This window comes from Niallia sp. FSL R7-0648 (assembly GCF_038007005.1).
Classification (GTDB): domain Bacteria; phylum Bacillota; class Bacilli; order Bacillales; family Cytobacillaceae; genus Niallia; species Niallia circulans.
Window position 1 is genome coordinate 3,977,534 of record NZ_JBBOWE010000001.1, and the last position, 115,343, is coordinate 4,092,876.

Annotated in this window: 110 protein-coding genes, 3 pseudogenes and 1 riboswitch (2 of these 114 running past the window's edge); of the genes and pseudogenes, 18 read left to right on the plus strand and 95 right to left on the minus strand. The window is 35.9% G+C overall.

The genetic code is table 11. The features are described from left to right. The 3 genes from NSQ89_RS19265 to gnd all read right to left on the minus strand — a co-directional run. A protein-coding gene (locus NSQ89_RS19265) for a PTS system mannose/fructose/sorbose family transporter subunit IID (RefSeq protein ID WP_047942055.1) crosses the window boundary here: on the minus strand, window positions 1–535 show its 5' portion. The gene continues 335 nt to the left of window position 1, outside the view; only the first 535 of its 870 coding nucleotides appear in the window; its start codon is at window positions 533–535; its stop codon lies off the left edge, out of view. Between the two features lie 24 nt (window positions 536–559). Beyond that, entirely contained in the window at window positions 560–1,327 is a 768-nt protein-coding gene (locus NSQ89_RS19270; protein WP_047942054.1) for a PTS sugar transporter subunit IIC, read from the minus strand. Between the two features lie 109 nt (window positions 1,328–1,436). Then, window positions 1,437–2,333, minus strand: a complete 897-nt coding sequence (gene gnd / locus NSQ89_RS19275; RefSeq protein WP_095322485.1) for a phosphogluconate dehydrogenase (NAD(+)-dependent, decarboxylating) — start codon at window positions 2,331–2,333, stop codon at window positions 1,437–1,439. 450 nt (window positions 2,334–2,783) lie between these two features. Between gnd and NSQ89_RS19280 the strand changes: the two genes are divergently transcribed. Then, complete coding sequence (locus tag NSQ89_RS19280; RefSeq protein WP_053215658.1) at window positions 2,784–3,230, plus strand: helix-turn-helix domain-containing protein; 447 nt, start codon at window positions 2,784–2,786, stop codon at window positions 3,228–3,230. A gap of 234 nt (window positions 3,231–3,464) precedes the next feature. Here the strand turns inward: NSQ89_RS19280 and NSQ89_RS19285 are convergent, their stop codons facing one another. The 4 genes from NSQ89_RS19285 to NSQ89_RS19300 form a co-directional block, all read right to left on the minus strand. Continuing rightward, the gene (locus tag NSQ89_RS19285; protein ID WP_341133062.1) at window positions 3,465–3,953 is read right to left on the minus strand and encodes a competence protein ComK; all 489 of its coding nucleotides are present in this window, start codon (window positions 3,951–3,953) and stop codon (window positions 3,465–3,467) included. A gap of 30 nt (window positions 3,954–3,983) precedes the next feature. Further along, window positions 3,984–4,223, minus strand: a complete 240-nt coding sequence (locus NSQ89_RS19290) for a helix-turn-helix domain-containing protein (RefSeq protein ID WP_061799259.1) — start codon at window positions 4,221–4,223, stop codon at window positions 3,984–3,986. 144 nt (window positions 4,224–4,367) lie between these two features. Next, window positions 4,368–6,875, minus strand: coding sequence for a bifunctional diguanylate cyclase/phosphodiesterase (locus NSQ89_RS19295; protein ID WP_341133063.1), 2,508 nt, complete (start codon window positions 6,873–6,875; stop codon window positions 4,368–4,370). A gap of 169 nt (window positions 6,876–7,044) precedes the next feature. Continuing rightward, window positions 7,045–7,530, minus strand: a complete 486-nt coding sequence (locus NSQ89_RS19300; protein WP_061799277.1) for a sigma-70 family RNA polymerase sigma factor — start codon at window positions 7,528–7,530, stop codon at window positions 7,045–7,047. Between the two features lie 272 nt (window positions 7,531–7,802). Between NSQ89_RS19300 and trmL the strand changes: the two genes are divergently transcribed. Beyond that, window positions 7,803–8,273, plus strand: a complete 471-nt coding sequence (gene trmL / locus NSQ89_RS19305; RefSeq protein ID WP_047942050.1) for a tRNA (uridine(34)/cytosine(34)/5-carboxymethylaminomethyluridine(34)-2'-O)-methyltransferase TrmL — start codon at window positions 7,803–7,805, stop codon at window positions 8,271–8,273. Window positions 8,274–8,331: 58 nt separating this feature from the next. Here trmL and NSQ89_RS19310 read toward each other — a convergent pair whose 3' ends face one another. From NSQ89_RS19310 to NSQ89_RS19330, 5 genes are all read right to left on the minus strand, one after another. Then, window positions 8,332–9,030, minus strand: coding sequence for an ABC transporter permease (locus NSQ89_RS19310; protein WP_176473360.1), 699 nt, complete (start codon window positions 9,028–9,030; stop codon window positions 8,332–8,334). A 31-nt stretch (window positions 9,031–9,061) separates the two neighbouring features. Next, window positions 9,062–9,985 carry an ABC transporter ATP-binding protein gene (locus NSQ89_RS19315; RefSeq protein WP_336044965.1) on the minus strand — a complete coding sequence of 308 codons (924 nt, stop codon included), beginning with the start codon at window positions 9,983–9,985 and terminating at the stop codon, window positions 9,062–9,064. 90 nt (window positions 9,986–10,075) lie between these two features. Next, window positions 10,076–11,008, minus strand: coding sequence for a sensor histidine kinase (locus tag NSQ89_RS19320; protein ID WP_047942047.1), 933 nt, complete (start codon window positions 11,006–11,008; stop codon window positions 10,076–10,078). After that, window positions 11,005–11,661 carry a response regulator transcription factor gene (locus tag NSQ89_RS19325; RefSeq protein ID WP_047942160.1) on the minus strand — a complete coding sequence of 219 codons (657 nt, stop codon included), beginning with the start codon at window positions 11,659–11,661 and terminating at the stop codon, window positions 11,005–11,007. The genes NSQ89_RS19320 and NSQ89_RS19325 overlap by 4 nt, the downstream gene beginning before the upstream one ends. 322 nt (window positions 11,662–11,983) lie before the next feature. Then, window positions 11,984–12,514: a dihydrofolate reductase family protein gene (locus tag NSQ89_RS19330; RefSeq protein ID WP_061799295.1), complete on the minus strand. Its 531-nt coding sequence runs from the start codon at window positions 12,512–12,514 to the stop codon at window positions 11,984–11,986. A gap of 88 nt (window positions 12,515–12,602) precedes the next feature. On the opposite strand from NSQ89_RS19330, the gene NSQ89_RS19335 reads away from it, so the two are divergent. Continuing rightward, a complete protein-coding gene (locus NSQ89_RS19335) occupies window positions 12,603–13,571 on the plus strand; it encodes a helix-turn-helix transcriptional regulator (protein WP_341133064.1) in 969 nt (322 codons plus the stop codon). Window positions 13,572–14,043: 472 nt separating this feature from the next. Here NSQ89_RS19335 and NSQ89_RS19340 read toward each other — a convergent pair whose 3' ends face one another. The 30 genes from NSQ89_RS19340 to NSQ89_RS19485 all read right to left on the minus strand — a co-directional run bounded on the left by NSQ89_RS19340 (window position 14,044) and on the right by NSQ89_RS19485 (window position 42,544). Continuing rightward, on the minus strand, window positions 14,044–15,108 hold the full coding sequence (locus NSQ89_RS19340; RefSeq protein WP_095259230.1) for an SIS domain-containing protein: 1,065 nt from the start codon (window positions 15,106–15,108) through the stop codon (window positions 14,044–14,046). A 14-nt stretch (window positions 15,109–15,122) separates the two neighbouring features. Beyond that, the gene (locus tag NSQ89_RS19345) at window positions 15,123–15,932 is read right to left on the minus strand and encodes a PTS system mannose/fructose/sorbose family transporter subunit IID (RefSeq protein ID WP_047942039.1); all 810 of its coding nucleotides are present in this window, start codon (window positions 15,930–15,932) and stop codon (window positions 15,123–15,125) included. Then, complete coding sequence (locus NSQ89_RS19350; RefSeq protein ID WP_047942037.1) at window positions 15,925–16,713, minus strand: PTS mannose/fructose/sorbose/N-acetylgalactosamine transporter subunit IIC; 789 nt, start codon at window positions 16,711–16,713, stop codon at window positions 15,925–15,927. The genes NSQ89_RS19345 and NSQ89_RS19350 overlap by 8 nt, the downstream gene beginning before the upstream one ends. An 83-nt stretch (window positions 16,714–16,796) precedes the next feature. Then, on the minus strand, window positions 16,797–17,276 hold the full coding sequence (locus NSQ89_RS19355; protein WP_341133065.1) for a PTS system mannose/fructose/N-acetylgalactosamine-transporter subunit IIB: 480 nt from the start codon (window positions 17,274–17,276) through the stop codon (window positions 16,797–16,799). 2 nt (window positions 17,277–17,278) lie between these two features. Continuing rightward, on the minus strand, window positions 17,279–17,692 hold the full coding sequence (locus tag NSQ89_RS19360; RefSeq protein ID WP_341133066.1) for a PTS sugar transporter subunit IIA: 414 nt from the start codon (window positions 17,690–17,692) through the stop codon (window positions 17,279–17,281). Window positions 17,693–17,723: 31 nt separating this feature from the next. Beyond that, complete coding sequence (locus NSQ89_RS19365) at window positions 17,724–18,842, minus strand: ROK family transcriptional regulator (RefSeq protein WP_047942029.1); 1,119 nt, start codon at window positions 18,840–18,842, stop codon at window positions 17,724–17,726. A 500-nt stretch (window positions 18,843–19,342) separates the two neighbouring features. After that, complete coding sequence (locus tag NSQ89_RS19370) at window positions 19,343–20,095, minus strand: SIS domain-containing protein (protein WP_047942028.1); 753 nt, start codon at window positions 20,093–20,095, stop codon at window positions 19,343–19,345. A 3-nt stretch (window positions 20,096–20,098) separates the two neighbouring features. Further along, window positions 20,099–20,812, minus strand: a complete 714-nt coding sequence (locus NSQ89_RS19375; RefSeq protein WP_061799328.1) for a KDGP aldolase — start codon at window positions 20,810–20,812, stop codon at window positions 20,099–20,101. 1 nt (window position 20,813) lies between these two features. Then, window positions 20,814–21,542 carry a creatininase family protein gene (locus NSQ89_RS19380; RefSeq protein ID WP_144545724.1) on the minus strand — a complete coding sequence of 243 codons (729 nt, stop codon included), beginning with the start codon at window positions 21,540–21,542 and terminating at the stop codon, window positions 20,814–20,816. Window positions 21,543–21,558: 16 nt separating this feature from the next. Further along, window positions 21,559–22,551: a phosphotriesterase family protein gene (locus tag NSQ89_RS19385; protein WP_047942023.1), complete on the minus strand. Its 993-nt coding sequence runs from the start codon at window positions 22,549–22,551 to the stop codon at window positions 21,559–21,561. Window positions 22,552–22,622: 71 nt separating this feature from the next. After that, window positions 22,623–23,918 carry a PTS ascorbate transporter subunit IIC gene (locus tag NSQ89_RS19390; protein WP_061799334.1) on the minus strand — a complete coding sequence of 432 codons (1,296 nt, stop codon included), beginning with the start codon at window positions 23,916–23,918 and terminating at the stop codon, window positions 22,623–22,625. 31 nt (window positions 23,919–23,949) lie between these two features. After that, window positions 23,950–24,216 carry a PTS sugar transporter subunit IIB gene (locus NSQ89_RS19395; protein ID WP_047942018.1) on the minus strand — a complete coding sequence of 89 codons (267 nt, stop codon included), beginning with the start codon at window positions 24,214–24,216 and terminating at the stop codon, window positions 23,950–23,952. Then, window positions 24,216–24,656, minus strand: coding sequence for a PTS sugar transporter subunit IIA (locus NSQ89_RS19400; protein WP_047942016.1), 441 nt, complete (start codon window positions 24,654–24,656; stop codon window positions 24,216–24,218). The genes NSQ89_RS19395 and NSQ89_RS19400 overlap by 1 nt, the downstream gene beginning before the upstream one ends. Before the next feature lie 16 nt (window positions 24,657–24,672). Continuing rightward, window positions 24,673–26,793, minus strand: coding sequence for a BglG family transcription antiterminator (locus NSQ89_RS19405; protein ID WP_341133067.1), 2,121 nt, complete (start codon window positions 26,791–26,793; stop codon window positions 24,673–24,675). A 161-nt stretch (window positions 26,794–26,954) separates the two neighbouring features. After that, window positions 26,955–27,842 (minus strand): hypothetical protein, encoded by an 888-nt coding sequence (locus tag NSQ89_RS19410; protein ID WP_341133068.1) that lies wholly within the window; start codon window positions 27,840–27,842, stop codon window positions 26,955–26,957. Between the two features lie 217 nt (window positions 27,843–28,059). Continuing rightward, window positions 28,060–28,296, minus strand: a complete 237-nt coding sequence (locus tag NSQ89_RS19415) for a ferredoxin (RefSeq protein ID WP_047942012.1) — start codon at window positions 28,294–28,296, stop codon at window positions 28,060–28,062. A 51-nt stretch (window positions 28,297–28,347) separates the two neighbouring features. Further along, complete coding sequence (locus NSQ89_RS19420; RefSeq protein WP_341133069.1) at window positions 28,348–29,583, minus strand: amidohydrolase family protein; 1,236 nt, start codon at window positions 29,581–29,583, stop codon at window positions 28,348–28,350. Window positions 29,584–29,604: 21 nt separating this feature from the next. Continuing rightward, the gene (locus NSQ89_RS19425; RefSeq protein ID WP_341133070.1) at window positions 29,605–30,927 is read right to left on the minus strand and encodes an amidohydrolase family protein; all 1,323 of its coding nucleotides are present in this window, start codon (window positions 30,925–30,927) and stop codon (window positions 29,605–29,607) included. Window position 30,928: 1 nt separating this feature from the next. Then, window positions 30,929–31,924, minus strand: coding sequence for an ABC transporter substrate-binding protein (locus NSQ89_RS19430; protein WP_047942006.1), 996 nt, complete (start codon window positions 31,922–31,924; stop codon window positions 30,929–30,931). 48 nt (window positions 31,925–31,972) lie between these two features. Then, window positions 31,973–32,821: an ABC transporter permease gene (locus NSQ89_RS19435; protein ID WP_123260435.1), complete on the minus strand. Its 849-nt coding sequence runs from the start codon at window positions 32,819–32,821 to the stop codon at window positions 31,973–31,975. Between the two features lie 13 nt (window positions 32,822–32,834). Then, window positions 32,835–34,172 carry an FAD-binding oxidoreductase gene (locus NSQ89_RS19440; RefSeq protein ID WP_341133071.1) on the minus strand — a complete coding sequence of 446 codons (1,338 nt, stop codon included), beginning with the start codon at window positions 34,170–34,172 and terminating at the stop codon, window positions 32,835–32,837. A gap of 15 nt (window positions 34,173–34,187) precedes the next feature. Beyond that, on the minus strand, window positions 34,188–34,988 hold the full coding sequence (locus tag NSQ89_RS19445) for an ABC transporter ATP-binding protein (RefSeq protein WP_047942002.1): 801 nt from the start codon (window positions 34,986–34,988) through the stop codon (window positions 34,188–34,190). A gap of 26 nt (window positions 34,989–35,014) precedes the next feature. Beyond that, window positions 35,015–35,827: a creatininase family protein gene (locus NSQ89_RS19450; protein ID WP_047942000.1), complete on the minus strand. Its 813-nt coding sequence runs from the start codon at window positions 35,825–35,827 to the stop codon at window positions 35,015–35,017. Window positions 35,828–36,200: 373 nt separating this feature from the next. Then, a complete protein-coding gene (locus NSQ89_RS19455; RefSeq protein WP_047941998.1) occupies window positions 36,201–37,511 on the minus strand; it encodes an MFS transporter in 1,311 nt (436 codons plus the stop codon). Between the two features lie 86 nt (window positions 37,512–37,597). Beyond that, entirely contained in the window at window positions 37,598–38,746 is a 1,149-nt protein-coding gene (gene dgoD, locus NSQ89_RS19460) for a galactonate dehydratase (protein ID WP_061799348.1), read from the minus strand. A 14-nt stretch (window positions 38,747–38,760) separates the two neighbouring features. Next, window positions 38,761–39,399 carry a bifunctional 4-hydroxy-2-oxoglutarate aldolase/2-dehydro-3-deoxy-phosphogluconate aldolase gene (locus tag NSQ89_RS19465; protein WP_047941994.1) on the minus strand — a complete coding sequence of 213 codons (639 nt, stop codon included), beginning with the start codon at window positions 39,397–39,399 and terminating at the stop codon, window positions 38,761–38,763. A gap of 21 nt (window positions 39,400–39,420) precedes the next feature. After that, entirely contained in the window at window positions 39,421–40,374 is a 954-nt protein-coding gene (locus tag NSQ89_RS19470) for a sugar kinase (protein WP_047942156.1), read from the minus strand. Window positions 40,375–40,523: 149 nt separating this feature from the next. After that, a complete protein-coding gene (locus NSQ89_RS19475) occupies window positions 40,524–41,282 on the minus strand; it encodes an IclR family transcriptional regulator (RefSeq protein ID WP_172865713.1) in 759 nt (252 codons plus the stop codon). Window positions 41,283–41,752: 470 nt separating this feature from the next. Continuing rightward, window positions 41,753–41,926 carry a YjfB family protein gene (locus NSQ89_RS19480; protein WP_082138312.1) on the minus strand — a complete coding sequence of 58 codons (174 nt, stop codon included), beginning with the start codon at window positions 41,924–41,926 and terminating at the stop codon, window positions 41,753–41,755. 201 nt (window positions 41,927–42,127) lie between these two features. Next, window positions 42,128–42,544: a carboxymuconolactone decarboxylase family protein gene (locus tag NSQ89_RS19485; protein ID WP_047941990.1), complete on the minus strand. Its 417-nt coding sequence runs from the start codon at window positions 42,542–42,544 to the stop codon at window positions 42,128–42,130. A 121-nt stretch (window positions 42,545–42,665) separates the two neighbouring features. On the opposite strand from NSQ89_RS19485, the gene NSQ89_RS19490 reads away from it, so the two are divergent. Continuing rightward, on the plus strand, window positions 42,666–43,106 hold the full coding sequence (locus NSQ89_RS19490; RefSeq protein ID WP_047941989.1) for an Lrp/AsnC family transcriptional regulator: 441 nt from the start codon (window positions 42,666–42,668) through the stop codon (window positions 43,104–43,106). Between the two features lie 312 nt (window positions 43,107–43,418). Here NSQ89_RS19490 and NSQ89_RS19495 read toward each other — a convergent pair whose 3' ends face one another. The 5 genes from NSQ89_RS19495 to NSQ89_RS19515 all read right to left on the minus strand — a co-directional run bounded on the left by NSQ89_RS19495 (window position 43,419) and on the right by NSQ89_RS19515 (window position 47,231). Then, on the minus strand, window positions 43,419–43,814 hold the full coding sequence (locus NSQ89_RS19495) for a PTS sugar transporter subunit IIA (protein ID WP_341133072.1): 396 nt from the start codon (window positions 43,812–43,814) through the stop codon (window positions 43,419–43,421). An 80-nt stretch (window positions 43,815–43,894) separates the two neighbouring features. Continuing rightward, on the minus strand, window positions 43,895–45,190 hold the full coding sequence (locus NSQ89_RS19500) for a neutral/alkaline non-lysosomal ceramidase N-terminal domain-containing protein (RefSeq protein ID WP_341133073.1): 1,296 nt from the start codon (window positions 45,188–45,190) through the stop codon (window positions 43,895–43,897). A 91-nt stretch (window positions 45,191–45,281) separates the two neighbouring features. Next, window positions 45,282–45,515, minus strand: coding sequence for a PTS system mannose/fructose/sorbose family transporter subunit IID (locus NSQ89_RS19505; RefSeq protein ID WP_047941986.1), 234 nt, complete (start codon window positions 45,513–45,515; stop codon window positions 45,282–45,284). Between the two features lie 13 nt (window positions 45,516–45,528). Beyond that, window positions 45,529–46,254: a chitin disaccharide deacetylase gene (gene chbG, locus NSQ89_RS19510; RefSeq protein ID WP_341133074.1), complete on the minus strand. Its 726-nt coding sequence runs from the start codon at window positions 46,252–46,254 to the stop codon at window positions 45,529–45,531. Next, window positions 46,242–47,231, minus strand: a complete 990-nt coding sequence (locus NSQ89_RS19515; RefSeq protein WP_171510064.1) for an ROK family protein — start codon at window positions 47,229–47,231, stop codon at window positions 46,242–46,244. The genes chbG and NSQ89_RS19515 overlap by 13 nt, the downstream gene beginning before the upstream one ends. A 377-nt stretch (window positions 47,232–47,608) precedes the next feature. Between NSQ89_RS19515 and NSQ89_RS19520 the strand changes: the two genes are divergently transcribed. Continuing rightward, window positions 47,609–48,957, plus strand: a protein-coding gene (locus NSQ89_RS19520; RefSeq protein WP_095259293.1) for an IS3 family transposase whose coding sequence is annotated in 2 segments (ribosomal slippage) — window positions 47,609–48,065 and window positions 48,065–48,957 — 1,350 coding nt in all. Because the reading frame shifts where the segments join, the coding sequence is not laid out codon by codon here. A 151-nt stretch (window positions 48,958–49,108) separates the two neighbouring features. Here the strand turns inward: NSQ89_RS19520 and tnpA are convergent. Further along, window positions 49,109–49,594: an IS200/IS605 family transposase gene (gene tnpA / locus NSQ89_RS19525; RefSeq protein WP_061800923.1), complete on the minus strand. Its 486-nt coding sequence runs from the start codon at window positions 49,592–49,594 to the stop codon at window positions 49,109–49,111. A gap of 173 nt (window positions 49,595–49,767) precedes the next feature. Beyond that, window positions 49,768–50,481 carry a GntR family transcriptional regulator gene (locus NSQ89_RS19530; protein WP_061799376.1) on the minus strand — a complete coding sequence of 238 codons (714 nt, stop codon included), beginning with the start codon at window positions 50,479–50,481 and terminating at the stop codon, window positions 49,768–49,770. A gap of 226 nt (window positions 50,482–50,707) precedes the next feature. Between NSQ89_RS19530 and NSQ89_RS19535 the strand changes: the two genes are divergently transcribed. Both NSQ89_RS19535 and NSQ89_RS19540 read left to right on the plus strand, forming a co-directional pair. Continuing rightward, window positions 50,708–52,099: an NDP-sugar synthase gene (locus tag NSQ89_RS19535; RefSeq protein WP_341133075.1), complete on the plus strand. Its 1,392-nt coding sequence runs from the start codon at window positions 50,708–50,710 to the stop codon at window positions 52,097–52,099. 59 nt (window positions 52,100–52,158) lie between these two features. Continuing rightward, a complete protein-coding gene (locus NSQ89_RS19540) occupies window positions 52,159–52,887 on the plus strand; it encodes an SIS domain-containing protein (protein ID WP_047941982.1) in 729 nt (242 codons plus the stop codon). A 599-nt stretch (window positions 52,888–53,486) separates the two neighbouring features. Here the strand turns inward: NSQ89_RS19540 and NSQ89_RS19545 are convergent. The 5 genes and pseudogenes from NSQ89_RS19545 to NSQ89_RS19565 form a co-directional block, all read right to left on the minus strand. Further along, window positions 53,487–54,056: pseudogene (locus NSQ89_RS19545) on the minus strand (PTS transporter subunit EIIC); the annotation flags it as partial. After that, complete coding sequence (locus NSQ89_RS19550) at window positions 54,037–54,378, minus strand: MazG nucleotide pyrophosphohydrolase domain-containing protein (protein WP_047941978.1); 342 nt, start codon at window positions 54,376–54,378, stop codon at window positions 54,037–54,039. The gene NSQ89_RS19550 and the pseudogene NSQ89_RS19545, both read right to left, overlap by 20 nt. A 132-nt stretch (window positions 54,379–54,510) precedes the next feature. After that, window positions 54,511–55,050: a hypothetical protein gene (locus NSQ89_RS19555; protein ID WP_341133076.1), complete on the minus strand. Its 540-nt coding sequence runs from the start codon at window positions 55,048–55,050 to the stop codon at window positions 54,511–54,513. Window positions 55,051–55,318: 268 nt separating this feature from the next. Next, window positions 55,319–56,767, minus strand: a complete 1,449-nt coding sequence (locus NSQ89_RS19560; RefSeq protein ID WP_445668964.1) for a DUF1565 domain-containing protein — start codon at window positions 56,765–56,767, stop codon at window positions 55,319–55,321. Between the two features lie 209 nt (window positions 56,768–56,976). Further along, window positions 56,977–57,429 carry a VOC family protein gene (locus tag NSQ89_RS19565; protein WP_341133077.1) on the minus strand — a complete coding sequence of 151 codons (453 nt, stop codon included), beginning with the start codon at window positions 57,427–57,429 and terminating at the stop codon, window positions 56,977–56,979. Window positions 57,430–57,505: 76 nt separating this feature from the next. Between NSQ89_RS19565 and NSQ89_RS19570 the strand changes: the two genes are divergently transcribed. After that, on the plus strand, window positions 57,506–58,414 hold the full coding sequence (locus NSQ89_RS19570; RefSeq protein WP_341133078.1) for a helix-turn-helix transcriptional regulator: 909 nt from the start codon (window positions 57,506–57,508) through the stop codon (window positions 58,412–58,414). 168 nt (window positions 58,415–58,582) lie between these two features. On the opposite strand, the gene NSQ89_RS19575 is transcribed toward NSQ89_RS19570, so the two are convergent. From NSQ89_RS19575 to NSQ89_RS19625, 11 genes are all read right to left on the minus strand, one after another. Then, complete coding sequence (locus NSQ89_RS19575; RefSeq protein WP_061799388.1) at window positions 58,583–58,768, minus strand: hypothetical protein; 186 nt, start codon at window positions 58,766–58,768, stop codon at window positions 58,583–58,585. Between the two features lie 64 nt (window positions 58,769–58,832). Beyond that, window positions 58,833–60,554 carry a dihydroorotase gene (locus NSQ89_RS19580; protein ID WP_341133079.1) on the minus strand — a complete coding sequence of 574 codons (1,722 nt, stop codon included), beginning with the start codon at window positions 60,552–60,554 and terminating at the stop codon, window positions 58,833–58,835. Between the two features lie 14 nt (window positions 60,555–60,568). Further along, complete coding sequence (locus tag NSQ89_RS19585; RefSeq protein ID WP_328282978.1) at window positions 60,569–61,480, minus strand: dihydroorotate dehydrogenase; 912 nt, start codon at window positions 61,478–61,480, stop codon at window positions 60,569–60,571. Further along, window positions 61,477–62,262 carry a dihydroorotate dehydrogenase electron transfer subunit gene (locus NSQ89_RS19590; RefSeq protein ID WP_341133080.1) on the minus strand — a complete coding sequence of 262 codons (786 nt, stop codon included), beginning with the start codon at window positions 62,260–62,262 and terminating at the stop codon, window positions 61,477–61,479. Before NSQ89_RS19590 ends, NSQ89_RS19585 begins: the two co-directional genes overlap by 4 nt. Window positions 62,263–62,288: 26 nt before the next feature. Continuing rightward, complete coding sequence (locus NSQ89_RS19595; protein ID WP_235844508.1) at window positions 62,289–63,554, minus strand: Zn-dependent hydrolase; 1,266 nt, start codon at window positions 63,552–63,554, stop codon at window positions 62,289–62,291. 18 nt (window positions 63,555–63,572) lie between these two features. After that, entirely contained in the window at window positions 63,573–64,346 is a 774-nt protein-coding gene (locus NSQ89_RS19600) for an IclR family transcriptional regulator (RefSeq protein ID WP_341133081.1), read from the minus strand. A gap of 121 nt (window positions 64,347–64,467) precedes the next feature. Further along, window positions 64,468–65,697, minus strand: a complete 1,230-nt coding sequence (locus NSQ89_RS19605; protein ID WP_061799563.1) for an MFS transporter — start codon at window positions 65,695–65,697, stop codon at window positions 64,468–64,470. 934 nt (window positions 65,698–66,631) lie between these two features. After that, window positions 66,632–70,213: an Ig-like domain-containing protein gene (locus tag NSQ89_RS19610; RefSeq protein WP_341133082.1), complete on the minus strand. Its 3,582-nt coding sequence runs from the start codon at window positions 70,211–70,213 to the stop codon at window positions 66,632–66,634. A gap of 270 nt (window positions 70,214–70,483) precedes the next feature. Further along, entirely contained in the window at window positions 70,484–71,431 is a 948-nt protein-coding gene (locus NSQ89_RS19615) for an AEC family transporter (RefSeq protein ID WP_144545747.1), read from the minus strand. A gap of 81 nt (window positions 71,432–71,512) precedes the next feature. Next, complete coding sequence (locus tag NSQ89_RS19620) at window positions 71,513–73,219, minus strand: NAD-dependent malic enzyme (RefSeq protein ID WP_341133083.1); 1,707 nt, start codon at window positions 73,217–73,219, stop codon at window positions 71,513–71,515. Between the two features lie 845 nt (window positions 73,220–74,064). Further along, window positions 74,065–74,313 carry a hypothetical protein gene (locus tag NSQ89_RS19625; protein WP_163188021.1) on the minus strand — a complete coding sequence of 83 codons (249 nt, stop codon included), beginning with the start codon at window positions 74,311–74,313 and terminating at the stop codon, window positions 74,065–74,067. A 197-nt stretch (window positions 74,314–74,510) separates the two neighbouring features. On the opposite strand from NSQ89_RS19625, the gene NSQ89_RS19630 reads away from it, so the two are divergent. After that, entirely contained in the window at window positions 74,511–74,855 is a 345-nt protein-coding gene (locus NSQ89_RS19630; RefSeq protein WP_286167795.1) for a hypothetical protein, read from the plus strand. A gap of 251 nt (window positions 74,856–75,106) precedes the next feature. On the opposite strand, the gene NSQ89_RS19635 is transcribed toward NSQ89_RS19630, so the two are convergent. The 3 genes from NSQ89_RS19635 to NSQ89_RS19645 all read right to left on the minus strand — a co-directional run bounded on the left by NSQ89_RS19635 (window position 75,107) and on the right by NSQ89_RS19645 (window position 78,285). Then, window positions 75,107–75,667: a transposase gene (locus NSQ89_RS19635; protein ID WP_341133084.1), complete on the minus strand. Its 561-nt coding sequence runs from the start codon at window positions 75,665–75,667 to the stop codon at window positions 75,107–75,109. A gap of 229 nt (window positions 75,668–75,896) precedes the next feature. Then, window positions 75,897–76,901: an aromatic ring-hydroxylating dioxygenase subunit alpha gene (locus NSQ89_RS19640; RefSeq protein WP_341133085.1), complete on the minus strand. Its 1,005-nt coding sequence runs from the start codon at window positions 76,899–76,901 to the stop codon at window positions 75,897–75,899. A 25-nt stretch (window positions 76,902–76,926) separates the two neighbouring features. Beyond that, a complete protein-coding gene (locus NSQ89_RS19645; RefSeq protein WP_341133086.1) occupies window positions 76,927–78,285 on the minus strand; it encodes a uracil-xanthine permease family protein in 1,359 nt (452 codons plus the stop codon). Window positions 78,286–78,468: 183 nt separating this feature from the next. Then, window positions 78,469–78,570: riboswitch (purine riboswitch) on the minus strand. A 157-nt stretch (window positions 78,571–78,727) separates the two neighbouring features. On the opposite strand from NSQ89_RS19645, the gene guaD reads away from it, so the two are divergent. Beyond that, on the plus strand, window positions 78,728–80,095 hold the full coding sequence (gene guaD / locus NSQ89_RS19650) for a guanine deaminase (protein WP_341133087.1): 1,368 nt from the start codon (window positions 78,728–78,730) through the stop codon (window positions 80,093–80,095). Window positions 80,096–80,223: 128 nt separating this feature from the next. On the opposite strand, the gene NSQ89_RS19655 is transcribed toward guaD, so the two are convergent. Beyond that, window positions 80,224–80,706, minus strand: a complete 483-nt coding sequence (locus NSQ89_RS19655) for a hypothetical protein (protein WP_123260389.1) — start codon at window positions 80,704–80,706, stop codon at window positions 80,224–80,226. Between the two features lie 98 nt (window positions 80,707–80,804). Between NSQ89_RS19655 and NSQ89_RS19660 the strand changes: the two genes are divergently transcribed. Then, on the plus strand, window positions 80,805–81,380 hold the full coding sequence (locus NSQ89_RS19660; RefSeq protein ID WP_341133088.1) for a hypothetical protein: 576 nt from the start codon (window positions 80,805–80,807) through the stop codon (window positions 81,378–81,380). Window positions 81,381–81,453: 73 nt separating this feature from the next. Here the strand turns inward: NSQ89_RS19660 and NSQ89_RS19665 are convergent, their stop codons facing one another. The 7 genes from NSQ89_RS19665 to NSQ89_RS19695 form a co-directional block, all read right to left on the minus strand. Next, window positions 81,454–82,401 (minus strand): anti sigma factor C-terminal domain-containing protein, encoded by a 948-nt coding sequence (locus tag NSQ89_RS19665; protein WP_341133089.1) that lies wholly within the window; start codon window positions 82,399–82,401, stop codon window positions 81,454–81,456. Beyond that, complete coding sequence (locus NSQ89_RS19670) at window positions 82,391–82,894, minus strand: RNA polymerase sigma factor (RefSeq protein WP_249928542.1); 504 nt, start codon at window positions 82,892–82,894, stop codon at window positions 82,391–82,393. Before NSQ89_RS19670 ends, NSQ89_RS19665 begins: the two co-directional genes overlap by 11 nt. Window positions 82,895–83,271: 377 nt before the next feature. After that, complete coding sequence (locus NSQ89_RS19675) at window positions 83,272–84,111, minus strand: endonuclease/exonuclease/phosphatase family protein (protein WP_341133090.1); 840 nt, start codon at window positions 84,109–84,111, stop codon at window positions 83,272–83,274. Beyond that, window positions 84,108–85,751 carry a PTS transporter subunit IIBC gene (locus NSQ89_RS19680; protein WP_341133091.1) on the minus strand — a complete coding sequence of 548 codons (1,644 nt, stop codon included), beginning with the start codon at window positions 85,749–85,751 and terminating at the stop codon, window positions 84,108–84,110. The genes NSQ89_RS19675 and NSQ89_RS19680 overlap by 4 nt, the downstream gene beginning before the upstream one ends. 319 nt (window positions 85,752–86,070) lie before the next feature. Further along, window positions 86,071–86,985 (minus strand): ribokinase, encoded by a 915-nt coding sequence (gene rbsK / locus NSQ89_RS19685; RefSeq protein WP_341133092.1) that lies wholly within the window; start codon window positions 86,983–86,985, stop codon window positions 86,071–86,073. 23 nt (window positions 86,986–87,008) lie between these two features. Further along, window positions 87,009–87,668: a ribulose-phosphate 3-epimerase gene (gene rpe / locus NSQ89_RS19690; RefSeq protein WP_341133093.1), complete on the minus strand. Its 660-nt coding sequence runs from the start codon at window positions 87,666–87,668 to the stop codon at window positions 87,009–87,011. Then, window positions 87,661–88,677: a LacI family DNA-binding transcriptional regulator gene (locus NSQ89_RS19695; protein WP_047941946.1), complete on the minus strand. Its 1,017-nt coding sequence runs from the start codon at window positions 88,675–88,677 to the stop codon at window positions 87,661–87,663. The genes rpe and NSQ89_RS19695 overlap by 8 nt, the downstream gene beginning before the upstream one ends. A gap of 293 nt (window positions 88,678–88,970) precedes the next feature. Between NSQ89_RS19695 and NSQ89_RS19700 the strand changes: the two genes are divergently transcribed. The 4 genes and pseudogenes from NSQ89_RS19700 (at window position 88,971) to NSQ89_RS19715 (ending at window position 92,658) form a co-directional block, all read left to right on the plus strand. Then, complete coding sequence (locus tag NSQ89_RS19700) at window positions 88,971–90,389, plus strand: PTS transporter subunit IIC (RefSeq protein WP_047941944.1); 1,419 nt, start codon at window positions 88,971–88,973, stop codon at window positions 90,387–90,389. 172 nt (window positions 90,390–90,561) lie between these two features. Beyond that, a pseudogene (locus NSQ89_RS19705) lies at window positions 90,562–90,782 on the plus strand (IS5/IS1182 family transposase); the annotation flags it as partial. Window positions 90,783–91,016: 234 nt separating this feature from the next. Then, complete coding sequence (locus NSQ89_RS19710; protein WP_341133094.1) at window positions 91,017–91,901, plus strand: hypothetical protein; 885 nt, start codon at window positions 91,017–91,019, stop codon at window positions 91,899–91,901. A gap of 406 nt (window positions 91,902–92,307) precedes the next feature. Continuing rightward, entirely contained in the window at window positions 92,308–92,658 is a 351-nt protein-coding gene (locus NSQ89_RS19715; RefSeq protein ID WP_141232354.1) for a hypothetical protein, read from the plus strand. Between the two features lie 385 nt (window positions 92,659–93,043). On the opposite strand, the gene NSQ89_RS19720 is transcribed toward NSQ89_RS19715, so the two are convergent. Further along, window positions 93,044–94,723: an LPXTG cell wall anchor domain-containing protein gene (locus tag NSQ89_RS19720; protein WP_341133095.1), complete on the minus strand. Its 1,680-nt coding sequence runs from the start codon at window positions 94,721–94,723 to the stop codon at window positions 93,044–93,046. 968 nt (window positions 94,724–95,691) lie between these two features. On the opposite strand from NSQ89_RS19720, the gene NSQ89_RS19725 reads away from it, so the two are divergent. Continuing rightward, window positions 95,692–95,952: a hypothetical protein gene (locus NSQ89_RS19725; RefSeq protein ID WP_341133096.1), complete on the plus strand. Its 261-nt coding sequence runs from the start codon at window positions 95,692–95,694 to the stop codon at window positions 95,950–95,952. A 488-nt stretch (window positions 95,953–96,440) separates the two neighbouring features. On the opposite strand, the gene NSQ89_RS19730 is transcribed toward NSQ89_RS19725, so the two are convergent. Both NSQ89_RS19730 and NSQ89_RS19735 read right to left on the minus strand, forming a co-directional pair. Beyond that, on the minus strand, window positions 96,441–96,944 hold the full coding sequence (locus tag NSQ89_RS19730) for a hypothetical protein (protein WP_341133097.1): 504 nt from the start codon (window positions 96,942–96,944) through the stop codon (window positions 96,441–96,443). Window positions 96,945–97,016: 72 nt separating this feature from the next. Beyond that, complete coding sequence (locus tag NSQ89_RS19735) at window positions 97,017–97,553, minus strand: DUF3841 domain-containing protein (RefSeq protein WP_341133098.1); 537 nt, start codon at window positions 97,551–97,553, stop codon at window positions 97,017–97,019. A gap of 202 nt (window positions 97,554–97,755) precedes the next feature. Between NSQ89_RS19735 and NSQ89_RS19740 the strand changes: the two genes are divergently transcribed. Next, window positions 97,756–97,974 (plus strand): hypothetical protein, encoded by a 219-nt coding sequence (locus NSQ89_RS19740; RefSeq protein ID WP_336045354.1) that lies wholly within the window; start codon window positions 97,756–97,758, stop codon window positions 97,972–97,974. Window positions 97,975–98,145: 171 nt separating this feature from the next. After that, a pseudogene (locus NSQ89_RS19745) lies at window positions 98,146–98,445 on the plus strand (phosphoribosyltransferase family protein); the annotation flags it as partial. A 173-nt stretch (window positions 98,446–98,618) separates the two neighbouring features. On the opposite strand, the gene NSQ89_RS19750 reads toward NSQ89_RS19745, so the two are convergent. The 16 genes from NSQ89_RS19750 to NSQ89_RS19820 all read right to left on the minus strand — a co-directional run. Continuing rightward, the gene (locus NSQ89_RS19750; protein ID WP_341133178.1) at window positions 98,619–99,329 is read right to left on the minus strand and encodes a transaldolase; all 711 of its coding nucleotides are present in this window, start codon (window positions 99,327–99,329) and stop codon (window positions 98,619–98,621) included. Window positions 99,330–99,353: 24 nt separating this feature from the next. Continuing rightward, window positions 99,354–99,896, minus strand: a complete 543-nt coding sequence (locus tag NSQ89_RS25405) for a PTS transporter subunit IIC (protein ID WP_445668965.1) — start codon at window positions 99,894–99,896, stop codon at window positions 99,354–99,356. Between the two features lie 10 nt (window positions 99,897–99,906). Next, on the minus strand, window positions 99,907–100,215 hold the full coding sequence (locus NSQ89_RS25410; RefSeq protein WP_445668966.1) for a PTS transporter subunit IIC: 309 nt from the start codon (window positions 100,213–100,215) through the stop codon (window positions 99,907–99,909). Between the two features lie 23 nt (window positions 100,216–100,238). Next, the gene (locus tag NSQ89_RS19760; protein WP_341133099.1) at window positions 100,239–100,529 is read right to left on the minus strand and encodes a PTS sugar transporter subunit IIB; all 291 of its coding nucleotides are present in this window, start codon (window positions 100,527–100,529) and stop codon (window positions 100,239–100,241) included. 15 nt (window positions 100,530–100,544) lie between these two features. Then, window positions 100,545–101,741, minus strand: coding sequence for a BglG family transcription antiterminator (locus NSQ89_RS19765; protein WP_341133100.1), 1,197 nt, complete (start codon window positions 101,739–101,741; stop codon window positions 100,545–100,547). Window positions 101,742–101,800: 59 nt separating this feature from the next. Then, window positions 101,801–102,628 carry a helix-turn-helix domain-containing protein gene (locus NSQ89_RS19770; protein WP_341133101.1) on the minus strand — a complete coding sequence of 276 codons (828 nt, stop codon included), beginning with the start codon at window positions 102,626–102,628 and terminating at the stop codon, window positions 101,801–101,803. A 568-nt stretch (window positions 102,629–103,196) separates the two neighbouring features. Beyond that, entirely contained in the window at window positions 103,197–105,116 is a 1,920-nt protein-coding gene (locus NSQ89_RS19775; protein ID WP_341133102.1) for a heparinase II/III domain-containing protein, read from the minus strand. 153 nt (window positions 105,117–105,269) lie between these two features. Further along, window positions 105,270–106,436: a nucleotide sugar dehydrogenase gene (locus NSQ89_RS19780; protein WP_341133103.1), complete on the minus strand. Its 1,167-nt coding sequence runs from the start codon at window positions 106,434–106,436 to the stop codon at window positions 105,270–105,272. A 437-nt stretch (window positions 106,437–106,873) separates the two neighbouring features. Beyond that, window positions 106,874–107,905, minus strand: coding sequence for a glycosyltransferase family 2 protein (locus NSQ89_RS19785; protein ID WP_341133104.1), 1,032 nt, complete (start codon window positions 107,903–107,905; stop codon window positions 106,874–106,876). A gap of 82 nt (window positions 107,906–107,987) precedes the next feature. Further along, complete coding sequence (locus NSQ89_RS19790) at window positions 107,988–109,544, minus strand: lipopolysaccharide biosynthesis protein (RefSeq protein ID WP_341133105.1); 1,557 nt, start codon at window positions 109,542–109,544, stop codon at window positions 107,988–107,990. 167 nt (window positions 109,545–109,711) lie between these two features. Then, window positions 109,712–110,539, minus strand: coding sequence for a polysaccharide pyruvyl transferase family protein (locus NSQ89_RS19795; RefSeq protein ID WP_341133106.1), 828 nt, complete (start codon window positions 110,537–110,539; stop codon window positions 109,712–109,714). Then, entirely contained in the window at window positions 110,540–111,733 is a 1,194-nt protein-coding gene (locus NSQ89_RS19800) for an O-antigen ligase family protein (RefSeq protein ID WP_341133107.1), read from the minus strand. Between the two features lie 100 nt (window positions 111,734–111,833). After that, the gene (locus NSQ89_RS19805) at window positions 111,834–112,763 is read right to left on the minus strand and encodes a hypothetical protein (protein WP_341133108.1); all 930 of its coding nucleotides are present in this window, start codon (window positions 112,761–112,763) and stop codon (window positions 111,834–111,836) included. Between the two features lie 343 nt (window positions 112,764–113,106). Beyond that, entirely contained in the window at window positions 113,107–114,048 is a 942-nt protein-coding gene (locus NSQ89_RS19810) for a glycosyltransferase family 2 protein (RefSeq protein ID WP_341133109.1), read from the minus strand. Between the two features lie 149 nt (window positions 114,049–114,197). Then, the gene (locus NSQ89_RS19815) at window positions 114,198–115,199 is read right to left on the minus strand and encodes a nitroreductase family protein (protein WP_341133110.1); all 1,002 of its coding nucleotides are present in this window, start codon (window positions 115,197–115,199) and stop codon (window positions 114,198–114,200) included. Between the two features lie 29 nt (window positions 115,200–115,228). Further along, window positions 115,229–115,343, minus strand: partial view of a polysaccharide pyruvyl transferase family protein gene (locus NSQ89_RS19820; RefSeq protein WP_341133111.1) — the 3' end only. It continues 1,022 nt past the right edge of the window; 115 of the gene's 1,137 nt are visible here — the last part of the coding sequence; the start codon falls outside the window, past its right edge — the gene reads right to left on this strand; its stop codon occupies window positions 115,229–115,231.

Consider the following 115,343-nt stretch of genomic DNA (forward strand, 5'->3'; position numbering starts at 1 on the left):
TGACAAAATAATAGCCATAAAGAAATGTTACGAGCGTGAAACCAAGGAACGGAAATAATGCTCCAAGAGGACTGCCTGCCATCGCCCATGGCAAGGCGATTGCTATAAAAATATACTGGACAGTACCGGAGTCAATCGCATCTCCAATCCCTGCTAGAGCACCCATCAATCCTACTTTTGTATTGTTAATCATGTCTGGACTCGGCGCTTCTTCCTCTTTTCCTTCAGCCAGTGCTTTCGCGCGGGATTCTTCAAGGGATGCTGTAATACCAGTCAATGTTCCTCCGCCCCAAATGGCTTGCGTGTTAAAAAATAATAAGTGCCTTTGGTACGCCTCACTTAAATCTTTTTTATCTTTATATAATTTTTTCAGAATTGGCGTCATTCCAAATAAAAAGGAAGGAGCCACCATTCTATCAAAGGTATGCGGGATTTCATTTGCCCACCACCATCTTGCCCAAGCCTTAAGCAAATCTTTTTTTGTAATTGGCTCAGGGTAATTCTCTGGACTTTGTTTCTTTTCTTCTGCGCTCATCAATCAACCCACCTTTTTAAGTTCTTAAGCTGCTTCCTTCCCTCTCGTGAATAATACATACAGACCAGCAAGAATAGCACCGAAAATCGCATACGTTACCGTATTAATCTGTAAGTCTTTTAAAGCAACACTCATGAAGTATGCTAGAAAAAAGAATAAAAGCAGTTCCTTTTTACCGATAACATGCATAATAACGGCAATACCCAGAGCAGCAAGACCGCCGCCAACTACTTCAAGCACGTGGATAATTGGACCATCGCTAATTGAATTAACAAAATCAGCAACAACCGGAGCTCCATAGTAAAGAGCAATAAACACTAATGGAACATAAAGAATGAAACTTATGACAATCGGGATAATGATGACAGATGTAAATATTCCTCTGTCATTTACATCTGCTGCATATTTATCTAACACCCGTAATGCAAACGTATTCAAAAAGAAGCGGAATTGATAAGCATAACTACCTAGTATTCCAACTGGAACTGCGATAGCCACTGCTTTTTCCGGTGTAAAATCCCCTAATACAGCTACTGTTACAGCAATAGCTGCCGCGATAGCAGGCTCACTTGGTAATGCACCTCCTGGCGCAACTGCGCCCATATAAACTAATTGAATTGCCGCTGTAATAATCATCGCTTCTGTTATATGTCCTGTTACAATTCCAACAACTAACCCTGTCATTAACGGGCTAAAGCGCAATGTTAAAGTTGCATAGCCTATCCCTCGGGACATAACGATTGCAACCCAAATGGCGATTATTAGTGCTTGACCAATGGATAGTGTTGCCATTTGTCTTATCACTCCCTTATATTTTTAAAAATGTTCATAATTGCACAAATTACTACAACACTGTCCTCCTTCCGCAGAAAAATATGAAATAATTATATAAAATATAAAATTACTTCCTAATCACACGGTGGCCGCCAAATTCATTACGGAGAGCAGCAACCACTTTCGCAGAAAAACTGTCCTCTTCCAGTGATCGGTTTCTCATCATAAGCGACAAAGCAATAATGGGAACAGGAACTTCTAAATCTAATGCTGTTTCAACTGTCCACTTTGCCTCACCTGATGATGCTACCATTCCACGAATTTTTTCGAGTCTGGCATCTTTTTGGAAGGCAGATTCCATTAATTCCATAAGCCAGCTCCGAATGACAGAACCATTATTCCAGACAGCAGCGATTTTAGCTAAATCAAAATCATACTGACTTTGATTCAGCACTTGAAATCCCTCACCAATTGCTTGCATAAAGCCATATTCAATTCCGTTATGAACCATTTTTAAGAAATGACCGCTTCCAGATTCTCCTGCATATAAGTAACCATCTTGAGTAGAAACACTTTTAAATATTGGTTCTATTCGTTCAAAAATTTCCTGTCTGCCTCCAATCATTAAACATGCACCCTGGTTGGCGCCTAAAATTCCCCCTGATGTGCCGACATCTAAGAAATGAATGCCCTTTTCCTCAGCTAAGGCGGCACGGCGGATAGAGTCTTTATAATTTGCATTTCCTCCATCAATGACAATATCATCCGCTTTCATTTTTTCGAGCAGCTTTTCTATCACGATTTCACTTGGTTTTCCTGCTGGTACCATTACCCATACTACTCTTGGAGATTGCATATTTATAAGCATTTGATCTATACTTTCCACAATATGTATCCCATTTTCATTCGCTCTATTTCTAGCATCACTAGATTCGTCAAAACCATAGACAGAATGATGATTGTTTGCTAAGTTTAACGCAAGGTTAAATCCCATTTTTCCTAAACCAATCATTCCAATTTGCATCAAACCACTCCTTGTTTACAAACAGCTTATTCTTTGTAAATGCTTGTGACTTTGAAAAAGTATTACCATTTTTCTTTAATCTTACATTCAGATTATTTTATGCATGAATCTACTTTTTTTCGTGTACAATTGCTAGGTTAATAGATAAATGGGCATAGCTTCCCTACGCTTATCTGCTTCGCTCATCGAGCATCCTAGAAATGATGTACCAAATAAATCGGAACTTATTTATATGTCAGACAGCTCTTACAACTTTCCGGTCCATTCTAAGCTTAGTAACTACCGGAAATTTACTACTATTTTTTCACAAAGTGATATTTACTAGCTAGAACACCGGTGGGCAAATATCATTTGTTAATTCAAATTATACACGTTTTTTCGAGTGAGTCAACCGAAAATAGACGAAATTTCGTATAAATACATTTTTTCGTGTGAAGGGAGTTTAAATTAGTGAAAAAGATCGAACATATTGGGGAACGTATCAAATTATTAAGAGAAAAACACGGATTGTCGCAAGCTGCTTTTGGAAAAAGAATTGGGGTATCTTCGGGAAATGTTGGAGACTGGGAAAGTGAGAAAAAGAAATCATTACCTGGAGCTAAGGCCATTTACACCATTGCGAAGGAATTTGAGGTATCTGCTGATTGGCTGCTTGCTGGAGAGGAATTTTTAGGAGATTCATCCTTAAAAAGCGGAAATATAGTAATCCAAGATGACAAACCATCAATCAGCACTAGTATAATAAAAGAACGAGAATCCATTAATGAACATGCAGCCAACGAAACACTAACAGAAGAAGCAAAAGAACTAGTTTCCATATTTAATGATTTAAATGAACGAGATGCTGCCGAATTATTAATGATTGCCCGAATGAAACGCGATTTTGAAAGTCGGTAACGGTCGACAATTCTTGTACTGGCATTCGTTACCAAAGGGGGAATGGTTCTACCCAGTCATATCTTATGCCTATAACAGGGTAACAGTAGAACCACCCCTCCGATTCTCTTATATCCTCTCCTGCTAGATTTCAGACATTTCCTAATCCTTTGGAAAGAGGGATAAACTGTTCTATATAAATAATGGGACCTCATAGAAACCTGTTCCTTTGAACCCACTATTCATTATAAGAGCCTATTGCCGGATATCCTTTCTATCTTCCATTGATTTTCTTACCCTCCATGATTTGATAATCTGTGTCTCTAGGATATAGGGAGATACTTCCGTAAAGATTTTTTCTCCATTTTTAAAAATGATAGCGCTTTTAAATTTTTCATTGTGTTTTACTGGGTGTATGTGATCGATATGCTCGGTGAAGATCCATTGACAGTGAAATTGCCTAGGAGCATGGGTGGGAAATGCATATATATTTCTTGGGGGGTTAATTGGCATAGGCAGTCTTTTCTGCATTCCTAATTTATATGTAATAGAACGACGTCTTCCATCAAAATCAGAACCTCCAATTAATAGATTCTCCTTGATTATGTCAAAGGGAGTTTCTTTGACATACACAGTCCGATCTACATCTTTTACCACTGTGCCATATTCGATTGCTTCCATGGGCATGATGGTCATCGTGCGTTCATTGGCAATATATTTATTTAAAATACACTCTTTCTTCATCTTTAACACTCCTTCTTTTTCACACACTTTTTAATCTAGTTCCTCCATCGTCTCTTTAATAAGAACTGCATCCAGCTGTAAATCAAGTACTTCACAAATTTTGTATAGGGTACTTACTTTTGGTTCCTTTTGCCCTCTTTCAATTTGACCAAGGTGGGCATAGTGTAAGCCTGTTTCATCCGCAAGCTCAAACTGAGTCAGCTTTTTCTGTAACCTCCTCTCTTTAAGTAATTTATAATCAATACAACTTTTTTCCCCTCTTGTTTTCAAATTTATCACCTCCTTTAGAACTATTATGAAGGAAATGAATAACCAGTAAAACTTCCTATAGGTAGGAATTTGTTAACATTTTGTTAATTTTTAGGAATCAACTGTAAAACAGAAAAAAGACGGTTCGATGGAAGGTCATTGACCTCACAAGAACCGTCCCTCTGCTTCCGTTAAAAATGAAAGTATTTCGCTTGGTGGAAGGGGTTTGCTATATAAGTAGCCTTGTAGGTTAGTGCATCCTTTGCTTTTTAGGAAGTCGGACTGCTCTTGGGTTTCTACTCCTTCTGCAATCACATTCATACCTAATTCCGATGCAAGGATGATAATCGCTGAAACAATGGCTGCATCTTCCTGACTAGCAGGAAGATGACTAATAAATGACTTATCAATTTTAATCGTATCTGCTTGAAACTGTTTTAAGTACATGAAGGAAGCATATCCCGTTCCAAAGTCATCAATGGAGACTTTTATGCCCATGCTCCGCAATGTAGAAACCGTATCTCGAACGAGAAATTCATGGTTAGATAACACACTTTCTGTTATTTCTATTTCTAGGTATTCAGAAGAAATCTTATATTCCATCAGTTTTTTGCTCACTAGTGCAGCGAAATCTTGTTTTAAGAGCTGTTTAATCGATACATTGATGGCGATGGGGATTTTTATATTTAACTTTTCCCATTCTTTTATTTGAGCACATGCTTTATTTAGAATCCACTCACCAAGCAGTAAAATAAAGTCACTTTCCTCCGCTAGGGAAATAAAGGCTGCAGGACTGATTACCCCTTTCTCTGGCGAAATCCACCTAATTAATGCTTCCACTCCAATAAAATTACCTGTTTCTATATTCACTTTAGGTTGGTAATAAAGAACAAACTCGTTTTCTTTCAGTGCTTTTTTTAGATTGCTCTTTAACTCAAAAGCAGTGACAGCATTTTCATTCATTTTTGGATCATACAAATTAAAGGCATTGCCACCCACTTTCTTCATACTATACATAGCAACATCAGCATTCTTCATCAGTTCCTCAAACGTTTGGCCATGTTCCCCACTAAGACTTATACCGATGCTTCCATGGGTAGAAAATTCTTGACCATCTATAATGATCGGTTCTTCAATTGCTTGGAGAATTTTAGCAGCTAATGCACGTAACATGGATTTGCTAATATAATTACTAATTAATATAACAAATTCATCCCCGCCCATTCGTGCCACCACATTCTTTTCACCAATGGCTTCTTGAATTCGTTTCCCTACTTCTTGTATTAACCTATCTCCTGATGAATGACCAAAAGTATCGTTATGTGGTTTTAAGTTATCTAAATCTAAAAACATAACTGCAAGGTGGCTCGTTTCTTGTAAGCGCTGCGAGAAGATCTCCTTTAAATACCGCAAATTCGGCAGATTTGTTAAACTATCATAATTTGCTAGATATTTAATCTTTTCTTCATGGAAATGGCGTTCCAAAGCAATTCCTGTCAAATGACTAAAATCTTTTAACATTTCAATATCAGAATCCTTTGGTTCCAATGGTTCCTTATAATAAACAGCAAATGTTCCTAATAAGGAATCTTTAGATGAGATAATGGGCAATGACCAGCAGGAACGCAATCCATTCGCGAGTGCAATTCCCCTCCAATTTGACCAAGATGGATCTGTTTCTATATCCGCTGTAATTTTTAATTCCTTCGTGTATGCTGAATGGCCACAGGAGGCAAAATTCTCTCCTACAGGAAACTTATCAATTTTTTCAATGAATGTAGAATCCAGCTTTGGACCATAGCCAAAACGCAGCCAATTATGCTCTTCTTCGTAATACATAATCGAACAAATTCCTTTTAAAAGTTCTTCTACGCTTTCAGTAATATATTCAATTATTTGTTCTAATGGTTCACCCACGGCAATTCTCGATAAAATAGCCTTTTGTTTCTTTTGCAGTTCCTCAATGCTTTTCTTTTCTGTTATATCTTGGGCGATTCCATGTATACCGATAACTTGATCATTTAACTTCAATGGAATCGTGGTCAATTTGATATCCCGGATTTCCCCATCTTTTCGAATGATTTGCGACTCAATCCCTTGAGTCATTCCACAACAGACCTTGTCAAAACGCAGCAGCACTTTCGGAAGTTGTTCAGGTACGATTAAATCACGGAAATTTAATCTCGTTAATTCCTCCTTTGTATACCCGCTGATTTCTTCTGCAACTTTATTAACATCTAAAAAATTGCCTTCCTTGTCCAAAGTATAGACTCCATCTGGGTCATGTAGAAATAGAGATTTATATATTTGTTCACTTTTTTCTAATTTCGTAATGTCTCGTCCAAATACGATTAGATTTTGACGATTTCCAGCTGAATCAAATATCGGTACCTTAATTATCTCAAATATACGCTCTGAGTTTTGGAAAAAAAACGACCCTTTTACTTCTATCTGTTTTCCTGTCTGCCAAGCTTGGAGATCACTTTTCACAAAGCCAGGCACATACGCAGCAATATGAGGATATAGCTCTCCTAATTCCTCGTCTGTTTTCCCTTGATATTTCTCTATATTAAAAAGTTCCAATGTGTTACGATTCGCTTCTATCCAGCGGCCTTCTTTATCCTTTAAAATAATAATATCAGGACTTGCATTAATAAACGGTTCTAATTTCATAGCTTTCTCCCTATTTTTACGGTCATATACAATCCATTATATAGGTTCAGTAAAATTTGGACTATATGAATTCTCGAACAATTTATTAAGTGAAGGATGATCCATCCAAATAAAAGATTCTCATAATCAATAGGGATGTTATTCGTAGTGGTTAGTCATCGCTTTCTCTCTAGAATTCCAATATCCGCTTCAACTTCTCCTTCGCTGTTTTCCGCCACCATTTCACAGCAGAAGGCGATACTCGTTCTTTCTGTGCTATTTCTTTTACAGTTAGCTGATGAACAAAGGTGGCTATTACCCAAGTTGTCTCCCCTTCAGATAGTTCCTTGCAAAGACCTTTTATATAGTCCTCTTCTTCTCGGTATAGAATAGGACTTTCCATCAGCGCCCAAAACTCTTCACTTGGGTAATCATTCCTTTCTGCCTCTCTTGTCCGCCGCTTCAATTCATCAAGAAATCTTCCTTGCATATGTCGATATAAGTAATTGCTGTATTTACCCTTTTCCTCCTTAAACTGACTCATCGTTTCCCAAATGCTTATTAAACCAATTTGAAAAAACTCTTGCTTGTCTTTATAAATCAGCAACTTTTTTATCATATGGTGGATCATCGGAGTAAACTCCTCTACTAATTGCTCGTAATTCTTCCCTTCCACATTCGTTTCCTTCCAGAAAAGCGCCTTTCCTTTTTATTCCTAGGTACCTTTACTTTATGGAAAAATAAGGAGACTTTCGACAGAAGAAAAGATACGATAGAATACAAAAAATACAAGTAAAATTTAGAATTGACGTCTAACTTGAAGGTAGAGTGAGGGTTATTTGATAAATAGCCCTATTTTATAAGAGGCTGTTATCCTTTAAATAAATCTGCCGCTGCCTCAAAATATGCTATAATTCGAAAGGGAAAATATAAATAGAGGTGACATTCATGGCCATACACGTTGTCTTGTATCAGCCAGAAATTCCGGCTAATACTGCCAATATTGCACGTACTTGTGCAGGAACAAATACAGCGCTGCATTTAATTCGACCACTTGGTTTTTCAACCGATGAAAAGATGATCAAACAAGCAGGTCTAGATTTCTGGGAGAACGTAAATATTACCTATTACGATTCATTAGACGATTTTTTTGTGAAAAATCAAGGCGAATTTTACTATATTGAAACATTCGCTGAAAAAACCTATACAGCCTATGATTTCACTGACCAATCAAAGGACTATTACTTCATATTCGGAAAAGAAACAACGGGCTTGCCAAAAGACTTACTAGAAACACACAAAGACCATTTTCTACGAATTCCAATGACCGAACACATTCGATCCCTAAACCTTTCCAATACAGCAGCAATACTAGTATTTGAAGCATTACGACAACAAGGATATTCACAAATAAAATAAGGAAGCAGAATCTCCTCTGCTTCCCTTTTTTCATTAGTTTTCTTGGCGCCTGAAATAATTACTGTAAATCAATTGAATCCATCTTGCGTATAGTCATGTTAACAATGCCAATTGCAACAATTGTTAAAGCAATAGGGATATAAATAATATTGGCCAAGGAAAAGTCCGTCCCGATCGAGGAACACATAATCATAACAATCAACAGAGAGGAACCAATTGTTGCAGGGGTTGAATAATTTCTCATCCCAAAATAGAGAGGTACAAGCGATGCACCTGCAGTTGCCACATTAAATACCAATATATTTAATAGCTCGGAACGAAATTGATTAATCGTTACATTCATTTCAATTGTTAGATGAAATACTTGATTTAGCCCGAGAAAACTCAGAATGACAAACAGATTAGAAATAATCAACGTCGCCAATGTCATAATAAAAATCAAGACAATCTTTGCGCTCATTATTTTTTTCCGATCTATTGGGTAAGAAAACAAAACAAGCGCAGTTCGATTTTTGAACTCATCTATGATGACCTTCGAAATTAGCACAGAAGCAAAAACAACAAATACGCCACGAACCATTGTTCCAGCAACCATGGAATAATCCGCAAAGCTTTGAAAGGATTCCTCTCCTTCCATTATTTGCTCGAAAGTAATCATGCATAATAACCCAAGAATAACGATATTAGCAATAATAGCTCCTTTAATAAACCAACCTAATTTATGTTTTCTAAGCTCCAGCTTGATTAAATGAAACAAAATATATCCTCCTATTATCATTAAAAGTTAATTAATGATTGATTTTTTCCAATCCAACTTTCTTTATAAAATACTCTTCTAATGAGGTTTGTTTCTTTGTCATAGACTCTACATCAATATCCTCTACTATCAACGTTTTCGTTATTTGTGATGGAGTAATGGCTGTATCATAAATACGAATCACCTCATCATCGATCACTTTCAAATTATTCATATTCAATTTATTGTGTAAAACAAAAGCTGCTTTGCGCTGATTATTTGTTACTAATTCTAGATAATCGGTATTTTTCGCCTTTATAGAATCCATCGTTGCTTCTTCGATAAGTTTACCGTTTTTTATCACACCAATCGTGTCTGCAATTTGTTCAATTTCACCGATTATATGACTAGAAACCAAAATGGTCATTCCATATTCTTTATTAAGGATATTAAACAATTTTCTCATTGACTTAATCCCAGCTGGATCTAGCCCATTAATCGGCTCATCTAAAATTAATAATTCCGGCTTAGTGATAATTGCTCTGGCAACACATAAACGCTGCCTCATCCCCAAGGAAAAGTCTTTTGGTTTCAACGTTTCCACATTTTCAAGGCCAACCCACTCTAACGCTTCCTTAATTGCTTTTTTGTTATGGTAACCCATGTACTCACAATGTAGTTCTAGATTTTCTAAAGCAGTCATTTTCTCATAAAAAATCGGATACTCAATCATGCTGCCAATTCTCGTCAGGTAATCATAGGAATTCGGAAGAAGGGGCTTTCCGAAGATTGTAATACTACCTTGTGTAGGCTTAATCATATTGGTCAGCATCTTCATAATCGTAGATTTCCCTGCACCATTAGGACCAAGAAATCCATATACTTCTCCTTGTTTAATATGAAGGGAAACCTGGGATACGACTTCACGTCCTTGTATGGTTTTGGTTAAATCTTTTGTTCGTACAGCATAGTCCATCTAAATCCTCCTCATTTACTATCTGTATTCATTTTAGCTCCTATCCCTTGCTTTTTTCTGTCTTAAATCTTACAAAAACCTTAAGATTCCTTACCCATTCATTCGCCTAAAGGTAATGTAAAATGAAGTTTTTTCATATGGAATAGAATGCACGGAAATTTCTCCGTGCATCTCTTCGACTAGCCTTTTGGTAATAGTCAGCCCTAAACCACTGCCTTGAAATGCTTTATTTCTCGAATCGTCAAGTGTAAATAGACGCTCAAAGATATTAGCTTGGTCAGCTTCGTCAATTCCCTTCCCGCGATCAAACACTTCTATATAAACCTGCTGTTCATCAAAATGCAGGCTTAATCCAATTACCTTCCCATCGAGACCATAACGGAGCGCATTCGAAAGGAGGTTATGTAAAACACGATTTACAGCTTCCTCATTTCCCAGCGCAAAGACAGACTCATCAGGGATATCAATCATTGCCTCTAGCCCTTTGGCTCTTATCCAATCATGGAATGTTAAGATATTTTTCCTGCATAGTTCAGATAAATTTACTATTTCAAGGGGAATTTCTTTATCACCAGACTCAAGCTTTGCGAGATCAAAGAATGTATTCATTAATTGAATAAGCTCCATTGTTTTGTCATGCACCTGACTTAATAATTGCACTCTTTCTGTTTCTGTAATGGGAAAATCTTTCTGAAACATTTCAATATAACCGGCAATTACCGTAAGAGGTGTTTTTAAGTCATGGGAAATATTTGCAAGCATGCGCTTCATGGAATGTTCCATTTTGATAAATTCTCGGGACTTTTCGTGACGATCATCTAATACTTGATTGATGTTTATAAGGAGATCTTTTAATTGTTGATCATTTGAGACCACGAGAATTCTTTCATTCGTTTGCCTCTGCAGAATTTTTTTTAGTTTGTTTGATATATATGCTATATGTTGATCCCGATTTTTCCTTTGTCGATATTGATAGACGTTAAAAATAAGAAGAACCAAAATAATACTGATCCAGATAATCATTCAAACTCCCCTAACTTATAACCAATCCCCCATATTGTTTTGATATAAATAGGATCAGAGGGATTATCCTCAATTTTTTCGCGCAATCGTCTCATATGGACATTAATAACATTATCATCACCAAAATAATCATCGCTCCAAACAGAACGATAAATTTGTTCCTTTGTAAACACTTTCTTTTGGTTGCTAAAAAACAAAAGCAGGATTTTCCATTCTGTCGCTGTCAAATTAATTTCCAAACCATTCTTCCATACCCGATGATTTTCTTTATCTAATTCCAATTCATAGACTTTCATCCTTGATGGCTTAGATTCTTCACGGCTTTTGTCAGCGTACTGCGTCGATCTTCTAATCGCTGCTTTTACTCTTGCAGCTAGTTCAATCATGGAAAATGGTTTTGTAATATAATCATCTGCACCAAACCCTAATCCTAAAGCTTTATCAATCTCTGTGTCTTTCGCTGACATGATGATAACAGGAATATAACTAGTTGTTCTGATACTTTGAAGAACATCCATCCCACTCAATTTCGGTAACATGATATCTAATAAAATCAAATCATAACGCTTTTCCTTAAACATTTGTCCTGCCGTCTTTCCATCAAAAACACATTCCACATTAAATCCTTCATTATGTAAATATCTTTTTACCATATCACTAATCGCAAGATCATCTTCCACAAGTAAAATAGTTTTTTGCACCTAGACTCCCCCTCTCTTATTTCCCTACATATAAGAGCTAATTATTCTATAAAACATTTATTTACCTTTTATACTACTATAAGTAGTATAAATTAATAATGGCATTTATATGGAGTTTACGAAAAGTACACGTGAGAAAAGATTCCTTTTGCTTAAATTCCTATCCTATTTGGACATAAAAAAACTGCGCCTCCCGTTGTTAGATGTATCTAACAATTGGGGCGCAGTAAAGGGACCGGGTTTAAGATATTTCAACTTTTTTTAGCCCAATCTCTTACCTTCTTCTTTCATAATGAACCTCTACAAACTGGTTGAAACATTTTGTTCCTTTTAAGATCAAGTCCACTTGATAATCAGCTTCTTTAAATAAAGGAACTCCTTCTCCAATTATCGCAGGGGCGATGGTAAGAATGAACTCATCTATTAACTTTTCTTTAAGAAAAGAGTGTAATAGTTCTCCCCCGCCAACCATCCATATATTCTTTCCCTCTTGTTTTTTTAATTTATTTGCAAACTCGATGATATCATCCTTTATAAATGTCACCTCGTCTGTATCCTTGTTTTCCTGTCTCGAAAAAACATAGCATTCCTTATTTTTATAAGAAAAATCGTTCGTATGATTGATAATCCAATCATATGTTTTTCTTCCCATTAGAATAGTATCTATCGTTTCGTAGAATGCAGAAAACCCATTATCTCCTTCTCCCTCTACTTTAAATAACCATTCTAATGATTCATCCTTCCCAGCAATATAACCATCTAGACTTGTTGCTGTAAATAATACGATATTCCGCTGTTTTTTCATATACATTCCTCCTAAAACGTTCGATGGTTATAGTATAATGTTTAATAATGACACCTTTTGTCATATATATAATTTTAGAGGTGGTTGTATGCGGGCTGATCGGTTGATATCCATTTTGCTCCTGTTACAAAATAGAGGGAAAATGACAACAAAAGAATTAGCGAAGGAATTAGAAGTTACAGAAAGAACAATCCATCGGGATATGGATGCTTTAAGTACAGCAGGAATACCCATTGTAGCAGAAAGAGGGAAAATGGGCGGATGGACATTGCTTGACCAGTATCGTACGAACTTAACTGGATTAAAGTATGATGAAATGTTGTCTTTGCTTATTTCTCCTTCTGTTCAATTGCTGTCCGATCTCGGGTTAGCAAAAGAATGGCATGATGCCCGCCAGAAAATGGTTGCTGCACTCCCGAATACTTTTCGACAAGGTTCCCTCGATGTCTGGAACCGAATTCATATAGATACAACCGCATGGAAACAACCAGCGGAAAAACTTGTTTCCTTTAAAATAATCCAAGAAGCAATTTGGAAAGAAAAAGTACTGCATATTCAATATGAGCGAGCTGACGGAAAAGTAGTTTTTCGAATGGTCAATCCTTTAGGATTAGTAGCTAAAGGCAGTACTTGGTACTTAATTGCCTCCTCAGACAAAAAGATACGAAATTATCGAGCATCCAGACTCCTGTCCTTAGTGATGACAGAGGAAGCTTTTACTAGACCAATCGACTTCAATTTAGAGAAATATTGGCTGGAATCCACACAAACTTTTATTAGCTCTCTTCCTGAATATAAGGTAGAAGTGGAAGCATCGCCATCGATTATTCATAGAATGAAATTCACCACACGTTTTGTGCAAATCGAAAGAATAGGAACACCAACTGCAGAGGGATGGCTCCCTGTAAGCCTGCGCAGTGATACAGAACAAGAAGCAATTGCCTATATTTTAGGCTTTGGCGATCAAATCAGAGTCATCTCCCCTTCCACGCTGAAACAGGAAATTTACCAAATGGCGAAGAAGATAGTTGATTTTTATAATCTGCAAAAGATGTAAGGGAGCGCTGCTACCGCTGAGAAAGAAACGATAGAATAGGCAAAGTGAGGTAGCATTTAGAAGGATAAAGAAGGATCTAGAGATTACCTTATATGATAATTTCCCAAACATAGAAAGACGGAGTTTACGCAAATAGGACGAATTCCGTCTCTTGCATTTTTGATTGGTGTACGGAGACACATTGTATTACTAACCCTTCAACTTAAATCTCTATTTATATTCCATTTATAGAAAATATATGTGGAGAAAAAAATAAACAAATCTAACTCTATTAACCTCTCTTCTTCTATTCCTCGAATCAAGGCTCTCACTCCCTGCCATCATATTTTCTCTATTTACATCCAAAAATAAGGAGCGAAAACTAAAAATTATAGAATCACTCCTTAAAATAGATAGGACATCTTTAAATTCAAAAAAGCCTATCTTCCTTTAGGTTAGAAAGATAGACTTACTGATCAGCTATTGCTAATCTTTATATTTTCCCGCTCAATTTTTTGCTTTCTAATTTCATATGGAATTTCGGATCTTTTGGTGTACTTGGATTAATTCCTTTTAAAGCAGGGACTATTGCACATATTAACTGTACTGCTATTGGATACACAAATGAATGATACAAATAATTATCTCCATTTTCTATCACCAAATTCTTATCCTCAAAACCATCTACCTTACTGCCAATGATATAGATATTATCTGTCCAGTCTGATAGGACGCTAATTAATTTATTTACTCTCGGCTCTTCTCCTGTATGCAAGAATATAATCGTAGAATCTTCATTAATTGCGTTATAGATTCCATGAATAAATTCTTCAAATTCATAACCAGTTACAGGAATACGCATCGTCTCTAATAATTTCAAAGCACCTTCTAAAGTATCCCCATATAATTCATTGGTGCCGACAATTCTTATTTCTTTTGCATTTTTTAGTTTTTCACTATTCTTTTGCACCCATTCTTCCGCAGAATAGTAAATATCTAGAAAGGCATCGCTTGTTTTATTTAATATTTCTATCACTTGCTTCGTTTCCTCACTACTCAATTTCCCATTTTCTTCACCAATATAAAGAGCTAAAAGAAGCAAATTTAATTTTGTGCAATAAAATCCTTTTGTTTTTGCACCTGCCTTCTCTTCCCCACATTGAACAGTCAGTACATAATCGGCAATTTCATCAATTAGTGCATTATCTGTTCCCGCCATGGATGCTATGATACATCCTGACTCTTTGGCTAATTTCATAGAATTGTAGGTAGAATAACTACTTCCCCCTTGCGAGATTCCAATAAAGAGTGTATTTTTTGTGTCCTTTGTTAATAATTCCTTTGTAATTTGAAAAGGATAATAAGCTTCTACAGATAATCCAGTTAACTCACGCATTTTTTGTTGAACTTGCGCCCCTGAATGATAACTAGTTCCAGATCCTGTAATAATAATTCTATTAATCTCCTCTTTTTTAACAGTAGAAAACAGCTCACTTGATAGTGCAATTATTTCCTTCATTTTTGCTGGGGTTTCTTTTAAATAATCTGTAATATTCATTAATAATCTCTCCTTTATAATATTCCAATCCAATGTATAATTATTCCAATAAAAATAGTCGCAATTGTCATCTTAGATATGCTTACTTTTTTTCTAATCATCCAAAAGACAACAAATGTTACTAATATTGGCAAAAGATTAGGCAAAATTTGATTCAATATGTCTTGAATTACTACTTCTGCTCCATTTACGCTAAATTTCAATGGTGTGGTGATATTTAACATAGTTGCTACCATTGCTCCCACTACAAGTAAACCAACTGTAGTAGCCATTGCCATAATTTTGTCCATCAGGCCTTCTTTTTGTATTCTTTCCAATGAATTCACACCAACAGAATAACCAAACTTTAATCCAAAAATTCTTACTAATAAATTGGGAACATTATAAAGCAGCAAAAACAGGATTGGACCAATCAGATTGCCATGCTCTGCAAAGGATATACCAATACCCGCGGCAATTATCCTCAATGTTCCCCAAAATAATGAATCTCCAATACCAGCTAACGGTCCCATAAGCGCTGTTTTTACCGCATTAATCGAACCAGTGTCAAAATCTTTATTATTTGCATTTTGTTCCTCCATCGCTGCACTAATTCCGGCAATAGTAGGAGAAACAACTGGTGTTGTATTAAAAATTTCCAAATGTCTTTTTAAAGCCTGTGCCTGTTCTTCTTCCTTTTCATATAATCTCTTGATTACCGGGATCATCGTATAACAAAAGCCGAGATTCTGCATTCTCTCATAGTTAAAGGCACCCTGCAGAGCAAATGACCGCCAAAAAACGCTTTGCAAGTCCTTTTTACTAAGCTTCTTCCCCTCACTCAAAGTTAATCTCTCCCTCCGTTAAATTATTACTTTCGTCCTTCTTCTTTCCAGCATCGTTATTATCAATGAAAAAGTTTAATAGAATTGCTAAACATACACCCATTAACGCTATTGCCATAACATCAAGTTCTAGATAGGATGCCGCTAAGAAACCAATAAAGAAAAATACGGCCATTTTTTTAGAAAACAGCATATCCATCAAGAGAGCAAATCCAATGGCTGGCAGCAGGTTTCCGGCAATAGTCATTCCCTCTAAAATCACTTTTGGAACTGAATTAATTAGATACGTAACTTTATCTGCCCCAAATAAAATTGCTAAAAAGGTTGGAACAAACACACTTAGGAAAAATAAAGAGATAGGTATCCACATCATGAGGGTAACTTTTTTAAAATCAGCTTTTTGCGCGTAATGATCAGCTTTATGTACAAAATAAGTATTAATTACCCTTACAAGTACACCTAGTGATTGAGCTAAAACTGCAATAGGAACTGCAAGTGCCAAGGCAACCTCCGGACCCTTTCCAGAAATTATCGCAAAAGCAGTACCCAAGACTCCTCCTGTCACAACATCGGGTGGTGTAGATGAACCGATGCCAGCAATCCCCATCCAGATTAATTCTAGTTGCGCACCAATAATAATCCCCGTCTTAAAATCACCAAGAACTAATCCAACCAATGCACCTAATACCAAAGGGCGTTCTAACATCAAGACTCCGAATAATCTGCTATCCAATATTCCTATACCGGCTATTAACCCCAATAATATTGCCTCATATAACAAAAATCTCGCCTCCCCTTATTCTTACTACCATTTTCTTAGATATGATGACGACCATTGTTCGTAGATCTTGATGAAATATTTTTTTATTTTAGTAAATCACTGAATGATTGTTTTTTATCTCTTGGCAATATTCTGAAATCTAATTTTATACCTAGCTGCTCTATTTGTTTCAGGTTATTGATATCTTTTTCGCTGACTGCAACTAAATCAGTCAATTTTTTCTTCCCTTCTTCGTATCTTAGCCCCCCAATATTTATCTCACTTATAGCACCTTGGGAGTTCTTAGCAACTTCTAGAGCATCATCTGTATTTCTTACCAGAACTAATACATTACTTTTTTTCGCTTCAGCAAATTTACTAATTATTTCTCCAGATTCTGCAACTCCTCTAATATATAATTTCACATTATTAGGTTTAGCCAAATCGAGAGCCATTGCTTTTACTTTGTCATTTTTCGCTTCGTCATTTACCACAAGAATAACATTTGCACCAACAGAAGGTGACCATCCAAAAGCAACTTGCCCATGGAGAAGACGATCATCAATCCTGAATAAAGAAATCATTTTCACACCACTCCTTTTACTAATTCATTGATGTATTTAATCCCATTTCTTCCTTCTTTAATAGATTCAGTTAATATCACTTCCAATGAATCTTCGTTATATGAAGTCATAATGGTAGTCAAAATCATAGGAAGATTCACACCCGAAACTAAATGAAATGTTTCATTTTCTGGTAAACTCAATAATATTTCAGAACAAATATTATTGACACTTCCCCCATACACATCTGTGAAAATAACAAGATCTGTTAAAGTATCGCTATAAATTAACTCTGTTAATTCCTTCTTTCCTACTTCTCCTGATTTTGATTTTGTCATACAAAAATAACTCATTTGGTGGTTTGTACCTATAATTAATTCAGCAGTCTCGATTAATGACTTGGCTAACTCACCATGTGTTGCAATAATGATTCTCACTATTCATCCCTCCATAAGATGGCTTTTTGTGTTATTGATTTTCTATCTGTTTAAACATAAACGCTATCGCACCAAGTGCTCCAGCATCCCCTCCAAGCCTAGCCAGACTTATTTCTGTTTTTATTGGAGTAAGGTTTGTAACTAATTCACTTATTTGATTGATTACGATATCCATCGATTCGGAAACATCTCCACCAATAATAACTCTTTCAGGATTTATTAGATTTGTTGCATTAGCGATAAAAACAGATAGTTCAATAACAAAACTATCTACGATAGAAATCACTTGTTCCTCTCCATGGGAATACTTTTGAAACAAAACTTCAGGGGAATAACCTGACTCTGCCAATGCAACTCCAGATACTTTTGATTCGAATACACCTGGTTTTCCCATCAGGTTAAACTTGCCATTTTCAAAATCACTCCGGCTTATTTGATAGGCAATCTCACCTGCTTGGTAATCATGACCATAAACTAGATTCCCTTCGTTAATAACTGCGCTTCCAACACTCTGCCCTATTTCAATGAATAAGAGATTTTTAATCCCTGAAGGATCCAGCCACATTTCGCCTAGACCTGCACAATTGACATCATTGTTTATGAAAGTGGGAAAAGGAAAATGCGGTTTGAAAATTTCATGAAGGTTAAGATTAGTCCAATTTAAAGCTTTTGCCCGAAATACTATTTCTGAATTAGCTCTACCAGGCACCCCTATGCCCATCCCTAGAATTTTTTCCTCTGGTATAGCAGATTCTTTTATGCTCTGTTTGACAATACTGATAATTTCTTCTACTTGATTCGTTAGCTTCACCTTTTTTTTAAAGATTATCTTTCCAACTAAATTGGTAATAATGATCAAAATTCTTACTCTATCAATGTCTAACCCAATCCCATAGGCTGAATCCGTGTTGTATCCTAACATTAATGCAGGTCTCCCACCACCTTTTACTGGACTTTGTTCTCCCATCTCAATTACTAACTTTTTTTCTAACAATTCTTCCACAATAGATGAAACCGTTGACTTACTTAGTGATAATTTCTTCGCAATTTGAGCTCTGCTAATTAACTTTTCTGTTTTAATTTCTTCCAATATCAATGACCGATTAATTTTTTTTATCAAGTCATGATGTGCTGCAACTTTGTTTTTCATAATGCTTTATCCTATCTCCAATACTAGTTTGTAAATCCTTTAAAATTTCTATTATTTCTTATTCACTTTAATTAGTTTTGTTACTGGACTAATTATTTGTATTATCGCATGAGTTTTCTGACATTTCAATATTTTTTTAAAAAAATTCTGATCATTCTACGATTTTATTAGTATTTTTTAATTGCGGGGGAAGATATCAGGGAACTTAAGGGATATATCAGCTAAAACGAGGAGGATATCAGCCAATGTAAGGGATATATCAGCCAAAACGAAGAGCATATCAGCCAAAACGGGGAGCATATCAGCCAAAACGGGGAGCATATCAGCCAAATGGGGGAAGAAAATTTATTTTGAAGATTCCTTTACTGAATTATCTTTATTTATACTAAAATAGAGCTCTCTCATACAGTAGAGAGAAGCCCTGTTAAAAGTTAATAAAAGAGACTTTCTTATAGAGTTAAAAATTCTATTTTCATGCCAATGATTAGCTGCCTCGTTACTTACTCCTCTTTCATATTTAAAGTTAGTAACGGGATTCTTTTTTCATATTTTTTTACTAATGCTTCATTATGGTCGTCAGATCCTTCTATATTTCCACTTAAGAAAACTGGTGGTTCAAAATCATGATCTGCCATGATTTTAATTGCCTCTGCGAAGATACTATTAAGAATAGTCGCACCAATAACAGTAGAAGTCGGGGCAAATGGTACCTTCACCTTATCGTAGCTTAAGATTGCATCTCCTTTAGCAGAATGATTATTTATCACTAAATCGACTGAATTAAAAAGATGGCTGCCGCTTTTATGACGAGAAGGCTGGCTTTGGGAATATTCTAATGAAGTTATCCCAATGACAAAAGCGCCTTTTTCTTTCGCATATTGCGCTACATCTACAGGGACAGGATTTCGCCCAGATGTGGATAACACAAAAACGATATCATTTGGCTTAATCTCATATTCCTCTATAAAGTTTTGTGCATAATCATTTTTGCGCTCTAGCTGGGAAGAACGCATTGCCCCTTCGTGAAGCATTAGCGGTTCGAATAAGATTGGTTTTAGGGGTACCAATCCACCAGCGCGGTAAAAAACCTCTTCTGTTAAGATATGCGAGTGGCCACATCCAAACAATTGAATAATACCATCATTTTCAATGCTGTCTGCGACTTTCTCCGCAGCCAATTGCAATTGCGCTTTTTCCTTTTCTAAAACGAGCTGCAGTAGATTGCTTACTTTTTCAAAATAGTTCGTTAGCATAAGTTAAGCCCCCAGTTTATTTAATATTTGTGCAACTTCCGTCGGAATGGTTTTCCCTGTTGCTTGGTCAATTGTGGAACCAAATATATGCGGCATAAAAAATTCTATTTCTATTTTCTTTACTGCATCAATGATTGTCTTTATATTGAACGCACTTATACCACCTGCAGGTTCAATACCACGAATTCCTTTTTGTGCAGCAACTTTTGTTAAATAGACAAGCTCCTCTAAATGAACTTCGCCGGATAGAGGCATAAATTTAATGGACTCCACTCCTAATACGAGCGCAATTTCTACGAATTCCTCTACTTTTACTTCCATACCTGAAGCTAATTTCACAGTTCCAACGGTTCCACTTGGTTTTACCAATGCATTAACAAGCTGAGGAGATGCTCCTTTTCCTTCTAGAAATCCTTTTGCATAGATGGCACTTTCAAATGGCTGATTAATATGTCCTGGATTAGAAATAGCGGCTATGTCGAGAACTCGTTTTGCATACACAGGATCTCCGCCACCGCCAAGACCGATAGAGACGATATCAACTACTTCCTTCAATTCTTTAACCTTACTAGCCCCTTCTTGCTTATTGGAAAAATCGGACGCTACGATTCCTGGAACAACAAAGCCTTTTCCAGCTTCCATGATATCCTGTACATTTTCTTTATCCTTTGCTAGAAAGTTGAATAAAACAAAATCAAAAAGCTTTTCTTTTAACATGTTAGCGGCCCTCTTTCATTTTTTCAATAATTTGTACCATGTTTTGAAGAGCAACTTTGATTATTTTTTCCCCTTTATCTATACGGGCTAATGTTGCATCACTTAAAATGGCTGTTTCGGTGAATTCTTCCCAAGGTGTTGGTGTCACATCGGCAATCATTGGAATGGTTGGCATATCATTTAATGCTTTCTCCATCGCAACAAACTCTGGAGCTAGATATAACATGTAGGATGTTTCTATTTCATCTGCGTGAAAGTATGTGCCATGGCTTGCTGGCGTTTCTCTAACTTCAGCAATAACTTTGCTTGTACCAGGATAAAATAGGTAGAGTACGATTAACTCTGGGTAAATTTCATAAAGCTTTCGTGCTGCTTCTTTCATGGCAAAAGCATTTCCTAGATGTCCATTAACCATGGCGAAAATTTGGAAGCCCTGACGGTATAAACTTTCTCCGATATCGAATAACATACTAATTAACGATTCATTCGATACATTGATGCTGCCAGGGAAGTTCTTTAAACTCCAAACCTGTCCATAAGGTAACGTCGGTAAAACAAATCCATTAACTTGTTCGGCGAGCTTCGCACTTAACCGTTCCGCTAAAAGATTATCTGTCCCTAATGGTAAATGCGGGCCGTGAGCCTCTACAGCTCCGATTGGTAAGATTGCGACCTTTTTATCGATTATTTTTCCTTTCACCTCAAAGGAGTTTTCGTATTGGAATTGCATGCTTACACCTCGCTCATTATTTTTTAAATGTAAAGCATCTTGCTGGGTTTTCTACAAAGAATTTATGAACCAGCTGCTCCCCATTAAAGCCTTTTTGATTTGCTTCCTCAATGAATCTAGGAACCCACTTGGCAATAATGTATTCGAGACCTAAGCCGTAATCATAATGTTTATAATAGCTTTTACGAGCTGTATCACCCGAAATAAGGATTTGATTTTCATAGCCCTTTTCTACTAAATGTAGAATGCATTCAATCCTTAGCGACTCTGGTGCGTATTTGATTTTCGCTATGCCGTCAAAACTTAAGAGTGCCCCTGTTTTCGCTATTTTTTCATGATAAGATGGATCTGGATTACGATCCATATGTCCTAGACTTAAGAATTCAAGATTCACATTTTCTGATTTTAATAGTTCGATTTGCTCTAATGCCATCGTGCCAACTTCAGTATGGGAATGGATTGGAGCTTTTGTTTCATGATGTGCTCTTGCTACTGCACGTAAAGTCTTCTCTTCTAAGGGCGTAATTCGGTTATAGCCTGTTCCGAATTTCACTTGTCCTGCTTTAAACGGCGTGCCTTCCAGTCCTTCTTCCACTTCTCTAATGACAAACTCCGTTAGTTTATTAATACTTGTTTGATCAATCCATTCCGCATAAGTATCGTAATTTCCAATAAGCGGTTTAAGCTCGTCTTTAATCTTTCCATCCCAAAGAAAGCTCTTGTTAAAACCAGCTGTACCGATAATGTGGAGATCCAGCTCATCCGATATTTCCTTTACCGCTTGCACATCGCGGCCATAATCAACGGCTGTAGCATCAACAATTGCTTGGCCTCCATGGCGTTTGAAATCAGCCACATCCTTTTTAGACTTTTCCTTATCATCTAATAGTAAATCATCCGCATCTCTTTCAGCCCAATAGGCTGGACGGCAAACAATATGTTCATGTGAATAAGTAAAACCTAACTCTTTAGGTTGAATATCTCCTCTTAATGTCCGAATAAAGCTCATTTTCATTTACCTCCTGATCGATTAAGTGAAAAACCGACATATGAATCAATGTCGGATTATATAATTGTTATTTAATTAAAGAGCATTCCGATCAATCTGAATAATGGTCCTAAGATGAACATATCAGAATCCGCAGCCCACATGGCGGTGTCTGGAATCGTCGAAGCAATCAGCGTTTTAACCATTAGATATTGTCCCCATGCGACAACGGTTGCTGTTATGAAGCCACCCATTAGAGCGCCGCGGACGCCGCCAGTTGCATTCCCAAAAACACCAGCAGTTGCTCCATGAAAGAATAGTACAATCATTGTTGGCACAAACACATACCCTACTGTTTGCCCTAAAATAATTAGCCAGATGATACCGCCAGCAAATGCGCCAAGGAATCCAAGAATAACGGCATTTGGAGCATAAGTGAATACGATAGGTGCATCTAATGCAGGTCTTGCACCAGGAACTAGTTTCGTAGCGATTCCGTTGAAGGCAGGAACAATCTCACCAATAAACATTTTCACCCCGAAAAGGACAACAGCAATACCAGCTGCAAAGGTAAAGGATTGAATAATGGCATACATGATAAAATTCTGATCGCCAGCTTGAGCAACTAAAGCATCTGCAGCAGGTGTATCTTTTAAAGAAAGAATAACAGCACCTATTACGAAGAGAATACTCATTGTCAGGGCAGTAATAACATTGGAGTCTCTAAGAAATTCAAGACCTTTCGGCAATTTGATTTTTTCCGCATCATTCTCTTTATTCCCAAACCATTTTCCAAACCAAGATGCAAGTAATGCAACGAGCGCAGAAGTGTGTCCTAGCGCTATTTGGTCATGGCCAGTAATTTTCCGCATATACGGCTGGACGATAGCTGGTTGGAAGGTCCAATAAATCCCCATAAATACGGATAATATAAGAACTAAAGCTGCGAATGGGATATTTGTTGTTGTATCGATAAGGACACCTGCAAATATCATGGTTGTCCAGAACATCATATGCCCTGTTAAGTAGATATATTTAAAGCGAGTGAATCTTGCTAATAACACGTTAATAACAAACCCGATAAACATCGCTAATGTAACTGCTGAGCCATATTTCGCATTGAAGGCTTCTTGTCCCATAAAAGCACTAAATTCTGCTCCTTCAATCCCAAATACTTCGCTCCACATCGGTTCAAATACTCCAAGGGAACCAGTAATAACACCTGCACCAGCATTAATGATTAAGAAACCAATCATTGCTTTAAATGTGCCGCTGATGATTTGGCTTGTATTCTTTTTCTGTAAGATTAAACCAAGCAACACAATAAAGCCTAATAAAATTGCCGGTATTCCGAAGAAGTTAGATGCTAGCCATTGAATGACCTCCATTGTTTGTTCCTCCTCTATTATTTAGGATTTATTAAACGATATTTGCTTCAAGAGCTGTTTTAATTTCATTTGTATCAAAGTAATTATTAACGATAATGATTTTGGAGGAATGTCCTGCTAATGACTGGGATAATTCATTACTTGTAATGATAAAGTCAGGACGTTCGGCAGAAGCACTGGAAACGTCTGTGTTTTCTACATCTGCGTCTATCCCCATTTGGCGCAGTACATTTTCTACATTAATTCGTAAAATCAAGCTTGTTCCTTGTCCTAATCCACATACGCATAAAATTTTCATTAGATTTGTCCTCCTATTAATGGTTTAATCTCTTCATAGCTTTGTGCATTCAGTAGTTTTTCTACATTTTCTTGATTTGATAGCAGTGCCGTTAATTTTTGCAGCACGGTAACATGCTCTGTACTAGAGGAAGCGCCTAAAGCGAATACTAACCTCACTGGGTCATTAGAAGAATGACCAAATTTAACCGGTGTCTTTAGTCTGACAAATGATACACATGCCTCTTTCACGCCGTCTTCTGGTCTTGCATGAGGGAGCGCTATATTTGGCGCAAGGACAAAATAAGGACCATTTGTTTGAAAAGAACGCACCATAGCATGTACATAAGTTTCTTCAACAAGTTTACTATTCATTAGAAGCTTCCCCGTGCTAATAATAGCCTCTTCCGGTGATGCAGCTTCTACATCTAAAGCAATTAGAGATTCCTCCAAAAATTTCATGTATCACACCTCCATGTTAGTTAACCAATTGCTGATCAATTAAGGATTGTTTCATATATTGATAGATATCCTGTGCTGTTTGAAGTTTGATTAATCTGTTCACTGTGTCTTTTTTGGAAAATAATCCTGTTAATTGGGATAAAGCCCTGAGATGTGATTCTTGATCCAAAGGAGCTAATGTAATGATTAAGGAAACATCATGCTTTTCATCATTTGAAAATGAAACGGCTTCTTCAAGTTTCAATAGACTGATGCCTAGTTTCTTGACGCCATCTTCTGGTTTAGCATGAGGAATCGCTACCTTCGGTGAAATAACAATATAAGGTCCATACTTTTCAATTTTTGAAATCATCGCATCTCGGTATGCTTCCGTAATATATTCACCTTCTATCAGGGAGCGAGCCGCTAATTTAATAGCTGATTTCCAATTTGGAACATTTAAAGTTGTCTGGATATGTTCTTCTTTTAAAATATCAAGTAAGTTTGGTTTATAGGCTTCGGTTATTGTCATTTCTGGACTATTTAAATATTGTCTTAATTCCTTCATCAACTCGTCTTTTTGATGTATCGTTGCATATCGTTCCACCACATCGATAATTCGATTTGTGGCAAGATGCTGCTTTTGCGTGCTATTAAAGATAGCGTTTACCTTTTTTAATAAACTTTCCTTTTCAGCATCCGATAGAATAGGACTAACGATAAAAACTGGTGTATCCTTTTTCTGAATCGCTGTTGTGGAAAAGACAAGATCAACATGATAGTTCTTCTTCTCATAATCTCTAACGGAAATAGAATCAGTAATATCAATTGTTGAGAATAACCCTTCTAATTGCTGTTTTAATATTTGAGAGGTGCCAATCCCATTTGCACACACGACTAATGCTTTTTTCCTAGTAATTAATGTTGTCCCAGCTCTCCTTAAGCACCCTCCAAAGTGAAAAGAAATATAAGCGATTTCATTTTCTGGCAGCTGCTTTCCAATCAGCTTTTCGAAGGGCTCAATCACCCTCTGCGTGAGGAAGTATACCTCTTCAAATTGGGATTTAACAGCGTCAACAATATTTTTTTCGACATCAAGTCCATATTTGACCCGATAAAAAGCAGGTTTTAAATGGAGAACGAGATTTTTCACCAGGGTTTCCTGATCATCAAATAAGGTACAAGCAAGGATTTGAAATTGATTCGTCATTATTTTGGCAATCTTCATTAACTCTTCTGAAAGGATATTGTCATTTAAATCTTCTTCCGAGTAATTAACACGCGCCCCTAATAAGTAAGTAGTTAAATAAATCTGTTCATCTTCAGGAAAGGTTGTTTGAAATATACGTTCGAGTTCCCTGCAAATTTGTTTTGCAACCAAAAATGCTTTCGTGTTCCGTAATACTTCCTTTTCCACTACATCCATTTTTATATATTTTGCTTGCGTTATTCTCATGCTAAATAGCATAAATCGCAAACTTAAGCTGTAAAGCATATTATCGGTAAACTTAATATTTAATTCTTTTTCGCTTTGAAACAGTAAATGATAAACTTGTTTCAGCAATGCTAAAAGTTGCTCACTGTTTTTGGCGTCGCTAAGTTGAATTTGCAGAGCAGCTACTAATGAATGCTGATTTTGGACGGGGATGGCAATCGATAAATAATACCCAATTGCTCTCCGAACTTCCGTTTCATCCCCTGATATGGTGTATCCTTGCTTCCGTTCAAAATCCAAATGAAGATGAAAAGAGCAAATATCCATTTTTAAAGATTTAATATCTTCAATAGTAGTCGTTCTACTAACTCTAGTTTTTTCCATTAGGTCTTCCAGAAAATATCGTTTTCCGCCCATTAAGATATAAATAGCAATCCATGCCTTGCGTTCATCTTGTGAGTATTCATAATGCCAGGCTTGGACTTTCTGTATGTTGGTTGGAATAAGCTTTTTCACTTTATCTGGAAGAATAAATCCCGCACTCCGCACTTTTTCCACCTTGTCGATTCCAAGGCTATCGAGCCAGTCATTGATTTTCTCTATATCATAATAGATGGTTCGGCGGGAAACATTTAATTTCTCTGTTAATTCTTCCACAGACATATATGAGTCTGCATGGATGAGTTGCATTAATATCGCAGTACTGCGTTTATCTAATGACATGTCATATTCCTCCTCGCACTTAAGTAATGTGCAAAAAGATAAAGGGCAATTGCTTAGCTTGATTCTACCCCCTATCTGTCTATATGGAAAGACCGATTATAATCAACAGCTTTTGTGCAAAATCGTACTCGTTAATCAGCATGATCCGAAAACAAATATTATTATCTGTATATACGCTCTTCCCCGTTCCCCAAGGGATACAACCGATATTCCCATCTATGTGTACATTCCTCCAGCATATAATAGCCGTTCTCTTCATTCCTCACTATCCGGGAACATTGCTGTCTTGGAATCGTTCCTGACTCCTTGTCGTTTTCAACTTCTATCCAGCTTTCATTCGCTGATTTATCATAACGAACCTCTAAGCGATTACCATTAATCTCTATCGCTTGCCCATCCTCTTTCTTCTCCGCCATTTTCATAAAAATGTCAATCCTTTCCGTCATTTCTGACGAAAAGGATTGGTTTTCTTCCTTCTTATTTTGGATAGCATTATTATGAGTAGAAGTGGGATTTAAATACACATCCTTTTCTCCCTCTAGCGTTGGAAAACGAACCACATCCTTTGTAATCCATTGGGCGTTTTCCCACCCTATGGCACTTTCATCTCCCCCATCACCCATATCGGAAGAACGAACCATTACTCTAATGGGTTGGCCGTCAAGATGCTTGCCGATAATTCCGAACTTTGTTTTGTAGAATTCATAATAATAAGTGGTTTCACCAAGGGTAAAATTCCGATGTTCAATCACTAACGACTGCCTGTTATCCGGAGAATCAATGGTCGTATAATTATTTTCCAAAAGAGAAACCATGAGCGCGTGTAAAAGCAAAATAGGAATACTGAGCATTAAACCAATTATCACCCAAAAGGAACGAATGCGAGCAGAACGAAATCCCATAATAGATAAAATCAAAATGTTAAGGATAAGTGGAAGGATATAACCAGTTGGCAGCAGGAAGATAAAATAATAGCCTGAAAAGTGCATGATGAGTAGTACTATATCCATTACGGCTAGTAAAGCCAGGAGCCATTTTGTTTTTGTCATTGTATCATCTCTTTTCTATAAATATATAGAAACTCTATGTAGTTACTATATTTATACCGTATTAATTAAATAAAAACAACGACATTCACTAATTAAGTTGCTTTACAGGTAAAATTTATCCCCATCTAATTTAGACGGGGATGCCTTTATCTTTTTCTCAAAATAGACTCTATCCACTCTTCTCTTCCCCAAAAAACTGTAAACACATTAACAAACTTCAACTCTCCTCACCAAACGGACAATTCTCTACCAAAATAGACCCAGTCGGACACCCATCAAGTGCATCGAATAAATCATCATATAATTCATCTGCTAACGCTACTGTTCCTGTATTATGATCTATCATCACCTCTGATAATCCTTCCTCATCGTAATCAAAAATCTCTGGGGCCGCTGCTCCACATGCTCCGCACGCAATACATGTATCCTTATCAACCATTACATATTTAGCCATTCTTATCCCCCTTCCCTCCATTTCTAGCTCGAGCTTCCTCTCCTAATCTTTTCATTTCCAGCTAGTTCTCTCCGGCACAGTCTCTACCACTAACGCTCCTTTCCTAAATAAATACCTACATTTTGGTTGCTTAAAGAAAATCTCATATACATCTTTTACTGAAAAGCAGACAAAATTCGCTTCTTTTCCTACTTCAATCCCATACTTATCCTTTATAGAGTAAGCTCGTGCTCCATTAACCGTAATCATGTTCACTATATGCTTCAGCTCCTCTCTTCCAGTCATATGTGCTAAATGAAGAGCCATGTGAGCCGCTTGAAGGATATTACCATTTCCGAATGGGTAAAAAGGAGTTTGGATATCATCATGGGCAATGCATACATTTACACCCTGTTCCGCTAACTCTTTCAAACGTGTAATACCTCTCCCCTTTGGATGAGCATCTGCTCTCCCTTGCATCGTAGTGTTAACTAATGGGCAGCAGACAATTGTAACTTGAGCCTTTTTCACTAATGACATGATTTTGTTGGCATATGCATCTGAATAATAAAGCATGGCATTAGCGTGGCTAGCGGTTACCTTTCCCTCCATTTTCTCCTGCATTGTCAGGCTTGCGACAACTTCAAGGAAACGAGAATGTTCATCATCGACTTCATCACAAAAAATATGAATTTCTTTTTCATATTTTTTGGCTAGAGAAAAAGCGAATTCCAATGATTGAATTCCTTCCTCTCTCGTATTTTCCAAGTGCGGAACTGCACTAACTGCATCAGCTCCTAGTAATATTGCTTTTTCTAACCGCTCTTGATTTTCCGGACAAGAAATAATTCCATTTTGCGGGAAAGCGATTATTTGAAGAGAAAGGAATGACTTCAGCTCTTCTCTTAATTCCATGATGGCATGCAAAGCTGTTAAGTCAGAATCGGAAATATCAACTGCTGCTCTCACATATAGCACGCCATATTCCATCAACATTTTAAGGGCTTTGAATGCTCTATTTTTCACATCTTCTTTAGTCAGCGATTGCTTTCTGACAGACCAAATATCAATTGCTTCTCCCAATGTACCAGATTGATTAAACCAAGGTTCCCCTGCTGTCAGCACCGTATCTAAATGCGTGTGCATCTCCACAAAAGGAGGCAGTAATACATTTCCTTCTAAATCCATTTCCTCATTCCCCATTAAATTGCTTGATGAAATGGAGTGGATTTTCCCATCCTTTATACCTATATTAGTAGGATTTCCCTTAAAAGGAAGCTGAGCATTCTTTAAAACTAGATCAAACATCTTCTCACTCCATTCATCTGTTTATCCCATCTCTACTAATCTACTTAAACTGCCTTCGCCGAATCGATGCTCGAATTGGGAGCTGCTAATCCAATCACCATCTTTGTATACATACCGCGCGGGAGATAGATTCGCAAAAAGATCATATATATTTGTAGCATCGAATAACACAAACTCAGCTACCCCTCCTTCTTTCATTCCATGGGCTTTTTTCCCAAAAATAGCAGCTGGAGTTTGAGTTATCATATTTAAAACAGCTATCAGCTCCTCTTCACTCGCCAAATGTGCTGTATAAGCAGTAAGCAATCCTATTTGTAATAAATCAAATCGACCAAAGGGATGAAATGGATCACTTACATTATCGGAGGCTGTTGCTAATCCGACCTTTTTCTGCAGCATTTCACGTACTCTCGTTATTCCTCTTCGAACGATTCCCTTATCTCCTCTGCCTTGCAAATACATATTGGCACCAGGCAAAGTGACAGCGTAGATATGTTGAAGAGCCATTTCTTCTATAATGCGATCGGACTTTTCTTCAGTCATAGCAGATAGAGAGCATAAATGCCCCGCCGTTACTCTTCCTTGAAAATCCCATTTCTTCGTATTATCAATAATTCTTTCAATCGTACAAATTTCCGGATTATCCTGTTCATCCACATGCAAATCAACGAACTTATCATATTTAGCGGCTAGTTCAAACAGCTGATCGATATCTTTCGTTGCGTTCGGTGATAAATGTGGTGCTCCGCCTATTCCATCTATCCCATAGGAAATCGCTTCTTTCAATACATCTTTTTCTCTTTCCGACTTCACCGACAAATCCGAGAACATCGGAACAACCTGTATAGTTACATAGGGCTTCAACAAATCCCTTGCCTCTAGTACCGCTTGCAGATGGCTTAATGCCAACTCATTCGATACATTCCATTCAAAGTTAACATGGGTTCGTATATGAGTGGTGCCATGTGAGAGTGCTTGAAGTGCTCCTTTCATTACTCGCCGTTTTATTTCGTTTTTGGAAAAAGAGGCAGCTTTTTCGCTATAATTTCTAATTGCTTCGATTAGCGTCCCTGACTTATTCGGCACCGTTTCTAAAGAGAATGCTTTATCAAGATGGGTATGGATATCAATAAAAGAGGGAAGAAGAATTCTTCCCCCCATATCTATTATTGGTTGATAATCTTCCTTACTGCTCCAAATGTCTTTAAATACGGAAAAATTCCCATTTCTCTTTTGGGTTTGTGGTTCTACTTTTGTATACATGCCGTTTTGAATCACAATGGTATAAAGCTTTTCCGTATTCAGCAATGGCAAAGAAACATTGATCAATTGAATATCCTTCATCTTATTCACCTAAATAATCATTCGTAAATATTTTTGAAACATCTTCTTTCTTTTTAATAATGCCAAGATCCAGCAGCTCATCTTGGAGCATTGTCCAGCGTTCATCAGACATATAACCAAATCCATGCTCTTTTGCATCCCCGCCGAAAATCAACTCTTCTTCTGCTTTCGCTCCGTAATCCATTAATTCCATGGATAAATCAGGATTTTTCTCCTTTAAAAAAGGATTAATCTCGTCTGAATGGTCACGGTAATATTCCCAGCCTTTTACCGTTGCTTTCATAAAGGATTGAACCAATTCAGGATTATCTTTAATAACATCCTCTGTCGTGAAAATAACATTGGCATATGTTTCAAAACCAGAGTCATGAATAAATAAGTAGTCTGTTTTTACTCCATCCTGCTCTAAAACATAAGGCTCCGAAGTAACATACCCTTGCGTGACGGCATTAGGGTCATCAATAAATGTTGCCAATGATCCGGTATAAGCCATATCCTTCACTTCTAAGTCATTTGCCTTCTTAATATACTCCCAATAGCCACTGCCTGGTGCTGTGTATACTGTTTTACCATCTAAATCCTTGAAATCCTTTAATGCACCTTCATGCCCTATTAATACTTGAGGACTTTTTTGAAAAATTGCTCCAATTGCTACTAAAGGTATTCCTTTATCTCTGGCGATTAGAACGTCCTCTGCTTGCGTATAACCAAATTGGGCTTTACCAGAAGCAACTATTTGTGTAGACGAAATTTGCGGACCGCCTGGCTCAATCGTCATATCAAGTCCTTCTTCTTTATAGAAATCCTGTTTTAAGGCGGCATAGTTCCCACCATGCTCCGGCTGAGCAAACCAATTTGTAACTAATTTAGCTTTCGTTAATTCTCCATCCTTAGAGCTTCCGCCTGATTCCTTCGCATCTCCACAGGCCGTAAGCAGCAACATAGACATAGCAGTGACGAACACACCAATTTTTTTGTATGATTTTATTTTCCTCATTCACTAATTTCCCCCTTTACGATTATCTAGTAAAAAAGCACATGCCTATTAATTGTCTCGTTTCATTTCTGATTCATGCCAGGATCCTAAAACCCATTTTGACAATAGATTGACCAACAGGAAAAAGACAATCCCTAAAATACTCGCAGAAATTCCACAGGCAAATAAGTAGGCTGTTTCCATGCGACTAGAGGCAACGGTAATCGCATAGCCTAACCCACCGTCTCCACCGCCAATGCCTGCAATATACTCCCCGACAATGGCACCAACCACAGCAAGGGTACAGGAGATTTTCAGCCCTGCCATAATATAAGGGAGGGCAAAAGGAATGCGGACCTTCCACATAATTTTCCATTTAGACGCTTGGTACAAGGTTAGTAGATTAATCATTCCTCGATCCGTTGCATTTAAACCCACTAAGGTATTCGACAGCATTGGAAAAAATCCAATCGTAAAGGCAATAATGACAATCGCATTTGTTCCAGATCCGAACCAGATAACAATGATCGGGGCAATCGCGACAATCGGAATCGTCTGGAGAAGAATGGCGTAAGGATACAAGCTTCTTTCCAGCATTTTCGAACTAGCCATTAATATTGCTGCAATGACTCCCCCAATCACACTAAAAATAAATCCAATGATAGAAGCAGTAATCGTTTTAGTCACTGCATTTCGCAAGTTCTCCCAGTTCTCTAGTGATGCTTGAAGAATATCTGTTGGTTTCGGCAATAGATAGGGTGGTATTTGAAATAGCACAGTACCGTATTGCCAAAGGAGCATAAACAATACAAATACAATCAAAGGGGGAATCCAAACGCTAAACGCTTTCGTCCATTTTTTATCCGTTTTTATTCCTATTATCTGCACTTCCGTAACCTTTTGTGATGCTTGTTCCATAATATCCCTCCTTTTAAATTATCTCTGATTCTTGTTTCACCGAAATCTTACCTGGATTTAGTAAATCGAAAGGATCATTTTCTCGTTTCTTCATTAAGATTTTTTCCATTTTCAGATTATAACCGCCAAATCCAAGTAAGTACGTATGTGGATCATTAATCTCCACTTCTATCGTTCGGCAGAAATCAATAATTTCATATAATCTTTCTTTTGACTGATAGAGTATGACTGGTAAGGAGGCAGGAGTAATTTTTCCTTTTATCTTGATATACTCAAAGTGAAATTGAATCTCCTCTCCAAATTCTGCCCTCAATGTATCCATCTGTTCAAAAATACGATCAACCTTAAATCTAGCTTGAAGGTATGTCATATTCTCACCATGTTTATGAGCCCAAAGGGTTGCATGATTCCATGTAAAATCAGATACCTTTAAACCTTTATGATAGTTGTTAGCAGGTATCATTAAATCTGTACTTCCTTTATATTTATCTACTAAGCTTTGTAATGCATCCAAACAGGACTCCTCTATTTCTAGCATCGTAATAGATTTCTCCTCATGAAGAACGTCTTTTAATGAATGAAAGTGAGAAGGAATCGGCCATTCACACACAGATACGAGACGTTTTATTATCTCTTCCTTATGGGCTAACTCATCCCCAAATTTCACCGCTTCTTTAAAGGTAGGGAAGGAAATGATGTGCTGGGTCCACTCTTGCTTCTCCTCCACTGGTAAAATAGCTTCTAACACAATTCCGGTTGTCCCGTAATTATGTATATAATCTTCTATTTCCTCTCCTACTACCTCAAAGATTCTCGGCTCGCCTTCAAAAGTCATCACCGTCACACCTAGAATATTGCCATCCCATAAATTACCCCACCGAATGGAACCAATTCCACCTGAACCTCCGCACAAGAAACCACCTACTGTCGCAGTCATAAAAGTGCTTGGATAAATCCTTAGTTCTTTTCCTTGTTTTCGTAATTTTTTTTCTAATGTGCCAAGACGCATTCCCGCCTGTACTTTGACGGTATCTTCTTTTAAATCTAGTAATTTATCCATTTTCGTTAAATCAAGCACAATTCCACCTTTTAAAGGAATTGCCTGTCCATAGTTACCTGTTCCTGCTCCCCTAATCGTTACAGGTACTTTATTTTCGACTGCAAAAGTTACCAACCCTTGTATCTCTTCTATCGATGTCGGTTTTACTACACAATCAGCTACTTTATCTTTTAATTCTTCGAATAGTACGGGCGAATACCAGTAATAATCCTTAGACAATCGTTCTCTTAAGTTATCACTTACAATGACCTTCTCTTCTCCCACTAACTCTATTAATTTATCTAACCACATAAAAATCACCACCTATTAAAATTGTAAATAATGAGAAACCTTTGCTGCTATATCACTAAAATGATGGGAAGTTCTTAATTCAGCATTTCTCGGAAAGGGTAAGTCCACTTCGACTGTATTTTCTATCTTTCCTGGACTAGGGGTCATTACGGCAATTTTCGTTGATAAATATACGGCTTCAAATACATTATGGGTAATGAATAGAACGGTCATTTTTTCCTTTTCCCATATTTTTAATAACTCTGCTTGCAAGTTTTGTCTCGTTATCTCATCTAATGCGCCAAAGGGCTCATCCATTAATAGTAATTTTGGTTTCGCCACAAGCGCCCTGGCAATCGATACCCTCATTTTCATGCCGCCAGATAATTCCCTTGGCAAAGCTTTGCGGAAATCCTTTAATCCTACTAATTCCAACACTTTTTCTGCCATTTCCTCTTTTCGCTTTTTAGGGATTTGCTGGAATTCGAGTGGAAGCAAAATATTGTCCATTACATTTCTCCAAGGTAATAAGGTAGCATCTTGAAAAACGAAGGATACATCTGTGCTCTGTTTTTGAGCTTGACGAGGGCTCTTCCCTAGAATCGTTAGTTCTCCATCTGTATGTTCAATCAACCCGGAAATCATCTTAAAAATCGTTGATTTTCCACAGCCTGATGGACCAACAAAGGATACAAACTCTCCCTGTTCAATATCGAGACTGACATTTTGAACGGCTGTTTTCCCATTTGGATAAATCTTATTAACATTTTGGAGATGAACAATCGTTTCATTTAAAGGATGCAGCTTTTGTCCTTCCATCACATTGGTATTTTGCATACAGAACCTCCTCCTGAGTTTTCGAATTATATTATGCTTTTGACTGTACGAAGATCGAAATGAATCATTTCCTTAATAGCACCGGCAAAGCTTTCACTAACTAATTGGAGAATCTGTTCCCCTTTTTCAATGGTCGCACTAGCAGCATCTCCCGCAATTCCTGTTTCCGATATATCCTTCATCACCCACGCAAAGTAACTGTTTCCTTTCAAATATAAATGCTGTGTATCTTCAGGTAAGTGGACAAACTCTGTTGGACTAAGTTCCATATCCACCCATGCTTCTTTTAACGCTAACACCATGGACGTTTCGACCTCGCCTCCATGAATCCCATACTTTTGTTCCTTATCAGAAATAAGGGAATGTAGGACCGAATAATCAGGGTTTAGTCGAAAGACATTCATCCCTGTTTCAATCCGTACTTCTCTTGCCATCATATTTAGAAGATCATGATTCCCTCCATGCGTATTGAACAGAAGCAATTTTTTAAACCCACTTTCCTTTACACTTTTCGCAATATCACGAATGACAGCCTGTAAAGTGTCTGCTGACAATGTTATTGTTCCTGACATTCCTAAATGCTCTGTACTCTTTCCATATGGTAAGGATGGTAAAATCCAAACATCCTCATCTGGGATTAAATTTAATGCTTCCACTAACAGCCCTTCGCCTATTAAAGTATCTGTATAAACAGGCAAGTGTGGTCCATGCTGTTCTACTGCACCGATCGGCAAAATAACAAGTGCGTTTTCCTTATCTAATTCCTTAATTTCTTTGGACGTCAATCTAGGTAAGAACCTTTTTTCAAAAGCATGACCGCTATATCTGCCATGTAACATCTTTTCCCATCTCCCTTTAAGAAACCTATGAATTTTCGTACCCCTCATCCCAAAATCAACTTTTTATGCCACACCATTACGACTGATGTTATATTTACTAACATAAACATAATATTTATATTAGTGGTTACTTTGCAAATATACATTAGCAGTTCCGTAGATATTTTCATAATATTTTGTATACTTTGAACAAATTTGAATATTGGGGTAATTTATAAATGAAGAAGGTGCTTTTCATTTTATACCTTCCTTCTGTTCTAGAAATTTATCGTCAGTTGGCGCAAAAGGTAAAGTAGCGAGGATAGGGGAGTAGGAAAAAATAGCAATAATAGAAGAATTAAAAAAGGAAGCAGGGGAACTATCCCCCTGCTCCTTAAGAGACGTTAATTATTTTGTCATTATCTGTTCGTTCTGGTACCCGTTCGACTTTCCCTACTAGGAATATATAGGACAGGGCGCCTACTAATGCGATGCAGGCAATAAATGTAAGAGCTGGTGCAAAGCTGCCTCCTTTTACTAAGAAGCCAATGACAATTGGAATAATAATAGAGGCTGTTCCCCCAATGAAATTAAAGACGCCGCCGGCAATACCTATTAGTCGTTTTGGTGCTAATAGAGAAACGAATACCCATGTGATCGAGGCGAAACCGTTACCAAAAAAGGCAATAGACATGAACAATACAATTAAGCTTGGACTATTCACATAGTTGGCTCCGATAATGGAGGTAGATAAGATTAAGCCTGCAATTATTGGTGTTTTTCTTGCTTTATTGCTAGACACTCCTTTTTTCACAAGGAAGTCGGAAAGGAAACCTGCGGAAAGGACCCCGATAAATGCAGCAATAAAGGGCAAGGATGCTAAAAATCCGGTCTTAATAAAGGATAAGCCGCGATACTCGACTAAATAGGTAGGGAACCAAGTTAAGAAAAACCATAGGGTGGAGCTAACTGCAAATTGGCCAATATAGATTCCCCAAAGCTTTCTGCTTGTTAAGACCGTTGCGAAATCTTTCTTTCCGATTTTCGGTTTGTCCGCTTTATCAGCAGCTGCATCAACAAAGCCGTCTCCAGCTTGAATGTAATCAAGTTCGGCCTTGTTCACTTTTTTACTTTTGCTTGGATCGCGATAAAGAATGAACCAAAGAACGGCCCACACAAGTCCAATAATACCAGTAACAATAAACAGGCCTCTCCATCCAAACGTTTGTTGGAAGAAAATAAGAGTCGGTGTTAGGAATGCTAGTCCAATAAATTGACCTGAGGTGTAAATGGAAATTGCTCTTGCACGTTCATTTTCCGGAAACCAGCTAGCTGCAACCTTACTATTTGTCGGGAAAGCTGGTGCTTCAAAAACTCCTAAACCTACTCGTAATATAAACAGTCCTAAGAAACCGCTTGCAAATCCTTGAAGTAAAGTCATAAGGGAGAATCCTGCAATCCCAATTGCATGAGTATTCCGGTTCCCTAGTTTATCCAACACCCAGCCACCTGGAATTTGAAGCAAGCAATACGTCCAACCAAAAGCTGAAAAAATAAGACCCATTGTCACAGAACTTAATCCTAGCTCTTCCGTAATAAAGGGAGCTGCAATAGAAATATTACTTCGATCCATATAGTTAATAATAACCGTTATAAATAACATGAATACAACACTATAGCGAACCTTTGTTGCTTTGTTCTTCATATCTTAGTCCTCCTATCGTCCTCTTTCACTATCAATCCTTTTCTTTCTACGGCAGGGAGTTTCTCCCTGCCGTACAACCAGCATCCTTACCACTCTGCCACGCTTCCATCACGATGACGCCATACTGGGTTTTGCCATTGATGACCTGTTTTCGCCATTTCACGAACAACATCCTCATCAACCTCAATCCCTAGTCCAGGTCCTTGCGGAATTTTCACATAACCATCTTCGTAAGAAAAGACTGTTGGATCCTTTAAGTAATCAAGTAAATCACTGCCTTGGTTATAATGAATACCTAGACTCTGTTCTTGAATGACAGCATTATGTGCTGTTGCATCTACTTGTAAACAAGCCGCTAATGCAATCGGCCCTAATGGACAGTGTGGTGCAGCTGCTACATCATAAGCTTCAGCCATACTGATAATTTTTTTGCATTCCGTGATTCCACCTGCATGGGATAAATCTGGCTGGATAATATCAACATATCCATCGCTTAATAAGGATTTGAAATCCCATCTTGAAAACATACGTTCGCCTGTTGCGATAGGGATAGCCGTTAATGATGCAATTTCTCTTAATGCTTCATTATTTTCTGGTAATACTGGTTCTTCAATAAACATTGGATTAAATTCTTCTAATGCTTTAGCTAGCACTTTTGCCATTGGCTTATGCACACGCCCGTGAAAGTCAATTCCAATCCCGATATTTTTGCCAACGGCTGCACGAATAGCTGCAACGTTTTCAAGTACTTTATTCACCTTTTCATAGGAATCTATGTATTGCATTTCTTCCGATGCATTCATCTTTATCGCTTGAAACCCTTTATCGACACACTCTTTTGCCGCTCTTGCCGTATCACTTGGGCGGTCTCCGCCAATCCATGAATAAACCTTGATAGAGTCACGGCATGCTCCGCCTAATAATTGATAGACTGGGGCATCATAGTATTTTCCTTTTATATCCCAAAGTGCTTGATCAATTCCAGCGATAGCACTCATAAGAATCGGACCGCCTCTATAAAAGCCTCCTCTATACATGACATTCCAGTGATCTTCAATTCTTAATGGATCTTTCCCAATTAGATACGTCATTAGTTCTTCTACAGCCCCTTTGACTGTAGCCGCTTTCCCTTCAATTACTGGTTCTCCCCATCCAACAATTCCTTCATCTGTTTCGATTTTCAAGAATAACCAACGTGGTTGTACGGTGAATAATTCATAGCCTGTTATTTTCATAGAAAAAACACTCCTTATAATGAATAATTTTGTGCTAACAACGTAAATTTATTTGACTTTTCAGTTAATTCTTGTAAATATTGTTCCGTTATTTCCTTTTTTGTGTCTACTAACGAACTACCAATTCCCAATCCTGCAGCCCCGGCTTCTAAGTATTCCTTCACATTTGTTAAATCCACTCCGCCAGTTGGTAACAATGGTATTTGCGGCAATGGCCCATGAATATCCTTGATAAACTTCGGACCTACAGCAGTGGCTGGAAAAACTTTTATAATATCCCCTCCAGACTCGTACGCTTCCAAAATTTCAGTTGGGGTGAAAGCAGCAGGAATGCTAACTGCACCATATCTTTTGGTCATCCGGATGGTTTCCTCTTTATAAGTCGGGGATAAAATAAATTGAGCACCAGCTAACAGAGCACTTCGCGCAGACTCTGCATCTAACACCGTACCAGCACCTACCGCCATTCTGTCTCCAAATTCGTCGACTGCCCTTTCAATGGCTGTTAGCGCTTTCGGCGAATTCATCGTAATTTCGACTACTCTTATTCCCCCTTCATATAAGGACTTAACAATTTTCAATGTATCCTCTGGGTCAGCCCCTCGTATGATGGCAATTAATTTATGATCGAAAATTTTCTGAAGTGTACTCATCTTATTACCGCTTCCCTTCTATTATCTATTCACTTCATCGGTTAAGTCGGATTGAAAAAATTGATTTAATTCCCTTTTGCTAGGAAGTCCTTCTATATCTCCATTAGTAGAACAAACCATAGCTCCGATGGCACAGCCTCTTTTTACTGCTTCACTGATGGTTAATTTATCAAGCAGCCCAGACAGGACGCCTGCAGCAAATCCATCTCCTGCACCTACTGGATCAATTACTGTTTTTACTGGATAACTATCAATATATCCTTTGCTATCAGTAGTAGAGTAATAGGCACCCTTCTCTCCAAGTTTAATAATTACTATTTCCACTCCCATCTCGTGGAAGGATTGAACTGCTCTCCCATATTCCTTCGTGCCAAATAAAAATTCACATTCACTTATACCTGGCAAGACAATATCGGATTTCGCCGCTATCTCCAGAATGACTTCTCTTGCTTCCTTATCATCCCAAAGCTTTCTGCGTATATTGGGGTCAAAGACTATTTTTAATCCGTTGTCTTTTGCAATTTCAATCGACTCAAACACAACTTTTCTACAAGATAGACTAAGGGCAGGTGTAATTCCAGATAGATACAAGTATTTCGCATTGGCTATATAGTCTCTATCTAAATCAGCTGGTTCTAGCCTGCTTGCAGCTGAGTCTTTGCGATAGTAATAAATATTGACAGCATCCTGATTCAAGATTTCCTTAAAGAGAATTCCTGTTGGTGCTGTTTCATCAATCACTACCTTGCTAACATCTACCCCTTCTCCTCGAACTGTATTTAAAATCATCTCACCAAATTCATCACGGCCCAGCCGGCTGATCCACCCAGCCTGATGGCCTAATTTTGCTAAACCAATCAAAGTATTGGTCTCAGCACCGGCAATCCTCGAAGTATACTGATTCGCATAGCGGATTTTGCCGAGTGTATTGGGTGTAAATAAAACCATCGTCTCACCGATACTAATAACATCCATCTCTTCACCTCGTTTCTTATAACGTGAAACTTCCATCAGATGACCAACCCCACTGATGATTAGTCGAACCATTCGAACCTATACGGACAGTTAAACTCAACCAATCTTCTCCAAATTCTCATAAGCATACGGTTGAGTCTTACTGTCTGCTAAGTGTGGGATAAAATGCAACCCATACTTTCCGAAATTTTCTTCGCTGTCCAAAGAACTCTTTCTACTACTTCTTCTTTTTGTTTAAGCATTCTTTCCCTTGGGCCTGCTACACTTATTGCTGCTTCCAGCTTGCGTCCTGGTCCAAATACAGGTGCCGCCACACAATATAATCCTTCTTCTCCTTCTTCATCATCAATCGTATATCCAATCATCGAATACTGATAAAGCTCTTTTTCTAATTCCGCTCTGTCTGTCACTGTTTTCTCAGTAATCGGAACAAGTTCAATCTGGTCTAAAATCCGCTTTCTCTCTTCTTCTGACATATTAGCTAAAAAGGTCTTCCCCAACCCCGTGCTATACAATGGTTTACGATAGCCAGTTTGGGCAGTCGTACGGATTGAGCGATTGCTGTTTATTTTTTGGACATAGACTAATTCATTTTCAGCAAGCGTTGCCATAAATACAGTCTCTTGAACATTTTCCATTAATTTTTGCAAATATGGCTTAGCTTGGATAGATATATCCATATTTTCCATAGCAAGTGTACCAATATGGACTAATTTTGCTCCTAATTTAAATCGCTTCAATACATCTATACTTAGATAATTCTGTTCCAAAAGCGTCGCCACGAGATTAGATGTACTACTTTGCGGGAATGAAAGTTTCTCACTAATTTCTTTAATTGATAACCCATCCGGATAATGGGCAAGTAGTTCAAAAATTCGCAGAACCCTTTCGGCAGATTTAACTGACATCCAATCCTCCCCTTCCTTCATATCACATATGTGATACAAAATCATATATGTGATTAATTCCGATACATAATATCACCCCTTATTTGCAGTGTCAATATGTTTTGTGGAATCGCTAACAAAAAAATAATCGCTAAAATAAATCCTTTGAAAGCAATTTCAAATCTATAAAACCCACATATAAAATAGTTTTTTTCAGAAAAAAGAAGCTTCAGAGAGTTGGATCAACTCACTAGAAGCTTCTTGCGTTATATTATTGTTCCTTCTTTTAATAAATTTACTTAAACCAGGACGTGGAACCTGTCCTTTTTATATCAAAAATCCATTTTTTCATTTAAGCGCTTGTCATAAATTTTTCCGAAAAAGAAAAGAGATAGAGATATGTTATAAAGATACAATTGACCTACAAAGAAAAAAGAACCATAAAAATGGTCCTTTTTCCTTGTCCTCACTTGCTTGGTGCTGGATAGCAATCAAACCGAAAGATCAATCGATTTCCCTAGTGTGGGATGTGGGGCTTCTAGCATTTTTAGTAATTGATCATTATTCTGTTCAGCGGTATCCATTGCCTTTTTTGTTAAAGCTATGCCGACATTTTGCGATAAGCTTGCTTGCTTCATTCCTATTGATAATGCAGCAATATCCATTTTTTTCACCACCTCTTCTTGTTATCGGCTGCCAGACATAACTGTAAACAAATTTTTACCAATCTATTACTTAGAGCTTGGTAATACCTTAATTGCTTATAGCAAAAATCTCCATTTGCGGTATGTTTCTCTATCTTTATTTCTATTTATCTCCAATCTTCTTGCCATTAATTAAACGGCCGAACCGTCTCTCTGAATTTATTAAGTTGTCATAGGCTCTAATTTCATTATTGCGCCAAAATATTGGGAAGCGGTAGTAAAGGTGATAAACGCAATAAGCTCACTGATTTCCGCTTCTGAAAGATATTCTTTCAATATATTGAATTGGGCATCTGAAATGTCCCCTTTTTGCTTCAAAAAGGCTTCTGCAAACCCTACTGCAATCGACGTTTTTTCATCGAACAAGTGAGATTCAGGTTTTCCCTTTGCCTTGCAATATTCACACCCATTGCTTTGTGCTAATGTTCTTCTTACTTGTTCTTTTAGATGGGATGATAGATTCAAATCTTTTTCTAACACATCTCCTAATTGATTCCATCCATTTAAGACATCTACATTATATCCTAAGAGTCTTTGAAAAGGTGTTTCACCGTTTTTTGATTCATTAATTCTTGCCATCCTTACTACCTCCTTGTAGAATTAATTTTACTGGAGATTATAAAAGGTTCCCATTAAAAATGATACATTTTTTATAGATACACTTTACAAACTTAACAAATATGGAGGTTTTTTATTAAAAATGAAAATAGATTCAATTGATAAGAAAATAATCGATGAATTAAACCAAAATAGTCGATTATCGATGAGTGAACTTGGAAGAAGAATTAATTTATCTTCTCCGTCTGTAACAGAACGCGTAAGGCAAATGGAGTCATTTGGAATAATCAAAAGGTATACTTTAGAAGTGGATTACAGTAAACTTGGACTTCCTATTCAATGTATTATTGAAGCAACCGTCAAAAATGGTGATTATAATTCTTTTAAAAGGTATATTGAGGAGCAGCCAAATGTAGAGTTTTGTTACAGAATTGCTGGAAATGCCTGCTATATGCTAAAAATGCAATTCGATACATTTGCCAAAGCAGAACAATTTATTGAAGATATAAACCCCTTTGCTCACACTGTAACACATTTTATTTTTTCAAAGGTGGATACAAATTTAAAGATTGATTCAGACTGATTTTATTTAGATTTTGTTTAATGAGATACCCCCTTAAAATGGATAAAAGTGTTTATTTTATATGGAGCGGTAAGAACGCACTTGTTATTGAGGAGATTTGTCCGTTATTCCCGCACGATTAGAAAAAGGAAGGTTTCTCCCATATGGTGACCTTCCTTCTTCTTATTAGTATTTTTAATCAATAGTTGAATTTCTTCCGTTGTATAAACAGAAAATTAAGGAAGCGCTTCCAATAAGCATCGCTACTGCCATCTAGCTAGTGTCGTCCGCCCCCCCAGAAAACACAGTACTTTTTATTCTGAATAACGCTGATTAAACAGCCGTAATGACAACTTGCTTTTCACTTACTGCCCTTTCCCTTGTGGTATCGATTTGTTTAAAATCAGCACTGTTTGTAATAATAACAGGAGTAATCAGATTGTATCCTTCTTCTCTAATTTTTTCCATATCAAATTCTAATAACAAGTCACCAGCACTCACTTTATCTCCTTGTTTTACATGTGCTGTGAAGTATTTACATTCTAGCTTGACTGTATCCATTCCAATATGAATTAAGATTTCTGCCCCGTTGTCAGATGTAATTCCGATGGCATGCTTTGTTTTGAAAAGAGTCGTAACAATACCGTTTACTGGAGATACAGTCCGCCCTGCTGAAGGGATAATGCCAACGGAGGACAGAGCCTGTTTTTTTCTCTTAATATATTTCATGGACGTTTTTTATAAAAAATTTGATCATTTTCTGTTTGTGTTGTTAAACAATCGCGCCATTAATGGAGTAAAATACTCACCTATAATTGGTCCATCATATAGAGTATTGTGTCTCTTATTTTTTCTGAGGATCCTTTTTCTAATAACGTCATATATGCCTCATAGCTGTCACTCGCATAGTAGCCTTCTGGGACTATATATCCTATGTAGTCGTTAGTGTTACCAGCTATGAATACTGGTACTCCGTTGTAGTTATTAGTTATTTCTGTTCCAGTTTCATTAAATATTTCTCCAGGTATTGATACAAATAAGATCTCACCCAGCTTTAATACTTGTATTTCGGTATAAATGGTTAATGAATTTTCTAACGCTCCTGATTTCTTGATTAATGCAGAAACACCTTCAATCTCTGATTCTATCTTTCTTAAATAGGCATAGTTATTTCCAGCTGTTACTCTTTGGATTTTATGTCTTTGTTTAAGTTCGTGCAATTTATGCTGCAGTTGTGCAGAATCTTCTATGTTGCGAAGGGCCAAATCTACTTTCTCTATTTTAGAACTTATGGTATCAACCTTGATTTGTTTTTTGTGAGTTAATAATTCCAGTACCGCTGCTGATAATACTGTTCCTACCCTTCTTACTTCATAAAAACTTGCCTCTTTTCTTGTAAAACGTGTACTAATATCACCTGACGGACCATTTATAAATAATGCAATTTCTACATTATTTTCATTTTCTAAATTAGAGCTAGTTACTCCAGGGAAATCAGCACTAATTAGAAGGTTGTCTCTATTCATTATCGTTGGATGGCATGCAAAGTGATACACTATAATCTTTTTGTTCGTTCTGCAATATTCAAATTCTATTACTTTTAAAATTGAGGAATATTCTATTTCAGATGATATCCTATTAGCAGCAATGCCGCTGACTTCCCCCTCACAAATACTAACTTTACATTCTTCTAAATTTTCCAATGCTAGTTTAACAGCCTCAACAATTTTTTTATGTTGTTCATTTACAAGTATTCTATCGTATGGCATCCATAAATCAGGAAATGCTCTCCAGATGGGAGATGTTTCCTGAATAGTCCCCCCTGGACCAGAATGAGTATGCGTAGCGTGAAGGAAGATACATTCTTTTGAAACATTCGTTTGGTCTGAAATTTTTTTGCGAAGTTCGACTGTATAGTTTTGATCTATACAAATCAAATCTAAGCTAACTAGAATTATAAAAGTCTGTTGAGATCTGATTGCAACAATTCGTGCATAAATTGGATCATGAATTCCCTTAGATTGTCTTGTAGCCATATAACCTGCTAAAAGCTTACTTTCAGTAGGTGTGATATCAACTTTAGCTGATCCACAATAAATATTCATTTTATCACCTTATTCATTATAAAATACCAATCTATTTACCCAATACACAAAAAATAATCATTCCCATTAAAATTTCGATTGCACTAAAACCTTACTTAATTAATAGGAAACTAATAACTGTAATAGCTAAGGGATGTAAGCTAGGTAAAATCCAATCAAAGATTTCCTGGAACTTTATTTCTGCACCTCCCACTTTTAGTACATAAGGAGTGGCTAATTGTACAAGTTGCGGGATTAAACCACCAATGACTACAATCCCTAACATCGTTGCCATTGCAATATATCTTTGAACACATATAATTGTAAAAATTGAAAAGTACTGCATATAGACAGAATTATTACCATCTGAGCTCCTTGTAAGATATTAACTGGATACTAGCTTTTTGAATGGCAGTTATTGTAAAGGGATCAGTTAATATACCTAATTCCTTTATTCTTTGTATATTATAAGAACTGTGATTTAAAAGTTGTTGATCAACAAAACCAGGATGACACATCATTTCTAAAGGGGTCACACTTGCACGCTCAAAAATATCCAATAAAGTTTCATAAGAAGCATTATCATCATGGAATTTAGAACAAAACTCTAGAGTGTTTATCGCTGAATCATCCTTATTTAATTGACGTATTGGCAGCCGGTACTCTTCAGCCAAAACTTTTACAATCGAAGAAACTGGCTCTGTGCCGTGTAAATTATGATGAGTATCTATGTGAGTAGGATTCAATCCAAAAGTGTAAAATTCGTTCATTTGTGCCCTAAGTTCTTTTTCTATCTCAATTACATTTGCCTTGTTTAAAACTTCTTTCTTGCTATGGAAATATCCCTTTTGATTGACTAGTGATGGAACATTTTGATGAATAGGTTTACCTGCCGTTAGGTTGAGGTGAACTCCAACACCCAAAGAAGGATATTTTTTGGCTAGGCTTGAGGCATGTTTCGCTGCCGGCATGTTCACCATTAGCGTTGTTGATGTAACAATTCCACTTACATGTGCATCAATAATTCCGTAATTTACTCCTTTTGAAAGACCAAAGTCATCAGCATTTACTATTAAATATGGCATGATGAGTTTCTCTCCGCTCTAGAAGGGAAATTTTTGGCTAAATGCCACGCTCCCCATAAACCGCTCTGTCCGCTAAGTGCAGCCAATTTAAGATCCAGATGACCCCTGTGAATTTTGAACAAGCGTTGATTCATTTCATTTTCTATTAATGGAATTAATAGTTTTGACTGATTATTCATAATTCCGCCTCCTAAAATTATCGCGTCAGGGTTGAAAATTTGTATTATATTTGCCAAACCAATCCCTAAATATCGGCAAGTTTGTTGGATGATAGAAAAACAGGCTTGATCTCCCAACCTAACTGCCTCAAAAACCATTTCAGCAGTAACCGAATTCTTACCGGCAAGTTCTAATAATACTTCAGATTGCTCTTGAATCAATAATTGCTCCCCTTTTTTTGCAATAGATGTTCCAGAAGCCAAAGCTTCTAGGCAACCGAAATTCCCACAGGAGCATGGTGGTCCGTCTGGTGATACCGTCATATGGCCGATTTCGCCCGCAAGATCTTGTTTTCCATAATATAGTTTTTCATCTATAATGATTGCACCTCCAATACCTGTACTGACTGTCAAATATATTTGATTCTTATAGCCTTTTCCTGCTCCATAAATCGCTTCTGCAATACCAGCAGCGTTAGCGTCATCATCTATGATTATCGGAATATCATTGAGCCTTTTTCTTAGTTCTTCCACAATCTTAAAATTGGACCACTTTAAATTTCCTGTGAAATGAATAACTCCATTTTCTCGATTTAACGGACCCGGGACACTTATACCGACCGAGTTTAACCTTCCATATTTATGGTCCGTTTCAGCTATTAATGAATCGAATTCTTTCATAAGAATATCTATCAGCATTTGTGGTGATTCTATAGTTTTAGACATCAACTGACGTGTGCCAATAATCTTTTCATTAGTGGCTATTCCAATTAGGGTTTTAGTTCCTCCAATATCCACTAATCCATACAAACCACTCATTTTATCACCTTTTCTACATTTTTTCTGAACCATCTGAACTAATAATTTTACTAACATCCTGTACAAGGTTTTGCGTTTTTCTTTTTTAGGACTAATCCTAAAATGAAACCAACTAAGATATAGACCAAAACTAGTATCAATACCAAATTATATGGCCAGGCCGGAAACGGAAAAATGGAGCCATAAATCGGCAATAACATAACGAGAGCACCAATTATTTAGTGTTTATACCAATCCTAAATTGGTACGAACCAATTTACATAAATTTTATATTTACCTGATATTTTTGTCAATTTAATTTTAAATAAGGACCACCCGTGAGTGAACTGCACCCCAATTGTTAGACACAAACTAACAGTTGGAGGTGCAGTTTTTATATGTCTAAATTTAATATAGAGGAAAAAATAGAAGCAGTTATTCGTTATCTACAGGGAACGGAGGGGGTAAAATTTATTGCGAAATCCATAGGGGTACATCATACAGTCTTATTAAATTGGATAAAACAATATGAATATCATGGTGCCGATGCTTTAATAAAACCCTATACATCTTATACAACACAGTTTAAACTAGACGTACTGAATTATATGAGAGAGACAGGGACGTCTATAAGGGAAACTGCTGCAATATTTAACATTGCAACACATAGTACCATTCTAAAATGGCAAAAAGGTTTTGAATTACATGGAATTGACGCCCTGAAACCAACACAAAAGGGGCGCCCACCAATGAAAAAGGAAACGAATAAACCTCAACCAGTAGAAGGGTCTGAAGAAGCATTACGAGCTGAAAATGAACGTTTACGGATGGAGAATGCTTACTTAAAAAAGTTACATGCCTTAATTCAAGAAAAGGAAAAACTACAGAACAGGACAAAGCGCAAATAATTTATGAATTAAGGCAAGAATTTAAAGTGATTGATCTAGTAAAGGTCGCTGGTATTGCGCGTAGTACGTATTACTATTGGGTAAAACAAATGGATCGCCCAGATAAATATAAGGAAGTTAAAGAGTTAATTCAGGAGATTTTTGATGAACATCAGGGACGATATGGATATCGTCGGATCACATTAGAATTACATAACCGAGGCATCAAAATAAATCATAAAACAGTCCGCCGTCTTATGAATGAGATGGGATTAAAGTGTCTTGTGCGTATGAAAAAATATCGTTCCTACCGTGGGCAAGTAGGGAAAATAGCCCCAAATATTTTGGAACGTGATTTTAAAGCATCGAAACCAAACGAAAAGTGGGTAACGGATGTAACAGAATTCCATCTACACGGGGAGAAGCTATATTTGTCCCCCGTTCTAGATTTATTCAACGGAGAAATCATCGCTTATAACATAGAAAAGCGTCCTGTTTATCTACTTGTTTCGAAAATGCTGGACAAAGCTTTTGAGCATTTGAAAGAGGGTGACACCCCTATCCTCCATTCGGATCAAGGTTGGCATTATCAAATGAAGAAGTACCAACATGCTTTAAAGAAACATGAGATTACTCAAAGTATGTCACGTAAGGGGAATTGTTTAGATAACGCAGTCATGGAGAATTTCTTTGGCTTATTAAAGTCTGAATTACTCTATTTAAAAGAATTTGAGAGTATGGAGCATTTTAAAGAAGAATTAGAGAATTACATTCACTACTATAACCACAAACGGATTAAGACAAAATTAAAAGGCATGAGTCCGGTGCAATATCGAACTCATGCCCTAGTAGCTGCCTAAATCCCGTGTCTAACTTTTTGGGTTCAGATCATGAGAACGGGTGGTTTTCTCTGCGGCTGAAAGCCTTTGTTACTGACCAAACCCTAAAGGGCTACTGAAAGGTTCGCCAATTGTACTACTTCTACTGGCCAGACCTCAAAGGCCTTCTCTCCTAATTTTTTCGTTTCTTTTTCTTCACTTCTTCCCCTGTAAATGGATCAATATATTCCATAATCGTTAATTGTTCTGCGACTAGATCATCTTGTATTTGATTACGGATATATTCTTCAATTACCTTCTTGTTTCTTCCTACCGTATCTACATAATATCCTGTACACCAAAATTTTCGATTTCCATACTTATATTTCAGTTGTGCATGTCTATCAAATATCATCAAGCTACTTTTTCCTTTTAGATATCCTACGAATGCTGATACACTTAATTTTGGCGGAATACTCACTAACATATGTACGTGATCCTTACACGCTGTTGCTTCTATTATCTCCACGCCTTTCCTCTCACATAAGGTACGTAAGATTTGCCCAATATCTTTCTTTATTTTCCCGTAAATTATTTGTCTTCTATATTTTGGTGCAAATACTATGTGATACTTACAATTCCAAGTTGTGTGTGCTAAACTATTATTGTCTTTTGACATAAGGACTTCCTCCTGGCTATTTATTTTCGGTTGGCGAACCAAAAAATATTTTAGCACCAAGAGGAAGTTTTTTTAATACCACGCTGTAAGCTTTTTGGAACCCTAGGCATAGCCCAGGGTTTTCTTTTCTATAAAAAAATACGAATCCCTTATTTTGGATTCGTAGTCATAGTCTAGCTATAAATTTCAGTATTTATTTCATATCTGTCTCCCCTATATACTGAATGAGCAACCTCGAAAATTTCGTTATTTTGATCAAAGGTTATCTGTTTAAAATGAAAGACGGGTACAGAGTAGTTTATTTCAAGTAATTCTGATTCCTGAGGAGTAGGCATTCTTACCTCGATTTTTTGTTGAGCCTTTGTAATCTTTATACTGTATTCATCCTCTAAGATTCGATATAGCGATTCGTTCTCGAAGTTTCTACTTTCAAGATTATTAAACTTTTCAATCGGCAGCATTATTGTTTCAATTGCTAAAGGATACAAATCTGCCAATCTTAAACGCTTCAGCATAAGAATCTTTCCCTCAGATTTTAAATCAGCAATCATGTTTGCAGGAGGTTCTACAATTATTGTTTTCTCTAGAACCTTGGATCCGGGCAACAGCCCTCGCGCTCTCATGTCCTCACTAAAGCTCTTTAAACGCCTACCTTGTGGAATTTTAGATTCAGCTACATATGTCCCGCTGCCGTGTCGTCTTATGAGAATATATTCATTGACCAATTCTGAAATAGCTTGCCTCACCGTCATACGACTCATTTCGAATAATTCTGCAAGTTCTCTTTCAGGTGGTAACACATCACCCGGTTTCAACTCCCCTCTTTCAATTTTTTGTATAATTTCCTTTTTCAGTTGTTTATATAAAGGGGTTTTTTTATTGTTCATGTTTCACATTCCTTTTATTTAAGATTATTCTATTGACATTATATACATATTTTTATAATAATTAAAGAGAATTGGTATATATCAATTTATAAAGGAGGTATAAATTCGAATTATGGTGTAAATCTTTATGGATATGATTCATTAGATTTAAACAACTTAAAGGACGTACTGCATTACTTTTTAGGGTTTGATTAAATTGACTAAATAAACATACGGAGTGATTGATGTGAAAACAGCTATTATATTGGCTGCAGGTAAAGGAAAAAAAATGTGGCCATATAATGATTATTGGCCTAAGGCAGCATTACCAGTAGCTAACCAAGGAAATATCGTTCATCTCGTAAACCATCTTAAGAGCTTGTCTTTTGACCGGATTATTATTGTGACTAGTTATCTAGGACGCAGAATTAAATCTCTTTTTTGCGATTTTGAAGGAGTTGAAACTATTGAACTCTCGGTAACTGAGGGGACTGCAGATAGTTTAGAAAAAGTAGTGTCCCTCGTTAACGACGAACATTTGTTGATCATGTATGGAGATATCTTTATTACTCTAGAGAGATTAACTAGTTTTGTTGATGCCTATCAAAAAGAACTTAATACTGTAGATACACTCATTTTATCTAAACCTATAACAAATGAATTTGCACCTGATTGGTTTGGAATTTCCAAAGGGACCGGAAACAGTGTTCAGAATATTTATGGTCACCCTCGTCCTCATTATGTACAAGAGCGACTCATAGGCGTCTTTGCTCTAAGTACAAAAGCGTTGAAGAGAATGTTGCACCATAACCCAGGTTTCATGAAAAATGTACCGACAGGAGTTATGCCACAACACGAGATGGAATTTGAGCAAAGTCTACAATGGTTAGTAGAAGAAGGATATACGGTTTCATCCTATCCTATCACAGATGGAGTAATTGATATAGATAAGCCTTGGCACCTAATGCAAGCTAATCAGCTGGCGCTATCGGTTATGACAAATAAACTTCAACATAATGATATTCCTGAGACTTGTAATATCCATCCGACAGCTGATATTCAAGGATGTATAAAGCTTGGAGAACATGTGGAAATAGGAAAATATGTAACGATAAAAGGAAATGCGATTATTGGAGATCATACAAAAATTGAAAATGGTGTAACTATAGAAGGAAACGTAGTAATAGGTTCTCATTGTCGCATAGAAAACTTTTGTAGGATAGGTCCTGATAGCGTCATTGGGAGTAAAAATCGCATTGGACATTGTGCAGAATTTAGCGGTATTACCTTTGATAACGTCAGTTTTATACATTTTGGTGAAGTGTTCGGAATCATAGGTGAATCAACAGATATCGCTGCTGGAGTCACAGTAGGTATTACTCGTTTCGATGATCTGCCTCAAACTCAAAAGGTGAATGGTAGAAGAGAAATTCCTGAGAAATTTGGAAATGCTGTTTATTTTGGCGACTTTACTCGGACCGGTATTTTGAGTCTATATATGCCGGGAACTAAAGTAGGCAGTAATTGCGTTATCGGATCAGGTGTTGCAGTGGAGAAAGATATACCATCTAAGACGTTATTGTATGCCCAACAAACTCTAATTGAAAAAGGATGGGACACTCATCGTTATGGATGGTAAAGCTTAAAAGCTATCATAGTAATAAATTCAAAATAAAAACTTTTAATGGAGGAAGAACAATGGGATCATTATTTGCGGATTATAGTAAATTCTTTAACAATATTTTAATGGAAGTTCAAGAAACACAAGAAGAAGCCATTATAGAAGGTGCTAACCTCATCTCACAAGCTGTTAAGTCGGGTGGAAGATTTTATGTATTCGGTTCTGGGCACTCTCATATGATTGCCGAAGAGATTTATAATCGTGCAGGTGGACTTGCCTTAGTCACAGCTATTTTACCTCCAGAGTTAATGTTGCATGAACGCCCAAATAAAAGCACCTATCTTGAAAGAATCGAAGGACTTGCGAAGTCGTACTTAAATTTACATGAAGTATCAGACAAAGATGTAATTATGATTGTATCAAACTCAGGAAGAAATACTGTACCCGTTGAAATGGCTATAGAGGCAAGGAAAAAGGGAGCAAAGGTCATTGCTATGACGAGCATTAAACATTCTCAAAGTGTAACTTCAAGACACCAGAGCGGAAAAAAACTTTATGAACTTGCTGATGTAGTACTCGATAATGGCGCTGTTATCGGTGATGCTGGTTTCCGGATCTCAAACTCTGACATTTATTCTGGAGCTACTTCAGATGCCGTTGGATGCTTCCTTGCTCAAGCTCTCATCGTTGAATCTCTACAGCTTTTAATAGAAGCTGGTATTACCCCTCCAGTATTTAAGAGTTCAAATGTGGATGGGGCTGATCAATTTAATGATGAGATATTTTCAAATTATGTGAAATGGTAAGTAATCCATAATTTGTGTTTCCTTATTACGCTATTAAAAATAAACCAAGAAAAGGAAGAGAGTGCCAAAAGTCTGACTTTTGAGCACTCTCTCTTATTACTTTTCCCTCTCATTACAGCAAACCAAAAATCCCAAAGCTTGAAGTCTTTTGAATCCTTTCTGAAAAGATTGAAACCAGCTTCCGATATATCTTTATAGTCATTATTCTCAATCAGATTTAAAGCCTCTTCAATAATAAAAAGTACAACTTCTAAACTTTTCTGAACTTGTTTGTAGTTCCCCACTTACAGGTATACCTAATCACCACATATTAAAGATATTTTTTCTGAATTACTGCATCTTTAATTGCCTCTTTGGTTTCTACAATACCATCAGGCAATTCCCAACCTCTTCTGGGCTCCTTCTTTTACAAAACCAATTCTTTCTTCAAAAAACTGCCAAGAAAGCACAATAAGCCTTATTTCATTGAATGGCTCTTCGGAATATACTGAAGTTTTTTACAACAACAGCATAAATAAGAAATCAAATTACTGTAACAAAAACAACCAGTTTTGCTACGGGTGGTAGTGGCATACTTTTAGACTATCTAACTCGTATAAAATAATTAAGAATGTTAGCGGGACAATCAATAACAAGGTGAATAATGGAACAAAAAAGCTTTTTACCACCGCTGGCATTACCTTTTACTAACCATTTTTTTTACTTTTTCCGCAAAATAGGTTGCTAAGATAATCGGAATAACACTAGATGTATAAGTCATTAGAACAACGGGAATCCCTAAAAATTCGATTTGAATTGGTGATTCTAATCGTGTTCCTTGAAAAACTGTCATAATTGGATCAAGCGCTTTGATATCCACAAGAGTTAGGTGTACCAAAGCTGTAGCGATAGCCATCCCTAACATAGGTGTTCCGCCAAATTTTTTCATTGCCGTATAACCTAAGAAGATTGGCAAAAATACGAAGAAACCATCGCCTATCGCATTTTAATAAGGCATAGATTCCATAGGTAGACTCCACTGTGCCTGTCTGAGCATTTACTAGTACATTACTGATCCAGCCAAATGCCACGAATAATGCATTAAAACCTTTGATAATACCTGTGGCAGCTAGCAAACCTAAAACTGGGGAGAAAATATTTGAAATAATATCAATAAAGCGATTGAGAAGTTGTCGTTTGTGAATAACGATCAGATAGTTTCTTTTTATGTGACTGAAACACTTCTTCTAGTGGAATATTGTACTTGTTGGCAATTACTATTAAATTACCCAGCACATCACCTAGTTCTTCCGTTAACTCCTGTTTATTTTCCTCATATGAGCCTACTACTTCATCTGGCCTGTCTCTACCAATTTCAAGAGCTCTTATAGCGCGTGCTACCTCACCTGTTTCTTCTGCTAAAAAGCCAATTCGAATAAATATGTCTAGATCAGACCAGCCTCTGCCTTCATAATAATCCTTTACCCATTGCTGAAATTCCGTTACATTCATACTCATCTAACCTCCAATTCAATTATAAGTTTATCAAAAATAATGAAAATTTTTTATGGTTTTAATAGGATATTTTCTAGGAGAATTCATTATTTTAAAAGGAATTACAATAATAAATAAGATTCCTTTTTATTAAAAATTTATAATTTTGCTTATCCATTTTTGAACTATTTTTTCTCTATCTTCGTAGTTGGGTACTTTATCTAGCGATATTTCAAGCGACTGAAAATTTTCAAGTAAATGATAAACCTTTCTTCTTAAATCATCGTTATAAATTGATTCATCATCTACTACTACTAATTCTGTATTATCAAGAGTAACGAACACACGTGTAGTATATTCTGTATTATCAATATTAATATAGTAATGTCCTCTGTGATTCGGCCTGCAATATAGATGACATCCATTAAACTTTGTAAATTCTTCTTTAAATCTTTCAAACTGCTTATCTATTATATAAAACTCTTCTAGATAATATAGGTTTTCTATATGTTTCTCTTTATTAATGTCAAAAGTATCTATGATTAATTTTACATCTGGATTCTTAGGAATATTTTTGTTGATTTTATCATATCCAAGGTTCCTAAATGGCATTAACATTTCTTTGACTAAAGTATCTATTCTTTCATGTTCTAAGTCCGAACCATAGTTCAATAAAAAAATGGTTTTCAACTATTTAAGCCCCCATTTCATTTGTATTCGTTACATAACTTTAATGTTTGCTTGCTTACATATATTACTGACTGATTGCATTTACTTTAGCTATATATACTGCAAAAGTACTATTTTATTTAAAGGTATAATTTCATTCTGAATGGTATTGAGTGTAAAACCAAGTGTATATTCTTTCACAAGTAGTCAGCTGTATTTCAAAAAGCATTTAGAATAAAATGGGAATCAATAGAACAAAAGGAAAGCAGAAGCCCCCCTGCTTTCTTACTCATTCACTCAAAATATTGTAAACAGGGGAATTTGGTTTCAAGTCAAAGTCATGCTTTAAGGGATTCTTATATTTTGGATCAATATACATGGATTGCTTATCACTGTTGGAGGCTTCTTTAAAATCTATAAAATCTGTATATTCTTCTCCTTTCCAGATCCATCTTCCCTGTTTGTTCTCTTCTTTATGATAAATATTTTTCACTAGTCGATTATCTACATTTTTTTGAAATTCATTAACGATAAATAACTGTGAAGAACTAGTTGTCATGATATTTTGTTGGATGGTATTCTTTTTCGTATCATATTGCAGAAGCAGCTGTCCCCCCTCTAACCCCTTTGTATCATTTTGATAGAGAATATTTTTGGAGATGATAGAGTTAATAGTACCGCCGCGTTCTTCATCATATCCCCCAATTGCTATACCAGTATAAGCATTTTCATAGACTATATTATGCGTAATCTCAATGTTATCTGCATACTTCCTTTGGTGCTCAGAAGTTGCCTCAATTCCTATGTCATTATGATATGTTGAATTTGCTATAATTTTTATATTTTTTCCGCCATCTACATAAATACCAGCTGCATTATAGTCATCCCCATATGCCGGATTCCCAAATGAAGAGTTATTATATACTATATTCTTTCTAACAACTCCATTACGGGTGTAGTCATCTTTCCTTCCCGTACCTTCGTATCCAATTAAATCAATGCCGATATTATCATTATTGCGAACTGTATTCCCTTCAATAATAAAACCGTCTATATTGCCATTTAAAACAAGTGCTTCACTTGCTCCAAGCTTTAAATCTTGGACCACATTATTGCGAATGACAATATTCTTTATTCCCTCTGTTCCATAAACTGCTATTCCATGTGCATTACCATCTTCGTGCATGGTGCTGATTTTTCTTACCACATTATTTTCTAACACAATATGACTGCTTGACCCTGCTATATATATTCCCATTACTGTTTCATCAGCAAGATGAGTAGATAGGCCTTCCATTATTAATCCTTTAATAGAAACATAATTTTTATTATGAATGGTTATGAGAGACGTATCTTTCTCTTTTTCCTCCATCTCCATACCACTAATTATTACTTTCTCTTGATCATAGGCTTGAAAGACAATCGGCAGTTCTTTTTCCCCACTATGTTTAACTGTTATTGGTTCTTTATAAATACCTTCACGAATATAAACGATTGTTCCTGCTACCGCTTTATCTGCCGCTTTTTTTAATGTTTTAAAGGGGTGTTCCTTACTTCCATCATTTCGATCATTTCCTGTTGGAGAAACATAAATTGATTGGATTCCAGTTTTCTGCTCTTGCTTTATTTTGAGTTCTGCCTCTCCACTCTCTGTTTTCCCTCCCCTATCCATAAACCCATAAATTAGCACCACAACAAGTAAAACAATCGCAATTAGGATTACTACTTCTTTTTTCAAATTTGTTATACCCCCGTTAATTTCTTCTATATTTTGATACTTTTGATTAATGGTATTCTAGCAATCACCATTCTATCATACTGCAAATCCTTGCCTTCCGTACACTCTACTTTTAGGAAAAATCCGCAAAAAAATAAATCCCTATCTATTTGTAATTAGGGATTTATTTTATATACAACTATTAATACAATTTTAGCGTTGCCTGACGCCTACTTAAAATTATCTAGAAATTTACTCGCCTCACTGTTAAACTTCCACGTTACCCCGTACTTATCCACTACCATTCCAAAACTTGCTGACCACGGGGCTGAAGTTAACGGCATGATCACAGTACCACCTTCTGCAAGCTTTTCAAATATTTGCTGATTCCTATTTTGATCTGCATCAATAATACTGATTAAGACGGTATTCCCTTTTACGATTTCGCCCGTCATAACTTGCATAAAAGGCAGGACGTCAGAAATCATTAGAATATTCCCTGAAAACTCAATACGAGATTCCATAATCATGTTTTGCTCTTCTTCTGTTAATGGAGCATTAGGATTTTGACCAAAAGCACCAAATCTCACCTTTTTTACATTTGTTGCATGTAATGCCTTTTCATAGAAGTCTAGCGCTTCTTCTGCTTTTCCATCGAATTGTAAATAACCTATTGCTTTCATATTTAATTCCTCCTTTTTATATTTAAAGTATAATAGTACATAAGCGACAACTATATGTCGTATATAGGAGGAGAAAATGAAAAAAATTGAGCGACTTATTTCAATAGTAATGATCTTATTACAAAAAGAAGTTGTTTCCGCATCAGAATTTAGTCGACTTTTTCATGTAACGAAACGAACGATTCAACGTGATATGGAAGCATTAAGCTATGCAAACATCCCTATTTATGCGAAATATGGTGCTGAAGGTGGATATGCACTAATGGATGAGTATAAATTCGATAAACGATTACTAAATCAGAAGGATATTGAAAATATACTCGTAGCTTTAGGTGGTTTTGAGCAGCTGATTACAAATCAAGAAATTCAAACGACTATTCTAAAAATCAAAGGAATGACCAGTGCAAATATATCTCCAAAATTGGATGTAACTTTTTATGATTGGAAAGGAAGAAGTCAAATAGATGAAGATGTTTTATTAATAAAACAAGCAATGGAAAATAACTGGTTAGTAAAATTTGAGTATGTAGATTCAATAGGAAATATAACTTCCAGAGTTGTAGAACCTTATAAGATGCATTTGCGAGAAATGCATTGGTACCTTTTTGGTTATAGTTTAGAACGGAAAGATTATCGAACCTTTAAATTGACGAGGATGACTAATATCAACAAAGGCGGTTTTTTTATACCGAGAACCGATAAGGTATTGGAAGCAGAAAAGCAACATAATGAACAACAAGATTTAGTTAATGTACAGCTTTTGATAGACGTTGCAGTCAGAGATCAGTTTATCGAGAGATATGGCAAGAACGCAGTTAACAAGAGGAATTCAAAAAGTTATCTTGCCACTATTGAATTGCCTATGAATCCATTTGCCTACCAATTTTTAGCGGGATTCGGTAATAAGGTGAAAATTATAAAGCCTAAAGCTTTTATTGCTGAATACTTAAATTTTTTGGAGGATACAGTGAGGCTTTATAAGTAAAGTTGATGTTAACCATCATTTTCAGCTCCTTAATAATTGCTAAAAAAAACTGGATCAATACTTTTATTATTATTGATGATTAAGTTTAACAGAAAAAAACTCCAATAAGTCATAAAATCCTTTAAAAAAGGGAATCCAGAGCCTTCCCTCTGATTCCCTTCTCCCCCCTCACAACCGTTGCAATCGAAGTTCCTGGATAAACGCATCGTAATCAATTTCTAATGTTTCACAATTGGTTTTTACTTCTTCAAAAAAGTCGAATTCTCCATCTGCTGGGCGGTCGCGGTTTTCGTAGTAAAAGTTGATTAGGTGGTATAGTTTTATAAAAGAATCTAGCTTCTCTTTTTTATTCATTTTTCCCGCTCTCCTCCTGTTTTTCGATACTGTCTTTTTATCTACAAAACTTTAATAGAAGCAATCACAAATCACCTATGCTCCTAAGCTGGAAAGAAGAACCGTCCCTCTCATTCCCTCCTGGCACCACGATTCTTCCAATTGGTTGACTGATAATTTGGCCGTTTTCCATTACTTTTGTTCCGCGGACAATGGTGGCGACTGGCATTCCTGTAATAGGAGTTTGGTCGTATGCTGTTACCTTGCTTTTACTGTGGAGCTCTTCTCTTTTAATAGTATGTTTTTTCTTCATATCTACTATTGTAATATCTGCATCGGTTCCTACTTGTAATGATCCTTTTTGCGGATAGATTCCATATTGCCTTGCTGGGTTTTCGGAAAGGAGTTTACAGGCATCGACTAAAGAGATTTTCTCTTCACTTACTGCGTTTAATAGTAGTGGTGCTAATGTTTCAACACCGCACATTCCAGCAGGAATATCCCATAAGCTGCCATCCTTTTCTTCCTCGGTATGAGGAGCATGATCAGAGCAGACAACCGTTACGGTACCATCTTGAATCCCTCTCCACAGCTCTTCCTGATCCTTTTTATATTTAATAGGCGGATATACCTTCATCTGCGGGCCAACTCTTTCATAATCCTCATTGGATAAAAAGAGATAATGCGGACATGTTTCTGATGTAATATTTGTATAGCCATCTGCTTGCGCTTGTCTTATTAACTTTACCCCTTCTCCTGTACTTACATGAAGAATATGCAGTCTAGTGCCAAGACTTTTCGCCAATGCAATCCCAGATTGAATGGTCATTTCCTCTGCTAAGTTCGGGCGTCCTTGCAGAAGTGCCTCATAATCTCTTTTCCCGGAAGCTTCTACTTCCTCTGTCAGCCGTTGAATTATTTGATTATTTTCCGCATGAATAGCAAGAATTTGTCCCGTTTTTTGAACTTCTCGGAAAATACTATAGACCTCTCCATCTGAAAGCGGCGGAATGACACCTTCGTCCCCATCCTTATAGTTATACATCAACTGATAAGTCTCTTTATTAATGGCATAGCCCCAGAAAAACTTAAAGCCAATAACCCCAGCATGATGCAGTGGAACGATATCCTCTCGGTTAGCATCCCCTAAGCAGATTCCCCATATGGCGAAATCCACATGTGCTTTGGCCGCAAGATTTTTCTTTTGTTTCTCAAAATTTTCGACATTATTTATAGGAGGATTAGTGTTCGGCATTTCAAAAACAGTCGTAATCCCACCTGCCGCTGCAGCTTGGGTGCTATAATAAAAATCTTCTTTATACGTTGGACCTGGATCCCTTGAATGAATATGGGTATCCATAAAGCCAGGACAAACATATAATCCCTCTCCATCTGTTACCTCTGCCGCTTCTCCTGCTAATTCATCCTGAGAGATGGCCGCAATCTTTCCGTCTTTTATATAGAGATGTCCTTTTTCAAATCCATTTCCGGTATATAAATAGCCGTTTTTAATAACATGATCCCACAACATATTCTCCACTCCTTTTTTATATGAAAAAATTGATTTATCAACTAATGCGGCGAGGATATCAGCCACACTTTGGGGGTTATTAGCCAAAATGGCATGCTTATCAGCCAAACCTTGAGAGGTATCAGCCAAAACGCCATGCTTATCAGCCAAACCTTGGGAGGTATCAGCCAAAACGCCATGCTTATCAGCCAAACCTTGAGAGGTATCAGCCAAAACGCCATGCTTATCAGCCAAACCTTGAGAGGTATCAGCCAAACCCACAAACTTATCAGCCATCCCCCTACATCCGACTACCGAACCACCACTCCACCAATAATCTCTTGTATATCCTTTATTCCATGTGCCTGCATATAGGCTTCTATTTCATCGCGTATTGTTATCATTGCTTCTGGATCGACGAAGGAAGCTGTGCCAATTTGTACAGCGGACGCACCGGCGAGCATTAATTCGATGGCATCCTCTCCATTCATGACGCCTCCGCATCCTATAATCGGAAGGGAGGTTGCCTGATACACTTGGTAAACCATTCGGACAACGAGGGGCAAAATAGCTGGGCCGGAATAGCCGCCCATTACATTGCTGATCTTCGGTTTTCTCGTATGAACATCAATAGACATAGCCAAAAATGTGTTGGAAACCGTTAAAATATCGGCGCCGGCTGCTTCACAAGCTTTGGCAATCTCCACAATACTTGTTACATTAGGAGATAACTTCGGAATGAGCGGCTTATTTGTCGTCTTTCGTACCTGGCTTACTAATTCATGTGAGATAGATGGATCCATGCCAAACGCCATCCCATTATTTTTCAAATTGGGACAGGAAATATTTAATTCAATGGCCTCCACCTCGTCCATAGCACCGAGCTCTGCGCTAACCTCCACAAATTCCTCGATGCTGTCGGCTGACACACTAGGGATAAGAGGAGTCGAAAAAGCTGCATAAAAGGGGATTGTCTTTTCTTTAAAATACGTTAATCCCTCACTTTGAATCCCAATCGAATTAATCATGCCACCAGCCTTTGTTTCACAAATACGAGGGGTAGGATTGCCTGTTCGCCGATTCTTTGTAATGCTTTTGGGAATAATGGCCCCAATCTGATTGATATCAATATAATTAGTCATTTGTTCCGCAAATGTTCCAGACGCTGGCATAACCGGATTTCGCAAATGAAGATTGCCTAATGTTACTTCCAAGCCACTCATGCAAATACCACCTTTTCTAACGGAAAGACTGGACCTTCCATACAAATCCGGACTGGCCGGATGCGTTCCTCTTCTTCAATCTGACAGACACATCCATAGCAAGAACCAATCCCGCATCCCATATTTTCTTCCAAGGCGATTTCAGCAAAAAGCTTGTGTTCATATGCTAATTCCTTCATTAATATAGATAGTCTTCTTGATCCACATGTATAGATGCCATCTATCTTTTTTTCGCTTATCCATGTTTCTGCTAAAAGTTTTACACAACTAGGATCACTCGTTCCAGCTTCATCATTTACAAACACAGCTTCCACACCAGCTGCCTTTAACTCCGCTTCCACTAAATAATCTTCTTTTGTTCTAGCACTGACAATCGCAAAACACGAAATATTCTTACTTTTCAGCTTGAAAGCAAGAGCGGAAAGGGTGGCAATTCCTACACCTCTAGCAACAACAAGAATATTTTCACTTCCTTCCGCTATGTTAAATCCCTTCCCTAATGGACCAAGTATATCCAGCGTCTCTTCCGACTTTCGCTCCGCTAAAGCCTTTGTCCCAACTCCTTTTACTAAATAAAGAAACTCCAATGTACTTTCTGCTTCATTGATGCGAAAAATACTAAGTGGTCTGCGTAACAAGGGCTTAGGTCCATCATTGCATTTGATATGAAAAAATTGACCCGCTTGAACTGGGAATAGCTGCTGATTGGGAACTTTTACTTTTAAATGAAAATACCGCTTGCTTACTTGCTTGTTAAATATTATTTCTGCCTTCACTGCCATCCTTTTTCTCTCCTTCCTTTCTTTAATTAATACACGGCTATTGCTTGCTGTAATACAGCTGCCTCTAATACATCAATTCCGATTAAAATATCGTCTAAATCGGTATGTTCATCTGGATGATGACTAATCCCGTTTAAAGACGGAATAAAGATTAACCCAACTGGACCGAAGGAAGTCATATTCATGGCATCATGCCCAGCGCCACTTTGCATCCATTGATAAGGAAGCTTTTTTTCCAGACAAATTTTTTCTATTTGAAAAGTAAGCTCTTTTGATAACTGAACAGGCTCTTCCTTGCTAATCTCCTGTGAAGTTATCGTTAAACCTCGTCTTTCCTGAACATCCTCCATTTTTTTTAAAAGAGCAGTGAGTACTTTATTTCTAGAGGCAGTCGAAGTGGAGCGAATATCGACTTTCATTTCGACTGTACCTGGTACCACATTCATCGCCCCCATTGGAATGGAAAGCACCCCGATTGTTGCGACGGTACCGTTATGCTGTTCTTCTTTCGCTGCTTCTTCTAAAGCAAGCGCTAGTTCACTTGCCCCAAGCAATGCATCCTTGCGCATATTCATCGGTGTTGTACCAGAATGTGAAGCAGCGCCTTTTACTTCAATAATGAAGCGGACGGGTGCCGCAACCCCTGTTACTATCCCAATTTTCTTATTGGTATTCATCAGAATCGGACCTTGTTCAATATGTAATTCAAAGAAAGCTTGAAAACGTTCTGTCGCTCTGCTTGCCAAATCCAATTGATCAAATCGCAGAGCACAAAGTGAAAGAGCTTTTTCAAAGGTAATTCCATCCTTATCCTTCAGATGACGATACTTCTCCTTTTGCAGTGTTCCTGCCATTGCTTTGCTGCCAACCGTTGAGACCCCGAATCGAGACGATTCTTCACAGGCGAAAGAAATAATCTCAATCGGATGTTCCGTTTCCAGGTTTTGTTCATTGAGGCGTTTTATCACTTCTAAACCTGCTGTAACTCCTACTACGCCATCGTATTTACCACCTTGGTAAACGGTATCTAGATGGGACCCTATGACAACTGGCGGAAGATTTTTTTGCTTTCCTTCTCTTCTCGCAATAATATTGCCGCAATAATCCATTCTAATTTCTAGGCCCTCATTTTTACACAAACGCATAAAGGCATGACTGCATGCCTGTTCCTCATTTGTAAAGGCCACTCTTGTGATTCCTTTCGTTCCCGAATTATATTGATTCATATTATTCAACAGTTCTTCGTATCTTCTTTTTCGATCCATCTTTCTATCTCCTTGATTATGGGCCATGGAGCTCCGCCCTTCTCTTTATAAGCGAATAGAACTTAATAGATGCATAGATTTCATATGTTCACTTGCCTCTTTGGCCACTTCGTTTATTTGTTTCACTAATATTTCTTGCTGCATTTCGATATAGTCACTTTCGCCAACAATGCTGATACTGACATTCGTTTTTTTGTCATCATAAAATATTGGCGCGGAAATAGCAGATACCCCCATTTCCAATTCTTCTATGCAAAATGCTAGTTGGGAATGATAGATTTCTTTTAATTCTTTTTTGATGTCGAGAGGATTTGTTTTCGTATAGGGGGTGGTAGCTTCAAAAGGTGTCTCATGCACCATTCTCTCGACTATCGCTTCCTCTTGATACGCCAAAATTACTTTTGCTGCCGCGGCACTATGAATTGGCATCCGTTGTCCCACATGAACAAAATATTTATTGCGCAGATCTGATGGCTGATGGGTGTAGACACAATAGACATCGTCTCCATGATAACGACAAATGAAGGTATAGAGATTAGTCTCATTAGATAATTTTTCCCCATATCTGCCCAGTAGTTTAATCGGATCCTGCAATCTTAAAAACTGACTGCCCCACAGCATCGTTTTCGGTCCTAGATAATATTGTTTAGTCGTTTTATCCTGGACAACAAGCTGATGTTCACACATACTTGTAAGCATTCGATGAATCGTACCCTTACTTAAATTCGTCTCTCTCGCAAGTTCACTGACACCCATCCCTATATTGGCATTAGAGGAGAGGCAGTCCATTACATCTGTAAAACGATTTAACCATTCCAAGCCATGTCTCCCCTTTTAAAATAAGTTTCTCTGAGCGGAATAATGTTCCATTTTTTTAAAATAAGAGAAGGTGTCATCAAAACATCCTTCTCTCTTAAAATATAGATTGTAACCTTAATTCTTAAACAATCTCTTTATCCTTTGATTCTGGAATTAAAAAGATAAATGCTAATGCAGATAAAATGTAAACACCGGACAATAAGCTAAGTGCATAGCTTAAAGAATGATTAAGAGAAATATAACCAATAATAAATGGCGCAAATCCCGCGATTGCTCTCCCTACATTAAAAATAATGTTTTCTGCAGTGGAACGGACTTCTGTATTATAATGCTCTGCTAGCAGGGCTCCGTATCCACCCATCATCCCATTTACAAAGAATCCTAATACGCCGCCAAGAAGCAATAAAGCTGCTGTCGATGTTACTTGGAAATAGACCCAAACAATAATTGCCGCAGCAATCAGGAAAGTGATATAAGATGGTCTGCGTCCAATTTTGTCTGCCAAATAACCAAAGATTAAAATCCCTAATATCATCCCGACAATTGTTGTTACCGTCCATAAAGTTGTTTTATTAAAATTGTAGCCTAGTTCCGAAGCAAGCATCGTCGGCATCCACGTCATAATGCCATAAAAGCCAAAGTTTTGAACACTTGTGGCGATAATTAAGCCAATCGTTATCTTCGTTGTTTCCTTTGAAGCAAATAATTGTCCAATGGCAATTTTATTTTTATTTTCTTCTTTAAGTTTTGTCCAAATCTCTGGTTCCTTTAAATTTTTGCGGGACCAAAACGCAAAAACCGCTGGTACTACCCCTGCAAGGAATACACCATGCCATCCAAATTTCGGTGCAATAAACAATACGGTTAAAGTAGCAAGAACAATCCCTAACTGAAATCCAACCGCTACTACAGATGTAGCACGAGAGCGATACTTCTTCGGCCAAGTCTCACTGACAAGCGTCATCCCAATTCCAAATTCTCCACCAAGACCTAAACCAGCTAAAAAGCGAAAAATCGCAAATGTTTCTAAATTAGGAGCTAAAGCACATAAACCTGTAAAAACAGAAAATATTAAAATAGTCCAAGTAAACACCCGTACTCGCCCAAATTTATCCGCCATTACCCCAAATACAATTCCACCAATTACAGCTCCAAGCAATGTAATAGTAGAAAGGCTTCCCGCTTGCGCTTGGTTAATGCCAAAAAAAGCAATTATGAGCGGCAGTGTATAAGCCAAAATCATCATATCTAATCCATCCATGGCATATCCAACCGTTGAAGACCATAGCGTTTTCCACTGATAACCCGTTATCTTCTTTTCCGGTACCTCTGAATTTTCATATGCTTTCATATTCACTGAATAACTCCTCTCCTTAACTTAAATATGACCGATTCTATCCTGTTATCTTTCTATCAAAACCTGTTCCCCTTCTCCTCTCCCCAAAATAACCCTTGTATGTCTTTCTACCGGCAGTGTTTCACTGAACGGAACGATGTTTCAAAATTAAGTAGCATAAACGTATAATACTATTAACTTTTTTGGAAATCTATGATATTGTCAGAAAATATGACAATATTTTTTATTTTCAGATATTATGACATATTATGAGTCATGCAATAATATCTTCATCTAGAATGGAGATGAGGGGAAGAATTTTTATACTTAACTATGATAAATTATTATGTATGGTGTAATAGTTTGGTTAGCTGCATTCCCAACTTTATTAAAGACTGTCTATTAACTATTAATCTAAGACTAATCCCTGAGTCTGTTCCCATGTTTGTATGAATCATTCCATTATCAAAATGAATTTATAATGTATATAAATTTCCCTCCATCTTTTGATAGCTAAATGAAATGTCGGGTTCAATGGCTGAAGTTTCTCCAGAAAGATGGAGATTTTCCAATTGAGACGCGCTGTTTCTATACCAGGGTTAGACCAAGTTACCTCATGAGAAAATGTTCCCGAGCCAAAGTCAAATGTGAATCTTAATCGTAATTTAATTGAGGAAAGCCTTCTTCTAAATTATGTATATTGATTACTTCTGTTTTTAGTTTTGTCTTACTATATTCAAATCCTTCATCTTTTAGGGAAACATGATGAGTCCCCTTCCTTTCCTAGTTAATATTATCTTACCATTTTCTTTAGAGGTAGGAGCTGTCGTTTAGTAAACCATCGAAATGCTGTAATAATGAACTATTAATTACCTGAGAAAGCTCTCGGTTTCAAAGTAGTTCCCACAAGCAAAAGCACCTTCCACGCGGGAAGGTGCAGATCCTGTCTCTATTTCACTTTTAGCTCTCTTTTTTTACTCTTATTTCCCGCTTTATCTTGTGCATAAATAGTTAAAACGGTATGCTTCTTTTGTTTTTTTATAGTAATTTTATAGGTACCATTTTTTCCAGCTACACTTTTCCCTAGCTTGCTTTTTCCTTTATAGACATATACGGTTGCATTCTTTTCTGCTTTTCCAGAAATGCTAGTAGATTTCGTTGTAACGGTGCTTGCAGTCGGCTTGGCTGGGGCCGTCTTATCCGCTACTTTTACCACTACCTCTTTACTTTTATTTTTTGCTGCATCTTCTGCATAGACTGTTAGCTTAGTGCCTGCCTTTTGCTTTGCAATTTTCACTTTAAACGTCCCTTTTGCATCCGCTGCTGCTTTCCCTAATGTCTTGCTGCCTGCTTTTACGGTTACTGTTGCTTTTGCTTCTGTTTTACCTGTTACCGCTGTTGCCGAATCGCTTACACTATTTACTTTTGATAAAGAAGGAGCCGTTTTGTCTACTACTTTTACCACTACTTCTTTACTCTTATTTTTCGCTGCATCTTCTGCATAGACTGTTAGCTTAGTGCCTGCCTTTTGCTTCGCAATTTTCACTTTAAACGTCCCTTTTGCATCCGCTGCTGCTTTCCCTAATGTCTTGCTGCCTGCTTTTACGGTTACTGTTGCTTTTGCTTCTGTTTTACCTGTTACCGCTGTTGCAGAGTCGCTTACGCTATTTACTTTTGATAAAGAAGGAGCCGTTTTGTCTACTACTTTTACCACTACTTCTTTACTTTTATTTTTCACTGCATCTTCTGCATAGACTGTTAGCTTAGTGCCAAGCTTTTGTTTAGCAATCTTTACTTGGAAAGCACCCTTTGTATCTGCTGTCGCTTTTCCTAAAATTTTGCTGCCTGCTTTTACGGTTACTATTGCTTTTGCTTCTGTTATCCCTGTTACCGAGGTCGCCGTATCACCAACAGGATTAACCTTCGAAATAACAGGAGCCGTTTTGTCTACTACTTTTACTACTACTTCTTTACTTTTATTTTTCGCCGCATCTTCTGCATAGATTATTAGCTTCGTACCCGCCTTTTGTTTAACAATCTTTACTTGGAAAGCACCCTTTGTATCTGCTGTCGCTTTTCCTAAAATTTTGCTGCCTGCTTTTACGGTTACTATTGCTTTTGCTTCTGTTATCCCTGTTACCGAGGTCGCCGTATCACCAACAGGATTAACCTTCGAAATAACAGGAGCCGTTTTGTCTACTACTTTTACTACTACTTCTTTACTTTTATTTTTCGCCGCATCTTCTGCATAGATTATTAGCTTCGTACCCGCCTTTTGTTTAACAATCTTTACTTGGAAAGCACCTTTTTCATCAGCCATTGCTTGCCCTAATATTGTGGAACCAGCTTTCACCGTAACTTTTGCCTTCGCCTCTACTGTACCTGTAACAACTGTTGCAGAATCACTGACACTATTCACCTTTGGTAATGGTGGGGCCGTTTTGTCCTTGACTGTAACGGTTGTCTCTTCACTCTTCACTCCATTTCTCTCTGCGTAAACAACTAGCTTGGTGCCTGCTGCTTGGCGCGGGATAGAAACAGCAAAGGAACCATTAGAATCGGAATAGCCCGTTGCTAATACCGATTTATTTTTCGCGATGACTATGGCAGTATTCTTATCCGCCTTGCCTCTCACTACAAGATCAGAATCTCCTATTTCAGTTACACTAGGTGTTGCAGGTTTCACAATCGCTGCGTCTTTCTTTGTTAAAAGAGTATACGTAATGTTTTGCCCCTTACTTGCCGGTACCGTAAATTCCTTTTCAGATTGAATCGCTTTAACGATTGCTCCGCCACCCTGTAAGTATGTGTAATTGCCGTTGTATAGCTTTTCTTTAATTGAATCAAATGAGGCATTTCCTTTAAAGCCATAAGGACCTGAATCTTCTTTTAATGTGAGTGCTCCTCTAAAGTTTGTCATCAATTGGCCAAATGTAATGTTAGAAGTATATTTTTGCATGACTTCTTCTATAGCAAGATAATTTGAGTTCTTATTGTTAATGATTTGCTTAAAAATCTGATTTCCTTGTCCTGCTTGCTCTTTCACATATTGCATAAATAAATAAGATAAGGAATAGTTGGCTAACGTATCGCCATAATAATCCCAATAGATTAGGGAGTGTCCATTTGTTATGCTTGAAGCACTGTTATAATAATCAATTCTGCTTTGAAGTGCTTCTCCTAGATAGATTTGCTCGGCAGCCATCGCTAATCCCTCATCCATCCAGACATCCATACTAGTCTCGCCTTGAACAAATACTTTTTGATTATAGTTAATCATATGCTCAAATTCATGGGCAAGAGTAGAATAGGCCGCAGACACATCTTTTGACGAATACATTCCCATGAGCGGATAGGTATCGATATAAAAGATTTCTGAGCGATTGGATGTAGAGTAAGCATACAGATCTTGCGGTGAAAAGTATCCTGCAACATAACCGCCGCTGCCACTAAAGCCATCCTGTATATCATAGGTTAAAATATTTACCTTTCCATCCCCATCCACATCTGATTCATTTCCAAAATTCGTGACATCTGATGTATAAATTTTATCATCGAATTCTTTCCCTAATTGTTCCGCCTGCTGTTTAGAAAGCTGGTTATTATGAACCCAGACATTCGCATGTTTCCCACTGTAAAGCAGGCTTGCAGTTAACTGATAATCTTGATTTGTTTCTACATTTGTTACCCAAAAGCTCTTATTTGCCCCAACCTGATAGCTTTTTTGAATGGAGCGCATATTTTTGTTGAGCTTTCTACTATCACTTGTTTCTGGATCAAACGGTTTTACAAAGTCCAGTTTGTAAGCATCTTGATCCATCTTCTTATTAAAGCTATACTCCTCATTGTTTATTTGAAAATAACCAGTAGATTCATAGTTATTTTCATCAGGGGATTCATTACTAATTAACTCAAAGTAACGACCATCGGGCGGTTCTGAGGCCCCATTATAAAAAGGATTCACTACTTTGAAATAAGTGGAATCTGAGTAATAGCTATCATCATTACTACTATATGTACCAATTCTCATATAAATATATGGATCTTCCTGATACAGTGATTTATCCAAAGTTATTCCTAAAGATACAACCCCTGAATATGATCCCAAATAGCTAGTGGAAGTACCTATATAAGCTATTTCTCCATTGTTAGCTGTGTAAAAATTCACATCCAAATAAGGGTCTTTGTAATAATCGTCGTTTTCTATCTTAAGGGAGACTTCCATTTTCGAGTCCGTATATTCGGTAGTAGAAGAATATGTAAGCAAGTGCGTGCTTCCCACACTATCAACCAACGAGTCAATAAAACTACCTTGTTTAATTAATGGATAGTCATTAGGATTCAAATAATTCTGATTCCCCTTATTATTCTTACGAAGATTCTCCTGCTTAGTAATGCTTGTTTGAATCTGTCCATTCTTTAAAGATGATTGCTGCATTTCATTACTGTTTGCTAAAACATTTGATGATAAACCAAAAGCTAATAGCAACGCCATAAAAATAGATATTATCTTTCTACTTTTTTTCATCATTTTCCCCTCCGTTGCTATCATACTATATTTACCTATTTCCTTCTATATATTAGGAATATAATCCATATTTTTCTATATTTATAGTAATAAAGATTCTATTTATTTAATCAAAAGCAGAAAAAGAGCCTCCATATGATTGGAAACTCCTTAAATGCATAGTTTTGTACTTCTCAGATGGACAAAATTGATAGAATGTCTTTTTGTGGTGCCTGTCACCATTAAAAGAAGAAAAGGAAGCAGTAAGATCCCCTTCTGCTTCCTTTTCTTCTTTTAAATCAACCAGGTTATAAAGATTGGTAATGTAATTAATGATAATATAGTGCTTATCACAAAAGATGATGCTGTTTCCGTTGTTAATGAATCAAATCTAGTTGAAATCATCGCTGCAACGGCTGATCCTGGAAATGCTACTAATAAAATAGCTTTTACGGTATCGGCATGGCTTAACCCTACTAGATGAGCGACCAATATCATAAATAATGGAAGCACTATTACTTTTAATAGCGAAATACCAAAAGCAACTCCTTGGAAATTAATTTTGCGTATACCTACGGTTACCCCTACCGCAAATAAAGCAACGCCAGACGTTACGGAGCCAATTTGATTAAGCGCACTTTGTATTATTTCTGGTGAGTGAAAACCAAAGAGTGTCAATACAACTGCTAGTAATGGAATACAAGCAAGTGGTTCACTTAATCCATGCAAAATAATACCTAGTGTGCTTCCCTTCTCATCCTTTGTTTTCCCTTTATTGCTTTCTCCAATATTCCCAACAATTGTTGCTAAAGGATCTAAGATGGCATTAACTACAATTCCTGTAATCGCAATAGGAATAGCTACTTCTTGTTGTCCGAATAAACTACCAAGCACAGAAATTCCCATAAAGGCAAATGCTGGCTGCGTAGAATTTAACGAGAACATCGAAGCTTTTGTAACATCATATTTAAAAATAAACTTCATAATAACTAGTAATATGACATAAAAACCAATAATACCAAGAAACATATTTAAGAAGAACGGCCATTGATCGATTAATGTTTGCTTCGATGTGGTTGTAATTCCAATAAATAAATGCGCAGGCAGTGCAAATTTTGTTACTAATGTATTGAGACCTTTTGAGGAATCAGCATTAAATATGTTTAAATAGCCACCTAAATATCCTAAAATAATGGTAAAAAAGATGGGGATTAATACTAAAAATATATGTCCAAGAGACATGGTAGTTCACTTCACTTTCCCTTTGTTCGTTTCTAAGATGTAGGAACCGTCTTTCAGTGATTGCAAGACGATTCCATTTATTTAATTGTCTTGTTTTAATGTTATTGTTTTATAATCCGGCTTCCACATATAATCATTAAGCGCTTGTTCTAGATTCTCTATTTCCGCGTGCGCAATTCCTTCTTTGATCGCAGCTTCCGCTACTGCCATAGCTACAGCTTTAGATACCTCTTGTAATTTATCAATAGAAGGAAGAATAGATGCCCCAAGCGAGCTGCTATTAGATAAAGACGCAACGGCATTTGCAGATGCTGCAAACATTCCTTTTGAAATAATGGCAGCTTTTGCAATAATTGCTCCTAACCCTAATCCTGGAAATACAAATGCGTTATTTGATTGGCCAATTTCATATGTGACACCGTTATATTCCACGTCTTTAAATGGACTACCAGTAGCAATTAATGCTTTTCCATCTGTCCATTTAATAATGTCTTCTGGTGTAGCTTCTGCTAATGGAGTCGGATTAGACATTGGCATGATAATCGGACGTTCAACATGTTTAGCCATCTCTTTTACCACTTCTTCCGAGAAAGCACCTGCTTGTCCAGATGTACCGATAAGAATAGTCGGTTTTACTTTTCTAATCACTTCTAAAAGCGGAATAATATTTACCTCATTTCTTTCCCAATCCTCTACTTCTTTTGCAGAACGAATATATGGTTGTTGGAAAGAAACAACATCTGGAGTTTCGTCTGTTAATAATCCACGGAAGTCAATAGGCCAAAAGCGGTTATACGCTTCTTCTCTTGGAACTCCCTCTAATACCATTGTTTCTACCATTTGATCTGCATTCCCAATGCCTGCAGCACCTGGCCCAAAGATAACAATTCGCTGATCAGAAAGAGACTCTTTCGTAACTTTTAAAGCAGACATGATAGCCGCCAAAGTAACAGCACCTGTTCCTTGGATATCATCATTGAAAGTAAGAATTTTATCACCATATTTATCCATGATTGCACGAGCATTTACATTTCCAAGGTCTTCCCAATGAAGGAGAACATCTGGAAAAGCCTTCAATGCATTGTCCACGAATCGCTCAATAAACTGATCATAGTTTTTGCCACGAACACGACTAAATTTGTTACCAAGATATAATGGATCTTGAATTAAAGCTTCGTTGTTTGTTCCCACATCCAACACAATTGGAAGCACTCTACTAGGATCTATGCCAGCCGCTGCCGTATAAACAGCTAGTTTACCGATCGCAATATTAATACCACCGACACCCTGATCTCCAATACCAAGAATACTTTCTGAATCGGTTACTACTATTAAATCAATTCCATCACTAGGAATATTTAAATTGTTATAAGCTTCTTCCATGTTCTCCATATTATCGATAGATAAGTATAATCCACCAGGAATATGATATTCATGAGAGTACTTTTGAATTACTTCTCCAACAGTAGGAGTGTAAATAATGGGCAGCATTTCGTTCAGGTTATCCTGAAGTACTTTATAAAATAGAACGACGTTTCGATTATACAAATCATATAAAAGACCGTTTTTACGTAAATCACTTGTTTGGGCAGGAAATTGTTCGTAAATACGTTTAGCTTGTTCTTCTAATGTTAGAATTTGAGTTGGTAATAAACCATTTAAACCAAGCTCTTGACGTTCTTCTTTCGAAAAGGCTACGCCTTTATTAAGAAATGGATTTAATAAGAGCTGTTTTCCTTTTAAATTTGTTTGAATAACATCTTGTTTACTAATTGTACCTATTGCCATGTCTTGCTCCTTCTTTCTTTTTTAAGTTAACAGAAATTCTCAAATTGATATATCTTTAATTCGAGATAAATTCCGACACTTCTTTTCCTTACGAAGTTCTCTCTAAGCCTCGTTCCTTCCTATAGTTAAACTACTTCTTTGTCCCCCTTTCTCTCCATTAATCTATAGGTCATTCTTATTTTTTTAATAATTTTTTCTACCCTAGTTATAATTCGTAACCAAATATACGCCTGCTAAAAATGCTTGTCAAGGAATTGATTTAGACAAAAGTTTACGGAAAAGATGAGGATTTTAGTAGCAGCGTAGATGGTACCGCTTTATCATCATAGAAAAAATAATTAAGTCATTTATCTTTAGTGGAAACGATCTAGCACCCTTGTTTTTTTGGTCTTACCTCCTGCTTACTCTTTACCCTTTATTAGGATAACTAGGTAAAATTTAGAAGCTTCATTATCGGCTGAAAATTTTATAAAAAACAGCCTCCTGATGAAGACTGTTTTCTTCCTTAAACTTTTGTTGAGAAAATAATTGAACTCTATCCAAGATCATTGAAAAAAAATCTATATATTACCTTTGTCCATGGTAACAAACATTAACTATATTTATTCTATAGATTAAATGTTAATAAAGTGCACTAATGTTATATTATTGAGCTTAATGATAATCTCACTCTACTTTTTTTAGAGATTTAATATACTATTTTGTGAAATAAAATAAAAATCACTATTATTTACTCTAAATTCATTAGGAATTGAATCATAATCAATAAATAAGGATAACTTTCAATATTTAAAATAGACCTTATCAGGTTGATTTTTTATGATAGAAAATAGCTTTTTCAATTATTAGATAATTCCCAATGGAAGATTGATGATACCACCATGAATTATACTGATTACTTCTTCCGCAAGTGAATTTTCCACTTCTATATATTGAATATACTCACCATTATTAAGTAATCGTTCAAAATATAGGTTCCATTGCTCAATAATATTTTTTATTGAGCAAATTCTTTTTTTATCAATCCAATTATAATAATATAAGAAAAAATTAAACTCATTGGGGACAGTTATTGTAAAATTTAGGAATTTCACACATAAAATATCCATTTTTTGGTATAAAAGTATTATAATTCTATTTATCTAGTATTTTATCAAAAATAATAGGAGGTATAGCCACTGATTAAGCAAAAAAATTTCTTCCAACTAACATAGATAAATAGTAGGTTTGTTAATATTATAGATAAATATGTATATTAGATTTTAAAATAAGTACTTTGGAGAGAGGAAGTATGTTGAGGAAAAAATTATTTCTGACATTTGCTTTAACTATTCTGTTAATAGGAGGATGCTATTATTTTTTTATCTATTTTCCATTTCCACCTTCAAAAGATTTTTATGACTTCCCAGTTCCTAGAAATGCTGAAATTATAAAAGAAACTGAAACTTCAAAAACTTATAAATGGCCAAATGCATCAGAAGAACATGGTATTCCCTTTAGATATGTAAAAGTCATAAAATCAAATGGCTGGAAAAAAGAAGAACAAGTGGGAGCGTCGACTTATTATAGCAACGGAGAGCATCAAATCATATTGACTTCCACAACAGATATAATAGCCATCGAAAAAGTAAAATAAGATATAAGAATTTTGTTGTAAAGTGTTATTTTTCAGGAGAAATACAAATATTTGGAGGTTTGATTATTGAAAAAGGCATTAGGATTATTAATATTTCTTTTGTTCTTTAGTATAAGCTATAAAGCTCATGCAAGTGAACAGAGATTTTCAATTGATAGTTTTACAGTAAAGCAAAAAACGTAAAACCTTGGTGAAAAAACTCTTTAATTAAGAACAACTTATTCAACTGTCCTAAAGCTAGTAATGCAAACTTAGATTGGATATTGATCAGATTCTTTTCCTCTCGCATGTAAAAATTGAAGATATTTCTCGATTTTTGGGTCGGGGAAATAAGCAAAAATCCGTTCTGAATTTACCAAGCTTCCCTCCTTGGTCTCTATATAGTCAAAATAACTGCTCCAAGGATATTCTTCCAAGCTTTCTACCATACCAGCTCGAATTGGATTTAGATGAATGTACCGATTTACTTCTAATTCATATTGAGCAGAAGTGATCAACTCAGAGCCATAACGACTTTCAAACACATGCCCTGTAAAATCGTATTTCTTATTGAAATATATCGCGTAATTAAAATGGAGAGATCTTATAATGTCACTTGGAGAATGTTGAAGGGTTTTTATTTGAAGATGGATGTGATTTGTCATCAAACAATAGGTTTGCAGAATAAATGGCTTTTCCTCCATTACTTCTGTCAACAATCGCAGATACTTTTTACGATCTTCCTCGTCCAAAAATAAAGAAGTCCGGCGAATACCTCGACTCGTAATATGATAACTAGCACCAGGATACCAAACACGCTTTTTTCTAGGCAACGAACAACCTCCTTTTTTATGAAATTTGATTGCATATTATGAAGGATGAAACTGAGGGAGATTAGCAAAGGGACTTATAACTGTATCCTAGGAATAAGATAAAAAGAGGCAGCTTAAAATATTACATTCTACCTCCCAAACAAAATCCCTCCATTTTTTGTCCAAAAAAATAGGAAAAGGAACCAAAAAATGATCCCTTTTCCCTTTTGTCCTCCAGAGAGAGACAGAATTAGATTTTTGTCTTTTTGTGGTGCCTGTCACCAGGAGTTGTTCCATTCTCCACCCCTAGTTCCTGCAGCCATCTACGGTAGCTGATCGTCAAAGCGTCTGACTTAAGATGCAATTCCGCCTGTAGATCCAATGGCAATAATTCCGGCTTTTGGCTTTGAACAATATCTAAATCTTGATAAAAGATTTTATCCTGGAATTCGATAAATGGTTCATCTGGTTTATCTAAATCATAGTTTCTTGTTAGCAGCATAAAGGCTTTCGACTGTTCGTTATCTTCTTGATTGACGACAAGCAAAATCGTCAACGCGTCTTCTGATCCATCTGTTGTTTTCGTGAAACGAGCAGTTGTTGGATTTAGAATTTCATACACATAATTGGCATATCCACCTTTTGAGCGTCCATCTGGATTGGGCTGGTAGACAGGAATTTTGCTTGTAATAAAACGGTTATCAATAAAATCCACTTTATAATCGACCACTTCCGCATGGTCCTCATCCCCAAGCAAGCCTTCATGAACAAACATAAGATGAGAAACATCAAGGAAGTTTTCAATGATTCGCGGTGCATTTGCTTTTACCTCATAAGGACCACATATTGCTGTTCGATATCCTTCTGTACTATATTCAGGATAAGAAATAAGCGGTGCTGGATCGTCCCCCAGATTCACCCAAATAAGTCCAAGATATTCCTCACAATGATAAACAGTTGCTTTCGCTTTTCTTGGAATAGCTCGTCCATTTGGCAATGCCGGTATCTTGACACATGCTCCTGCACAATCGTATTCCCAAGCATGGTATGCACAAACTAAATTTCCGTTTTTCACCTTACCAAGCGAAAGCGCCGCTCCTCTATGAATACATAAATCTTTAAAAGCATGAACGCCTTTCTCATTTCGAAAAATGGCTACTCTTTCCCCAAGCACAAATACTTGTTTCGGATCCTCCAGCAATTCCTCTGCTTTACATACTGGATGCCATTCATTCCATAGTCTATCTTGTTGCATAATCGCGCCTCTCCTGTTCCTATTTTTAGTTAACATTTACCGTTGGCTTGTTTGTGTTTAAACGCTCTGCTTGTTTTTGCGGCAGAACTAGATTAAGAATTAATGCAGCAATGGCTCCTATAGCTGTCCCTGAAGATACAAAATAAGTAACAATTTCAGGAAGCCCATTTAACACATTTGCCGGCATTAACACAGCAAATAAAGCAAGCATAATTGGAACTCCAATAACGATCATATTTCTCTCCGTAAATTCCAATCCTTTCACGACTTTAAATCCATTCATCATAATGATTACGCATAAAATCGCAAATACACTATTAATCACCACACTAGGGATGCAAGCAATCAAACTCGTCAGCTTTGGCATCATTCCTAGAATAACTAAAATAATTCCCCCCATAATAATTGGCTTACGGCTCTTTACTCCCGTAATCGCAATAATACCAGCATTAGAGGAATAGCCTGTTACTGGTGTTCCCCCAAAAAAAGAACCGACAAAACAGCCTAACCCTTCTCCAAATGCGCCGCCATTTAAACGTTTGTCATTAAGCTCTTCGCCCGTTACATTGCTTACAGTAAACCATGTTCCCGTCGTTTCAATAGTGACAATTAAGTAAACTACAATCATGACAAGGATGGCATGAACATTGAATTGTGGCGCTCCAAATGCAAATAGGCTTGGCATTTGAAACCAGCTTGCATTTTCTAATGAGGCAAAGCTAACTAAACCGAAGAAAGAGGCAACAAGTGAGCCTAATCCTAGTGCTAAGATAACCGATACTACTTTTATATATTTCCATTTAGATTTAGCCTTTTCCCCTACGTACATACAGAAAATCAATACGGCCGCTGTAACGGTCGCAACCAAGATATTTTCGCCAAAACTACCTTCTGCTGTATAAATAGAATTAATCGCACTCGGCATTAAAGAAATCCCTACAACCACAATAACAGTCCCAGCAACAATCGGCGGAATGACTTTTCTAACCACTTTGCTATAGAGTTTAAGCGGATAACCAAGCAAGGCAATAATTAAAGCACCAGGTATTAAGCTGCCTATCATTGTTCCAATTCCTGATGTCGTTCCAATTGCTGCAAGTGCACTTAATGGCACAAAGGAAGGTCCTTGCATAACAGGAAGCTTCATTGCAAAGCCTGCTTGAATAATCGTTGCAATTCCACATGCGATAAAGGTCATTTGGATCAGCAATGCACTATCCGATACGGAAAAGGACAATAAGCCTGCCAAGATAATCGGCGGGATAAACAAATCCATCGCTAATATTTGCTGTACTCCTAGAAAAATCGATTTGCCAACGGTAATTTCTTCTTTTCCTTTCTGTATATTCCCCTTTGCTTCCAAATCTTTTGCCATATTCTCCATCCCAGTACCCCCTGTTGATGATACCTTCATATAATCCTTGTTTCTTCATTAACGAGCAAATTCACCGAACAGAAAAGCTCGAAGTACATACCTTCCTTAACAAAAGAAAAGCATGCACTTCGAGCCCTTTATAATCAAAGTATGACAAGAATAGACATCTCCCTATAAAGGGACGTAAATGTCCATTTTATCTCTGCTTTTCATAGTCAGTTTATTTACGGTAAACAGGTAGAAACTTGTAGGCCATATCCCTACGATTATATGAAAATACACTATTTATTTTTGAATATTATAGCAACCTGAAACATTTGCAATGCTCAAGCCCACCTTCAACATTCACTTCATTTTTTAAAATACGCAATAAAATTTTTTATTTACTAGCAATTATCAACTTGCTACAATGACTATATTAACACAAAACACGAACATTAGGAAGGTGTTTATGAACAATTATACGCATATTTTTCACGGAACTGCTTTTTCTAGTGAATCTCCCAAAAAAGTAACTATATTGAAAGACTATTTATTCTTTATCGATACCAATGGAATGATAAAAAAAATGATCGGACCGGAACAGGCCGAATATCCAGCCTTGTTAGAGACTTATGAAGGACAAGCTAACTTCCACCGTTTAGCAGAGGGGCAATATTTCTTACCTGGTTTTGTAGACTTGCATGTTCATGCACCGCAATGGGCACAGTCGGGTACAGCTTTAGATATTCCACTATACGATTGGCTGCATACCTATACATTTCCATTAGAAGCGAAGTATGCAGATTTATCCTTTGCCACAACAGTATATGAAGACTTAGTAAGCACCTTGCTCGCAAATGGAACAACAACCGTTCTTTATTTCGCGACTGTCCACAAAGAGGCGAGTTTGTTATTGGCAAAAATCTGTGCAGAAAAAGGGCAAAGAGGTTTAGTAGGCAAGGTCGTCATGGATGATCCAGAACAAAACCCATCCTATTACCGAGATGCTGATACAAAAACAGCTCTAGCTGATACAGAGTCATTTATTTTAGCCGTGAAAGAGTTAGCCAAAGAGGCGAAACAAGGTGTTTATCCTGTTGTTACACCTCGATTTATTCCAAGCTGCTCAGACGAAGCCCTTAAGGGACTTGGCGAATTGGCAGCAAAATATGATACCCATATTCAGTCCCATTGCAGTGAAAGTGACTGGGCTCATGGTTATGTAAAAGAACGCTTGGGTAAGCATGACGCATTCGCTCTCCATGATTTTGGATTATTAGGCGACAAATCTGTGATGGCTCATTGTAACTTCTTAGATGACAACGATGCCGCATTATTTGCGGAAACTGGTACAGCCATCAGCCATTGCCCGCTATCCAACGCCTACTTCGCCAATAGCGTACTGCCCATAAAAAGATTTCAATCAATGGGAATTGATATCGGACTCGGTACAGATATTTCCGCTGGTGCCACTCCAAGTCTGTATGATAATGCGAAGCAAGCCGTTGTTTCCTCGAGAATGCTAGAAGATGGCGTAAATCCAGCTCTTCCCGCAGAGGAAAGAGGCGTACCAGATTCCCGAATTTCTATTCATGAAGCCTTTTATCTAGCAACTGCCGGCGGGGGTGAAAGCTTAAGTCTGCCAATCGGACGTTTACAAGAAAACTACACTTGGGATGTACAAATCATTGATACAAAAACACCAACTGCAAAACTGCCGATTTTCTCTGAAGCAGAAGATTTAGATGATATTTTCCAAAAGATCCTCTATCTCGTACGCCCAGATAATATCTCGGAAGTTTGGGTTCAAGGAGAGAAAGTTCACTCCCGTTCTTGAGAACCTTATTAAAACAAAGAAAAAACCTAATTCAATCAAACGTTTGATTAAATTTAGTTTGGAAGAAAAATTGCCAAAAAGAACAATCTCTTTTTTCACTGAGAGATTGTTTTTTTTAACTTATCACTCTATTTCTGATAACTTTGTTTCTGAAATGCTTTACTTTTAAGTATTTCATTTTCTTTTCCTAAAACAATAATTTCGTATCTTTGATCTTCTTTTAACAAGGAGGGTAACTTATTCGATACAATTATTTTGTTTGTCTGATTAATTAGTTCCGCACTCTTTTCTCGATTGGTAGTAGAAAGTGATGTTTTTATATAATAAGTAATTAGTTGAGAATCCTCCTCTAATGATACATTCTCATAATGAATGGATGACATTTTTAGTTTATTTTCAATTTCGGAAGTTACAACTAGCCATCGAGCATCCTCATTGTATGATTCGATGTAGTTATGATTAAGAACATTTGGAAAAAGGAACCTAAATGACAGCAGTATTAATAACAATAGGAGGATGATTTCTAGAATTCGGCTTCTTTTTCGCTTATTTTCTTTTATCATTTTTCTATATTTATTTTGTATTTTTTGTTGCTGAAAATTCATAACCATACCCCTTCCACCTATCCATATCCATACATTTCTACCAAAGGTAAAAATAACCATTTTTGATAGATTTATAGTATACTATATTTAAGGAGGTGATTTATTTGAAAAAAACACTATTTACTTTGTTTTGTATTCCTTTCTTATTATTATCCATAGGTAGTATATCAGTATATGCTGATGACAATGTAAAAAGGGACTCTGAAGTTTTAGACTTAGGTTCATTTAATAGTATAGAAGAATATACCGAAAATGAGAATATGAATGAGGGTCTTAATCCACAAAGCAACGAGATACTTTCTCCATCAAATGCTGTTCCAGTCGTACAAATACCTACGCTAATCACAACCTATGGTGCTGGTGGGTGGGACTATATAACTTCTGATGTAATAAATACTAAAGATTCAAAAATTGTACGCTCAAATGGCGGTGACTTTCGAATCGAAATAATACAACCATACATAGGGAACGGCTTTACTTGGTTGTATAAAGTATATGAAGATGCTGGCAGATGGGGCGATGATTTAGTAGGTACTTGGAAGTTATATAATAAAAGTTCAACTCAAGTTATCGATATTAATGCTAGAAATTGGATCGACGGTGATAATAAAAAGGCTGAATTTTATATTAGAAAAATGACAGTACCTACACATAGCGTTAATTTATATTTTTATGATTAATAAAGATAAAAGAGGGAGTAAGGAATCCTCTACTCTCCCTTTTATAATTCGATTAAATGTATATCTATAAGTACTAATATATGTCTATTGTTGCTCCAAGAGTAGAAGCTCTTATGATATCAAGGTCCTTAAATCTAGCTAATTGCTGTGGAGTTCCAGTAACAACAGCTCCTAATACTTGTATATCAGATGTATTAGGATGGGAATTTTCATTTAGACTAAGTAATATTTTTTTTGTTGCTTTCTTATAATCACCTTCTTTGCTTAGGTATATTAAATTATCTAAAAAAAGTTGACCCGCTTCGTTAAAACCAGATGAATCGATTGAAAATCCTATAGCTGCATCCCCAGATAAAAATTTATTTGAATCTGTTTTTGAATTGTATCCTTGATTAGGATTAGTATTTACCCATAACCAATTTACATTATCAGATCCTAGTATACCTTCTAAATCCTCCAAAGAATATGAATGATTAAAGGAAAGAGCCATTTCTACAAGTGTATTTTCATCAAATTTTTCAAGCAAATTCAATTCTTGAGGCAGATTTCTCCCTTGTGGGTAATAAAATTGAATCTCTCTTTCTCCATTGTATTTATTATAACTAACCTGTCTTTTTAACGTTTCACTATACTGTGTATTTTTAGATGTATCCATACTTATATCTTTTTTGCTGGTTAAAGTCACTTCTCGTTCAAGTGAATTCCAGATAATATTTCTGTCGCCGAGTGTCTTTTCTATAGTGATGTGAGTTCTTGCATTAAGAAAACTATATGAATTTACTGTCCTTGTCCATCCGATATTAGCACCTTTAACTTGAGAAAACATTATATCTAAATAATCATCCTCTAAACGCTTTTTAAGTATATAAGAAGAGCCTGCATATACAGCACAAAGGATGATAACTGAGCTTATGATTCCTATTAAAAAATTTCTGGCTATTTGTTTTCTTTTTGCCTTCTTAACAGCAAGTTCAAATGATTTGTTTGAAACAAAATTTATTTTATCTTCTTTATTGCTCACGTTCTAACCTCCTATTTACTCTTATAAAATCTTTTCTGGCCCGAGCTAAATAAGTTTTAACAGTATTCAAATTCATATCCAACAATACTGCGATTTCATCATATTTTAATTCTAAAATATATTTTAAAAATAATACCTCTCCATACTTGGGTTTTATTTTAGAAAGAGTTTTATACACATTATCTTTGTTTTCATTATTTATTAAAATATCTTCTGGGGAATCTCTAAAATTAGGTATAATTCTATCTTCCTCAAATCCTGTTAAGACAATATTTTTATTCTTTCGCAATTGATCATAAAAAATATTCAAAGCAACTCTAATTAGCCAGCTTCTTATATTAGATGTCCTAATCGCGTCATAGTGCAAAAGAAATTTATAAGTTGTTTCTTGAACTATATCTTGTGCATCCATGTGCGTTATTTTTAATTTTCTTAGATAATTGTATACAACATTCATTTCATCATTTAGTTTATTCAAATCGAAATCAGGCACAATTTTTCTCCTTTCGTTTATAAGACGACTAAATAGAAAAAATGTATACAGTTTTTGCAAAAAAGCTTACTTAATTTAATTTAGAGTGACTATTATTTGGTTTGTCAAGAATATTCTAGAGTAGTAAGCAACGCATGATTACATGGAATGTGAATACCAAATATTCAATAAACAAACAAGCATAAAACACCTTGATCATTTTTAACTCGAGAGTAGTTGATACAACGCTTAAGAAAAATTTATTCAAATCAATAACAATATCGTATAAATTGATTTTTCCATAAAATAAAAAACTCTTATGTAATATCCATATGAAATGATATTACATAAGAGTTTTTTGTCCTCTACAGAAAGACAGTGTCTTTTTATGGTGCCTGTCACCCTATCTCTACCTTCACCCCGAAATGATCAGACACAACCGGCGTTGTTCTTCCATCAAAAACCGTTTCATATGAATAAACAGAGAGATTAGAAGAAACAAAGATATAATCAATCCGCAGAAGATCACTATTATTCTCCCAGCCATCAATTCTCTTCTCCACAGTATGGCTGCCATTTTTAAGCGTGGCATCTAGAAAAGCATCCTTTAAATAAGGGTGCTTGGAAACAGCGCTATACCCTTCCTCCTCGATATGGGCAGGGTTATTAAAATCGCCCATCAACAAGATACATCCGCCTGTCTGCGCTTCCGTTTCCCATGCTTCGAGAAGTTTGTTCCATTCAAACAAGAAAGGATAGCTTTCGGTTTCATCCTGCCACCAAGAGAAGTGTAATCCGTACACTAAATAGTTTCTTTCATTTACTTGAAAACGAACTTCCAAGGCTTTTCTTGTATGATAGTCTATATAATCATCATTGCGGGACAACAATATCCCTCTTGCATTTGTTACTTTAAATCGAGTAAGAATGGCGATTCCCTCATCATATTGGTCGTAACCAATATGACTAGGAACCCAGCTCCAATAATATTCAAGACCACTGTTCAACAGCTCCTGCTGGAGAAGAAAAGCAAAGTTATCTTTTTTAATCACTGTATCTGGATTGGGGGCAATGAAAAAGGAATCCACCTCCACTTCCTCTGCATCCATTGATTGATTTACTTCCTGCAAGGAAATAACATCATAGGAATCTACCAACAATTGCTCCTTAATCGCTTCCAGTTTTTCCAAAGGGCTTTCTTCTATCCAGCTATGGGTATTTAATGTTAATAATTTCATTCACTTTGCTCCAAATAATCATTAATGTCCGATTTCAAGATGTCTGCTTTTGGACCGTAAATGGCCTGAACACCGCCATCCTTCTTAATTAAGCCCATTGCGCCAGCTGCTTTCCATGATGATTCATCGCCTACTTTATCTAGCTCTTTTACGGAGACACGCAGTCTTGTCATGCAGGCATCCACATCGGTAATATTAGCTTTTCCGCCTAATAAGTCAACAATTTCTAAGACCTGGCTGTTAGCAGGACCAGCGTTTCCAGCTTCTATATTGTTAGAATCTGCATCACTTTCATAGTTACCATTACGACCTGGTGTTGAAAAATTAAATTTCTTAATCATGAAATTCGCAATGAAATAGCTTACTACAAAGAAGACAATACATACAATGACAAAATTTAGAACATCGCCTCCCAACCCTGCTTTAAAAGCAATCGGTAAGCGTGTAATCAGCTCCAAGTTTCCAAAGGAATGGAGACGTAAATCGACAATATCTGCAGAGGCAAAAGCTAATCCTTGTAAAATAGCATACACAACGTAAAGTACTGGTGCAGCAAACATAAACATGAATTCTAAAGGCTCTGTAACTCCTGTTAGGAAGACCGCGATAGCTGCAGAAAAGATCATTGATTTATATTTTTTCTTTTTATCCATATCTACATTTCGGTATATAGCAACAGCAACACCCATCAAAATTGCTGTCGCACCAATCATTTGCCCTACCTTGAAACGGGCTGGAGTAACAGATGATAGTAGTTGATTATATGCCGCAGTGTCACCAGCATTTTGTAGATTCACTAAATCACTTGCCCAAGCTAACCATAATGGATCTTGTCCAAATACTTCTTTACCAGCCATTACACCAGACATAATCGTATACGTTCCACCTAGTGAAGTATAGTTAATTGGAATCGTCAGCATATGGTGTAGACCAAATGGAATAAGAAGACGTTCAGCCGTACCATAGATAAAAGGTGCTAGGATTGGAGCGCTTTCACTCGAGGTCGCAATCCATAGTCCAAAGTGATTAATTCCTGTTTGAATCGTTGGCCAAATCACTGCAAGAATCAAGGAAACGATAACAGACCAGAAGATAACCACAAACGGTACAAATCGTTTTCCGTTAAAGAAGGCAAGTGCATCAGGCAGCTTTCTAAAATTATAATATTTATTATAGACAATGGCTCCGATAAAACCGGAGATAATCCCCACGAACACACCCATATTAAGTGCAGGCGCTTCCAATACACTTGTAAAATATCCATCTACTAAAATTTTGGTTCCAAATAAAGTATGCGTAAATGCTCCTTCTTCGGACAGCATTTCATTTGTAACTCCAAAGATAGAGCCTGTAATTCTATTAATTAATAAGAAGGCAATCCCAGCAGCAAAGGCTCCCCCAGCTTTTTCTTTAGCCCACGAACCACCAATTGCTAAGGCAAATAAAATATGTAAATTCCCGATAATACCCCAACCAATATTCTCTATAACGCTTCCAATTGTGATAAATACAGAAGCATCAATCATGGCAATTAGCTTTCCTAAACTAATCATGATACCAGCTGCCGGCATAACAGCTACCACTACCATCAGTGCTTTACCGAATTTTTGCCAAAATTCAAATGACAACATCTTTTTCATTGTATTCCCTCCTAATTCCAATTAAAACGTTTGCATTAAAACTTATCTTTGATTATAGTAATATATCTACCATTTTACAAGAAAAATATTCATGATTTTAGTAATTAATTGTAAAAATTACGCAAACGATTGCATTAAACTGTAATACCGCAAAAAAAATTCTTCTTCTAGAATGGATAATAATTACTTTTGTTAACTTAACTGTCTATCTACGATGGATAAAATAGACCGTTTGTCTTTTTATGGTGCCTGTCACCAGATTAAAGAAATCCTCATCCACCACGGATGAGGATTTTTTTATTTTTATAGTATCTTATATTTACTTCACTAAGTATCCTTCCACTTCACTCAATGTCGGGATTGCTTCTTGGCCACCACTCCGCGATACTTTTATTCCTGCTGCTACGCTTGCGAAATTAGCGGCTTTTACTAAATTATTCGTATCTAAATAGGCACTTGCAAGAGCACCTGCAAAGCAATCACCTGCTCCTACTGTATCCACTGCCTTCACTTTAATGGCGTCTACCACTGTTGCTTCTCCATTTTGGTAAACCAAGCTTCCCTGTTCTCCCATTTTGACAATGACATCAGGAATGCCTTTTTCATTTAGTTTTTTCGCTGCTTCTAGTGCCGTTTCTTCATTTACGACATCAATTCCAGTAATACGTTTTGTTTCCTGTTTATTTGGTGTTACTAAATCAGCATATTGAAAGGCTTCCTCAAAAATTCCATCAGCAGGTGCTGGATCTAAGATTACATACATTCCACGTTCTTTAGCAGCCTGCATCGCAGCGATAATAGATTCCTTGCTAGTTTCCAATTGAACTAGTAGAATTTTCGCATCTATTTTCGCGAATATCTTCTCAATATCTTCCTTTGATAGAGAATCATTTGCTCCCTTTGTTCCTACCATTGTGTTTTCACCTGAACTGTCAACAATCGCAACAAAGGTACCAGTGCCTGATTCTTCACTTTGCACAATATAACTAGTATCCACATTTTTTGCTTGTAGATTCTCAATCAATTGATTTCCTGCACTATCTTTTCCAACGGATCCAACTAGACAAGTTTTTTTGCCCAATTTCGCTACAGAGACAGCTTGGTTTGCTCCCTTCCCCCCTGGCAGCATCTTAATAGAATCACAAAACATCGTATCCCCATATGCTGGATACTTCGGTGCTTCTACAATTATATCCATATTAATACTGCCGACAACTACGATATCATAATTCATTTTAGCTTCCTCCAGTTGGTGTTTTAGTTAAATATTTCTCTTGTTAATCGAACATTTTCTTTCAATGAATGATTACTATTAAATACAGCACTTGTCCCTAATACATACATAGACGCACCATTTTCTTGGCATGTTGGAATGGTATTTTCTCCAATATTGCCGTCTACTTGGATCTCGATTTCACGATCATATTTCTTTATCTTTTCATTTAGTTTCGCGATCTTTTCATACATAGAAGGAATAAACTTTTGGCCGGCAAATCCTGGGTTTACAGTCATCACTACAACATAATCGATTAAGTCATATACTTGATCAAGAAATTCAAGCGAAGTTCCCGGATTTATCGCTACTCCTGCTTTTATTCCTTTTTCTTTAATTTTCATCAATACACTATGTAGAGCATTGGTTGATTCTTGATGGACAGAAATCATGTCTGCTCCACACTCTGCAAATAAGTCGATATGCCTTTCTGGCTCTTCTACCATTAAATGAATATCTAATGGGGTTGTTGTAAGTCTGCGAACCGTTTTCACAAAGTCTGGTCCTAATGTGAAATTAGGTACAAATTTTCCATCCATAATGTCAATATGATAAAAATCAACACCCGCTTTATCTAATTCTTTAATATTTTGTTCTAAATTCCCTAAGTCTGCACACATCAGAGATGGTCCGATTTTATTCATTAATACTTCCTCCATTAATTGTTGACGAATTTCTTATGACTAACTTTGGCTCCAATTCATATTGTTTCTGCTTATTCTTCGGATTTTTTATTAATTGGATTAATTCATTGACCGCTAATCTGCCAATATCTTCTTTGCACTGATCTACAGATGAAAGAGTTGGATACATATAGGAAGCAAGACTAATATTATCGTAGCCTACAATCTTCACTTCACTTGGTACTTTAATGCCAAACTCATGGCATGCACGCATAGCGCCAATAGCCATTGCATCGTTTGCACAGAAAATGCTATCGAATGAATGGCCATTTTGAATGAGAGCCTTTGTATTTTCATACCCACTTGCAGTTCCAAAATCACCATAACATATATGCGTTTTGACAGGATGTCCCGCCTCGTTTAAAGCAAGCGTGAATCCAGTTAAACGATCAATCGCACTTTTCTCATTTTTAGGTCCGGAAATAAACACAATATTATTACATTTTTCATCTCGAATAAGATGAGTAACTGCCAGCTGTGCACCTAAAGTGTGATCAACAGTTATGGCAGAGTATGGATGTTCAAAATTTGCGCGGTCAATTGTAATTGTTCTAATTCCGCGTTTTTCTAATTCTGCTAAGTCACTTGCATCTACATGAAGCGAATTAATAATGGCGCCACTAACATAGTGGTCAATCATAGATTCTAGGTAATATTCCACTTTCATGCGATCATCATCACTATTGCATAAATACACATTATAACCGTTTTCATTTGCAACCTTTTCAATTTCCCTAACCAACTCAGGAAAAAAGGGATTATTCAATGTTGGGACAAGAAGCGCAATTAAATTGGAGCTTCCTTCCGAAAGACTTTTGGCTATTTTATTTGGTTTATAATTCAATTTCTTTATGACATTTTCTACATGCGTAATTGTTTCAGGCTTCGCGCCACCTTTATTATTAAGAACTCTTGATACAGTAGCAACAGAAACACCTGCTTCTTTCGCAACATCTTTGATTGTTATCATCTTAATCCCTCATTTACGTAACCGATTACTTATTTTCATTTAATCATTCCCAAAAAATAATGTCAACTGAAATTATATATTTTAAAAACTTACCGCTTTTTATCAATCCAGCGAAAAGGCTCTCCTATCAACGAAACCGGTTACTTTCCTTTCTCTCTTATTCTTTTAAAAATGCTTTTCCTTTAATAAACTAATTTAAATTAATAGTTGTACCTTTAAAAAAATTCTGTTATATTTTGAGTAACCGTTTACGGAACCGATTACGTAAATTTCATAAAAGGAAGGTAAGCCAAATGTTTTTTGAGAAATTAAATGATGCTTTTAATGGCTTTATTAATTTAGGAGGATCTGCCATGATGTTTATCATCATTACGATTCTTTCCTTAATCGTTGGCGTTTCTATCTCGAAAGCAATTGAAGGCGGCCTAAGAATGGCCATTGCCTTAACGGGTATGGGAGCAATTATTTCTTTGCTTACTACTGCTTTTTCACCAGCACTAAATAGTTTTGTAGAATCTACGGGAGTTGCCTTATCTGTTACGGATTTAGGATGGGCTCCACTCGCTGTTATCACATGGGGATCTGTTTACACACTCTACTTCGCTTTTATATGCCTTTTAGTAAACGTATTCATGTTGATCGCTAAGAAAACAACAACCTTAAACGTAGATTTATTTAATATTTGGAATCTCTCTGTCATTGGTCTTCTTACTATGTATTATTCTAATGATAATCTAATTTTAACAACATTATTCGTAGCTTTTATTTACGCATTAATGCTTATCAATGCAGATGTAATGAAGCCTACAATCAATGAGCTTTTAGGCTATGACCAAAACAACATTACAACAACTGCTCATCCATCCTTATTAATCGCACCACTTGTTATGGTGTTAAACAAGTTTATTGATATATGCTTACCATTTATTGATAAATTTGACTTTAATGCAGAAGCATTAAATAAAAAAATTGGTTTCTGGGGCAGTAATTTCGCAATTGGTGCCTACTTAGGGATATTCATCGGTATTCTTGGACAATTGTCAGTCGCAGAAATTTTCACCTTAGCCTTTACTGGTGCTGTTGCCCTTGAACTATTTGCATTAGTTGGCAGCTGGTTCGGCCCAGCAATTGGTCCTTTATCCGAAGGTATTACATCGAAAATGAGTAAGCGTTTTAAAGGCCGGAAATTATTGATAGGAATCGACTGGCCAATCTTAGCGACACGCGCAGAACTATGGGCAGTAGCGAATATTTTAGCACCAATCTTGCTGCTAGTCGCTATCTTTCTTCCCGGCAATACAGTCCTTCCATTAGGAGGAATTCTGCTTACTGTATTAGCCCCAGCTCTTCTAATCGTAACAAAGGGAAGAGTAGTACGCATGACCATTATTGGAACCATTTTAATTCCTTTATTCTTATGGGGAGCAACTTTTATTGCTAAATTCGTGACGGAAACCTCCAAAGCTATGGGGAATTTTCCTAATGGACTGGCTGCTGACGCCCTGTTCTCTTCCGTGGACTCTGATCCAATTGAAAAAATGCTCGCTATTCTATTTGGAAAAGCTGTCGATACTTGGGATATCAAATTAATAGGATTCTCCGTGCTAGCTCTTGCCGCTTATATCCTGTTATTCGGCTGGTACTTTAAACAAATGAGAAAGGAAAATAAGAAAATGGAATTGAAACAAAATACAGATAAGAAAGTGTCATAACTAGAAAGTAGGCTGGGATTAAATCCACCTTTAACATGAAAAAACCGGCGGAAATTTTACGACAAGTAAAATTTCACCGGTTTTGATTATTTTTACAATAAAAATAAGGGCAACTTCTGAAAAATTAAGTTACCACACAAAATCTAATCAGAAAGAAGTGTCCTTATATATCATGAATCAACTCGCTTTACCTTTAAAACTAGAAGTAAAGTTACAAAATAATGATATTGCCTTTTATGTCCATCATTTAGTGGAAATTTTCCCTCAAGAAACGTTTGAACCATTTCTTCAAAATGAAGGTTGTCCTGCCTATCTCCACGCATGAAGCTTAAAATTATTCTATGCACCTTACTCTCAATCTGTCTTATGGGACATAAAATTGAGGACCTAGTAATATTCAATATATTCACTTTTGTTATTACTTTGCCCAAGATTGTTGAAATCTGATTTCAATATAATAGAGATTCTATTTTATCAAGTTAGATATACTAGAGTAATTTAGTATTTAATGCAGAATTTGTAAGAATATAGTCTCTTATTTAAATAGAGGACTATATTTCAAGAGATTTGCAATTTTTAAAAGGTTAGACGCAATGATAAACTGTGAAGTAAATTTAAGGAGGGATAATGACGATGATAGAACGGCATAAAGGAATTTTGATTGTTTTTTTTCTATCAATAGTTTTTTTAGGATTCTCATTGGAAGCCTCAGCAGATACAAATTTTGATAGTTTATTAGTTGAAAAGGGATTCTCAAAAGAAGAGATACTGTCAATGAATGAGGAAACTAAAGAAAAACTTGCTACTTCGACAGGAGAAAAAGCAGATTATACTATTACAAAAAAGGAATATTATAATAGTTTAAATGGAAAAAAATATGAAGTAACAAATGAAAATCGAAATCAAATAAACGAACTGATTGAAAAAGATATCGCTAAATATAATAAAGAAAATAACATACCTATTAGCAATACAAAGACTTCATTAGCTAGTATTAATTCTTATGATAACGGAGATTATTATAATGATGATAAATTATCAGTTTCTGCATTTGTAGATAAGTCTTCAAGTAATGCAACTGAGTATTCATATCGTGCATTTTTAAATTTCACTTGGTCTGATTATGCTGATTTGCAGTGGACAGATAATGTCGCTATTGCCTGGGATAATAGATTTATTGGGGTTACAAATTCTCTAGATGGGTTTTATTCTTACCTTCATGTATTTAACAATAATTATGTCAGCGCTAAAATGGATACCTCACAAAATCTGTATGGTATAAGTGGGAAGTTCTTATTACCTAATACATACTTTATGACTGGTGGACTTAGTCAAGATATAAAAGTTCCCGTTAAATTTAAAAATGAGACTGGAAAATTTCAAGCTAAGTATATTCATTCATTAATTCCTTTCACTGGAGCCGTAAGTATTGGAAAGGCGTCTGTAAATGTACCTACTGGTTGGTTATGTCAAGAGTTTGTATTAGATTTTAATATTAAAATTGGTAATTAACAAATAATTTTCTTATACACAATTTACAGGTTTTATTTTTTCAGAGATTAAACTTGAGACTAATAAAGTATTTAAAAGGAAAGGAGGATTTATGTATTTAATTATAGCCAGCTCCATCTATTTCCTTCTATGTACTTCTGTTTTTATTCTTCAGAAGAAAAAAAGTTCTATTCTTTTTTTGAAGCTAACATTCATATACATTATTACATTTGTTTCGTTTAAAACAGAATCTATTACTATACCAATAGGAATAATACTTGGAATAATCTTTCTATTCTTAGTCAAAAAGGATAAAAAAATAGTGCTTTTCTCATTAATTTTTGGGATTTTAACTAACACTTTGCTTCATTTTTTTATTCCTCCTATTTCGATAGACCATCTCGCCGAATCTACGGAGGTTTATGAAGTGGTGAAGAAATTTAATGAAGTAGAATATGTTAAAACGTTCTTAGAAAAAGAAGAAATACAATTAGATATTAAAAAATTTGTAGATAGTGATTTAGATATTCCTTATTTCATGCTAGTCTCTTATATTCTTATCGATAATGGTGTTACTGTTAATGGAAGAGAAGAGCTTATGTCTACTCCTCATGAAAGGCATTTATCAGGTACTAAAATAACAACAAAAGACAAGGCAGAAGAAATATATTTGAATTATAATGGAATAGATTACATTGGTCTCTTTGAATACTCAAAAAAAGAACCCTATTTAAAAGTAGTAGTAAGAGGCAGTGTTAAGCAAGGATTGGTAGATTAGATGATGCAATATTATTGTGGCACTAATTTCAGAGAGCATTTAGGCCTAATTTATTAACTTTTTATATCTTAAATAAACAGTTAGTAGATTTAATAGTTACTGTCAAAGCTTAAAAGTAACAGTTACCTGATACTCTCACAGACTCTCTACGAGCAAATGGCTAAATATTACTTGGGTGAAATCGCACCACAATATCTGTTAATATTCTGTGAAACAAGATAATTTAGGCGTCACTATACTATATACTAGAAAAAAAGGGGGGTGTTATTTTCGATGACAACCACCCTCCTAATATTCAGTTGCTACTTTCAGTTATCATTTTCACAATCTAATTGGCTAACAATAAGCGACAAATATTGAGGCTAAACCGTGACCACTACTTATATTATTTCTTAAATCGATGTTCCCTTTTTTTTATTGTATATAACCCAAATCCTATTAGAAGTAAGACTACTCCAATCAATAGAAGATTTCCATCAGTTCCTGCTGTATCAGGAAGTTTGGGTCCACTTTGTACAGAATCCTTTTCTTCCTTTGTTATTACCTGTGATTGTTTTGTTTCCTTTGAGGCATTTGTAACATTTTGTTCTGGTTCGCCACTATTCTGTTCTTCTGTTTGAGCCTCTTCAGCCACCGGAACATCTGGAACGATATCACTCGATTCTTTTTCCATTACTGTATAACGACTAAAATGATTCGTATAGCCAAATACTACATTATTTTCATAATTACTTTCCAATTCTTCTAAACTATTCATATCATCAGCTATATAATATACAACAGGATTGCTTGCATCTTGAGAAAGTTGGAACTTTAATGTCATTGTTTCTGCAAACTGATGAACTTCTTCTCCATCTTGTAAAATATGAAAATCAAAAATATTTGTTAGTGAATTATTAAGCTTATCCTCTTTCTCAATCTGAATGACTGTATCCTTTAATGAAAGATTAGAAACAGGTAATTTCAAGCTTACTTCCTCATTACCAAATGTAATAGATACATCTTCCTGCTTTTCTTTAAGGATCTCTATTTGCTCTTTAGTTAAAGGTAATACCAGCTTATTAAGATCCTTGTTTCCACCGAATTGCAAATCGATTGTATCACTGTTTTGTAAATATTTATTAAACTCTTCATTATTCGTGTCGACTGTTCCAACACTTCCGCTTACATTTAAAATAGGTTCCTTAATATTTTCCTTTTCCTTAACAAATACTTTTTTGTGTTCTCCAATCTCTGGACCAGTGTAAATAAAGTTACCAGCACTATCCTGAACTTGCCATAAACGCAATCCGATTATTCCATCTTGAGTTTCTTCTGGAATAGTTAATGTTGCTGCATATTTCGTTGTTCCAGGTATTTGTTCTAAATCAATACTTTCTATTATCATCTCGAAACGCCCATCACTATCTTTTAAATTATTTAAACTCACAAATGGACGTTCGTCACCAATTCCTACACCACCATCATTATCAAAGGCATCAATTACTACAGTAAGTTGATCTCCTGGATGAACAGTAATCGGACTATCCTGATAAGGCTGATTTGTATATGTACCTGCATAGAAACTAATATCCTTCACAGTAGGCGCAATAACATCCGTATAACCACTCTCTACTTCAAATGTATGAGAAACAGTTAACACATCACCACCATATCCATATGCTGCTCTACTTAAATACCATTCTCCATCAATTGCTTTTTCTGGAACAATGATTTCCCCCTTATAAACATTCTCCTTCTCATCAAATATAAGTGTACCCTCGATATATGCATTAAATGGATTACCCGTATACTCTAAACTGAATTCATCCCATAATTTGCTAATAAATGTTATGTTAATTTTTTGGTCATACAGTCCTGTGCTTTTAAGATTTTCCCCACTCATCACTACAGTAACTACATCCCCTGGTTTTAAGTTCGTTTTACTAAGAGAAACCTGAATATCTTCAACCGATTTCGATTCGTTTTCCCCTTCTTCTGCAAAGGATTTTGATATTGGTCCCCCTAGACTAAAACCAATAATTAAGAAAAAAATAATACTTATTTTACTCCACTTTTCAAACAAAATATACACCTCATTTTTAGTTTTCAGTTCAGTAAATGGAATTCATAGTAAGCTTTCGTAGTCCTTTTATACCTACTTATTAATATAACTAAATCCAAATAACAAAACTTTAGATCTACACACCATTACAAACTGTAATTCTTTATCCCTATTAATCATACCAAAAAACGGTATTTATTACCTGTTATTTTATTAAAATATTTAGAACAATTTATTATTTTATACGAATTAAATCACATAAAACACACTCTATTTCCACCAATAATTCTTAATAAAGAACTCTTATTTTCACTAGCAATACACGAATTAAAAATATATACAATATAACCACCATACAATCCGAATAATAAGATAATTATTACCTTGATTTTGCAAAAATTCCTTTCTAATAGTTGGTTGTCCATTTATCTTATTTAAGTTTCTTACTAATATACTGTAAGTAATTTTGTATAGGATAAGAAATTATTTTCTCAGATTTGCCAAACTCAATTCCACATTCTTTTATTTTCTGTACTATCTGTGGGGATTGTTATCTCTTCTTGAGAAAAAAGCTCAAAATAATTTAATACTATTTCCTTCCACTTTTTCCCTACCGTCACACAATCTAATTCTTTATCATTTTTCGGACAAATTTCGGATTGTCACTGTGACCATGACTAAGCCTTTACTGGTGCAGTTGTCCTTATTTGCATTAGTTGGCAGCTGGTTCGGCCAGCTATTGGACCTTTATCAGAAGGTATTACATCGAAAATGAGTAAGCGTTTTAAAGGTCGTAAATTATTGATAGGTATCGACTGGCCAATTCTGGCGACACGCACAGAACTGGGGGCCGTTACCAATATTTAGCGCCAATCTTGCTACTAGTCGCTATCTTTCTTCCCGGCAATACCGTTCTTCCATTAGGAGGAACTCTACTTACTGTATTAGCACCAGCCCTTTTAATCGTGATAAAAGGAAGAGTAGTACGCATGACTATTATTGGAACCATTTTAATTCCCTTATTCTTATGGGGAGCTACTTTTATTGCTAAATTCGTGACGGAAACCTCAAAAGCTATGGCGAATTTCCCTAATGAATTAGATGCAGATTCCCTGTTCTCTTCCGTGGACTCTGATCCAATTGAAAAAATGCTTGCTATTCTATTTGGTAAAGCTGTCGATACATGGGACATCAAATTAATAGAATTCTCCGTGCTAGCGCTTATCGCTTATATCCTATTATTCGGCTAGTACTTTAAACAAATGCGAATAGAAAATAAAAAAATGGAATTGAAACAAAGCCCAGATAAGAAAGTGCCATAAGTAGAAAATAGAATGTTAACCCCGTCGTAACAGCTGCTTTTTTTTAGCAGAGCAATTAAAAGACATCGATTATTTAGTGAACTAAAACTTGAAGTTATAAGACTTACACTTGCTAAGTTTAATGGTATTACTAAACTATATAATGGATAGAGAGTAATGGTTTAGATTATTTTGATTTAATTAATTAGTAAGAGTTGGAAGGAATCGTAGCGAAGAAGTCTGATTCAACATATCTGATTGATGAGCGTTCAATAGACTTCAGAAAGAATTTAAGATTAGAGAAGATGATAAGTTTATTTATTTAGATCCTCACTTAAAACTAACTGTAAAATATAGAGACTTAACTAAAAAAGGACTATTGAGAATACCCTCTTTTCATAAATGGGCTTCTTAATAGTCCTTTTTAAGTCTTGAATTTAATTTACTGAATCAAACTTAATATCATCATCAATCCACTTATTTTCTTTCAAATCATATGATCTATACTCGTCGTGAAATATAAAATATGAAGGTAATTTAATTTCGTTTCCACCTATCTTATTCCAACACTCTAAAAACCATTCTTCAAATAACTTTTGTATTTGTTCCTCTAAAAAATCTGCATTTGCTAAATAGAATTCTTCCCATTCATCATAATTTTTAATGTTTACTTCATAGTATTTTCCTTCAATTAAAGTTTCACTACCGGCAAAGACATCATCATTTTCTTCATTAAACACTTCATTGTTATTACTATCCATCGACAACATTAAGATACTATATTCATAGTTAAGAGGCTCGATAAATGTACAAAAGTCTAATAATTTTACTTCGCTTGAAAAATTATATGGCTTAACCCTCATTAAACTTTCAATTAATATATCGGATTGTAATTTAAGATTTTCTTTAACATCGTTTAAGTAATTTTCATTTGTGAACATAAAAAGACCTCCAAAGAATTTACTAATATACCTAAATTCTATAAAAATCCCTAATTTCCTTTATTATTCACATTATCTCTTACTGCCCTTTGCAATAAATCTAGTCACCTTTTTAACCATATCCATTGTTATTTTAGGTGTCACTCCTTGTATCCACTCTTCATTTAATTCTCCAACCCATTCAGGATCAGCATTTCGATACCAATTAAAATCAAATATTCTTTCCCATGTATATCGGAAATCTTCGCCACTTTCATCTAATCTGTTGTCCTCTTCTTCACTATCGGTAATACTCCAATTATTCAAAACATGATGCCAAAAATTAAAATCTGACCATAAAATTTGTTCATCTGGTATTTCTAAAGTTAAAATTACTCCCTTTGTTCCTTTAGGCAACAATGAACTTTCATTCCTATTCACTCTTCTTTTCCAAACCCAGATAGGATAATCAACCCCATTATATCCTTCAATACGATTCTCCATTTGTTTCATCATCCAACGATAAGGTTCTTTAAATTCTTTCCAAACTCTACCTTCATCACCAACTAGATAGCCTTGTTCTCTCATTTTATAATACGCATCTAAGTGTTGTACTGTATTTACGATCATTTCCCCACCAACTTTGTTGTATTCACACAAGATTATAACATGATACAAGTTAAAACTATGATTTTAACAATTTACTATTAAAGCAGAACTCTTCTCATCATCCATTGTATTAAAAATAGATTAATAGGAGAATGAAAATTAAATTTAGTTATTTCAGTAGCAGTGGCGTTAGGTGTTGGCTTATTAAACATCTCAGGAGTTTATGCTGAGGAAAAATAACAAAAATAATTTCGAAAGCGGTAACACCCCAGTGGTAATTGATATTGAGGAATCACCTTATAAAGTAGTTACAGAAGAAAAGGTTATTCTAGATTTTATGAATAAGGAAAATATTGACCGCACAACAGAAAAAGCAAACTTAGGAATAGTGGGTACTACTAATAATGAAAGCAGCAAAGGTAACTACAGTGAAATTTGGTGACGGCTTAACTAAAGTGGACAGTATATCTTCTGCACAACCAGGATACAAATTTTACGGTCTGTTTGGAAATTCTGGTAGAGTTACGACATCAGGCGCTGAAAGAGATAGTAATACCCCGGTAGTCGTTCATGTTTCAGGATATATACTCCAAAAATAGGACATTACAGTGATGTCGTGGCTCGAAAAAGTGTAAAACCCTATATGGACGAACCGCTAATCAATCAAGTCGTATCCATTACCACACAAAAAGAACAATTACTCTGTTTAGATGGAAAAGACGCCGCCAAGATTAAAGGAAAACGCATTGCCATAATTGATGATGTCATTAGTACCGGGGAATCGATACGAGTACTCGAGGAACTAGTTACCAAAGCAGGAGGAATCGTTGTTTACAAAGCTGCCATTCTTGCTGAAGGAGATGCTGCCGAAAGAGATGATATCGTTTATTTAGAGAAGTTGCCTGTGTTTTAATAGGTTGGGATACAAAGAATGTTTTTTGTGAAGGATTAAAAAAATTGCGTAGTAAAAACAGCCATTGGAACAAACATTGTTCTAATGGCTCTTCATTATTTTATTCACTTTAAAAACAGTACCCGAAGCTCTACAATACTCCCTCAAAAAAGCAAGCAGGAAGAACCGTCCCGCTAAATAATGGAATACCCTAATTCTTGTACATCTTTATTAAACATTTTTACTGTGTCTAGGGATATAGTTTTTAGGTCTCTTCCTACGTTTTCTAGTTTGTTAAGGATGTCTGGAGAGCAGGTGATGATGGAACAGCCACATGCGTCTGCTTGCATGATGTTTAATAGCTCTCTCGAACTGGCCCATAATAGCTCTGTTCCTTCTTTTTTGCTGCATATTTTGGCGGCTTCTTTCATAGTGGGAATAGGATCGATTCCCGAATCTGCAATTCTGCCGGCAAATACGGAAACAATATTCTTTGTTCCAGATTTGAAGGCTTGAACCGTTTCTTCGACTTGGTCTAGTGTTAAAATGGCTGTAATGTTTAATTGCATTCCTTTACTGGATAGTTTTTTGATTAAGGGAATAGATGATTGCCCCATCGAATTAGTAATTGGTATTTTAATATAGACATTTTCTCCCCAGCTATTTATCTTTTCTGCTTCTTTCTCCATGATGGCAAAGTCATCGGAAAATACTTCAAATGATATTGGCAAATCTGGTATATGGTGAAGTGCTTCGACTGCAAATGCTTCATAGTCTTGAATACCGGCTTTTTTCATTAGACTTGGATTTGTCGTAAATCCACGGATGATTCCACTTTTATATGCTGCTAACATATCAGCTAATACTGCTCCATCTGCATAGATTTTGACGTTTAATTGATCGATTAATTTATCCATTCTACTTCACTCCTACATATTGGTATCTTCATCGACATGATTAATCGTAACGGTTTTCGTTTTAATAAAGTTTGGAATAATTAAAATGAGTACTAGCAAAAAGACAATCGCGTAGATGCCAGCTGTGGTAAATAGGTTTCCTGCTTGCCCAAGAAGTATCCCAATTAGAGCAAAATCCACATCACCGAACGTAGAATTAGCAAAGCCTAAATCTCCTAATACAGGGAGAAGTAATGCAGGTAAGAAGGTTAGTGCCAACCCATTTACAAAAGAACCAAACATTGCTCCTTTTCTTCCGCCTGTTGCATTTCCATAGACGCCAGCCGTAGCTCCACAGAAAAAATGAGGAACGAGCCCTGGAATAATTAATACACCGCCAGCAAATCCAAGAATGAGCATTCCAATAATTCCTCCAGCAAAGCTACAGATAAAGCCAATGATTACCGCTGTTTGTGCATATGGGAAGAAGACGGCACAATCGACTGCTGGAACTGCATTTGGGATTATCCTTGTAGCAATTCCTTGGAAGGATGGAATAAGGTCTGCAAGAATCATCCGCACCCCGTTATAAACGATCGTTACACCAATGCATTTTTTGAGCGGTAGCAACTACTGCTTCATTATTGGGAACAACCCCTTGGATGTGAAAACCTTTTTCTATCATTGCTCCCAACGGCTCAAGATTGGCAACAATAAAGGATGCACCAGCACTCAGCATAATATAGCCGAGAATAGGACCAAGTGTACCGGTTAAAACTTTATGAAATGGTTTCCTCAATGCAACTAGGCCAATGAATGCAATTAACCCTATTAAAAGTGCTGGCTCTGAGAGAATATCCTTAAGAAATTCTAAAACATTTGTTAAAAAGCCCATTTTAAAGCCCCCTCAACCATATGTTATTTTTTATTAGAAGCAACCTCTTGCAACACTTCCTGAACATCCGCTTTAATTTTCTTCTTATTTATATAGCTTCGTACCACACAAACTCTTTGCGCCGTCTGATCAAATTGTTTTGCTAATTCATCGATCGTCACAATCAAATCACAATTACTTCCCTTGGCTCCATTAAAGTCAGATGATTCAACCTGTGCTGGAATTCCTAATTCGGCACAGATTTCTTCTATCTTCATTTTCAACATTAAACTGCTGCCAATTCCATTTCCGCAAGCGGTTACAATTGTAATCATTGATAAACATCTCCTTTATATTTCACTATAGCTTTGAATAAGCTTGATAAAAGATTCTGCTTTCGTCATCTCTATCATTTGCTCAATATTCTCCTCTTCCTCTAATAATTCCGTAAGCTGACTTAATGCTTTTAAGTGAGAATAATTGTCTACAGCTGCCAATACAAAAATCAAGTGAACATTTTTATTGGGATCATCAGGCGAAAAAGAGATAGGTTCGTTCAATTTAAGTAGGCTCATGTTTAATTTTTTCACCCCATCTTCTGGTCTCGCATGTGGAATCGCTACATTTGGTGCGAGAACAACATAAGACCCCAGCTTTTCAATATTGGTAATCATAGCATCGATATAGCATGGTTCTATCGCTTGTATGTCAAGCAATGGTGACGAAGCAAGGCGAATTGCCTCCTGCCAATTATCTACCTTATCTTTTATTTGAATCATTTCTCGTTTTAACAGATCACTTATCACTGGTTTGTACCCCCTAAACTGAGCAGCAGTATGCCCCATTACTAAATCACAAAGTGTTTCATAGAGCCCATTTTCATCATGGATGGTCGTAAAAAGCTTGATGACTTCCATTATTTGATTAACGCTGACTCCTTTTAAATCCTTTTTCCTTAATACATGAAAATCAAATTCTTGAAGAATACGCGCTTTATCCAACGCTGTTAAAATAGGATTAACCATAATAATTGGTTTAGTTGTTTGAAAAGGAACGGTTGAAAATAACAAGTCAAATTCATCTTCCCTTTGGTAGTCATAGTCACTTAAAGAATAGATAGCTAGTATTTCTACCTCTGGCAAAAGCTTTTCTATCTGGTATTTAAGCATATTAGATGTCCCCATTCCATTCAGGCAGACAATGACTGCTTTTTTGCGCAGATTCACATGAATATTTGCCGGATCCACATAGGAACCAAAATGCAAGGTAATATAGCCAGCCTCCTCCTCCGAAATAGGACGCTTTACAAATTCCTCTAAGGGCTTGAGCGCCTTTTTTACTAACACAAACAAATCCGGGAATTCTTCCTTTATTTGCTTTAATAATGGATTGACAATGGGAATATGAAATAACATTCGATAGTAAGCCGGTCTAATATGATAATAAAGGGAATGAGCTAACTCCTTCTGATTGGAAATCGACACACAGGCTAGCAGCTCAAATTCTTGAATGATTACTTGCGTCAACGCATATAGTTGCCTTTCCATTATGAATGAAGCTTCGTTTAGATGGCTATCCTTGCATTGCAATCCTATTAGAACGCTTGTCACATAAAGCTGTTCATCAGTCTTCTTGAAATGCCAAGCTGAGTAACTTTTTCAGAAATAACCTTATACTCGTTTAAGTTCGCAATGATTTCTCTCCTATCTTCTGGATAGAAAATACAGACTCCTTTTTGTATTCTCAATAGAAGAAAGAGCAGAAAGACGATTACTTCTTGGACCTTTTCTTCAACGTATTTAATACCAAGCTGCTTTTCCACTTCTGCTATAATAGCAGCAATCCTTTTGTGACTACATTCATAAGCCCCTTGGCCATTTTCTTGATTATATAAGTCTTTTAATAGCTTAGAACCTTCCTCATAATGAATAAATTCCGAAATGCAAAGCATCATAAGAAACCTTATATTGCCCTCATCACCAACCAATTCATAACCATGCCTTCTCGTATACTTAATAATTACATGATATTGTTCAGCGAGCTTAGATGCTTCTTTAATAGAAGCAAGAACCGTATTTTTGCTTACCTTTAGAAGAGCGATGAGGTGATTCACAGACACATATTCTGTATTCGTAAATATTTTCAATAAAATTAACCCTTTTCTTTCCATCGGTGAAGCAATATAAGTATGTGTTTTTACGACTGGTATCTTTCCATCTGACTGTTCCTTCCATTGAGTAGGAAAGATTAACCCTTTTGAACGATCATTTTGAATGGGAGGCATCCCCTGATCTATTAACCAATCATTGATTTTCTTCACATCATACGTAATTTGCCGCCGCGTACACCCTAACTCCTTTTCCAATCTCTTGATTCTTTGAGGACCATAATTTTTTAGTACATTCAATAAAGCTGCCGCCCTCTGATCCAACATCCTAATACCTCCTTCTACGTACAGTATAAAATATTCCAACGAAAGAAAGCGTATTCATTTGGTCCGAATTGTGGGTAATTTGTTTGAACAAGATTGGATTGATTTTGGGGTCTATTGTTTTTTACTTATATGGAAGGTACCTAATTCTAATTAAGAGGGAGTATTGCAAATAGTTTAAAGGAGTTTGAACCACTATTTGCAGACATCTGAGCCAGGAAGTGCGGGGGAAAAGCTATTGTTATTAAAAATACAAAGTAATTAAAGAGCCATTAGAACAATATTCGTTCCAATGGCCGCTTGTATTATCTGAATCTTTATGCATAAGATACCTTGTTATACGCTTTTCAACTTCTGTGGGAATTATATAGATAGCGTTAAACCATAACGTTCCCTCATCAAAATTCGCCATCAACCAGGGTTTTATAAGAATTGTGAACGATTCGATTAAGAATTGGATCTGCGATTTGTGCCTGTTCTAGTTTTGAATGCCATCCTCTGCTCCCTCCTACCTGAGTCCATCAATAAATGTAGCAGAGGAATTTCTTTATGTTTACAGATTATCAGCCTGCTATTTAGTAAACTGGGTCTCGAACTCTATTGAAATCTGCGTTTCCTTAACATTTTCTAAATGAATAGCTAATTTCTTAATATTATTATTTTGTTTTTGGTTTTCACCAAGCGAACTAGATAATGGTTTAGCATCCATTACTGAGAATTTAGCATTAGAAGGGTTCTTTATTGTTACTGTAATGAATTTTTCACCCATTACCAATATAGCTGTTTTTCGATCTACACTTAGACCAATATTTGCTCGAGTATGCATAAACCAATAAATTTCTGATGGAGTACTTAATGTAATATTATCCTCTATAAGTATGTCATTTCTATCATTAATCAAAGATGCTCTTCTTTGTATAGATTTTGCATTTTTATACGCATCTGTCATATCAATAAGGGTACTAGCCTCATTTTTATTTGAAGTAAAGTTTATTATTTTTCCCTTCGCAAAAATATTTTGATCTGGATCTTCATCTGGATTTATCACTAGTGTATTTTGGCCCTCCGCTCTTTTCCTATAATAATTCCAGCGATTACTTTTCTTATCAAAGTAGCCTGGCAGATTATAATTATCCATACCAAGATCAATAGCCCACCTCTCACCTAATGCATCAATTACAAATGTCCCTATATCTAAATCGCCATGACTAGCTTGGTTATCACCAGCATGTATCCCTACAAAAGATGACTCTGGATTCCATGAACTTCTCATAGTTACAATCCCAGCACTACCGTTGAACATTTTGTCTAATGGAAGGGAATAATTTTTTTCTTCTTTTGGTCTGTACCAAATCATATTTAGAGGACTATATGTTTTTAGCACACTATCTGCCAATTCCGGCTTATTAAATTTATTAGAAAACCAAAATAATTGTGGTGATTTAATAAAGTTATCTTCTTGAGAATCACCTATATTAAATGCGCCATTATTTCCTTTGGTATAGATTGCATAATATCCAGTATTAGCTATTCCTTTTACTTTGGAAAACTCATAATCTGTACCTAAAGAAGTTTCTAAAGAGGAGAAAAGCAATGCCAAATATTTTGTTGCATAATTCCAATATCCAGGTCCTTCTTCCGTTCCTCCATCGTCACCATACGACATTAAAGAAGTTTTTAATGAAGAAAGAGCCTTTTGAATAATTTCACTAGTAATTTTTTCTGTAAATGGTGATTCATCTGCAATTGCCAAGGCACTAATTAATATACCGCTATTAGAAACTGTATTCCAATTATTACTTCCATCTCTCCAAAAAGTAGGTATTTGAGCTTGATTATTTTGATCATTATACACTATAAGTGCTGGATTAAGTGCATTTTTTAATATGGACTGTTTTAGAATGTCCTTTTGGTTCTGATTTAAATAATCATAAAGCCAATCAAAACCAATCCCTACTGCTGCAGCCATCTCAGCTGTATCTAAGAAATGCGAAGGGTTCCAATCATAGAACCTATTTCGATCAGATACTCGCTCCAACTCTTTCCAAGCTCTTTCAGCATATAACTTATTACCACTCAACCTATACATTAAAGACAATGTTAGGGTTCTGTCTAAGACAGTTCTACTAATTGGCAGTAATCTCACACCATCTGATTTTTCATATGTCACCACAGGCTTTTCTAATAAATTATTAGCATTTATTGTAAGCTCTTTATACCATTGCTTTAAGTTTGAATCAGATTTTAGAGATTCTTTTATTTTTTTAAAATCTTCGCTTGTTGCCAATAATCTAGGATGCTTTTTATTAGGAGATACTTTCTTTAAGTCATTTATAATCACTTGTGCTGGTGGTTCCTTTAATGATGAAATATCATTTTTTCCTTTATATTCAACATTATTCTGCTGTAAGCTATCCATATGGATGGTTGCACTACTAAAAAAAACAATAAGAATTAACATACAATATGTAAATTTCTTTTTTATTGTCATCTCAAACCTCCCATACGGTTATATTATTTCTATATTTATTAACTTAAAATAATTATTCTCGCATTTAAAATGTTGACTAAACAATTACTTTTATTTTCAAAAAATAAAATACTCCTACCTATATTGGTAAAGAGTATTTTATAATATATAATTCTAATCTCTACTAAACAAATCCCTCGTATAAACCTTGTCTTCAACATCTGCTAAATCGCTAGATAATCTATTGGCAACAATCACATCAGAAATTTCTTTAAATTGATCGAAATCATTAATCACTCTTGAATTATAGAAAGTCTCTTCCTGCAATGCTGGTTCATAAACAACCACTTCAATACCTTTTGCTTTAATACGTTTCATGACACCTTGTATGGCTGATTGTCTAAAGTTGTCTGAATCCATTTTCATTGTTAAGCGATAAATACCAACAACTTTTGGATTCTTTTTGATAATCATTTCTGCAATATGATCTTTTCTTGTTCTATTAGCATCAACAATTGCTGTCATAATATTATTAGGAACATCTGCATAGTTAGCTAGTAGCTGCTTTGTATCTTTTGGTAAACAGTAACCGCCATAACCAAAGGAAGGGTTATTATAATGGGTTCCGATTCTTGGATCTAGGCCTACACCATCAATAATTTGCTTTGAATCTAAACCTCTTACTTCAGCATAAGAATCGAGTTCGTTAAAGAATGCAACTCTCATCGCTAAATATGTATTAGCGAATAATTTAATAGCTTCTGCTTCAGTAGAATTTGTGAATAAAACATCTATATTCTCTTTAATTGCACCTTGGACTAACATATTAGCAAACACCTTTGCTCTTTCTGATTGTTCTCCCAATACAATTCGAGATGGATACAAGTTGTCATATAGTGCTTTACCTTCTCTTAAAAACTCTGGTGAAAAGATAATATTATCCGTTTCAAACTTTTCTTTAATCTTCTCTGTGTATCCAACAGGAACAGTTGACTTGATAACCATAATAGCTTCTGGATTAATGGATAATACATTCGCAATTACGGCTTCAACCGTTCTTGTATTAAAATAGTTTTTTTCCGGATCATAGTTAGTTGGAGTAGATATAATTACATATTCTGCGTCTTTAAATGCAGCATAATTATCTGTTGTTGCTGTCAAATTTAAATCCTTTGTCGCTAAATATTCCTCAATTTCATTATCAATTATCGGTGACTTCTTATTATTGATCAAATTCACCTTTTCTTGAATAATATCAAGTGCTATAACTTCGTTATGTTGAGCTAATAAAATTGCATTAGATAAACCTACATAACCTGTGCCTGCAACTGTTATTTTCATTTAATTATACCTCTCCCTTGATAAAACTAGTACTCAAATAAAAAACACAAATTTTTTAGCTTATACCACTTCTCGAAATATGCCTGATATTCTCCACAAATAACTTGCTCTTATCAATCCTGTTACTAACACTCTAACTTAATCATATTCTTCTCTACCACAGCTTTTGTCGGATTTCCTTCAGTTGTAATACATGTAATTAAAATATCATTCCTGTTTCTTTCAATAAAAAGTAAGAAAAGAAGCTATGACGAAAGTTCATTTTCCCTTCTCCTTATCTATGAAACAAATATTGTTTGTTGTCTTTTTGAGAACCCGACATCTAATTTTACAAATTTAATCTAGTTTGAACTTCAGTAAATTTCAACTCTGATAGAGCATGTTCCATGTTCACTTGTTAGAAGGTGAACAAATCACCTAGGTATCCGTGACGTTCCTCATCTCTTTAAATACTCTTTTAATATATTATTTATCCTCATCAGTAGGTAGACAAATTCCACTTTCTGTTTTCGATACAAGTTCAAAAACATACGTTCTTTAAACGTCCAACTATCAAACTGAACTCCTTTTACTGCCTCTAGGAATTCCTGATCTTGCATGACCTCACGAATCTTTACCAAAGCTTGCTTCTTCTGATTCCAATTGGCAAAATGCATTACGATACGACGAACTACTTCATTACCGTAATGGAAATATAGTTCATTCTTATGCCCGACTTCAGTACCCGCAAGATTACAGGCGGACATGTACGATTTTTTCAGTTCATTCCAAAAGTCTGACCTATAAGAGTGACTCGCACTTTCACCGTATACCACATAGAGATACGGGGACTCTGCTGCCAACACTTCAAACTTCTTAACTACTTTAAAACAAGAAAAACAGAAAATACAGTCTTCTGCAAACCTCAAATCGGTTGGAAAAGCAAGCTCATTGTCAAGCAGAAATTCTCGTGAAAATAAATATTGATATACTTTCCCGCCAAAATATGTTGCTTTATAGTTTTTAGAGAAAGGCTCATCGTAAAGCCTTTCACAAAGTAGCCCTGCATCAGCTTCATTATAGCTGCCTGGTTCGAGTGGTAATGGTACCTTTCTCACCCTATTTTGATTCATAATAGCATATGCAAACATGTAAATCTCTTTATCAAAGCCTACACTGTTCAAGATTTTACTGTACTGTTCGGGGAGCACTAAATCATCAGCATCCACAAATGCAATATAGTTACCTGTCGCCTTTCGAATGCCGGTATTTCTCGCTGTCGATACCCCACTATTTTTCTGTGAGACTACCATCAGACGATGATCTATAATTGTCTTCAGTTTTTCTAGTGTCAAATCTGTAGAGCCATCATCCACCACAATCACTTCAATCTCCTCATATGGAATTTGGAGAATCCTTGTGACACAATCCAATATATATTTCTGTGCGTTATATGCTGGAATTATAAAAGATACTTTTTCCTTTTTCATTGTATCACCTTCTTATTTCTTCTTGCCTCAGTATTTTTTGAAAATTGGTATAACCATAATATAGTCCCTACCTATTGCTATTTCAATAACGTAACAATCGTTTTTCCAAAGCTAATTTACCCTTTGTCATTTTGTCAAATAACTGAAGGCTTTGACGAAATTCCACTTGTTTATGATATGCCAGATAGAAAACGACATTGGGGATAATGCAACAAAGTATCCCGCGAGTAATGAGCATCGTAATATCTGAAAATTGTAGTAAACTAGAAGGGATATAGGTCAAAATACACGCCAAAATTGTAACTATGACATATCGAAAAAGTTTTCTTAAATAAGGCAACATATCGCTTTTATCAAATAACTCGCTAAAAATATTGTGTAGTAGCCAAGGCATACCTATCAACAATGTAGCTAATACAGTGGATAAGATAATTCCATATATTCCCCAGAATTGAACCATAATCAAATTCATTATCAAATTTGCCAAAGCTGTTACTAAAGGACGGTATCTGTCCTTACGCCAGATTCCTCCAGCATCCTTAAATAAATTTAGGAGTTGATTTATTTCATATATAAAGTAATAAATACAAAAGTAAATTACAGCAATAAAAGAAAGCTCATATCTTTCTCCAACCCAAAGTTTCATAATTGGCTGATACAAACATAATAAACAAACTGTACAGAAGCCGGAAATCCATACAATAATCAATGTGAATTTTTTCAGGTCCTCTACGTTTTTCTCCTTTGTTTCCTTAATCAAACTATTACCAATACCTGCCGTACATGAATTAAATACAATAGTGACCAAGGCAATCAAAGAAGAGAGAATATAATAGTAATTTTGATAAACAGCTAGCATGGTAAGACCTAAAAAAGCAGAGATCACGATTGTATCAACAGAGTTCAGAATTACCGCACCGACTTTTGATGTAAACAAGTCTCTTATCCTTTGGTTAATCTGACTAATCACTGTTTTTTCGAGGCTACCCTTCGCACGATAATTCGGATACATTTTTGTAGCAACTACTGCAGTTAAAATATTGGTCATCGCCTGTGTAAAAAGTGCAACGATTAAATACCAATAGTAATTTTGTAAGATGAACAAAACTAACAATTGTAAGCCGTACTGAAAAGTGTTTGTAAATAGTTGTACTTTACTTATCACATCATTTCGTTGATGTGCATTTAATAAGCTGTTTTTATAGGCAAATAACCAATAGGAAAGTACAGTTGCTCCTAGGTTTAATAGATATAGAATATAAACATTCAATCCACCAGGTACCTGGCCACTAATCAGGTTCGGTATAAAAGGTAAAATTATCAAACCTACAACCGCAATAATACAACCAATCACACGGTAGTATATTTGATATAAACGTAGCAATGCACAGATGGTTTTTTCATCATCCTCTGCAATGGGTTTATACATACTAAAAACCATGGCAGATCCTATTCCCAGCTCTACTAAATTCAACACTTGAAGAATCGACGTGAACAAGCTATTCAAACCAAGATACTCCATGCCCATCCAATAAATCATTGCTGTACGCATTAAAAACGGTACAATGATTTGATATATCTTCAAAATACCGCCAAAGACGATATTACGTGTTGCATTTTTTGTGCGTTCTATTTTCACTTGTAAAATCCCCCTCAACTACGTTTCATGTGAATTGACAAAATGAGTATCAATACAATCAACATAATTGTAATGGTTAATACATATTGGTTAACATTTATAAAGAATAATAGCTATTCAATTGATATCATTCTGTTCAGAAACATTTCTATAAACACTATTAGAATTTAATTCCAGATATCCTTTGGAAAAACAGCAATCAATTGTTTCTGCATTTCCGATAAGTTAGGTAGTTCCATTGCTTGCATTTTAAGTGCTTCATCGAGCGTTTCGGCCATTTTAACTGAAGTTCTTCCTGTTGAGAAGTACCAGTCATAAAACTTTATAATTTCCTGATCCATCCCCTTTTTTAAAAAAATAGCCGGAACTCCATAGGCCTCTGCCAAAATAATACCATGCAAAGTAGACGAAATAACAAGCTCTGATGCAACTACATCGTTCAAAAAGGACTTATGATCGTATGTTTCTATATTGATATAATTCAAATCATCTCGTCGATTTCCATCTTTTCCATTCTGAGACATATGGTATATCACCGAAATTGGGTATTTTTTTTCTACATTTTCTGGCTTATAGATTAAAGGCAGCAATATACCCGGATCTCCATATACTTCTGGGCATTCATATCCGATGCCTTGCAAGAACCATCTAGTTATTGGTCCCCTAACTGCACGGATATCATATTTTCTATTTTTTTTTTGTTTTACCACCGCTTCAATACTACTGACACTATGGATTCCACTTCCCCAAACTGTAGCATCAAAACCACCCATGCCAATCAATGAGCCAACAGTTAATAAATGCTTCGTACCATTTACCTTTTGTTCTTTATCCAAGCCGTAATAATCAAGCATCCAATCATATATCACACTTGCCAATCCATCACCTAAATTGGGCTTTTTGTTCCACCACTCTAGGTTAACTTTATTTTTTTGCGATTTCTTATATCCAATGGACAGTTCATTTCTCATTAAAAATCTTTTTATCCTAGACACTCATAGTCCTCCATTACAGTTTTTTTTCAAAGGTATTCCTAATAAAATGTAAAAAGCAAAACCAAAAGCACTAAACACCAAAGTCGAAGACGTAATTCCAACTATTAGCATTGCTATAATGCCAGCAATTAACACTGCTTCATGCCTATGATACGTAGCATTTCTTCTTTTTGTTGCACTGATAATCAGTACAACATAAAGAAGTAGCCCAACTACCCCAGTAGAAACTAAAATGCTAAGTACCATATTATGGGCAGAGGTAGCAAAAACATTTCCTGTTATCTCTACATATTTTTCTGCATATAAATAACCCACTCCATATATCGGGCTGGAAGCAATTAAATTTAAACAACTTTCCCAAATGAACGTCCTCGTTGTTAACGTAGGACTTTTCCCCAAAATATTCACAACAAAATACTGCATAATAGGTGACCGATCTATTAATATGGTAAAAGTAACGAGCAACCCATAAAGTGGAATAAAAACTTTATAATTTAAAATTTTATATATAATTTTTTCGCTTCCCTTTATAATTTTGCTAAAGTTAAAAAAGATAAAAAAAACACCTATCAACAGTATTCCAACATTGGCTGCCGTTGATTTAGAGTGATACAAACATATTGCCGAAATTATAATGGCAAGATAACTCTCCATGTTAATTTTTTTATTTTTCATTTCTGACAAATATGCAGTAATAATACATAATGGTAAACTGTAAACCAATCTTGCAGTCTTATACCCCAAAAACCAATTTTCAGAGTATAGGTCATCGGTATATAGTCCACTTGGGTATAATATCATTGATAACGCATCGGCTATAACAATTATCCATAGAGTATTTTTCCATATTCTCAAAATTGGAATAATGCTTTTCTGGTAGGAATCGATACAAAGCGAAATTAAGAATGGTATGGATAACAATCTCAATGCATATCCAACATTTCCATATCCAAATTGTGTACATAATAAAGAAAATAGAATAAATACACTCAGCCATTTAAATGTAGTTGTGTATTTATGTCTAATAAAAAGATTTCTTATGACAAGTCCTAATATCGCAATAATTCTCACCCAAAAAAGGATTTGAGTCATTCCACTAAAAATTGAATTTAAAAAGGTAATATTTATACAACTAATAAGGATTACTAAACTTATTAAGTCCGTTGAGGTAATCTTCTTTATTCTAAAGTTCATTATTTTCCCTCACAAAAATTAAGGCTTGCTATTCAAACCCCATATTCATAAATCTATATATACACTCCATTGTGTTACCCGGAAAAGCCTAGATATGTAATTATTTCGCTAAAGGCAATGTATCATTTTGCAAAATAGCAAATAGTTCCGGATAATGTCCCAGTATTTTTCCAACAGCAATATCATTATTGCCTCCCTGCACATTTTGCGATTGTAGCGAAGAGGAATGCTGCCCAACCACCCAAACTGGGCAAAGTCCCCTTTGCTCTGGTTCCGATACCATGGCACGTGTTCCTTGTTTCACAGCCATAAATTTTAGCCAGAGATCATCAACCAACGGAGCAAGCGACATGAGTAATTCCTTCGAAAATAAATCTTTATATAATACACCGGGTGGATAGAGTATTCCCCCCTCCCCGATTGGTAAAATTCGATAACTAGGCTGCTCAACTTTTTCTGGTAGCCTTGTTCTCCACTTTACATAAGGAGCAAGTCGATCCCCCTCCAATGCAATCCAACGTGCCTGATTGCAAATCACTGCATCGGGATACTTTTTATGCATTCGTAAAAGTTTTTCGACCGTATCTTCTGGATAGATAACGTCGTCATCGACTGTTATTACAACAGCATCTGGATATTCAAGCATTGAATAATAATATTTTTTATGCGACCTTAAATCGTTACAAAATCTAACCTCTAAGCCGTATTGCATATATTGTTGAATTTCTTGCGGAATTTCTTCCCCTGGATACTGCTCCTTTGCTAGCCATAGAATAAACCGATCGACGGGTACACTCTGATTCAGAAGTGACTTTATCGTCCATCCGACGATGTTGTTACGCCCAGGATAGGTTGTCATTGACAGAATGATTTTTTCTTCGCCTTTATTTTTACCAATGGGATTTTGAATTGGCTTTTGGCGAAGTAGTAAATTTTCCGAAAACATAACGAATCTATTTAATATCCAATTCAGTCCCTTGATCCTTTTGTTATAGGGCAGTTTATATTTATGAATATCTTGTATTTTCATGTATCCTCCCACTATAATCTTCTAAAAAAGTTGTGGATGCAACACTATTGACCAGAAAGTTTAATTTATCTTCGCACTTTGACAATAGTTTCACATGAGAAAATAGCTATAGAATGTTTTCCACGGCTAGATTTTCATGCAACCATTACCACTTTTTATATGCGTCCTTTTCTTCCCGTTGTGCAGTATCACTGCACAATTCGATTTTTCACAAGTGCATCCAATTGAAAGTTATTCTTAAAAATAGTAAGAATAACTTTCAAATTCAAAATTGCATGTTTTTTCTCTACTTTAGCTTAACGCTCACGTATCCCTAAATACAAAATTATCTTCACTAATTTTATTAGTCAGTTTCTTGTTTATAAAATTGATTATTCTTTAAAAAATTTTTTAATCTACTAATTTTAATGTCTGATAGTTTAATTAATACATGTTTATTTCTAAGCAATTTAATAAAAATTCCTAAGCTATATAATAAACCAAACTTATATCTTACAAGTGCCATTCCAGTAAGTCTTGTGGCAGAATTCCTTATATTTTTATATTCTTTAGTACTTAACTTTTCTCTGAAAAAATTATTTTTTCTTATATATACATCCAAAATATCCGAAAATTTTTCTTTACTCATCGAGCTAGTTATACTTTTGGAATTAAAGTCCCAACTATAAATTGTATTTGATTCAACTGTAAATGAAGTGGAATAATAATCACATTTTAAACTAAACATAACATCATTACTGCTTAACGTTGAATCAAAAGTAATATTATGTTTTTTTATCATTTCTGCTCTAAATAATTTTGACCAAACCACTTGTATTTGATATTTTATTTTACTAATATCCCTAGTTTCCAAGTATTCTTCGATTGGTTTGGAATAAGAAAGGTGTCTGGTTGTTACATTACCATTTTCATCTTGAGATGTAGGTAAAAAATAAACTATATCAAAATCTGCTGTTAAATACGGTTCTATATACTTATAGAAATTATCAGTAAAATGATCATCACTGTCCGCGAACAAAATCCACGGAGAAGTAACCTTTTGAATTCCGATATTCCTGCAAACACCGGCGCCTTTTTTATTTGTTTGGTTTTCATACAAAGATATGTTCAAAGGAAATTGCTTCACAATTCCCTTTAAGTTTTCTATTTCAGTAATACTACTTTTATCATCAACAATAATAATTTCTAAATTATCCCTTTCTTTCACCATTAGTGAATTAAGGAGCTTTCTTATCCTATCACTTGAATTAAAATGTGGTATTACAATAGATATCAACGAATTCATTTTTAGCCCCTATTAGCATAATTTTTTTATAATATAAGAGTTTATTATCTATCCCTTTAAATATTCTTCGAAAGTAATAGTTACAAAAAATAACTTTATTTTGCATGATTATTAAGTAATGAATTTATATAACATAAATAATCATTCATTTATGTTATATAAATAGTATAATCTTCAATACTTTTTCTATCAGAAGCGGGAACTATCGTCTCTTCTTTAAAGTCACCAATTGCAATAAATAATATTAATTGTTCAGAATCATCAACTTCTATTAACTTTCTTATATCCTTTTCATCTCTAGAGTTCATCATTGCATTTAATGGGACAGCAGCTAAGCCTTCGTGTTCTAAACCATAAATCACTGACATCGAAAATAGTCCACCATCAACAAAAGCCTCATTTCTTTCTACAGGGCTCAAAAATGTACTATTAGAAACACTTATTGCCAAAACCACCTCAGGCAATTTTGGATATCCCTTAAACCCTCTTTGTAAATATAGTAAATTTTTCATTTTTTCTTTATTAGTTACAACGTAAACTTTCCATCCTTGTCTATTACAAACAGAGGGAGTTTTCCCAGCATTCTTTATTGCATTATTAACTTTATTTATATCTATAGGTTGTCCAGAAAACTCTCTAATACTATATCGATTTTGAGCTAATGAATAAAAATTCTTATTATGATTTTGCTTTTTTTCCTCTCGATAAATAGTTTTAGTGCCTGCATCTCTAAATACTTGATCGTAATCTTCCAAAAAAGTACTATCTATAATTTCACTCAAAAAACTTACATCAAAATTCTTACTCTCATGAAATTTTTTATACCTCAGTATAATAGAGCGCCCTTGTCTATAAGGAAAACTATCCTGAGGATAGCCACTTTTTGTATAAACCACTAAAGCATCATTAAGAACAGAAAGAGCCTTTTTACCAAATCCTAATCGAATATTTTCATTACGGGACAAACCTTTTTCAATCGCATGAACATTGTATATTATTCTCGAACATAATTGATCATATGAACAATCATAAATTGAAAAGGAGGCTGTTTTCGAAAATCTTCTTATATCTTTACCTGCTAAATAACGAAGGCGAATCTTTTGCAAAAATTTTTTCCCATATTCCTTCAATTTATTTGTATTAGTTTTCATATATACTCCTCTTCTTATCAAAAGTATAACTATATATTAGATTTTAAATAATTTATTGCCTTTTTTCTCTCGAGGTTAAGTTTTTTATTGACACTATCATAATCAATTTCATTAGATAATATTGAAGATAAACTATCTAATGAT

What these genes read in the sequence shown, in the direction of transcription:
- NSQ89_RS19270 (WP_047942054.1), bottom strand. Translation starts at nt 1,327, where the DNA reads ATGGCAACACTATCCATTGGTCAAGCACTAATAATCGCCATTTGGGTT.
- gnd (WP_095322485.1), bottom strand. Translation starts at nt 2,333, where the DNA reads ATGCAAATTGGAATGATTGGTTTAGGAAAAATGGGATTTAACCTTGCG.
- NSQ89_RS19285 (WP_341133062.1), bottom strand. Translation starts at nt 3,953, where the DNA reads ATGAAGAAAGAGTGTATTTTAAATAAATATATTGCCAATGAACGCACG.
- NSQ89_RS19295 (WP_341133063.1), bottom strand. Translation starts at nt 6,875, where the DNA reads ATGAAATTAGAACCGTTTATTAATGCAAGTCCTGATATTATTATTTTA.
- trmL (WP_047942050.1), top strand. Translation starts at nt 7,803, where the DNA reads ATGGCCATACACGTTGTCTTGTATCAGCCAGAAATTCCGGCTAATACT.
- NSQ89_RS19315 (WP_336044965.1), bottom strand. Translation starts at nt 9,985, where the DNA reads ATGGACTATGCTGTACGAACAAAAGATTTAACCAAAACCATACAAGGA.
- NSQ89_RS19320 (WP_047942047.1), bottom strand. Translation starts at nt 11,008, where the DNA reads ATGATTATCTGGATCAGTATTATTTTGGTTCTTCTTATTTTTAACGTC.
- NSQ89_RS19325 (WP_047942160.1), bottom strand. Translation starts at nt 11,661, where the DNA reads ATGGTAAAAAGATATTTACATAATGAAGGATTTAATGTGGAATGTGTT.
- NSQ89_RS19330 (WP_061799295.1), bottom strand. Translation starts at nt 12,514, where the DNA reads ATGAAAAAACAGCGGAATATCGTATTATTTACAGCAACAAGTCTAGAT.
- NSQ89_RS19335 (WP_341133064.1), top strand. Translation starts at nt 12,603, where the DNA reads ATGCGGGCTGATCGGTTGATATCCATTTTGCTCCTGTTACAAAATAGA.
- NSQ89_RS19340 (WP_095259230.1), bottom strand. Translation starts at nt 15,108, where the DNA reads ATGAATATTACAGATTATTTAAAAGAAACCCCAGCAAAAATGAAGGAA.
- NSQ89_RS19355 (WP_341133065.1), bottom strand. Translation starts at nt 17,276, where the DNA reads ATGATTTCTTTATTCAGGATTGATGATCGTCTTCTCCATGGGCAAGTT.
- NSQ89_RS19365 (WP_047942029.1), bottom strand. Translation starts at nt 18,842, where the DNA reads ATGAAAAACAAAGTTGCAGCACATCATGACTTGATAAAAAAAATTAAT.
- NSQ89_RS19370 (WP_047942028.1), bottom strand. Translation starts at nt 20,095, where the DNA reads ATGCTAACGAACTATTTTGAAAAAGTAAGCAATCTACTGCAGCTCGTT.
- NSQ89_RS19375 (WP_061799328.1), bottom strand. Translation starts at nt 20,812, where the DNA reads ATGTTAAAAGAAAAGCTTTTTGATTTTGTTTTATTCAACTTTCTAGCA.
- NSQ89_RS19380 (WP_144545724.1), bottom strand. Translation starts at nt 21,542, where the DNA reads ATGCAATTCCAATACGAAAACTCCTTTGAGGTGAAAGGAAAAATAATC.
- NSQ89_RS19385 (WP_047942023.1), bottom strand. Translation starts at nt 22,551, where the DNA reads ATGAGCTTTATTCGGACATTAAGAGGAGATATTCAACCTAAAGAGTTA.
- NSQ89_RS19390 (WP_061799334.1), bottom strand. Translation starts at nt 23,918, where the DNA reads ATGGAGGTCATTCAATGGCTAGCATCTAACTTCTTCGGAATACCGGCA.
- NSQ89_RS19395 (WP_047942018.1), bottom strand. Translation starts at nt 24,216, where the DNA reads ATGAAAATTTTATGCGTATGTGGATTAGGACAAGGAACAAGCTTGATT.
- NSQ89_RS19400 (WP_047942016.1), bottom strand. Translation starts at nt 24,656, where the DNA reads ATGAAATTTTTGGAGGAATCTCTAATTGCTTTAGATGTAGAAGCTGCA.
- NSQ89_RS19405 (WP_341133067.1), bottom strand. Translation starts at nt 26,793, where the DNA reads ATGTCATTAGATAAACGCAGTACTGCGATATTAATGCAACTCATCCAT.
- NSQ89_RS19410 (WP_341133068.1), bottom strand. Translation starts at nt 27,842, where the DNA reads ATGACAAAAACAAAATGGCTCCTGGCTTTACTAGCCGTAATGGATATA.
- NSQ89_RS19415 (WP_047942012.1), bottom strand. Translation starts at nt 28,296, where the DNA reads ATGGCTAAATATGTAATGGTTGATAAGGATACATGTATTGCGTGCGGA.
- NSQ89_RS19420 (WP_341133069.1), bottom strand. Translation starts at nt 29,583, where the DNA reads ATGTTTGATCTAGTTTTAAAGAATGCTCAGCTTCCTTTTAAGGGAAAT.
- NSQ89_RS19425 (WP_341133070.1), bottom strand. Translation starts at nt 30,927, where the DNA reads ATGAAGGATATTCAATTGATCAATGTTTCTTTGCCATTGCTGAATACG.
- NSQ89_RS19430 (WP_047942006.1), bottom strand. Translation starts at nt 31,924, where the DNA reads ATGAGGAAAATAAAATCATACAAAAAAATTGGTGTGTTCGTCACTGCT.
- NSQ89_RS19435 (WP_123260435.1), bottom strand. Translation starts at nt 32,821, where the DNA reads ATGGAACAAGCATCACAAAAGGTTACGGAAGTGCAGATAATAGGAATA.
- NSQ89_RS19440 (WP_341133071.1), bottom strand. Translation starts at nt 34,172, where the DNA reads ATGTGGTTAGATAAATTAATAGAGTTAGTGGGAGAAGAGAAGGTCATT.
- NSQ89_RS19445 (WP_047942002.1), bottom strand. Translation starts at nt 34,988, where the DNA reads ATGCAAAATACCAATGTGATGGAAGGACAAAAGCTGCATCCTTTAAAT.
- NSQ89_RS19450 (WP_047942000.1), bottom strand. Translation starts at nt 35,827, where the DNA reads ATGTTACATGGCAGATATAGCGGTCATGCTTTTGAAAAAAGGTTCTTA.
- NSQ89_RS19455 (WP_047941998.1), bottom strand. Translation starts at nt 37,511, where the DNA reads ATGAAGAACAAAGCAACAAAGGTTCGCTATAGTGTTGTATTCATGTTA.
- dgoD (WP_061799348.1), bottom strand. Translation starts at nt 38,746, where the DNA reads ATGAAAATAACAGGCTATGAATTATTCACCGTACAACCACGTTGGTTA.
- NSQ89_RS19465 (WP_047941994.1), bottom strand. Translation starts at nt 39,399, where the DNA reads ATGAGTACACTTCAGAAAATTTTCGATCATAAATTAATTGCCATCATA.
- NSQ89_RS19470 (WP_047942156.1), bottom strand. Translation starts at nt 40,374, where the DNA reads ATGGATGTTATTAGTATCGGTGAGACGATGGTTTTATTTACACCCAAT.
- NSQ89_RS19475 (WP_172865713.1), bottom strand. Translation starts at nt 41,282, where the DNA reads ATGTCAGTTAAATCTGCCGAAAGGGTTCTGCGAATTTTTGAACTACTT.
- NSQ89_RS19480 (WP_082138312.1), bottom strand. Translation starts at nt 41,926, where the DNA reads ATGGATATTGCTGCATTATCAATAGGAATGAAGCAAGCAAGCTTATCG.
- NSQ89_RS19485 (WP_047941990.1), bottom strand. Translation starts at nt 42,544, where the DNA reads ATGGCAAGAATTAATGAATCAAAAAACGGTGAAACACCTTTTCAAAGA.
- NSQ89_RS19490 (WP_047941989.1), top strand. Translation starts at nt 42,666, where the DNA reads ATGAAAATAGATTCAATTGATAAGAAAATAATCGATGAATTAAACCAA.
- NSQ89_RS19495 (WP_341133072.1), bottom strand. Translation starts at nt 43,814, where the DNA reads ATGAAATATATTAAGAGAAAAAAACAGGCTCTGTCCTCCGTTGGCATT.
- NSQ89_RS19500 (WP_341133073.1), bottom strand. Translation starts at nt 45,190, where the DNA reads ATGAATATTTATTGTGGATCAGCTAAAGTTGATATCACACCTACTGAA.
- NSQ89_RS19505 (WP_047941986.1), bottom strand. Translation starts at nt 45,515, where the DNA reads ATGCAGTACTTTTCAATTTTTACAATTATATGTGTTCAAAGATATATT.
- chbG (WP_341133074.1), bottom strand. Translation starts at nt 46,254, where the DNA reads ATGCCATATTTAATAGTAAATGCTGATGACTTTGGTCTTTCAAAAGGA.
- NSQ89_RS19515 (WP_171510064.1), bottom strand. Translation starts at nt 47,231, where the DNA reads ATGAGTGGTTTGTATGGATTAGTGGATATTGGAGGAACTAAAACCCTA.
- tnpA (WP_061800923.1), bottom strand. Translation starts at nt 49,594, where the DNA reads ATGTCAAAAGACAATAATAGTTTAGCACACACAACTTGGAATTGTAAG.
- NSQ89_RS19530 (WP_061799376.1), bottom strand. Translation starts at nt 50,481, where the DNA reads ATGAACAATAAAAAAACCCCTTTATATAAACAACTGAAAAAGGAAATT.
- NSQ89_RS19540 (WP_047941982.1), top strand. Translation starts at nt 52,159, where the DNA reads ATGGGATCATTATTTGCGGATTATAGTAAATTCTTTAACAATATTTTA.
- NSQ89_RS19550 (WP_047941978.1), bottom strand. Translation starts at nt 54,378, where the DNA reads ATGAATGTAACGGAATTTCAGCAATGGGTAAAGGATTATTATGAAGGC.
- NSQ89_RS19565 (WP_341133077.1), bottom strand. Translation starts at nt 57,429, where the DNA reads ATGAAAGCAATAGGTTATTTACAATTCGATGGAAAAGCAGAAGAAGCG.
- NSQ89_RS19570 (WP_341133078.1), top strand. Translation starts at nt 57,506, where the DNA reads ATGAAAAAAATTGAGCGACTTATTTCAATAGTAATGATCTTATTACAA.
- NSQ89_RS19575 (WP_061799388.1), bottom strand. Translation starts at nt 58,768, where the DNA reads ATGAATAAAAAAGAGAAGCTAGATTCTTTTATAAAACTATACCACCTA.
- NSQ89_RS19580 (WP_341133079.1), bottom strand. Translation starts at nt 60,554, where the DNA reads ATGGCTGATAAGTTTGTGGGTTTGGCTGATACCTCTCAAGGTTTGGCT.
- NSQ89_RS19585 (WP_328282978.1), bottom strand. Translation starts at nt 61,480, where the DNA reads ATGAGTGGCTTGGAAGTAACATTAGGCAATCTTCATTTGCGAAATCCG.
- NSQ89_RS19590 (WP_341133080.1), bottom strand. Translation starts at nt 62,262, where the DNA reads ATGGCAGTGAAGGCAGAAATAATATTTAACAAGCAAGTAAGCAAGCGG.
- NSQ89_RS19595 (WP_235844508.1), bottom strand. Translation starts at nt 63,554, where the DNA reads ATGGCCCATAATCAAGGAGATAGAAAGATGGATCGAAAAAGAAGATAC.
- NSQ89_RS19605 (WP_061799563.1), bottom strand. Translation starts at nt 65,697, where the DNA reads ATGAAAGCATATGAAAATTCAGAGGTACCGGAAAAGAAGATAACGGGT.
- NSQ89_RS19610 (WP_341133082.1), bottom strand. Translation starts at nt 70,213, where the DNA reads ATGATGAAAAAAAGTAGAAAGATAATATCTATTTTTATGGCGTTGCTA.
- NSQ89_RS19615 (WP_144545747.1), bottom strand. Translation starts at nt 71,431, where the DNA reads ATGTCTCTTGGACATATATTTTTAGTATTAATCCCCATCTTTTTTACC.
- NSQ89_RS19620 (WP_341133083.1), bottom strand. Translation starts at nt 73,219, where the DNA reads ATGGCAATAGGTACAATTAGTAAACAAGATGTTATTCAAACAAATTTA.
- NSQ89_RS19630 (WP_286167795.1), top strand. Translation starts at nt 74,511, where the DNA reads ATGTTGAGGAAAAAATTATTTCTGACATTTGCTTTAACTATTCTGTTA.
- NSQ89_RS19640 (WP_341133085.1), bottom strand. Translation starts at nt 76,901, where the DNA reads ATGCAACAAGATAGACTATGGAATGAATGGCATCCAGTATGTAAAGCA.
- NSQ89_RS19645 (WP_341133086.1), bottom strand. Translation starts at nt 78,285, where the DNA reads ATGGAGAATATGGCAAAAGATTTGGAAGCAAAGGGGAATATACAGAAA.
- guaD (WP_341133087.1), top strand. Translation starts at nt 78,728, where the DNA reads ATGAACAATTATACGCATATTTTTCACGGAACTGCTTTTTCTAGTGAA.
- NSQ89_RS19655 (WP_123260389.1), bottom strand. Translation starts at nt 80,706, where the DNA reads ATGGTTATGAATTTTCAGCAACAAAAAATACAAAATAAATATAGAAAA.
- NSQ89_RS19675 (WP_341133090.1), bottom strand. Translation starts at nt 84,111, where the DNA reads ATGAAATTATTAACATTAAATACCCATAGCTGGATAGAAGAAAGCCCT.
- NSQ89_RS19680 (WP_341133091.1), bottom strand. Translation starts at nt 85,751, where the DNA reads ATGAAAAAGATGTTGTCATTTGAATTTTGGCAAAAATTCGGTAAAGCA.
- rbsK (WP_341133092.1), bottom strand. Translation starts at nt 86,985, where the DNA reads ATGAATTATGATATCGTAGTTGTCGGCAGTATTAATATGGATATAATT.
- rpe (WP_341133093.1), bottom strand. Translation starts at nt 87,668, where the DNA reads ATGAATAAAATCGGACCATCTCTGATGTGTGCAGACTTAGGGAATTTA.
- NSQ89_RS19695 (WP_047941946.1), bottom strand. Translation starts at nt 88,677, where the DNA reads ATGATAACAATCAAAGATGTTGCGAAAGAAGCAGGTGTTTCTGTTGCT.
- NSQ89_RS19700 (WP_047941944.1), top strand. Translation starts at nt 88,971, where the DNA reads ATGTTTTTTGAGAAATTAAATGATGCTTTTAATGGCTTTATTAATTTA.
- NSQ89_RS19710 (WP_341133094.1), top strand. Translation starts at nt 91,017, where the DNA reads ATGACGATGATAGAACGGCATAAAGGAATTTTGATTGTTTTTTTTCTA.
- NSQ89_RS19725 (WP_341133096.1), top strand. Translation starts at nt 95,692, where the DNA reads ATGACTATTATTGGAACCATTTTAATTCCCTTATTCTTATGGGGAGCT.
- NSQ89_RS19730 (WP_341133097.1), bottom strand. Translation starts at nt 96,944, where the DNA reads ATGTTCACAAATGAAAATTACTTAAACGATGTTAAAGAAAATCTTAAA.
- NSQ89_RS19735 (WP_341133098.1), bottom strand. Translation starts at nt 97,553, where the DNA reads ATGATCGTAAATACAGTACAACACTTAGATGCGTATTATAAAATGAGA.
- NSQ89_RS19740 (WP_336045354.1), top strand. Translation starts at nt 97,756, where the DNA reads ATGCTGAGGAAAAATAACAAAAATAATTTCGAAAGCGGTAACACCCCA.
- NSQ89_RS25405 (WP_445668965.1), bottom strand. Translation starts at nt 99,896, where the DNA reads ATGATTCTTGCAGACCTTATTCCATCCTTCCAAGGAATTGCTACAAGG.
- NSQ89_RS25410 (WP_445668966.1), bottom strand. Translation starts at nt 100,215, where the DNA reads ATGGGCTTTTTAACAAATGTTTTAGAATTTCTTAAGGATATTCTCTCA.
- NSQ89_RS19760 (WP_341133099.1), bottom strand. Translation starts at nt 100,529, where the DNA reads ATGATTACAATTGTAACCGCTTGCGGAAATGGAATTGGCAGCAGTTTA.
- NSQ89_RS19765 (WP_341133100.1), bottom strand. Translation starts at nt 101,741, where the DNA reads ATGGAAAGGCAACTATATGCGTTGACGCAAGTAATCATTCAAGAATTT.
- NSQ89_RS19770 (WP_341133101.1), bottom strand. Translation starts at nt 102,628, where the DNA reads ATGTTGGATCAGAGGGCGGCAGCTTTATTGAATGTACTAAAAAATTAT.
- NSQ89_RS19775 (WP_341133102.1), bottom strand. Translation starts at nt 105,116, where the DNA reads ATGACAATAAAAAAGAAATTTACATATTGTATGTTAATTCTTATTGTT.
- NSQ89_RS19780 (WP_341133103.1), bottom strand. Translation starts at nt 106,436, where the DNA reads ATGAAAATAACAGTTGCAGGCACAGGTTATGTAGGTTTATCTAATGCA.
- NSQ89_RS19785 (WP_341133104.1), bottom strand. Translation starts at nt 107,905, where the DNA reads ATGAAAAAGGAAAAAGTATCTTTTATAATTCCAGCATATAACGCACAG.
- NSQ89_RS19800 (WP_341133107.1), bottom strand. Translation starts at nt 111,733, where the DNA reads ATGAACTTTAGAATAAAGAAGATTACCTCAACGGACTTAATAAGTTTA.
- NSQ89_RS19805 (WP_341133108.1), bottom strand. Translation starts at nt 112,763, where the DNA reads ATGAAAATACAAGATATTCATAAATATAAACTGCCCTATAACAAAAGG.
- NSQ89_RS19810 (WP_341133109.1), bottom strand. Translation starts at nt 114,048, where the DNA reads ATGAATTCGTTGATATCTATTGTAATACCACATTTTAATTCAAGTGAT.
- NSQ89_RS19815 (WP_341133110.1), bottom strand. Translation starts at nt 115,199, where the DNA reads ATGAAAACTAATACAAATAAATTGAAGGAATATGGGAAAAAATTTTTG.